Source organism: Lachnospira rogosae (ex Hitch et al. 2025), from assembly GCF_040096455.1.
Classification (GTDB): Bacteria; Bacillota; Clostridia; order Lachnospirales; family Lachnospiraceae; genus Lachnospira; species Lachnospira rogosae.
In genome coordinates this window covers 1-115,343 of sequence record NZ_JBBMER010000001.1, presented here as the reverse complement: position 1 = coordinate 115,343, position 115,343 = coordinate 1, and the positions used below count along the sequence as shown (strand labels likewise).

94 protein-coding genes, 1 tRNA gene and 1 CRISPR repeat array (1 of these 96 running past the window's edge) are annotated in these 115,343 nt (G+C 36.5%); of the genes, 4 read left to right on the top strand and 91 right to left on the bottom strand.

The window, feature by feature from the left end; genetic code table 11:
• The 56 genes from WMO14_RS00475 to nifJ form a co-directional block, all read right to left on the bottom strand.
• A protein-coding gene (locus WMO14_RS00475; RefSeq protein WP_055174398.1) for a TIGR02530 family flagellar biosynthesis protein crosses the window boundary here: on the bottom strand, window positions 1–119 show its 5' portion. 310 nt of this gene lie to the left of the window's left edge; only the first 119 of its 429 coding nucleotides appear in the window; it begins with the start codon at window positions 117–119; its stop codon lies beyond the left edge, outside the window.
• Between the two features lie 69 nt (window positions 120–188).
• On the bottom strand, window positions 189–746 hold the full coding sequence (locus WMO14_RS00470; protein ID WP_055174395.1) for a flagellar hook assembly protein FlgD: 558 nt from the start codon (window positions 744–746) through the stop codon (window positions 189–191).
• Between the two features lie 55 nt (window positions 747–801).
• Window positions 802–2,160 carry a flagellar hook-length control protein FliK gene (locus tag WMO14_RS00465; RefSeq protein ID WP_055174392.1) on the bottom strand — a complete coding sequence of 453 codons (1,359 nt, stop codon included), beginning with the start codon at window positions 2,158–2,160 and terminating at the stop codon, window positions 802–804.
• A gap of 63 nt (window positions 2,161–2,223) precedes the next feature.
• Window positions 2,224–2,997, bottom strand: coding sequence for a MotE family protein (locus WMO14_RS00460; protein ID WP_055174390.1), 774 nt, complete (start codon window positions 2,995–2,997; stop codon window positions 2,224–2,226).
• Between the two features lie 17 nt (window positions 2,998–3,014).
• Complete coding sequence (gene fliJ, locus WMO14_RS00455; protein WP_022502709.1) at window positions 3,015–3,467, bottom strand: flagellar export protein FliJ; 453 nt, start codon at window positions 3,465–3,467, stop codon at window positions 3,015–3,017.
• An 89-nt stretch (window positions 3,468–3,556) separates the two neighbouring features.
• A complete protein-coding gene (fliI, locus tag WMO14_RS00450) occupies window positions 3,557–4,942 on the bottom strand; it encodes a flagellar protein export ATPase FliI (RefSeq protein WP_022502710.1) in 1,386 nt (461 codons plus the stop codon).
• Window positions 4,943–5,021: 79 nt separating this feature from the next.
• Window positions 5,022–5,855 carry a FliH/SctL family protein gene (locus tag WMO14_RS00445; RefSeq protein WP_055307031.1) on the bottom strand — a complete coding sequence of 278 codons (834 nt, stop codon included), beginning with the start codon at window positions 5,853–5,855 and terminating at the stop codon, window positions 5,022–5,024.
• Window positions 5,848–6,873, bottom strand: coding sequence for a flagellar motor switch protein FliG (gene fliG, locus WMO14_RS00440; protein WP_055174387.1), 1,026 nt, complete (start codon window positions 6,871–6,873; stop codon window positions 5,848–5,850). Before fliG ends, WMO14_RS00445 begins: the two co-directional genes overlap by 8 nt.
• Window positions 6,874–6,898: 25 nt before the next feature.
• A complete protein-coding gene (gene fliF / locus WMO14_RS00435) occupies window positions 6,899–8,506 on the bottom strand; it encodes a flagellar basal-body MS-ring/collar protein FliF (RefSeq protein ID WP_022502713.1) in 1,608 nt (535 codons plus the stop codon).
• Window positions 8,507–8,523: 17 nt separating this feature from the next.
• On the bottom strand, window positions 8,524–8,856 hold the full coding sequence (gene fliE, locus WMO14_RS00430; RefSeq protein WP_022502714.1) for a flagellar hook-basal body complex protein FliE: 333 nt from the start codon (window positions 8,854–8,856) through the stop codon (window positions 8,524–8,526).
• Window positions 8,857–8,923: 67 nt separating this feature from the next.
• A complete protein-coding gene (gene flgC, locus WMO14_RS00425; RefSeq protein ID WP_022502715.1) occupies window positions 8,924–9,409 on the bottom strand; it encodes a flagellar basal body rod protein FlgC in 486 nt (161 codons plus the stop codon).
• A 64-nt stretch (window positions 9,410–9,473) separates the two neighbouring features.
• Window positions 9,474–9,866: a flagellar basal body rod protein FlgB gene (flgB, locus tag WMO14_RS00420; RefSeq protein WP_022502716.1), complete on the bottom strand. Its 393-nt coding sequence runs from the start codon at window positions 9,864–9,866 to the stop codon at window positions 9,474–9,476.
• A 252-nt stretch (window positions 9,867–10,118) separates the two neighbouring features.
• Window positions 10,119–10,889, bottom strand: coding sequence for a GTP-sensing pleiotropic transcriptional regulator CodY (gene codY, locus WMO14_RS00415; protein ID WP_022502717.1), 771 nt, complete (start codon window positions 10,887–10,889; stop codon window positions 10,119–10,121).
• A 167-nt stretch (window positions 10,890–11,056) separates the two neighbouring features.
• Window positions 11,057–13,132 (bottom strand): type I DNA topoisomerase, encoded by a 2,076-nt coding sequence (gene topA / locus WMO14_RS00410; RefSeq protein WP_349153089.1) that lies wholly within the window; start codon window positions 13,130–13,132, stop codon window positions 11,057–11,059.
• A gap of 88 nt (window positions 13,133–13,220) precedes the next feature.
• Window positions 13,221–14,348 carry a DNA-processing protein DprA gene (gene dprA, locus WMO14_RS00405; protein WP_022502719.1) on the bottom strand — a complete coding sequence of 376 codons (1,128 nt, stop codon included), beginning with the start codon at window positions 14,346–14,348 and terminating at the stop codon, window positions 13,221–13,223.
• A complete protein-coding gene (locus WMO14_RS00400; protein ID WP_349153088.1) occupies window positions 14,345–15,988 on the bottom strand; it encodes a YifB family Mg chelatase-like AAA ATPase in 1,644 nt (547 codons plus the stop codon). Before WMO14_RS00400 ends, dprA begins: the two co-directional genes overlap by 4 nt.
• A 399-nt stretch (window positions 15,989–16,387) precedes the next feature.
• A complete protein-coding gene (locus tag WMO14_RS00395; RefSeq protein WP_022502721.1) occupies window positions 16,388–17,365 on the bottom strand; it encodes a DHH family phosphoesterase in 978 nt (325 codons plus the stop codon).
• Between the two features lie 16 nt (window positions 17,366–17,381).
• Complete coding sequence (locus tag WMO14_RS00390) at window positions 17,382–18,245, bottom strand: type IV pilus twitching motility protein PilT (RefSeq protein WP_349153087.1); 864 nt, start codon at window positions 18,243–18,245, stop codon at window positions 17,382–17,384.
• 147 nt (window positions 18,246–18,392) lie between these two features.
• On the bottom strand, window positions 18,393–19,541 hold the full coding sequence (locus WMO14_RS00385) for a hypothetical protein (protein WP_349153086.1): 1,149 nt from the start codon (window positions 19,539–19,541) through the stop codon (window positions 18,393–18,395).
• Between the two features lie 15 nt (window positions 19,542–19,556).
• A complete protein-coding gene (locus tag WMO14_RS00380) occupies window positions 19,557–21,419 on the bottom strand; it encodes an aminopeptidase P family protein (protein ID WP_349153085.1) in 1,863 nt (620 codons plus the stop codon).
• A 150-nt stretch (window positions 21,420–21,569) separates the two neighbouring features.
• Window positions 21,570–22,208 (bottom strand): RNA polymerase sporulation sigma factor SigK, encoded by a 639-nt coding sequence (sigK, locus tag WMO14_RS00375; RefSeq protein ID WP_349153084.1) that lies wholly within the window; start codon window positions 22,206–22,208, stop codon window positions 21,570–21,572.
• A gap of 198 nt (window positions 22,209–22,406) precedes the next feature.
• Window positions 22,407–23,654, bottom strand: a complete 1,248-nt coding sequence (locus tag WMO14_RS00370) for a peptidase U32 family protein (protein ID WP_022502726.1) — start codon at window positions 23,652–23,654, stop codon at window positions 22,407–22,409.
• Window positions 23,655–23,669: 15 nt separating this feature from the next.
• Entirely contained in the window at window positions 23,670–24,311 is a 642-nt protein-coding gene (locus tag WMO14_RS00365) for an O-methyltransferase (protein WP_055174380.1), read from the bottom strand.
• A 23-nt stretch (window positions 24,312–24,334) separates the two neighbouring features.
• Window positions 24,335–24,724: an endolytic transglycosylase MltG gene (locus tag WMO14_RS00360; RefSeq protein WP_022502728.1), complete on the bottom strand. Its 390-nt coding sequence runs from the start codon at window positions 24,722–24,724 to the stop codon at window positions 24,335–24,337.
• Between the two features lie 43 nt (window positions 24,725–24,767).
• Complete coding sequence (locus WMO14_RS00355) at window positions 24,768–25,112, bottom strand: YlbF/YmcA family competence regulator (RefSeq protein WP_022502729.1); 345 nt, start codon at window positions 25,110–25,112, stop codon at window positions 24,768–24,770.
• Window positions 25,113–25,134: 22 nt separating this feature from the next.
• Entirely contained in the window at window positions 25,135–26,805 is a 1,671-nt protein-coding gene (locus WMO14_RS00350) for a ribonuclease J (RefSeq protein ID WP_055174379.1), read from the bottom strand.
• A gap of 23 nt (window positions 26,806–26,828) precedes the next feature.
• On the bottom strand, window positions 26,829–27,095 hold the full coding sequence (locus WMO14_RS00345; RefSeq protein WP_055307037.1) for a DUF1292 domain-containing protein: 267 nt from the start codon (window positions 27,093–27,095) through the stop codon (window positions 26,829–26,831).
• 29 nt (window positions 27,096–27,124) lie between these two features.
• Window positions 27,125–27,556 carry a Holliday junction resolvase RuvX gene (gene ruvX, locus WMO14_RS00340; RefSeq protein ID WP_022502732.1) on the bottom strand — a complete coding sequence of 144 codons (432 nt, stop codon included), beginning with the start codon at window positions 27,554–27,556 and terminating at the stop codon, window positions 27,125–27,127.
• A gap of 7 nt (window positions 27,557–27,563) precedes the next feature.
• The gene (locus WMO14_RS00335) at window positions 27,564–27,821 is read right to left on the bottom strand and encodes an IreB family regulatory phosphoprotein (RefSeq protein ID WP_055175014.1); all 258 of its coding nucleotides are present in this window, start codon (window positions 27,819–27,821) and stop codon (window positions 27,564–27,566) included.
• Window positions 27,822–27,985: 164 nt separating this feature from the next.
• The gene (locus tag WMO14_RS00330) at window positions 27,986–28,678 is read right to left on the bottom strand and encodes a DUF4956 domain-containing protein (protein ID WP_055307038.1); all 693 of its coding nucleotides are present in this window, start codon (window positions 28,676–28,678) and stop codon (window positions 27,986–27,988) included.
• A gap of 32 nt (window positions 28,679–28,710) precedes the next feature.
• Window positions 28,711–29,544 carry a polyphosphate polymerase domain-containing protein gene (locus WMO14_RS00325; protein WP_022502735.1) on the bottom strand — a complete coding sequence of 278 codons (834 nt, stop codon included), beginning with the start codon at window positions 29,542–29,544 and terminating at the stop codon, window positions 28,711–28,713.
• A gap of 361 nt (window positions 29,545–29,905) precedes the next feature.
• Window positions 29,906–30,382: an HD domain-containing protein gene (locus tag WMO14_RS00320; protein ID WP_055174376.1), complete on the bottom strand. Its 477-nt coding sequence runs from the start codon at window positions 30,380–30,382 to the stop codon at window positions 29,906–29,908.
• 177 nt (window positions 30,383–30,559) lie between these two features.
• Window positions 30,560–31,369: a mechanosensitive ion channel family protein gene (locus WMO14_RS00315; RefSeq protein ID WP_055174375.1), complete on the bottom strand. Its 810-nt coding sequence runs from the start codon at window positions 31,367–31,369 to the stop codon at window positions 30,560–30,562.
• 151 nt (window positions 31,370–31,520) lie between these two features.
• Complete coding sequence (locus WMO14_RS00310; RefSeq protein WP_318295519.1) at window positions 31,521–33,983, bottom strand: GlgB N-terminal domain-containing protein; 2,463 nt, start codon at window positions 33,981–33,983, stop codon at window positions 31,521–31,523.
• A gap of 27 nt (window positions 33,984–34,010) precedes the next feature.
• The gene (locus WMO14_RS00305) at window positions 34,011–34,859 is read right to left on the bottom strand and encodes an alpha/beta hydrolase (RefSeq protein WP_055307040.1); all 849 of its coding nucleotides are present in this window, start codon (window positions 34,857–34,859) and stop codon (window positions 34,011–34,013) included.
• Between the two features lie 52 nt (window positions 34,860–34,911).
• Window positions 34,912–36,150, bottom strand: coding sequence for a DUF1015 domain-containing protein (locus WMO14_RS00300; protein WP_055307041.1), 1,239 nt, complete (start codon window positions 36,148–36,150; stop codon window positions 34,912–34,914).
• 130 nt (window positions 36,151–36,280) lie between these two features.
• Complete coding sequence (locus tag WMO14_RS00295) at window positions 36,281–37,969, bottom strand: NADH-dependent [FeFe] hydrogenase, group A6 (protein WP_055307042.1); 1,689 nt, start codon at window positions 37,967–37,969, stop codon at window positions 36,281–36,283.
• Entirely contained in the window at window positions 37,963–39,813 is a 1,851-nt protein-coding gene (locus WMO14_RS00290) for an NAD(P)-binding protein (protein ID WP_022502742.1), read from the bottom strand. The genes WMO14_RS00295 and WMO14_RS00290 overlap by 7 nt, the downstream gene beginning before the upstream one ends.
• Window positions 39,814–40,334: 521 nt before the next feature.
• The gene (locus tag WMO14_RS00285) at window positions 40,335–41,498 is read right to left on the bottom strand and encodes a phosphoglycerate dehydrogenase (protein WP_349153083.1); all 1,164 of its coding nucleotides are present in this window, start codon (window positions 41,496–41,498) and stop codon (window positions 40,335–40,337) included.
• The gene (gene serC, locus WMO14_RS00280; RefSeq protein WP_318255772.1) at window positions 41,498–42,580 is read right to left on the bottom strand and encodes a 3-phosphoserine/phosphohydroxythreonine transaminase; all 1,083 of its coding nucleotides are present in this window, start codon (window positions 42,578–42,580) and stop codon (window positions 41,498–41,500) included. Before serC ends, WMO14_RS00285 begins: the two co-directional genes overlap by 1 nt.
• Window positions 42,581–42,771: 191 nt before the next feature.
• Window positions 42,772–44,463, bottom strand: a complete 1,692-nt coding sequence (ilvB, locus tag WMO14_RS00275; protein ID WP_055174368.1) for a biosynthetic-type acetolactate synthase large subunit — start codon at window positions 44,461–44,463, stop codon at window positions 42,772–42,774.
• A gap of 54 nt (window positions 44,464–44,517) precedes the next feature.
• Window positions 44,518–46,188: a dihydroxy-acid dehydratase gene (gene ilvD, locus WMO14_RS00270; RefSeq protein ID WP_349153082.1), complete on the bottom strand. Its 1,671-nt coding sequence runs from the start codon at window positions 46,186–46,188 to the stop codon at window positions 44,518–44,520.
• Window positions 46,189–46,372: 184 nt separating this feature from the next.
• Complete coding sequence (gene leuB / locus WMO14_RS00265; RefSeq protein WP_349153081.1) at window positions 46,373–47,455, bottom strand: 3-isopropylmalate dehydrogenase; 1,083 nt, start codon at window positions 47,453–47,455, stop codon at window positions 46,373–46,375.
• 350 nt (window positions 47,456–47,805) lie between these two features.
• Window positions 47,806–48,090, bottom strand: a complete 285-nt coding sequence (gene yajC, locus WMO14_RS00260; protein WP_022502748.1) for a preprotein translocase subunit YajC — start codon at window positions 48,088–48,090, stop codon at window positions 47,806–47,808.
• Between the two features lie 135 nt (window positions 48,091–48,225).
• Window positions 48,226–49,362 (bottom strand): tRNA guanosine(34) transglycosylase Tgt, encoded by a 1,137-nt coding sequence (tgt, locus tag WMO14_RS00255; protein WP_349153080.1) that lies wholly within the window; start codon window positions 49,360–49,362, stop codon window positions 48,226–48,228.
• Between the two features lie 164 nt (window positions 49,363–49,526).
• Window positions 49,527–50,594, bottom strand: a complete 1,068-nt coding sequence (gene aroC, locus WMO14_RS00250) for a chorismate synthase (protein ID WP_349153203.1) — start codon at window positions 50,592–50,594, stop codon at window positions 49,527–49,529.
• A 125-nt stretch (window positions 50,595–50,719) separates the two neighbouring features.
• Window positions 50,720–52,468 carry a molecular chaperone DnaK gene (gene dnaK / locus WMO14_RS00245; RefSeq protein ID WP_022502751.1) on the bottom strand — a complete coding sequence of 583 codons (1,749 nt, stop codon included), beginning with the start codon at window positions 52,466–52,468 and terminating at the stop codon, window positions 50,720–50,722.
• A 164-nt stretch (window positions 52,469–52,632) separates the two neighbouring features.
• A complete protein-coding gene (locus WMO14_RS00240) occupies window positions 52,633–52,815 on the bottom strand; it encodes a hypothetical protein (RefSeq protein ID WP_022502752.1) in 183 nt (60 codons plus the stop codon).
• Between the two features lie 30 nt (window positions 52,816–52,845).
• A CRISPR array of direct repeats spans window positions 52,846–53,672; the repeat unit is 36 nt; unit sequence GTTTTGTTACCATTCAAAATAACATACTCCTAAAAC.
• Between the two features lie 57 nt (window positions 53,673–53,729).
• Window positions 53,730–54,428, bottom strand: coding sequence for a type II-A CRISPR-associated protein Csn2 (gene csn2 / locus WMO14_RS00235; protein ID WP_349153079.1), 699 nt, complete (start codon window positions 54,426–54,428; stop codon window positions 53,730–53,732).
• Complete coding sequence (cas2, locus tag WMO14_RS00230; protein ID WP_349153202.1) at window positions 54,425–54,721, bottom strand: CRISPR-associated endonuclease Cas2; 297 nt, start codon at window positions 54,719–54,721, stop codon at window positions 54,425–54,427. Before cas2 ends, csn2 begins: the two co-directional genes overlap by 4 nt.
• A gap of 64 nt (window positions 54,722–54,785) precedes the next feature.
• Window positions 54,786–55,397 carry a type II CRISPR-associated endonuclease Cas1 gene (cas1, locus tag WMO14_RS00225; protein ID WP_349153078.1) on the bottom strand — a complete coding sequence of 204 codons (612 nt, stop codon included), beginning with the start codon at window positions 55,395–55,397 and terminating at the stop codon, window positions 54,786–54,788.
• Window positions 55,360–59,634: a type II CRISPR RNA-guided endonuclease Cas9 gene (gene cas9, locus WMO14_RS00220; RefSeq protein WP_349153077.1), complete on the bottom strand. Its 4,275-nt coding sequence runs from the start codon at window positions 59,632–59,634 to the stop codon at window positions 55,360–55,362. The genes cas1 and cas9 overlap by 38 nt, the downstream gene beginning before the upstream one ends.
• A 643-nt stretch (window positions 59,635–60,277) precedes the next feature.
• Entirely contained in the window at window positions 60,278–61,687 is a 1,410-nt protein-coding gene (locus WMO14_RS00215; RefSeq protein WP_022501375.1) for a spore germination protein, read from the bottom strand.
• A gap of 120 nt (window positions 61,688–61,807) precedes the next feature.
• Entirely contained in the window at window positions 61,808–63,142 is a 1,335-nt protein-coding gene (locus tag WMO14_RS00210) for an MATE family efflux transporter (protein ID WP_022501376.1), read from the bottom strand.
• Window positions 63,143–63,175: 33 nt separating this feature from the next.
• On the bottom strand, window positions 63,176–63,880 hold the full coding sequence (locus WMO14_RS00205; protein ID WP_022501377.1) for a hypothetical protein: 705 nt from the start codon (window positions 63,878–63,880) through the stop codon (window positions 63,176–63,178).
• A 125-nt stretch (window positions 63,881–64,005) separates the two neighbouring features.
• Window positions 64,006–67,566 carry a pyruvate:ferredoxin (flavodoxin) oxidoreductase gene (nifJ, locus tag WMO14_RS00200; RefSeq protein WP_022501378.1) on the bottom strand — a complete coding sequence of 1,187 codons (3,561 nt, stop codon included), beginning with the start codon at window positions 67,564–67,566 and terminating at the stop codon, window positions 64,006–64,008.
• Window positions 67,567–67,846: 280 nt separating this feature from the next.
• Here nifJ and WMO14_RS00195 point away from each other — a divergent pair, with 280 nt between their 5' ends.
• Window positions 67,847–69,292: an immunoglobulin-like domain-containing protein gene (locus tag WMO14_RS00195; protein WP_349153076.1), complete on the top strand. Its 1,446-nt coding sequence runs from the start codon at window positions 67,847–67,849 to the stop codon at window positions 69,290–69,292.
• Between the two features lie 191 nt (window positions 69,293–69,483).
• On the opposite strand, the gene WMO14_RS00190 is transcribed toward WMO14_RS00195, so the two are convergent.
• Entirely contained in the window at window positions 69,484–70,377 is an 894-nt protein-coding gene (locus tag WMO14_RS00190; RefSeq protein WP_349153075.1) for an NAD(P)/FAD-dependent oxidoreductase, read from the bottom strand.
• A gap of 247 nt (window positions 70,378–70,624) precedes the next feature.
• Window positions 70,625–72,382, bottom strand: coding sequence for an ammonium transporter (locus WMO14_RS00185; protein ID WP_022501381.1), 1,758 nt, complete (start codon window positions 72,380–72,382; stop codon window positions 70,625–70,627).
• Window positions 72,383–72,815: 433 nt separating this feature from the next.
• Here WMO14_RS00185 and WMO14_RS00180 point away from each other — a divergent pair, with 433 nt between their 5' ends.
• Complete coding sequence (locus tag WMO14_RS00180; protein WP_349153074.1) at window positions 72,816–73,643, top strand: helix-turn-helix domain-containing protein; 828 nt, start codon at window positions 72,816–72,818, stop codon at window positions 73,641–73,643.
• 112 nt (window positions 73,644–73,755) lie between these two features.
• Here WMO14_RS00180 and hemW read toward each other — a convergent pair whose 3' ends face one another.
• The 14 genes from hemW to mraZ all read right to left on the bottom strand — a co-directional run bounded on the left by hemW (window position 73,756) and on the right by mraZ (window position 90,245).
• Window positions 73,756–74,991, bottom strand: coding sequence for a radical SAM family heme chaperone HemW (gene hemW / locus WMO14_RS00175; protein ID WP_349153073.1), 1,236 nt, complete (start codon window positions 74,989–74,991; stop codon window positions 73,756–73,758).
• Complete coding sequence (gene lepA, locus WMO14_RS00170) at window positions 74,981–76,795, bottom strand: translation elongation factor 4 (protein ID WP_022501384.1); 1,815 nt, start codon at window positions 76,793–76,795, stop codon at window positions 74,981–74,983. Before lepA ends, hemW begins: the two co-directional genes overlap by 11 nt.
• The gene (locus WMO14_RS00165; protein ID WP_022501385.1) at window positions 76,782–77,588 is read right to left on the bottom strand and encodes an N-acetylmuramoyl-L-alanine amidase family protein; all 807 of its coding nucleotides are present in this window, start codon (window positions 77,586–77,588) and stop codon (window positions 76,782–76,784) included. The genes lepA and WMO14_RS00165 overlap by 14 nt, the downstream gene beginning before the upstream one ends.
• Window positions 77,589–77,654: 66 nt before the next feature.
• A complete protein-coding gene (sigE, locus tag WMO14_RS00160) occupies window positions 77,655–78,395 on the bottom strand; it encodes an RNA polymerase sporulation sigma factor SigE (protein WP_055175005.1) in 741 nt (246 codons plus the stop codon).
• Between the two features lie 135 nt (window positions 78,396–78,530).
• A complete protein-coding gene (locus tag WMO14_RS00155) occupies window positions 78,531–79,388 on the bottom strand; it encodes a sigma-E processing peptidase SpoIIGA (protein WP_278320117.1) in 858 nt (285 codons plus the stop codon).
• Between the two features lie 414 nt (window positions 79,389–79,802).
• Window positions 79,803–81,005 (bottom strand): cell division protein FtsZ, encoded by a 1,203-nt coding sequence (ftsZ, locus tag WMO14_RS00150; RefSeq protein ID WP_022501388.1) that lies wholly within the window; start codon window positions 81,003–81,005, stop codon window positions 79,803–79,805.
• Between the two features lie 152 nt (window positions 81,006–81,157).
• Window positions 81,158–81,880, bottom strand: coding sequence for a cell division protein FtsQ/DivIB (locus tag WMO14_RS00145; RefSeq protein ID WP_055174357.1), 723 nt, complete (start codon window positions 81,878–81,880; stop codon window positions 81,158–81,160).
• A gap of 2 nt (window positions 81,881–81,882) precedes the next feature.
• Window positions 81,883–83,040, bottom strand: coding sequence for an FtsW/RodA/SpoVE family cell cycle protein (locus WMO14_RS00140; protein WP_055174356.1), 1,158 nt, complete (start codon window positions 83,038–83,040; stop codon window positions 81,883–81,885).
• A 2-nt stretch (window positions 83,041–83,042) separates the two neighbouring features.
• Window positions 83,043–84,395 (bottom strand): UDP-N-acetylmuramoyl-L-alanine--D-glutamate ligase, encoded by a 1,353-nt coding sequence (gene murD / locus WMO14_RS00135; protein WP_022501391.1) that lies wholly within the window; start codon window positions 84,393–84,395, stop codon window positions 83,043–83,045.
• A gap of 120 nt (window positions 84,396–84,515) precedes the next feature.
• Window positions 84,516–86,273, bottom strand: coding sequence for a peptidoglycan D,D-transpeptidase FtsI family protein (locus tag WMO14_RS00130; RefSeq protein WP_349153072.1), 1,758 nt, complete (start codon window positions 86,271–86,273; stop codon window positions 84,516–84,518).
• 83 nt (window positions 86,274–86,356) lie between these two features.
• A complete protein-coding gene (locus WMO14_RS00125) occupies window positions 86,357–88,267 on the bottom strand; it encodes a peptidoglycan D,D-transpeptidase FtsI family protein (protein ID WP_055174354.1) in 1,911 nt (636 codons plus the stop codon).
• Window positions 88,268–88,300: 33 nt separating this feature from the next.
• Window positions 88,301–88,819, bottom strand: coding sequence for a septum formation initiator family protein (locus WMO14_RS00120; RefSeq protein WP_022501394.1), 519 nt, complete (start codon window positions 88,817–88,819; stop codon window positions 88,301–88,303).
• A gap of 16 nt (window positions 88,820–88,835) precedes the next feature.
• The gene (rsmH, locus tag WMO14_RS00115; protein ID WP_349153071.1) at window positions 88,836–89,771 is read right to left on the bottom strand and encodes a 16S rRNA (cytosine(1402)-N(4))-methyltransferase RsmH; all 936 of its coding nucleotides are present in this window, start codon (window positions 89,769–89,771) and stop codon (window positions 88,836–88,838) included.
• Between the two features lie 36 nt (window positions 89,772–89,807).
• Complete coding sequence (mraZ, locus tag WMO14_RS00110) at window positions 89,808–90,245, bottom strand: division/cell wall cluster transcriptional repressor MraZ (RefSeq protein WP_022501396.1); 438 nt, start codon at window positions 90,243–90,245, stop codon at window positions 89,808–89,810.
• 334 nt (window positions 90,246–90,579) lie between these two features.
• On the opposite strand from mraZ, the gene ychF reads away from it, so the two are divergent.
• Window positions 90,580–91,677 carry a redox-regulated ATPase YchF gene (gene ychF, locus WMO14_RS00105; RefSeq protein ID WP_022501397.1) on the top strand — a complete coding sequence of 366 codons (1,098 nt, stop codon included), beginning with the start codon at window positions 90,580–90,582 and terminating at the stop codon, window positions 91,675–91,677.
• Between the two features lie 161 nt (window positions 91,678–91,838).
• On the opposite strand, the gene rpe is transcribed toward ychF, so the two are convergent.
• From rpe to arcC, 15 genes are all read right to left on the bottom strand, one after another.
• Window positions 91,839–92,501 carry a ribulose-phosphate 3-epimerase gene (gene rpe, locus WMO14_RS00100; RefSeq protein ID WP_090139901.1) on the bottom strand — a complete coding sequence of 221 codons (663 nt, stop codon included), beginning with the start codon at window positions 92,499–92,501 and terminating at the stop codon, window positions 91,839–91,841.
• 84 nt (window positions 92,502–92,585) lie between these two features.
• Entirely contained in the window at window positions 92,586–93,461 is an 876-nt protein-coding gene (rsgA, locus tag WMO14_RS00095) for a ribosome small subunit-dependent GTPase A (RefSeq protein WP_022501399.1), read from the bottom strand.
• A gap of 15 nt (window positions 93,462–93,476) precedes the next feature.
• Complete coding sequence (gene pknB, locus WMO14_RS00090) at window positions 93,477–95,471, bottom strand: Stk1 family PASTA domain-containing Ser/Thr kinase (RefSeq protein WP_349153070.1); 1,995 nt, start codon at window positions 95,469–95,471, stop codon at window positions 93,477–93,479.
• Between the two features lie 16 nt (window positions 95,472–95,487).
• Window positions 95,488–96,207, bottom strand: coding sequence for a Stp1/IreP family PP2C-type Ser/Thr phosphatase (locus WMO14_RS00085; protein WP_055307057.1), 720 nt, complete (start codon window positions 96,205–96,207; stop codon window positions 95,488–95,490).
• 126 nt (window positions 96,208–96,333) lie between these two features.
• Entirely contained in the window at window positions 96,334–97,389 is a 1,056-nt protein-coding gene (gene rlmN, locus WMO14_RS00080; protein WP_439655285.1) for a dual-specificity RNA methyltransferase RlmN, read from the bottom strand.
• A gap of 50 nt (window positions 97,390–97,439) precedes the next feature.
• Window positions 97,440–98,750 carry a 16S rRNA (cytosine(967)-C(5))-methyltransferase RsmB gene (gene rsmB, locus WMO14_RS00075; protein ID WP_318295534.1) on the bottom strand — a complete coding sequence of 437 codons (1,311 nt, stop codon included), beginning with the start codon at window positions 98,748–98,750 and terminating at the stop codon, window positions 97,440–97,442.
• Window positions 98,751–98,780: 30 nt separating this feature from the next.
• Window positions 98,781–99,740, bottom strand: coding sequence for a methionyl-tRNA formyltransferase (gene fmt / locus WMO14_RS00070; RefSeq protein WP_055174350.1), 960 nt, complete (start codon window positions 99,738–99,740; stop codon window positions 98,781–98,783).
• 2 nt (window positions 99,741–99,742) lie between these two features.
• A complete protein-coding gene (gene def / locus WMO14_RS00065) occupies window positions 99,743–100,213 on the bottom strand; it encodes a peptide deformylase (RefSeq protein WP_022501405.1) in 471 nt (156 codons plus the stop codon).
• A 35-nt stretch (window positions 100,214–100,248) separates the two neighbouring features.
• The gene (gene priA, locus WMO14_RS00060; RefSeq protein WP_022501406.1) at window positions 100,249–102,477 is read right to left on the bottom strand and encodes a replication restart helicase PriA; all 2,229 of its coding nucleotides are present in this window, start codon (window positions 102,475–102,477) and stop codon (window positions 100,249–100,251) included.
• Entirely contained in the window at window positions 102,467–103,972 is a 1,506-nt protein-coding gene (locus tag WMO14_RS00055; protein ID WP_022501407.1) for a UDP-N-acetylmuramoyl-L-alanyl-D-glutamate--2,6-diaminopimelate ligase, read from the bottom strand. The genes priA and WMO14_RS00055 overlap by 11 nt, the downstream gene beginning before the upstream one ends.
• Window positions 103,973–103,997: 25 nt before the next feature.
• The gene (locus WMO14_RS00050) at window positions 103,998–105,668 is read right to left on the bottom strand and encodes a formate--tetrahydrofolate ligase (RefSeq protein ID WP_090139902.1); all 1,671 of its coding nucleotides are present in this window, start codon (window positions 105,666–105,668) and stop codon (window positions 103,998–104,000) included.
• A gap of 114 nt (window positions 105,669–105,782) precedes the next feature.
• Window positions 105,783–108,647, bottom strand: a complete 2,865-nt coding sequence (locus tag WMO14_RS00045; RefSeq protein WP_349153068.1) for a DNA translocase FtsK 4TM domain-containing protein — start codon at window positions 108,645–108,647, stop codon at window positions 105,783–105,785.
• 151 nt (window positions 108,648–108,798) lie between these two features.
• The gene (locus WMO14_RS00040; protein WP_055174348.1) at window positions 108,799–110,436 is read right to left on the bottom strand and encodes an ABC-F family ATP-binding cassette domain-containing protein; all 1,638 of its coding nucleotides are present in this window, start codon (window positions 110,434–110,436) and stop codon (window positions 108,799–108,801) included.
• A 52-nt stretch (window positions 110,437–110,488) separates the two neighbouring features.
• Window positions 110,489–110,944, bottom strand: a complete 456-nt coding sequence (locus tag WMO14_RS00035; protein WP_156333733.1) for a hypothetical protein — start codon at window positions 110,942–110,944, stop codon at window positions 110,489–110,491.
• A 138-nt stretch (window positions 110,945–111,082) separates the two neighbouring features.
• The gene (gene arcC, locus WMO14_RS00030; protein ID WP_022501412.1) at window positions 111,083–112,021 is read right to left on the bottom strand and encodes a carbamate kinase; all 939 of its coding nucleotides are present in this window, start codon (window positions 112,019–112,021) and stop codon (window positions 111,083–111,085) included.
• Window positions 112,022–112,259: 238 nt separating this feature from the next.
• Between arcC and WMO14_RS00025 the strand changes: the two genes are divergently transcribed.
• Window positions 112,260–113,063, top strand: coding sequence for a S8 family peptidase (locus WMO14_RS00025; RefSeq protein WP_055174346.1), 804 nt, complete (start codon window positions 112,260–112,262; stop codon window positions 113,061–113,063).
• Here WMO14_RS00025 and WMO14_RS00020 read toward each other — a convergent pair.
• The 4 genes from WMO14_RS00020 to WMO14_RS00005 form a co-directional block, all read right to left on the bottom strand.
• Entirely contained in the window at window positions 113,050–113,751 is a 702-nt protein-coding gene (locus WMO14_RS00020; RefSeq protein WP_055307062.1) for an SdpI family protein, read from the bottom strand. The two genes, WMO14_RS00025 and WMO14_RS00020, sit on opposite strands and share 14 nt — an antisense overlap.
• Window positions 113,752–113,765: 14 nt before the next feature.
• Window positions 113,766–114,035: an autorepressor SdpR family transcription factor gene (locus tag WMO14_RS00015; RefSeq protein ID WP_022501415.1), complete on the bottom strand. Its 270-nt coding sequence runs from the start codon at window positions 114,033–114,035 to the stop codon at window positions 113,766–113,768.
• A 616-nt stretch (window positions 114,036–114,651) separates the two neighbouring features.
• The gene (locus tag WMO14_RS00010; protein WP_022501416.1) at window positions 114,652–114,903 is read right to left on the bottom strand and encodes a hypothetical protein; all 252 of its coding nucleotides are present in this window, start codon (window positions 114,901–114,903) and stop codon (window positions 114,652–114,654) included.
• A gap of 270 nt (window positions 114,904–115,173) precedes the next feature.
• Window positions 115,174–115,244 (bottom strand) — tRNA-Trp (locus WMO14_RS00005).
• Window positions 115,245–115,343: the final 99 nt, after the last annotated feature.

The window sequence follows — 115,343 nt, the reverse complement described above, 5'->3', positions numbered from 1 at the left end:
AATATTTCAGTAAATGAAGGGCCATCATATGTGGCATTAACATCCTGTTTCTTTCTCTTACTGATAACCTCTGCCATTCTTTCAATTGAAGTAACGCTGCCATTGAGTATATTATTCATAGACATCTCCCATCTTACATCAATTAAATTAAAGCATTATGTACATTCAATCCCTTTCCTGTACGAATTCTATTCTTCTGACCCAGCTGCTTCTGACTTATCAGTAGAATCTGTGCTGTCCTTTTTATCATCTGTTGAATCAGTACTGCCTGTTGTGCTGTCTGTACTTCCAGATGAACTATTAGAACCATTAGATGCATTCCATTTTTCATAGTAATCTTTGTCAATCACCTGATCAACATCATTAATATCATAAAGACCGCCGTTAATACCAAGATATATTATACCATCAATCTCCTGCCAGCCATTAACCACACCACCAGCATAGCCAGATGTATTCATATCTGTCTTTACAATAACAGCTTTACCAATAAGATTAGATGCTGTCTGGCTAAGCACTTTTTCATTCATCTCTGTTGTAGCTTCTACCTGTGAGAATGTTGCCATCTGAGCCATATAATCTGAATTACTTGTTGGTTCAAGCGGATCCTGATTCTGCATTTCTGCTACTAAAAGGCTCAAGAAGTTCTCCATATTAAGTGTGTTAGACTTCTTAGTATTCGTTGTCTTAGATGTAGAACTGATAATCTGGCTTTGCGATACTGCATTAGATGAATCTACTGCCATATGTGTTCTCCTTTCTTTATTCAATTAAAATAGTAATTTAATACATGTCTTTGTTCTATGCAAGATATTCAACACTGCTTCCCTCTGCCTTAGGTGCTGGAGCTGTACTCTCTAAATCTTCTTCTAATTCATCATCAAATGAAGAAAGATCAAGCTTTCTATGCACCTTGCTTTCGCCCTGCTTTCTTTCAGATTCACTCTGTCCGAAATTCTGGCCTGCTTCAAAGCTATGTGCCATAACTGTAATCTCCACAGCATCAACTTTAAGTCCCTGACTTTCAAACTGCTCCCTTAATGTAACCATCTGGTTCTCAAGTGCTGTCTTTACCTGCTCATTCTGAGCTGCAATCTGTGCAGAGACAATTCCGTTGCGGGCTGTAACTGTAATGTGCACGCTTCCAAGATGTTCTGGATTAAGCATAACTTCCATACTTGTAAGTTCTCTTGATGCCATAAGCTTTACACTGTCTATAACCTGATTGACGATGTCGGCTTCTTTAACCGTTGAAATATCTTCTGTTATAATGTCAGCAAATGTATCTGTAATATTAGATATCATATTATCCGCAACATCAGCATATGTAACTTTGTTGTTGGCTTCGTTAGACTCCGACATATTATTCTTTGCCTTGCCATCGCTTTCTGTTGTAATCTTCTTAGCAAGAACTTCACTTAAGCTTTCCTGATTATCTACTGTCTGGTTAATATTATCATCTGCATTCTTAGCATCTGATTCTTTAACATTATCCTGCTTAGCTGTATCTTCTGAATTAACTACAGGTGCTATATCGTTCTGTCCAAGAACAATTCCAACTTCTTCTGTCTTAACTCCAAGCATACCTGCTATATCAGCATTAGCTTCATCCACAACATTGATAATGTTATTAAAGCTCTGCATCATATCCTCATTAGTTATTAGTGTAAGTGCATCTGTTCCTGTAAGCTGTTCAATAAGCTCTGCTACTTTGGCAGTTGAAAGAAGATCCAGTGCTGTAAGCCCAAGTAACTCCATAGCCACTTTGATGTCTTCATCTGATACATCGAATTCTTCTTTAATAGCATCTTTAATATCTTCGCACACTTCTTTTACTGTATCTGTGACATCTTTATTATCTGCCTTGGAATTAACATCTGATATACTAGATGTATCAGCATTCTTAGCCGAACCTGTAACACTGCTCTTATCTTCTGATGTATTATTCTTTGCAGATATCTTATTAGTGTTAGTATTCTGAACATTAATAAGGTTATCTTTGATATTAGTCTTGCCAATATTACCATTAGTTGCCCCATTTGCAAGAGAATCTGCCATCACTGACTTGAAATCGCCCGATTTCTTAGCTGATGCCTTAGTCTGTGCAGTTCCAGACACCTTATTGGTGCTGCCTGTTCCAACTACTGCTGGACTAACCATATGTATTCCTCCTTTCTTGTAATGATTATATGTAATAAGACATTATGTCTGATTACCAAAATATTATGGATGAGTAATCTTTGTAATCTTAGCTGCATATACCGGATCCATCTCTGCAAGTACAGCTGCTCTCTGCTTAGATGTCATACACTGTAATATCTGTGATACAAGGTTCGTATCACCTGTCATCTCTTCAAGAATTGCAGCGGCACTGGCTGCATCCATCTTAGCATATGCCTCTGCCCAGTCCTTAATCTTCTGAGAATACTCAAGATCTTTTATAACCTGCTTATATAATTCTGCCGCATTATCTGCATCTATAGACTCATACCACGATTTGTAATTGGATATATCTGGTGCATTATCTGTATAGACAACTTCCCTGTCGAACTTATCCTTTAAATCCTGATAATACTGTGCGTTATCTTCAAATACTTTTAATCTGGCAATCTCTGCCTGTAAATCAGCAATTGTTGATGAATCAGCTGTTCCTGCATCCTTATACTGTGCAAGTTCTGCTTCGAGTTCATTAATTCTGTCTATTGCCTCAGCAAGATTCTTATACTTGCTTCCTGTCTCTTCAGCTATCTCTTCATCTGTTGCCTCTGGAAGAATTCTGTTGATAACTGGAACATTCTTAAGGAATGGTCTTAGCATACTTCCTATTCCACCGACATTCATCTTTATCAACAAGCCAAATATGACAAGCCATATAGCAATTACAACCACTACAATAAATGCGTTAAGAAGCTTATTGCCGCCTGAACTTTCTTCTTCATCATTCAGATCTAAGCTGTCATCAATATCTAATTCTTCCTTGGATTTCTTCTTTGCCATAGTAATCTGCTCTCCGTTTATTCGTCTTCTTCTCTATCATTATAATTAAAGCTTACAACTTCATCAATCTCTTTCATCTCCTGTGCATTAAGCTCCTGTAGGAACTGCTCAAAAGCCTTTTCTTTCAGCTTTTCCTGAACTTTTCTTTCCTTAACTGCATCTGCAAGACGCTTCATTGAAGCCTCAACATTTCTTTCCGCCAGCTTAACCATTACAGCCTGGTTCTTTGCCATATCTTCTGTAATCTTAATAGCTTCATTACATCTTCTGATCTTAGCTATATCAAGCTTTCCTATAGATAGCTGCGAAGCCTGTACCTTATACGAATTAAGTGTTGACATAATATTGTGCATCTTCACTTCCTCATCATGAAGTGCTCCAAGCATCTGGGCATATTCTGTCTTAGCCTGCGTCTCCATTCTTTCTTTTATGTTAAGTACATTCTGCATACTATATATGAATTTTGCCATATTATATCAGCCCTCATACCTGTTATATTTTATCACAACTTATCGATAATTGGTATATATTTACATTAGATATATTAAGATTTCAACATTTATCGTCTTGCCTGTGCTCTCTGTGGTGCTTTTGGCTGTTCGCCAAGCTTCAGGCTTCCATTCTCAAAATCCTCATAATCACTGAACAAATCATATAAAGCATTCAATTCTTCATCCAGTGAGAACTTCTCATCTGTCTGCTGCATAAGAAATCTGTTAACAGCATCTATCTTGGATATCGCATAATCAATATTCCTGTTCGAGCCGCTCTTATAAGCCCCAATATTAATAAGGTCTTCCGCTTCATTATATGTAGCAAGCACTGTCTTTAACCTGCCTGCTGCTTTCTTATGTTCCTTGGATACTATCTGGCTCATACATCTTGATATACTTTGAAGCACATCAATAGCAGGATAATGATTCTTATGTCCTAACTTTCTTGAAAGCATTATATGACCATCAAGGATACTTCTTGCCGTATCTGTAATAGGTTCATTAAAATCATCACCATCAACAAGAACTGTATACAGACCTGTAATTGAGCCTTTATCTGACATACCTGCTCTCTCAAGCAGCTTAGGCATCTCACTATATACACTCGGTGGATAACCTCTTGTAACAGGTGGTTCACCAGATGCAAGTCCAATCTCTCTTTGTGCCATAGAGAAACGTGTCAATGAATCCATCATAAGAAGAACATCTTTTCCCTGATCCCTGAAATATTCTGCAATAGCTGTCGCTGTCTTAGCAGCCTTATTTCTTATAAGTGCCGGCTTATCTGATGTAGCAACTACAAGAACACTTCGTTTCATACCTTCAGGACCTAAATCCCTCTCAACAAATTCTCTTACTTCCCTGCCTCGCTCGCCTATAAGTGCAATAACATTAATATCTGCCTTTGTATTTCTTGCAAACATACCTAGCAATGTACTCTTACCTACACCACTACCTGCAAATATGCCAATTCTCTGTCCTTTACCTACTGTAAGCAGGCCATCAACTGCCTTAACTCCAAGTGGAAGAATTTCACTGATAATCTCTCTTTCCATAGGATCTGGTGGTGCAGCTTCTACCGAATAAGCACTCTCAAGGTTAAGCTCTGCACCGTCTGTAGGATTGCCAAGTCCATCTAAAGTATGTCCTAAAATATCATCTCCAACCTTAACCTCTAATGGTTTTTCAGTATTCTCAACAATACTTCCAGGTCCAATTCCATCAACAACATCAAATGGCATAAGAAGAACTCTAGAATCCTTAAATCCTACCACCTCTGCAAATAACACCTGACTTCTGTCAGCTGAGTAAATTTTACATAAATCATTAAGCTTGGCATCCGGTCCTATTGACTCTATTGTAAGACCTACAATCTTAGTAACCTTTCCAAGCTTCTTATAGAAAGATTTCTCTGTCAAAGAATAATATTTATCTATATTTAGTAGTGACAAATCTTCTTCCTCCCTGTATCTGTATAACAATATGCCAGAGTACCTGCCATATAATTATCATTTTATATAGCTTTATAACTTACATACAGCTTAACAACTTAATATCCTTAATAAGATTGTTAAGTTCTATATCAAGGCTACAGTCAAATACACCTGCATCTGTCTCTATTATACATTCATTCTTCTTCATTGTTGTATCTGCAACAATATCAAGATTAATCTCTTTAGATACCGCACAATATATCTTGCCCTGATTATTTGTTAAGAACTTATAATCTTCTGGTGAAACCTTAATAACAAAATCATTGCTTGTCTCTGCATTCTTAAGGACATTACCGATAAGGCCAAGTATTATATCCTGATTATCATCAGATACAACTCTTGTAACTTTTCTGAATACATCAGTTATTGTATTAACAAGCTCTGGCTCAATAGCTGCTTTAAGCTGTTCATATTCATTTGTTAACTGTTCAGCCTTTGCTTCATAATCTCTTGCAAGCTGAGCCGCCTTATCTTCGTATTCCTGTCTTGCACCTTCTGCACCTTGTTGGTATCCTTGCTTCTTAGCTTCTTGTAAAAGCCTGTCCGCCTCCATATGTGCCTGTGCAAGAATTTCATTAGCCTCATCCTTGATACTCTGTGCTTCGTTGCTGGCATTCTCTATTATTGAAGCAGCTTGTGCTTCATAACTGGCATCAGTTGCCGCTTCTTCATTCATATCGTCTTCTGAACCTGTGAGCAGCTGTTCTACAACATCTGCCTTAAGTCCATTAACAAAACCGTCTGCATCAACATTATCTTTGTTATTCTGAATTTCTATAATATGCTTTAACTTACTTTTAACAAGGTCGTTATAATCTATAACTCTCTCATCACTACTTACTGTAGTGCCTCTTTTTAACAGATTAGACAATTATCTCGTCACCTCCGCCTCTTGCAATAACAATCTCTGCTGAATCTTCAAGCTTTCTTATAATATTAACAATCTTCTGCTGTGCCTCTTCAACATCCTTCATACGAACAGGTCCCATATATTCCATATCTTCCTTTATCATAACAGCAAGACGCTTTGAAAGATTATTAAGAATAACATTCTGAACTTCTTCTGCAGCTCCCTTAAGGGCAAGAGCAAGATCTCCATTATCAACATCTCTAAGAACTCTCTGGATTGCTCTGTCATCAAGCGAAAGAATATCTTCAAATACGAACATTTTCTTACGGATTTCATCAGCAAGCTCTGGCTCTTCGACTTCGAGAGTTTCCATAATATGTCTTTCTGTTCCTCTGTCAACAGAATTGAGGATTTCAACAATGGCATCCACACCACCAACAATTGTGTAATCCTGATTTACTAAAGAAGCAAGCTTCTTCTCAAGTACCTTTTCAACCTGCTTGATAACATCTGGTGATGTTCTATCCATCTGGGCTATTCTCCTTGCAACATCTGCCTGCTTTTCAGGTGGCAAAGATGATATAACTGCCGATGCCTGTGAAGGAGGAAGGTATGATAATATAAGAGCAATAGTCTGTGGATGCTCATCCTGTATAAAGTTGAGCAGCTGTGAAGAATCTGTTCTTCTGATAAATTCGAATGGACGTACCTGAAGGCTTGCTGTAAGTTTTCCTATAACAGCCTTTGCCTTTTCTTCTCCTAAAGACTTCTCAAGAAGCTCTTTAGCGTATCCGATACCACCTTCTGCAATATACTGCTGTGCAAGACACACTTCATAGAAATCATTGAGCACCTGCTCTTTTGTCTGTGGAGATACACTGCTAGTATTAGCAATTTCAAGTGTAAGCTGTTCTATTTCGTCTTCTTTAAGATGCTTGAAAATCTGTGCTGATTTCTCAGGTCCAAGTGCTATAAGAAGTATCGCAGCCTTTTCAACTCCATCCATATTTTTTTCGCCGTTAGCGTTCTGTCGTGCCATTTATCCTCACTCCCAAATCAAATCATTAATTCCAATCTTCATTAAGCCAGTTACGCAATAGCAATGCAACAGCTTCTGGATTCTCGTCCACGAACTTCTCGATTGCCTTTCTCGTCTCTGACTTCTCCTGTAAGTCAATATCGTCAACTGATGGCTGGTTCTCTCTCGTAGAAGCAAGCATTTCCTCAACAGAAAGCTCTGGTTCTTTTTCTTCCACTGTAAGAGGTCTTGCACTTCTAATAATCACAAGCACAAGGATTCCAAGTATTGCAGCTGCAAGTACAATCTGTACCCAGAACGATGCCTTGCTTAATATATTGCTTGAAGCCTTATCCTGGAATGAATTCTTCTGGTAAGCCACTACTGATATATTAGCCGGGTCAATACCTGTACCCTTTGATATAATATCCACCCACGAATTATCAACATTAAGTGTTACTGGTTCAGAATTCTCACTCTTAAATGTATCCCAGTCTTTTCCATCAAGATAACCAAGCTTCTTAGCCTGTGTCTCTTCATATGTAACATTCTTAATAAGTGTTACAGCTATAGATGAACCATTTTTCACTATAGCACCTGGGTCTGTATTAGTTGTTGTTACAAGCTCGTTAGGAAGATAATCATATTCCTTAACAGTATATGTAGATGTTGATGTTGTACCATCTGTAATATCATATGTTGTTCCACTGTTACTTGTTGTACCAGGTGTACCACTTGCACCATTAGTACCTACAGACTCCTGTTCATAAGAATGACTGTATAACCCTTCTTCTCTTCCTTCCTGTGCTGTATATTCTTTTGCAATTGTATTAACTGTATTCCAGTCAAGTTCATAATTAAGTGTTATAACAGCATCATCATATAATCCTGTTGAAACAATATTTCTAAGAAGCGAACTGCTTGTTGTAGCTTCAATCTGTGATTTGTACTTTAACTTGCTGTTCATTCCCACACCTGATGTTGAATTATTACCAGCAGCTCCATTAAATAATGTATTACCTTTGTTATCTATAATAGTAATGCTCTTAGTTGAATCATTGCCAACCGCCATAGCAAGAAGCGAAGCCATACTCTCAGCTGCATCTTCATTAATATCCTTTGTTGTAACGAGTTTAACTGCTACTGTAGCATCTGATGCTGCCTGATAAAATGAATTAGTCTTCTCAGGCATATTAATTGTAACGGAAGCATCCTTAACTCCGTCCATATCCTTAAGATCGCCCTCTAGCTTAGTCTCAAGATAATGGGCATACTGCTTGGTACTGTCCGAATCTGTTGTTGTAAAGCTTCTCTTCATAGCATCTTCAAATGTATAGCCATCTGACTGTATATTCTGGCTTGCAAGAAGCATTTTACAGGCTGTAAGCTCTTTGGAATTAACACTTACTACCATATTATTAATTTTATATTTGTGATTATTGTCCGTAAGCAGTGTAGTTACCGAATTCATCTCTGTATAATCTTCACACGTTACAAGTACCTCATACTTAGGTCTTGTAAGCACAATTGCCACTATGCTCACAACCGCTATAAAAGCAACGATTGAACCTATTATTAATACTCTTTGTTTTACTGACCAACTCTTCCAGATGTCTAATAACTTCTGAGGGATCTGTTTCAATTTATCTGCCATTATTAACTCCTAAGTAATTATATCTGCATATTCATTATTTCTTTATATGCCTCAAGTGCTTTATCTCTTATTGCAACTGTATATTGCAGGGCAATATTAGCTTTCTGCTGATACACTCCTAACTCGTGTGTATTAGTCATATTACCAAGTGCATAATCAACTTCCGCCTGCTGTGCCTGCTGAATATATGAATTGGTACTATCCAATAGTCCCGAAACAGCATTAAATACTGAATCAAATGATGAGTCATCTGTTGTGCCTGAAGCTGTATTAGTCTTATTAGTTAAAAGGTCAGACACCTTATTAACATAATCACTCCCAAGCGAATTAACTGCTGTTGTTAAATCCATATCACAATTCCTCCATCCAATCTATATTAATTAATCTTTTATCTGATGATATAATTCAATCCCTGAATTATGACTGTCCGATAGTAAGTCCCTTTGATGCCATATCTTTACTTGAGTTAAATGCTGAAATATTAGCTTCATATGACCTTGATGCATCTATAAGGTCTGTCATCTCCTGAACAACATTAACATTAGGATATGTAACATATCCATTCTCATCTGCATCCGGATGAGATGGGTCATATACCATATTCATATCTGTAGAAGTATCATCATATATAGATGTAACTTTAACACCGCTGCCCACTACTCCACCATTAGCTGCTCTTAACGCATCTGCAAATGTTGTTCCTGATGATGAATAAACTGACCTTCCAGCCATACCTGATGTAACAGTCTTTTCTGTAAATACAACCGACTTCTTAACATATGCTGTTCCGTCACTTGTTCTTGTAGTATTAGCATTAGCTATATTCTGTGAAATAACATCTGTTCTTAACTGCTGTGCTGTCATTCCTGATGCACTTATATTAAATGCCGCAAACATTGACATATCAATAATCCTCCAATCCCGCTTTAAATAAATATTAACTTCTTTAGTAAACTAACCAGTCTTATTACTTAAGTACCGCTTTAAAACGTGTAAATTCATTATTCATACTGTCAATCAAGCCATTATAATTAAGCTGTTCTGATGCAAGTTCAACATTCTCTGTTGATAAATCCACATTATTACCATCTAATCTGTATGATAAAGTAGAATTATCAGTATAAGTTCTCATAGTAACATCATTATAATTAATATTGTTAACTCTGTTAGTAAGAGATGTTGAATCTCCTCCTGAACGGCTCAATGCAGACTTTAAATAAGTAGTAAATTCCACATCCTGTCTTTTGTAATTAGGTGTATCAACATTAGCTATATTATTAGTCAATACTTCCTCTCTCGCCCAGCTTGCATCAGCTGCGGTCTTTAATACATCTACATAACCAAACATTCCCGAGCTCATATATACCCCTTTCCAATTATGGACATTAAACATAATTACACTAACTACCATTATAATAATTTACGACAAAAAAACAAGTTTTTTTTTATCTTTTTGAATATTTTGCTGTATTTTTACAAAAACACTTAATATTTTATTACTAAAATAAAAAAGAAAGAGCTGACAACAGCTCTCTCCCTCTATAACCATACAAACAATCCATTAATAATTGCTTTATATATGCAATTACCCATCCGCATATATCATAAATAATTAATCATCAAGTTTAGAAAGCTCTTCAAACACATATTCATTAACGACTTTTATATATGTTCCTTTCATTCCTGATGACTTGCAGTCAATAACACCCGCACTCTCAAATTTTCTTAAAGCATTGACAATTACTGATCTTGTTATGCCGACATTATCAGCAATCTTACTTGCGACAAGCGTTCCTTCATTGCCATCAAGTTCTTTAAATATACTCTTAATAGCATCAAGTTCAGATGTTGACAGTGTATCAATAGCTGATCTTACTATCTTCTTCTTTCTGCTTTCTTCTGCAGTCTCTTCATTAACTGAACGCATCATCTCAAGTCCAACTACTGTCGTGCCATACTCGCTTAAAATAATATCGTCTATTTCATATGAGCTGTCACTCTTATACATAAATAATGTTCCAAGCCTCTCTCCAGCTATCTCCACAGGAGCAATTAACGCCTGAAACTTCTTTACATTCTCAATTGTAAATCCTAATGTTGAAAGATTAACATTCTCCTTGGTTGACAATACACTTAACAATCTTTCGTTAAGCATCTCATCAACAAAGCCGCCTACCTTATCATATACAAGCTCACTGATTACTTCAACACCCTCATAGTATCCAGTGCCAAGGACTTTACCTTTTCTGCTTATAACAAGAATATTAGACTCAAGTATACCGCTTAACACTGCACACATATCATTGAATTCAACTCTTGCAGAATGATTGTTATGCAGAAGCTTGTTAATTTTTCTTGTCTTATCCAAAAGTTGTACACTCATCTTTTATTCCTCCATATATTAAATTACACCGATAAACATCTGTATAATCAAATACTATCACACAACTTTTGAATTTTCAACTAATTTACCACATTTTATCTGACAATTCTCTGTAAAACATACCCAAATTGTTCATTATCACTTTTTAATTTGATATATGTTACATATCAATTATCATTTTTAGCAGTATCTAATATATAACCGCACTCTTCATTGGCACATACAAGCTTGTTGCCTTTTATTAGCATTATGCCACCGCACTTAGGACACTTCTTATCCGATGGTCTCTGCCAGCTCATAAAATCACATTCCGGATATCCCTCACAACCATAGAACATCCTTCCTTTCTTAGTCTTCTTAAGAATTATATCCTTACCACACTTTGGGCAGGCAACACCAATCTTTTCAAGATATGGCTTGGTATTGTGGCACTCTGGAAATCCAGGACACCCTAAGAACTTGCCATGTGGACCATATTTTATAACCATATTACGTCCACATTGGTCACATATTACATCTGTAACTTCATCTTCTATCTTTACATTTTCAAGATCCTTTTCTGCCTTATCAACAGACTCCTTTAAATCTGGATAGAAATTCTTTATAAGCTCTTTCCACTTAACATCTCCGTCAGCAACTCCATCAAGAAGCGACTCCATATTAGCTGTAAAGTTGACATCAACTATCTGCGGAAATGCTTTCATCATTGAGTCATTAACAGCCTTTCCAAGCTCTGTTACATAAAGATTTTTCTGTTCCTTAGCGATGTAATGTCTTGCAATTATAGTTGATATTGTAGGAGCATAAGTACTTGGTCTTCCTATTCCAAGCTCCTCAAGAGCCTTTACTAATGAAGCTTCCGTAAAATGTGCTGGTGGCTGTGTAAAATGCTGTACTTCCTTAAGTTCTTCCAAAGAAAGCTTTGAATTCTCATCAATACCTTTTACTAAAGCATTAGCCTCTTCCTTGTCATCATCACTCTTGTATACAGACATAAAACCATCAAATGAGAGCTTTGAAGCTGATATATTAAAGCGGTAATCACCAGCAGCTATCTTAACAGAAGTTGTCTCATATACAGCCTGTGCCATCTGGCTTGCAACAAATCTTTTCCATATAAGCTGATATAATCTGAACTGATCCCTTGACAACGACTCTTTAATAACAACTGGAGTAAGTGTAATATCAGTTGGTCTTATCGCTTCATGGGCATCCTGTATCTTTTTATCTTCTTTTTTCTTAAGGTCATCTTTCATAAGATACTCTGCACCATAATTAGCTTCAATATATTCCTTTGAAGCTGCCTGTGCTTCCTCTGCAACTCTTGTAGAATCAGTTCTTAAATATGTTATGACACCAATAGTCCCCTTGCCGGCAATATCAACGCCTTCATATAACTGCTGTGCAATACGCATAGTCTTGGCTGTAGCAAAGTTAAGTGTCTTTGAAGCCTCCTGCTGTAATGTACTTGTTGTAAATGGAAGTGGGGACTTCTTAATCTTCTCCCCTCTCTTTATGCTGTCAACGCTATACTCACAGCCTTCAAGCTTTTTCTTGATATCTTCCATCTGTTCTTTATTCTTGATATCAATCTTTCCATTGACATCACCATAGAACTTGGCAGTTACTGGCTTTTTCTCTCCCTCTACGTCTAAGACTGCATCCATTGTCCAGTATTCTTCTGGAATAAAAGCATCTATTTCATTCTCCCTGTCACATATTATTCTCAATGCCACAGACTGTACTCGTCCTGCACTAAGACCTCTCTTTATCTTAGCCCAGAGTACAGGGCTTATACTGTAGCCAACAACTCTGTCAAGAGCCCTTCTTGCCTGCTGTGCATCAACAAGATTCATATCTATCTTTCTTGCATCTTTTATAGCTGCTTTAACTGCTGTCTTAGTAATTTCGTTAAATGTTATTCTGTATATATCCTTATCTTCCAACTTTAACGCCTTAGACAAATGCCACGATATAGCTTCTCCCTCTCTATCGGGATCGGTTGCAAGGTATACTTTATCAGCCTTCTTGGCTTCCTTACGAAGTGCGGCAAGTATCTCGCCTTTACCACGGATTGTAATATATTTAGGCTCAAAATCATTATCCACATCTATTCCCATCTGGCTTTTCGGAAGATCTCTTACATGCCCTTGAGATGCCATAACTTCATAATTAGAACCCAAAAACTTTTTAATTGTCTTCACCTTTGCTGGTGATTCCACTATTACAAGATACTTTGCCATTAATATTAACTCCTTTAATATATGCTACCACAATGCCTAATCTCTAACAAAACAATATATTCTACTGTCTTTTAGTATTAACCAAAAGCTACACTCTTGCATAACAATTATGTGCAGTCTCTTTGATTTTACCCTCTAATTCCAATTCAACTAAGGCACCGCTTACTGTCTGTAATGATAATCCTGTCTTATTAATTAGTTCATTAATACCCACTGGATACAAATCCACACAACTATACACCATATTTTTAGGTGTTGCAAGTTCAAATTGTGATACAGATTCCAACTTTTGCAGATATTCCGGTATACCGTTAATGCCTGACAGCTTATTTTTTATCCTGTCACACTCTAAAATATCCTCAGCTTTAGTCATTATATAAGCTCCTGATTTTATAAGTTCATTACAGCCCTCACTTAATGAATCTCCAACTCTCCCCGGTATAACATATACATCCTTATTCTGCTCTAACGCCTGGTCTACAGTTATTAACGAACCACTCTTTGCCCTTGCCTCAACAACTACAACTGCATCAGACAGACCGCTTATTAATCTGTTTCTTTCCGGAAACTGTCCACAGACCGGTTTTACTCCTGCCGGATATTCTGACATTACACCACCAGTCTTTTTTATATCAGTAAACAGCCCTATATTACAAGCTGGATAACAAATGTCAACTCCACTTCCTAATACTGCACAAGTATATCCTGAATTATCAAGTGTTCCTTTATGTGCGGCAGTATCTATCCCAACAGCCATGCCACTTATAATCTGTATTCCATATGAAGACATCTCATATGCCAGCCTGGCCGCTACCATCATTCCATATTGACTTGCCTGCCTCGAACCTACAATTGCCACTGAAGGCTTATCACTGTCAGGAAGCTTTCCATTATAATATAGTCCATATGGATAATCATATATTTCCATAAGCTGTGCAGGATAGTCCGCTTTCCCCGGATGTGTGAATTTAATACTGCTTTTCACTAAGGCATTATAATCCCTATATATCTGTTCATCTTTAACTGAGCTGATTATATTTTCTGCATCTTTGCAAGACAATCCGCAGCATTTTAAATATTCTGAGCCAGCGTTATATATTTCCTTAGGGGAATCGAATCTTTTCAACAGCTTACTAATCTTTCTTCTTCCTATGTTTCTAATATTATTAAGCCAATACCAGTAATATTCTTCAAGAAATTCATCATATTTTATCAACTTTTCACCTCGCAGTTCTTATAGAATAACGCTTCCGTAAGGTGCTCTTTTTCTATATTAACACTTCCCTTCAGATCAGCGATTGTCCTTGCTGTCTTTAGAACTTTATTATATGCCCTGGCACTCATATGGTGCTGCTTATACATTCTCTCCATAAGCTCATTGCACTCCACATTCAATGTACAGTATTTATGTATTTCCCTCACTCCCATCTGCGAATTATAATTAATATCAAGCTTTTTGAATCTGTCCTTTTGCATTTGTCTTGCGGCTTCAACTTTATTTTTCATATCGGTAGAATTATATATAGTATCCACATTTCCCTTATTCCTCATAACTTCATAGGATACCTCATCAACCTTAACACACATATCAAATCTGTCCCACATAGGATTGCTTATTCTTCCTATATATCTTCTTATGTCATATTCCGAACAATGGCACCTGTTCCTGTCAGGATAATAGCCGCATTTACACGGATTGATAGCTGCTGCAAGCATAAAATGTGCTGGATATGTATACGCTGCATTAACCCTTACAAGCGTTATAACCTTATCCTCCAAAGGCTGTCTTAACGCTTCCATAATAACCTGATTAAATTCCGTCATCTCATCCAAAAATAACACACCACCCTCCGATAACGTTATTTCTCCCGGTCTTGGCACAGCTCCTCCTCCAAGCAACGCCGCCTGTGTTATTGTATGGTGTGGATTTCTAAATGGTCTTTTTACCATAATTCCACCCTCACTATCCAGCAGTCCTGCGACACTATATATCTTCGTAAGCCTTAACTGCTCCTCATAATCCATATCCGGCATTATTGTCGGTATTCTCTGGGCAAGCATTGTCTTGCCGCTCCCTGGTGGACCTATATACATTATATTATGCATACCTGATACAGCTATCATCGTTGCACGCTTTGCAGCTTCCTGCCCTGATATATCACTATAATCAATATTATAACTGCACGAGTGATTATTATTTTTCACTTCTGAACCATATGTAAACTTAACCCGCGAGCGTTCCAATACATTATAAGTATCATTATTAATGTTGCCATCTGACTTATTACATTCACCAGATTTCACATCAGCCTGCTTTATATTCTTTCTACTTCCATCTATTACGGCTATATTCTTTAATATCTCTATAGTCTGGCTTAGCGTTTCAACTCCATATATATTAATATTATTCATAATTCTGCCCTCTGCTATATTAGCCTTCGGAATTATGCAGTTGTCAATTCCTGCCTCTTTAGCCGCACATACCATAGGAAGCACTCCTTTAACCGGATTAATGCTTCCGTCAAGACTTACCTCGCCTATAATCAATACATTTTCCAATATCTTTAAATCAAAACAGCCATTTGCCGCCAGTATCCCTATTGCAATTGGAAGGTCGTATATTGTGCCCTCCTTTCTTATATTGGCTGGCGATATATTAATAACTATCTTCTGCGGTGTAAGTTCAATACCCGAATTCTTAATTGCCACCCTGACCCTGTCTTTCGCCTCTCTTACCTTAGACCCAAGTGCTCCACTCATATCAAATGTCGGAAGTCCAAAACCAACGTCTGTTTCTACATTAACAATATATGCATCAATTCCGTATACAGCCGCACTTATCACTCTGCTAAACACATCTCACCCTTTTCCTTTCTCAAACTTATCACTACAACTATAACTAAAGCTATAGCCATAACTAAAACGATTATAATAACTACAATAATCATAAGTCCCTGCAATACTATTTAGTTGTAACATTTTAAATAATTGGGAATGTAATATTATAGAGCATAATATTACCAAAGAATACTCATTAATAACTGCTCAGCAATTATTAACAACAACTCACTAATCATCAATATCAGCCTGTTAATTGTTAATATTAACTAATTATTCATTAACGATAACTCACTAATCTTAAGACATACTGCCTAAGATTACTAATATTGAAATATTATTATTATCAACTGGCATAATATGTATTTCAATATATTATATATATCATATGTATACATATTATGCAAGTCTTTTTTATTATTTATTTACTTTATTAACTTCTGACATAAATCTGTTTTTTATGATTTCTCTTATGCCTGCGGCATCTTTTCTTTCTAACTTATCATAGCTTATAAAACCACCAGCCATATGCTCGTGTCCGCCACCATTACCTATATCACATAATGCTTTATTAGATATTCTTCCCGAATCGTAGCTTCCATTACTTCTTATTGACAGCTTTATACCCTCTTCTTTAGCCGAATATACTATTGCAAGATTAACACCATCCAAAGACATTATAAAATCGCATATAGAGGCAATCAATGACTCCTTGCAGTTGTCCCCTGCACTTGCAAAACAGATGTCATTCTGTATATCAACATTGGCAATTGCATAGGCATAAGCTTTTAAATCGTCATACTGTCTTACGCTTGTGTCAAGATTATTAAGAACTTTATGGTCTGCACGGTTGTAAAGATAATAGAACATATCAAGATCCAGCTTTGTAACACCACGCTTCATATCTGCTGTATCAACCTTTATTCCATAGAGCAGTGCCGTTGCCATATGAATATCAATAACAACATCATTTTCTATATAATACGAAGCTATGATTGAAGCACATGCCCCGACATCTGGTCTTATGTCCTTAAATACATATTTGCTGTCATTATATACTGGGTGATGGTCTATACAGATTGTCTTGTCTGAGTGCATATCTATTATGTTGGCATTGCCATTCTGTGCATCAACAATAATAACTTCTCTGTTACAATCCAGTTCCCAGGCACTTTTTACTTCAAGAATATCAATATTAAGAAGCTTTACCATCTTTGCGGTAACTGTATTTTCAATACTGCCCTTATATACAATCTGTGCATCTATCCCTTCTGCTCTTAAAAGATACTTCATACCATATGCACTTGCTATAGCATCAGGATCTGGAAAATTGTGCATCTGTACATACACACTGTTTCCTTTAATACAAGATATTATTTCTTCAAGCTTTGTCATCTTAACCCTCATTTTCTTAATTAATCTTTAATATCTCAAAAGAAGCCTTTGTGCCATCTTTATCCTGTTGTATTAACTTCTGTGACACAACCATTTTTAAGACTTCCTTAAGCTGTGTATTTATCTTCTCTTTCTCTGAAGGAGGAAATTCATCAATAATGCTCTGAATTATATCTTTAGTACCAGCGACATCAACAGCAGCAATAACAAAACTTCCGGCTTTAGCCGCTTTTATTACTGCTTTAACCGTATCTGGCTCACTCATTCTTCCAACCTGAATCACATCTACATCTTCTCTTATTGCAAGCTTAAGCCCCTCATCATAAGAAGCCACATCTATGCCTACCTCACGCTGGTTCACAATAGCATTTTTATGGGTGTGTACATACTCAATAGGGTCTTCCAATGTCAGTATATGAACACATTTATTCTCATTAATATAATCAATAATCGAGGCAATTGTCGTAGATTTACCGCTTCCTGCCACTCCGCCAAGAATAACAAGTCCGCTTTCGCTATCACATATGTCAATCAACTCTTTAGGAACACCTATATCCCCTGGTGCTGATACACTGTCTGTTACAAGTCGTATTGCACAGGCAGGAAGCCCTTTTTGCATAAATGCACTGACTCTGTATCTTCCTGCCTTAGGCACTGACAATGCAAATTCAATCTGCTTATTATCCCTGAACAGTTCCATCTGCCTGTCATCCATTATACTGTATATTATCTTACTACAATCTGTCTCTGACAAGCTTGGATAATCAAGATTAGCAATTCGTCCGTTCACTCTCATTCTTGGAGGCACACCAACTGTAATATGCACATCTGACGCGCCTTCTTCCCTCGCTGTCATCAAAAGTTGTTCTACTGTTATCAATTCAACTTCCTCCCACTGTATCCATAATTACTATCTGTTCTTAGATTACTTTTATTAATTCTTCTGCACACTATAACAGCAAATATTAATTATTATCTATTCTTCGACTGCTTCTATTAATTTCTCTGTATGCTGTAACGCCAGCTATTAATTATTATCTATTCTGTCTATGCTGTAATTATCTGAAAGGGCACCTATATACTCCTCATACAGTACCCCTCTGTCTGTTCCGCATATAAAACGCTTATTCTGGTTATCGTGTCCTACATTAAAATCACCATCAACTGTGATATACGCATTAGCATATCTGAATACATAGCTGACAGGCTCACTGCTCTCATTATCACTTACAACAGCCGATGCCTGAACGATAATATAATTATCCGCTTCCTGTCCTGCTGCCAAAGCCTTAAGGAAATACGCCGCATCAATATTGACATCAGATACATTTTCTTCATTAAGATGATACAGGTAATCTGTGTTGCCTGTTGCCACATACAACATTCTGTAGGTTGCATCTTCTGTTTCTTTAGTGATAGTTTCCTTAATCTCTTTATATATGTCAGCCATAACATCTTTATTAACTTTAGTATAATCATCGCAGTAAGCAGCAAGTTTATCTGCTGTATAAATCATCTCACAGGCTTTGGCAAGTATGCCGTGCCTTGCCATATCTTCATAAGATACATCACAGCTTACCTTAATACTGTCATTAAGTTTAATTGAAGATGCCTTGTCCGCAGTAAATGTAAGTGTCTTAAGATAATCATCATCCCAGTCATTGTCTATTATAATTCTGGCATCAGGGCTTATTCCTGAAAATGTTACATCAACCCCGCTGTATATGTCTATCTTTGCACCTGCATTAATGCCTTTAGCCTTATAAGTATACTGCTTCTTATTAATATCAACACCTGCATTATCTGCATAGGTATCATTAAATTCTATCTCGCAGTGGACTTTATCACCATTTTTAATATCGGTATCTGTTGTGTATACATTTATTGATTCAATGAACTTTCTAACATAATATTTCTTATCGTCATCAGCTTTCTTTCCTAAAAGCTTATTAGACAGTGCATCTTCATCTACAACAAATGTCACCGAAGCATATCCGTCAGCACCTGTATACACAGGCTTTATATAATCTCTTATGTCAAATTCATTAACCTTTATAAATACTGCAACTATCAATATCACTGCAAGGACTATTCCACCAACAGCAAAATATACTTTATTGCTCAAAGACTTATCCTTCACATCTACTTCTTTTTCTTTAAACTCTTTAATCTGCATACACCGAAAGCCTCCTTACAATTCTCTTGTGCTATATACAAGCTGTTCTAATTCCTCACCTTTCATATATGGGCTTAACACATTATACACCTGTTTATGATAATTATTAAGCTGTTCTATATCTTTATAGTTAAGATATTGTACATCAACAAGGTCTAAATCCACAGGAACCATAGTAAGCATTTCAAACTTAAGCCACCTGCCATATTCATTTTCCTTATCCTCTGTAACTATTATTTCATTCTCAATTCTTATTCCAAATCTGCCATCAGCATACACTCCTGGTTCATCTGATGTTACCATACCCGGTGTTAATACAGCAAGGTCATTTACCCCCTGTATATGCTTCCACCTAAATCCATTAGGTGCTTCGTGGACATTTAAAAGATAACCAACTCCGTGACCAGTTCCACATCTGTAATCAATATTCTCATTCCACAACGGAGCTCTTGCCATTATATCAAGATTATATCCGGTACAGCCGTGAAGAAACCTTGTATTGGCAAGATTCAACATTCCCTTAAGTGTCAGCGTATAGCACTTCTTCATCTCATCTGTAACTTCACCTAACGCAATAGTTCTTGTAATATCTGTTGTTCCACGCATATATTGTCCACCCGAATCAACTAAAAGCATCCCCTCCTGCTTTAGCGTACTGCAGTTATCCTTTGAAGCCTGATAGTGCATCATTGCCGCATTATCAGCGTATGCACTTATTGTATCAAAGCTTAATTCAATGTAATCCTTTATACCGCTTCTAAGATTATCAAGATATTCTGCCGCTGATGCTTCTGTTATTGTCTGTCCTGATTTAACTGCCTTCTTAAGCCAGAATATAAATCTTGTCACGGCAAGACCATCATCAATATGTACATTCTTAAGGTTGGTTATTTCTATGTCATTCTTCACTGCCTTAAGGAGAACCTCTGGATTTTCCTTTTCGACAAGTTCTATCTTATCATTGTCCTTAGCATAAAGATATAATCTTGTATTAACCCTCTTTTTATCAATAAGCACTTTATGTCCTGCTATGCTTCTTATATCCTCATATATATCATTATAAGGCTTAACCTCAACGCCAGCCTCTATAAGTTTATCTATACAGTCATCAAGCCTGTCTATATCTGTATACAGAACAGTCTTGTCCATATATACTGCCGCATATGCCATAATAACAGGATTACAATGTACATCCCTGCCTCTTATATTAAAAAGCCAGCATATATCATCAAGCGAGGCAATAATATGTACATCTGACATATTGTCTTTCATTGCACAACGCACATCAATAAGCTTATCTTTAATAGTCTTTCCTGAATACATAGTATCAAGATAAAATGCCTTGCTGTGTGGGAATTCTGCCCTGTCATTGTATATTTGTTCTATCGCATCAAATGAATAGTTACAATGTGCCTTGTTAAATTCAGCCATTTTCTTAAATTCTATTCCCTGTCCTGCCTGTACACATCTTCCGTCAAATCCTATTGTCATTCCCTCTTTTAAAAGTTCCCTGCAATATTCATTGAGTGCAGGTACCCCTGCACTTCCCATTCTCATAAGCTTATACTCTGTACCGCTAAGCTGTTTCTCAGCCTGCACAAAATATCTGCCATCTGTGAAAAGCACTGCAGTGTCACTTGTTATAACTGCTGTTCCTGCTGAGCCTGAAAAGCCAGAAATGAATTCTCTTTCCTTAAAGTAATCACCTGCATATTCAGAAATGTGGTAATCGCCCGTTACTACAACATAGATATCCACGCCTTTTTCTTTCATTATGCCACGTACTGCCTCAAGACGTCTGCTTATAACTGTATTATTATTACTGCCATTATTCGTAGCATTATCGTTAATTATTTTATCATCAGAGATATTATCCATTTTAAATACTCCTTTTATCTATTACGGCAGTATTATCCGACTGCGGCGGACATCTTAGCGATATATTTCTCCGCCACAGCACGACTTACTGCTTAAGCATAAGTATACCATACCCTGCTGTCGATTTTGTAGTTTTTATGTTAAGTTTTGCTATCCTATTAACTTTTTATTCTCCAAAAGGGCATATAACTTGTTAAGAGCGTGCCTTTCTATACGGCTTACATAACTGCGACTTATGTTTAACTTTGCCGCAAGTTCATTCTGGGTCATTTCCTTACTTCCAAACAGCCCAAATCTTCCTATTATTATCGTCTTTTCCCGCTCTGTCAATATATTATCCATATTGTCATATATGCACTTTAACTGCTCTGCTGTAAGCATCTCGCCTACATCATCTCTTGTTTCATCACCGACAACATCTATAAATGTTATATCATTGCCCTCTTTATCAGTGCCAATCGGCTCATATAAGGACAGCTCCCGCATTTTCTTCTTATCATTTCTTAACATCATCAATATTTCGTTATCTATACATTTTGCCGCATATGTCGCAAGACGGATTTTCTTATCAGGGTTAAAGGTATTAACTGCCTTTATCAGTCCTATTGTTCCTACTGATATTAAATCCTGTGTATCTTTCTCAGCACAAGCATATTTCTTAATCATATGTGCTACAAGGCGCATATTCTTCTCTACAAGTATATTCCTAGCCTCTATATCCCCATTACGGCTTTTTATTAACATCTCTTTTTCTTCCTGCTCTGATAATGGTTTCTCAAACACCTTCAAGAAAAAGCACCCCTACACATATTTCTATATTTTATGCGTAGGACACACCTTTATTGCATATCCATATAATTTATTGCATATTGCTCAAGTGTGCATCATCGGCACATAGTGCCTTTTATGCAACTGGGAATTCCTATTACATAAAAATACGCCAGTATGGACTATTCATTCATACTGACGCACATAAATCTTAATATATTATTCTTCTTTTCTTCTTAAAATGTCATATCTTTCAAGTTCTACACCAAGGTCAATATAAAGCTGCTGTTTAGGATGTGGACAGCTTTCCATATCAACGCCCTTTTCGTCAGTTATCCGCTTAACTGTAACTAAAAGATTAGTTCCGTCCGGCTTCATAACTTCAATCTCCTCACCAACCGAGAACTTATTACGCTGTTCTATATTGTAAAGACCTTCTTCGTTCTTATCTCCTACAATTCCAAGATAAGTGTATTCCTTAATGTATGTGTTGCTTTCATATATCTGTGTATTTTCATCTGGCTTTCCAAAGAAGAAACCTGTTGTATACTGTCTGTAAGTACATTTGCTTATCTCTGACTTGTAAAATGGAATTCTTGACTTATAAAGTTCTGGGTCTTTTAAGAAATCATCAATTGCAAGTCTGTATGTTCTTGCAACTGTAGCTACATAAAGGGCTGTCTTCATTCTTCCCTCTATCTTAAAGCTGTCAATTCCTGCCTCTATAAGCTCTGGAATATGCTCAATCATACATAAATCTTTAGAGTTAAAGATATAAGTTCCTCTTTCATTCTCATATACAGGCATATATTCGCCTGGTCTGTTCTCCTCAACAACAGCGTACTTCCATCTGCAAGGATGTGTGCAGGCACCTCTGTTAGCGTCCCTTCCTGCCATAAAACTGCTAAGAAGACATCTTCCTGAGTATGATATACACATAGCACCGTGTATGAATGTTTCTATCTCCATCTCATCAGGAATATTCTTTCTTATATTCCTAATCTCATTCAATGAAAGCTCTCTTGCTGTTACAACTCTCTTAGCACCCTGTTTCCACCAGAACTGATATGTCATATAGTTAGTATTATTAGCCTGTGTGCTTATATGAATATCTATATCGTGAAGTTCTTCCTTGGCAATTGTGAACATTCCCGGATCAGATATAATAACTGCATCTGGCTTTATAACATCAAGCTCCTTAAAATATTCCCTTGCTCCGTCAAGGTCATAGTTATGTGCAAGTATATTAGCTGTAACATACACCTTAACATCTCTTTCGTGGGCAAATTTAATTCCTTCTACCATATCCTCTTTTGAGAAATTCTTAGCCTTAGCTCTTAAGCCAAAAGCCTCTCCACCTATATATACTGCATCAGCACCAAATATAACTGCAATCTTTAATACTTCAAGACTGCTTGCTGGTATTAAAAGTTCAAGTTCCCTGCCATTATAATAATGTCCTGCCATATTATTTTCCTCCATTTATTTTTTAACGCTCAATGTAATTCCGTCTCCAATTGGTACAATTGAAGTTATAAGATTATCATTATGTGTAAGCTCATATACATACTCTCTAATTCTTGTATGTATTGTCCTGTCCCTTCTTGTGACAACATATCTGGACTCTACAAGCTCACCCTCCTGAAGTATATTATCTGTTATAAGAAGTCCGCCCTTAGGCATAAGCCTTAATATTTCAGGCAGATAATTAATATACTGTCCCTTGGCGGCATCCATAAATATAAAATCATATGGACCTTCCAGCTCTTTTAAGACTTCCATAGCATCGCCCTCTATAAGCCTTATACAATCCTCTTTTCCTGCCCTCTTGAAATTATTGCGGGCTATAGGTATTCTTTTATCATAATTCTCTATTGTATCAATTATACAACCCTCAGGCATATTCTCACTCATAAGAATAGATGAGTAACCTACTGCCGTTCCTACTTCAAGAATCGACTGTGGCTGCTTTAATTCAAGCAGCACCTTTAGCAGATTGCCCATCTCTTTTCTAATAATCGGGACATCGTCCTCAATTGCTTCCTTTTCGATTGTATTACAGATTGGTGAATTACCTCTATCAAGAGAATTAATATAAGCTACTATTCTTTCGTTGACAATCACCTTAGTAAACCTCTCATTAATATTTATTCACTATCACCAGTATCAGTTGTGCTGATGCCAGCTAATATCTTCATCATATCTGTTGGCTTCATACCTGTATTAAGACTGTATGTTCCCGCCTTAAACTTATCTTTATAATCAGATAACTTTACCTGAAAATAAAATATTTTCTCATCACTAATAAGACCTTTTTCATATAACTGGCTGGCTAACCTCTTAGCTGTTACACCATCAGCTATTGTCACTTCAACCACTTTGGCATTATCAACTGTGTCCACCGACTTCTCATTAAATATATTGTTACCAAATGTATAGGCTTTTGTTCCAAACATAACAACCACTACTACAGCAATTGCAATAAACAATGCATTAAGTGACAATGAAACAACCATTCTTATAGATTTATTATTCATAATCAAATATCCATTCCCGTCCGACTAAATATAGTTATGATGATTAATTATTCAAGAAATCAACATCGAATTCAATTGTCTCAACTACAGTTCTGCATATATCCTGAACCATACGGCACAGACAGACCTCAGACAGCAGATATCTGTTGACCATATCCTGTCTTCTCATATCTGCATATCTATTATTAAGATCCTCCTGTGCGGCAAATATATCATCAACCTTACCACTATTCTGTATATCAAAATTCTGTCTTCTGAACTCATCAATACTTCTCTTTAAATTAGGGTCTTTATCTATAATAGCCTCTAGTCTTTTATATTCAATATATTCAGGGCTTTCTTTTATAGCTTTGCTTAGTTCAAGCTTTAACTGCTCAATTCTCTGCATTAATATCTCCCATTATAACTGATTACATCTGAGCTTCCATAATAATTGGAAGAATAACTGGATTTCTCTTCATCTTCTTCCACAAATATTCGCTGAGATCATCTTTGATAATGTTCTTAATCTTGCTCCAGTCAGTGATATTCTTATCAAGACATCTAAGAACAGAATCTGTAACTATAGCTCTTGCCTCATCAAGCAGTTCTTCTGCCTCTCTTACATATACAAAGCCTCGAGTTACAATATCCGGTCCTGCAACAAGCTGTCCTGTATACTTCTCAAGTGTGAGAACAACAATTATAATACCATTCTCTGCAAGATTCTGTCTGTCTCTTAATACAATATTACCTACATCACCAACACCAAGTCCATCGACAAGAATAGCTCCTGTGTGAACCTTTCCAACGATTGCAGCCTTCTCATCACTAAGTTCAATAACATCACCTGATTTGGCTATAATAACATCTTCCTTATCATATCCAAGTGACATTGCAACTTCCTTCTGTGCTATAAGGTGTCTGTATTCACCGTGTACTGGTATAGCATACTTTGGCTTAAGAAGTGAATATACAAGCTTTATCTCTTCCTGACAGGCATGTCCAGATACATGTGTATCCTGGAATATAACCTTAGCGCCCTTCATTCCAAGTTCATTGATAACTCTTGCTACAGACTTCTCATTACCAGGAATAGGTGTTGATGAAAATACAACACAGTCGCCCGGCTGGATAGATACCTTTCTATGAAGGTTAGCTGCCATTCTTGAAAGGGCTGCCATTGACTCTCCCTGACTACCTGTTGTAATAAGCACAATCTGCTCAGGTGTGTAATTCTTCATAGCCTCTGTCTCTATAAGAGTACCATCTGGAATATGAAGATATCCAAGATCTTCAGCAACATCTATAATATTGACCATACTACGGCCTTCTACGCATACTTTTCTTCCATATGCAACTGCCGCATTAATAATCTGCTGTACTCTGTCTACATTAGAAGCAAATGTTGCAATTATAATTCTGCTGTTCTTATTATCATTAAATATCTTGTCAAATGTACTTCCTACAGTTCTCTCTGACATTGTAAAGCCCGGTCTTAAAGCATTAGTACTATCGCACATAAGTGCAAGCACGCCCTTCTTTCCAAGCTCTGCAAATCTCTGTAAATCTATTGGTTCACCATTAACTGGTGTATAATCAACCTTAAAGTCACCTGTATGGACAAGAATACCTGCTGGAGAGAATATTGCAAGTGCAGCTGCATCTGCAATACTGTGGTTAGTTCTTATAAATTCCACCCTGAAATCACCAAGAGTAACTGACTGTCCATATCGTACAACTTTTCTTTTAACTTCACGAAGCATATTATGTTCTTTTAGCTTAGACTCTATAAGTCCCATTGTAAGACGTGTAGCATATATAGGAACATTAACTTCCTTTAATACATAAGGAATTGCTCCGATGTGATCCTCGTGGCCATGTGTAATAACAAACGCTTTAACCTTATCAATATTCTCCTTAAGATAAGTAACATCTGGAATAATAAGGTCAATACCAAGCATTTCTTCTTCTGGAAAGCTTAAACCGCAATCCACAACAACAATACTGTCATCGTATTCGATGGCAGTTATGTTCATTCCAATCTGTTCAAGGCCTCCAAGTGGAATCACCTTAACAGAACCGACATTTTCTTTTTTCATTAAGCACCTCATTCTTTATTCAATTATATAAGTTCAATATCATCATCCATAAGTTCCGCAAATATTCTGCTGATTGCATCAAATTCTGTATCATCCTCAACAAATTCATATACTGCATCTGCATCTGCTTCACTTGATGTGTCTTTTAAAATGTAACATTCCGCATCTGTATCTTCCTCATCAGAAGAATCTGTTACTAATAAATAATTAACTCCATTCGCTCTTGTCTCTTCAATAATATATAATTCAACATTCTCGTTATCATCTGTAACAAATGTGAGCTTTTCCATATTAATTTAAACCACCTTTATTAATTCATTTACCTGCCTGCATTAGCCTGACAGTCAAGATAACCTTGTAATATAAACACAGCAGCAATCTGGTCAATAACTGCCTTTCTGTTCTCTCTTCTTACGCCGCTTTCCATAAGTGCCTTCTCTGCTGAAACTGTTGTAAGTCTTTCGTCCCACATAATGACTTCAAGCCCTGTTCTTCTCTCAAGATTCTTAGCAAACTCTTCACAGGCTATAGCTCTCTCACCTACAGTATTATTCATATTCTTAGGGAGTCCGACAACTATCTTCTCAACGTCATTCTCCTCAATAATAGCTTCTATTCTGGCGTATGTCTTTCTAAGCTTATTCTCTTCTTTTCTTGTGATTGTCTCAACAGGCTGTGCTGTAATGCCAAGTGCATCGCTTAACGCCACGCCCACTGTCTTTGTTCCATAATCCAATCCAATTATTCTCATAACTTAATTATAAACCCTTACCCTCTATGAAGTACTTGATAACCTCTTCTACAAGTTCATCTCTTTCTACCTTCATAATAAGGCTTCTTGCATTGTTATGACTTGTAATATATGTTGGATCTCCTGACATAATGTAACCTACTATCTGGTTAACAGGGTTATATCCTTTTTCTTTTAATGCAAGATATACTTGTTCAAGTATTCCTTCTACTGATATTGTCTTTTCTGGCTGTGTTCTAAAAAATTGTGTATTATTATCTATCATATCTACCACGTCCCTTTCGTATACCTTATTATAATATAACATATCATCAAATAAAACAAGAGAAAAATCAAAAACCACCATCTGATGAATAACATAATACTATCATTCATCAAATGGTGTTTAATTTGCTATACTATATAATCTTCCACTTAATATGTCAACATTTAATTCAATGCCGATACGCTGTTTTCTGGCATAATTCCTACTGATATATTAAGATTTCCATTTCTTACCCTTAATTCGTCAATGAAATCTTTTTCTGCATCATCATTTTTTAATCTGATTTCATATGTAAGCTCATACATTGTGCCCATATTAGTTGTCTTAACTTTATTTAATCTGTTCTCAGACGTGTATTTATCAAACAGATCATCAAATACCGAATTATAGTTAAGGCTTTCTGGAATAACAATTTTAAGCTGCTTACGTCCTTCATTCCTATCTACAAAACCTAATGCTGATATAAGTATTAAAAGCAAAAGCATAACTGCTGTAAATGCTGCTGCAAATGTTACATATCCAAGACCACAAGCAAGACCTGCTGCCATTGTAAAGAACACAATTGAAATATCCTTAGCACTTCCCGGTGCACTTCTGAATCTTACAAGTGCAAATGCTCCTGCCATCGAAAATGCTCTTGCAACATTGCTTCCCACAAGAAGAATAACGACTGATACAACCGCTGGAAGCATTAAAAGACCAATTATAAAATTCTTCTGGTAACCTTCTTTTTTGCTGATGTACATATATACAATTGCAATAATAACTCCGATTACGATTGATGCACCTAAAGATATTGCCGCCTGGCTGATATTTATTGAATTATCCGCTGTTGATGTAAATATTGATTCAAACATAATATTGCTCCTTTTAATTTATACTTTTATTATTAGATACATATTGCACTTTTTCCATACTGTCCATACTGACAGCCATATACATTACCGTATTCCTTTGCATATTCATTAGGTGCTATCTGGTTACTCAATTCCTCTGTATCTTTATCATAACCTTCAAGCACATATCTTTTATATTCTGTTCCATATTTAGAGAATGAAACAGGATATATATGCAGATCCGAAAGACATCTTGTAAACCACATCGGTACTGCACCGCTTATTTTAATCTCCATAAGATACAATCTGTCAGGAATAAGCTTATTGCCATAGCTTCCGCTCTCAAGCCTTACATCGCCTCTCCTTGTTGTTATATTAGTATCAAATGTGACTCTGAAATCACCATCATTTTTTTCAAAATAAGCATACCTGTCATATGAAAGATATACCTTTGGCTTTAATGTATACATTTTCTTAAAATAATCAATCTCTTTAAGCACCTGTGTGTTAATACATTGTGTGTCACTCTCAGGATACACATCACTTTCCATATACTTATATGCGTCTTTTAGTACAATTGATGTTCTGCGTTTATTAACAATGCCATTATATTTCTTCTTAATCTCAAGAAATACCCTGTCTTCTCCACAAGGAGTACCATAGCTTCTCATTCTGAGTTTCTCCTTGTATACAGGCTTCTCAATTGAACTTCTTATAAGCCTGTTGTCATCAGTATCATAATAAATGTTACATATACTATAAAATTGTCCATTAAGATTATATTTATCCGGCTCCATATAATCATTTATTCGTTCAAGCAGCCTTCTGAAAGTGTGTTCATCAAGTATATATTTTTTCTCATATCTGTTAAATACTTCAATTGCCATACACTGGTCTCCAATCTTTCCTGCACATCTTAATATCCTCTGCAAGTTACTTCACAACGCGTTTTCCTGTGAACAATTGTATATTACTTGGAAATTGTGACCAAATGATGTAAAAAATAAGTAAAAAATGTGATATTGCTGTGTATTCTGGCATTCGCAATCTTAATATCCCAACGACTTAATTCTTTATGACTATATGAAATCACTCTGTCTTCTAAATATATCCATACAACTATATAAAGGAACAAAAAAATCCGGCAGTACACTGCTTAAACGCAACATACTGCCGGAGTATTTATAAGTATTAATCTTAATTCAACTGCTCACTAACTGGTCTATTCTGCCAATTAATATATACATTCTAGTAACCTACCGCTGGTGCGAAGGTTTCCTTAACTGCACAATACTTGTCAGCAAGGCATACAAGCCAGGCTTCCCTGCACATAGGTGGAACTATCGTAAGAGGAAACATATGTCTTGAGATTATATTTCTTTCTATATCGCCAAGATTATATTCCTTCTCTGCATTCCTTAGTGCTGTTGCAGGATGTGTAAAGCCGTGGAAATGATGTCCCTTTCTCTTTATGTGCCAGTCATATAAGAAATAATCGTGTAGAAGTGCTCCTCTTATAAGTGCTTTCTCATTCACCTTTAAATGAAAGAATTCTGCAAGCTTAAGACTTGCTCCTGCCACACCTACACTATGCTCATATACTGTTGTTAAACCGTGCTGTATAGCATTCTTCTCGTGTGCAAGATTGCCTTCCTGCTCTAATTCAGAAAGCACAAAATTAAAAAGCTGCTGTCTTTCTTCTGATAACTTCAATTCATTCTCCATTCTGATACTCAGCCATTAAGCTTCATATCATATTAATATCCCACATACAATAAGTTACTTTATATGAACAGGAAATTCAAGTTAGTCTATATGAACCTTTCATCCCATCCGGCAACATTATAGCACACATATATTCATATAACAATATATTATCACACAATATTTATACAACAATATTTATACAATATGTACGTCCATCTGGTTAAATGGAATTTCTATGCCGTTCTTATCAAATTCCGACTTGTATTCTTCAAGAAGTGCAAATCTTGTATCCCAGTAATCTTCTGTCTTTACCCACGCTCTTGTCTCAAGTGTCACACAGCTTTCATCAAGGCTCTTTACTATAACCTTCACTTCCTTATCCTTAAGGATTGAATTATCAGCCGCAAGAATATCACTTAATATATTCTTGGCAAGCTTTAAATCAGATGAGTAACCTATAGACATCTCGATATCAAGACGTCTGTTATCTTCAGCCCCCACATTTACAATATTAGAATTAGATAATGCACCATTAGGAAGCATTACCACCTTGTTATCAACTGTTGTGAGCTTAGTGTAAAGAAGCTCTATAGTTCTAACAGTTCCCTCAAGATTACCAACTACTATATAGTCACCAACCTTAAATGGCTTAAATATAAGTATAAGCACTCCGCCTGCAAAGTTAGAAAGCGAACCCTGTAATGACATACCTATTGCAAGAGCCGCTGAACCAAATACAGTTACAAGTGAAGTTGTCTGTATTCCAAGTTCATCAATAACCATAAGTATAAGCACTGAATAAAGTGCAAATCTTATTATTGACATTGTAAAATTAACAACACCTGGGTCTAAGCTTCCTTTATCAAATACTTTCTTTAAGAATTTCATACAAAGTGCTATTACTTTCTTACCAACAAACCATATGATAATAGCGAATAAAATCTTCCATATTCCAGTAAGTCCCCAGTGTGTAATCTGTTCAACTATACTTGTTATCTGCTCCATAACACATATGCGTATATCGTAAACACCTTATCTTTCATATTTACTAATATACTTTCTCCTTCCTTTATAATATTGCTGGTTCTCATACTATCCAGTTTTTTAATTTCCAATGTCAGGATTATATGTCTGTCCTGTCCCCATATGTTCCAGTTTATTTTTTAAGCTGACTTAACCTAAGCTTCATTTCCTCGTCTATTCTTTCGCTTTCCTTAACTGCTTCTAAAGCTTTCTTCTCAGCTTCCTTTCTTGCATTCTGTGCAAGCCTTAAGCTTTCCTTGGCTTCCTTCTCAGCATTTGCCGCCCTCACAGCCTCTTCTTCCGCCTTATCAGCAAGTTCTCTTGCTAAATCAACTCTTTTTTCTGCTTCAACCTTAGCCGCCTTAGCTTCATTTTTAATCTGGATTTCTTTAATCTCAATATCAGTATATGATTCATACTTATATACAACCATTGCTGATGCTGGTATATCAACAAACATCTTATACCTATCATTGCTGTCAGCTTCAACCGCTGACTTCACAACAACAGCTTCCACCTTGCCATCACCGCCATATTCCTCATTGTCACTGTTAAATACAAGCTTGTACTTTCCAGCCTTAGGTACATTTAACTCATAAGCCTTTCTTTCAACCGGAGTGAAATTAACTGCCACTATGTCCATATCATTATCTGACGAATATCTTGCATATGAATAAACTGTTAATTCTGCATTATAATTATCAACCCACTCAAAACCATCTGATGAGCTGTCTGCCTCATACATTGAATTATCTGTTGTATACAATGTGTTGAGTGCCTTTATATATGCTTTCATCTGCTTATACGCCGGTTCTTCAAGTCTGCTTAAAATCTGCATTTTATCATCATCTACAGACACTAATGCACCTGTATCATTGCCATAAGACACACATACTGGTCCTGGGTAAGTATATATATATCCTAATACTGCCCTTATATCAGAAAGTCTCTGCTTATCGTCATTGCCAGATACCATTGCATATAAAGTATCATCTTTTAATGCCTCGTAAGTAAGGTTGGTAATAAAATGTTCCTTATAATGATATAACATTTCATAAGTAACCCTGTTATACATTCCCTTTCTAAACAATGGATCCTGCTTTACAAACTCAAAGAATTCCTCATTAAAGCCATCATTTAACTTATAATCAAAACCAAGACTGTCCTCATTATCATTATTTCGTGTAACGTCTGACCACAAGCTCTTTTCATCTGCTATAGTTATCACGCCGTCATTTCTCTTATGGACATATTCATTCATCTGCTTTATGAATTCTATGGCATCAAGATTTTCATTGCCGCCATACATATTAGGCGTCCATTCGCCAGGATTCTTGCCATAATCAAGATATAACATCGTTGCTGTGTCTGTAATCTTAATTCCGTCTATATTATATTCATCAAGCCACATAGCTATAGCTGATATAAGGAAGCTTCTTACCTCGCCCTTCTCATAGGCAAATGTTGTTATATTCATCTGAGGCTTTTCAATTATCCTTGGCTTAAGATAACCATAACAGTCACCACCATCATAATTAACTATACTTCTTATATCAATGCCAAAATAAGCTACATTAAAATCAATAATTACACCTATTCCGTTATTATGAAGTTCCTTAATCATATGCTTGAAATCTGTAGCTGTTCCATACTGTGATGATGGTGCATAATAACCTGATGCACCATAACAATAACCTGTCTTTTCAAAAATACTGTCACTGCCCTTTATAAGAACATAAGTATATCCTGTATCTTTAACATACTCTGTAATATATCTGGCTATATCCATATAATTAACCTTAGCCTTATTCACAGGAATATTATCATATGCAATCTCAAGTATAGACAAAGGCTTATTAACACCCTTTATCTGTTTTCTTTGCTTTACCCATTTAACATTATCTTGTACAGCCTGTGGCTCACCTGTTACAGAGTGTGCATCTGCGTACTGTGTAATCTGTCTGGCATACGGATCAAGCTTTAATACAGTATTAGCACCTTTGAACTTTATCTCATACATATATTCCTGTCCAGCTTCAAGTTGTGGAATGAATATTTCATATATACCATTGTCGGTAATACGCTCCATCTGGTATATCCTTCCATCCCAGCTATTAAATTCGCCTACAACACTTACTCGTAACGCATTAGGTGCCCATGTTCTAAAAAGCACACCTGAAATGCCGTCTTTTTCGCACACCTTATTACCAAGAAGGTTATATGCATTGTATTCAGTTCCTGCTGCGAACTTGTTAAATATAACTTCTGACTTATCAAATCTGCCAAATGAATATGGGTCACGTAATCTTGTAATATGCCCATTCTTATCTTCAATATTAAGAACATATTTAACATTTTTCTTAATCGGTATTAATGCCGCAAAAAATCCAGCATCATCAACTTTTTCAAGTTGTATGGCTCTTTTTCTTTCACTTACTGATACACTTACAGATACAGCATCCGGTCTGAACACCTGTATAAGATACCCCTCTTTTACAAGGTGGCCGCCTAATATACTGCAAGGCTGACTGCTTTCCGAATACACAATTTCTTCAATCGCAGGCCAATCCATAAGCTTATATAACTTATTATCCATACCCTTCTCCATTTCTATGGCTGTTTCTTATGCCATACGGTTCATCCACTGTTCAAACAACTTAGTCCATTCATATACTTCCGGCTGATAATGTTTGCCACCCTTTGTAGCAGTTTCTTTAGTTCCAAGTCCCAATCCATGACAGCCATCTGGAAATACGTGATATTCAAACTTAACATTATTCTTTCTTAATGCTTCTACAAACAAAAGTGAATTCTCTAATGGAACAGAATTATCATCAAATGTATGCCATACAAAGCTTTCCGGTGTATCTTTAGACACCTTATTCTCTAATGATATATCATCTATATATTTATCATAGTTTTCACCAAGCAGCTTTACAAACGAACCCCTATGTGAATTTTCCCCAGCTGTTATTACAGGATAACCTAAAAGAAGTCCATCCGGTCTTACATATTCCTTATCACATCCCAGGTATTTTTTTGCAAATGATGCAACCATATCACCACTCCACATAGTACCAAGACATGCCGCAAGATGTCCTCCAGCTGAGAAGCCTGCAAGTATAATTCTGTCAGGATTAACATCCCATTCCTTAGCGTGATCCCTTACCCACTTAACTGTATAAGCCGCTTCATATACCTGTGTCGGATATACATATGGTGCAAGGCTGTATCTTAATACTACCGCATTATACCCAAGATCCAGCATTTTAATAGCCATAGACTCGCCTTCTCTTGGTGAATGATGGTCATATCCACCACCTGGACATATTATAACAAGTGGTCTGTTAAATGGGTCCTGATAATCCGGGTACATTTCTTTAATATATGTTGTTATTGTTGCTTTTTTATCCGGTGTCTTTAACCCAAGTTCCTCATATGGAAGTTCAATATCGTATACTTTATGTAACATAATAATCCTCTTTTCCATTCTATATTCTTTACATCTATTTTGAACCATATACTTATTCTTCAATCTTATGTATAAACAATCCACTTCTTAACTTAGGCTCAAACCATGTAGACTTTGGTGGCATAAGCCTGCCCGCATCGGCTACTGCAAAAAGCTCTGCTATGGAAGTTGGATACATTGAAAATGCCAGCACGCAATCAGTATGACATCTTTTCTCAAGCTCCAAAAGTCCTCTTATTCCGCCAACAAAATCAATTCTCTTGTCCGTCTTAGGGTCATGTATACCAAGTACAGGCTCTAACAGGTTATTCTGAAGTATTGCAACATCAAGCCCATCTACAGGATCATCTGATAATATATCCTTCTTAGCCTTAAGCTTATACCACTTCTCATCAAGATACATTCCAAATTCCGCCTTATAAGCCGGTTCTACTGCTGCAGCACTTTCTTCTATTTCAAACTTTTCTTCTATCTTCTTAATAAATTCTTCTTTACTGTAACCATTAAGGTCTTTTACAACTCTGTTATAAGGCATTATCATAAGTTCTTCATCTGGGAAAAGAACTGAAAGGAAATAATTAAATTCCTCCTCACCTGTATAATCAGGGTGTTCTTCCCTTCTCTTTAAACCAACCTTAACTGCTGATGCCGCCCTATGATGTCCATCTGCTATGTAAATATCATCTATTCCTGCAAATGCTTTCTCAATATTTTCTACTGACTGTGCATTTGAAATCTTATACACCTGATGTCTTATGCCGTCTGGTGAGGTAAAACTGTAGAGCGGCTTTGTTTCCTTGGCTTTGGCTACTTCGTTTCTTATAACCTCATCAGCCCTGTAAGCAAGGAATATAGGTCCTGTCTGTGCAGAACATCTGTCAACGTGGTTAATTCTGTCCTGTTCCTTATCAGCCCTTGTATTCTCGTGCTTTTTAATAATATTGTTATTATAATCATCTATGGAAGCACAGGCAGCTATTCCTGTCTGTGTTCTGCCATTCATTGTAAGCTCATACACATAATACGCCTTATCTGTATCAGTAATAAATGTACCATCTGCAATTCTGCTATCCAAAAGCTCCCTTGCCTTGTCATACACACAGTCTGCATATGTATCTACACTGCTGTCAAACTGTGTCTCAGCCCTGTCTATCGCAAGAAATGACAATGGCTCACGTTCTACTTCCTTTAACGCTTCCTCTCTGTTGTATACATCATAAGGAAGTGCCGCCACTCTGTCTGCAACCTTTTCATCAGGTCTTATACACTCAAATGCTTTAATAACTGCCATACTGCCTCCAATCTGCCCTGCATAACAGGGCTTTATCTTATTTTATACTTAATTATCTTATTCATACTAGCATTGTATATCAATAATTCGTATAACATATTATACAAATACACAGGTAGTGTCACTTTACCTAATGGCTGATATGTAATAATTCGTGTGCCTTGTGTGATAATGGCTCACCAAAATAATCTTTGTAGCACTGCATTACTGATGGATTTTCGTGTGAAAATCTGAGATTATTCACTTTATCAAGTCCATAAAGCACCTTGCTTCTATTGGCTACTTTGTTATCATCATCTTTAATAGGCTGTCCACCACCATTAATACATCCACCAGGACAAGCCATAACTTCAACAAAGTCATAATGTGCCTTGCCTGTTGCAATAGCTTCCATAAGCTTTCTTGCATTAGAAAGACTGCTTGCAACCGCAACCTTAAGTATATTGCCATTAATTGTAAACTTAGCTTCCTTCCAGCCGTCAAGACCTCTTACACACTGGAAAGCATCAGGTTCTGGATTAGTCTTATTAACAAGGTAATAAGCACTTCTAAGTGCGGCTTCCATAACTCCGCCTGTAGCACCAAATATAACACCTGCTCCGCTTCCTACACCTAATGGGTCGTCAAATTCTTCTTCCTCAAGTTCCTGAACTTTTATAAAGAAAGACTTTAACATACGTTCCACTTCTCTTGTAGTAAGAACCGCATCAACATCTTTACCATTATCCCATGTACATTCATCTTTCTTGGCAAGACAAGGCATAAGTGATACACAGAATATTCTTTCAGGCTCTACGCCCAGCTTTTCTGCATAATATGACTTAGTCACCGCTCCAAACATCTGCTGTGGTGACTTTGCTGTTGAAAGCCTGTCCACATACTGAGGATATTCCTTCTTTATAAAGTTGACCCAGCCCGGACAGCACGATGTAAACATTGGAAGTCCTGACTCCTTAATCTCTGGAAGTCTTTCAAGAAGTTCGCTTCCCTCCTCCATAATAGTAAGATCTGCTGAAAATGTTGTATCAAATATGTAATCAAAGCCAATCCTTCTAAGTCCTGCAACAAGTCTTTTGGCTGTTGCGAAATCTTTAGAAAGTCCAAAGCCTTCACCCCACGCTGTTCTTACAGCTGGTGCTATCTGAACGACTGTTATAATATTCTCATCTTCAACTGCATCAAGAACACGGCCTACATCATCTCTTTCCCTTAATGCACCTACCGGACAGTTCACAACGCACTGTCCACAAAGAGTACAGTTAGTCTCCTGAATAAGCCTGTTCTTAGCCACATTTACAGTTGTTCTTGAACCTGTATTAACCACATCCCATATGTGCATACCCTGCACATTATCACATATCTGTACACAACGCATACATTTGATACATTTGTTATTCTCTCTTATAAGTGGAAATGTCTTATCCCATTTATTCTTTTCAAGAATAGAGTCATAAGGCATCTCAGATATATTAAGTTCATTGGCAAGTGACTGTAATGTACAGTTACCGCTTCTTACACAGGAAGCACATTCATAATCGTGCTGTGAAAGTATAAACTTAACATTAGTCTTTCTTGTTGTACGTACCTTTCTTGTGTTAGTACGGATAACCATACCTTCCTGAACAACATTATTGCACGCCGTAACACATCTGTCCTGTCCCTCAACCTCAACAACGCACACACGGCACGCACCTATTTCATTAACTTCCTTAAGATAGCAGAGTGTAGGTATCTCAACGCCTACTTTTCTTGCAGCTTCAAGGATAGTTGTACCATCTTCTACTGATATAGCTATACCATTAATTGTTGCATTTACCATTGTTCTTCTCTGCCTCCTCTGAATGCTCCAAATCCAAAATGGTCACATCTTAGACAGCGTCCAGCCTCCTGACACGCTTCCTCACAAGAAAATCCATATTCGATTGGCTCAAAATCATTCTTTCTTTCTGCCGCATCTCTTAACGCAACCTCAACTCTTCCACAGGCAACCTTATCTTCATTGCTTGCATACGGAATTTCAACATCACATGTAATCTCGTGGTTAAATCCTAAATATTCATCTATATTAGCCGCCGCAACTTTACCTGCCGCAATAGCCTTAATAACTGTCGCTGGTCCAGTTACACAGTCACCACCTGCAAAGACACCCTCAGACATTTCTCCGTCCTGTGGTGTAATATTACCTGTATTAAGTGCTGATATAACACCTCTCTGAACCTTAATACCGTGTTCCTCGAAGCTCTTAGTCTCTATACCTTGTCCGATAGCAACAACTATAAGGTCACTTTCTAATAAAACCTCATCTTTAGCCGCTGCCTTAGGAGCTGGTCGTCCGTGTGAAACCCTTGATATCATCTGTGGCTTTACAATAAGTCCTATAGCATTACCTTCTTCGTCCTGCTTAATACGCACTGGTGACATAAGTTCAAGAACATCACAGCCTTCCGCCTCTGCACCCTCAACTTCTTCTTCAAGGGCAGTCATATCTGCTTTACGTCTTCTGTATACAATGCTTACCTTGCTCGCACCAAGTCTTATTGAAGAACGGGCAACGTCCATTGCCACGTTACCACCACCGATAACGATAACCTTCTTGCCTGTATAATCTGGCATATCTCCATCACCGATAGCACGAAGCATCTCTACAGCAGATGTAATGCCGCTCTTGGCATCCTCGCCTTCTATACCAATCTTTTTATCAGCGTGTGCTCCAATTGATATGTATGTAGCATCGTATTCTTTGGTTATATCATCAAATGATATATCCTTTCCTACGCTTATATTCTTCTTAACTTCTATTCCTGTTGAAAGTATTGAGTCAATTTCCTCGTCAAGCTTCTTTCTTGGAAATCTATAATTAGGAATACCATATCTTAACATTCCGCCAAGCTGCTTTCTCTGCTCAAATATAGTAACCTTATGTCCCATAAGTGCAAGATAATAAGCCGCACTAAGACCACCCGGTCCGCCACCGATAATAGCAACCTTCTTGCCTGTCGGTGCTTCACATTCTGGAACCGGAACAATACCTGAATTATCAACAGCCATTTTCTTAAGTCCACGGATATTAACAGGTGCATCTATAATTGTTCTTTTACATCTGTTCTCACAAGGGTGCTCACATATATAAGCACAGGTTGTTGGCATTGGGTTATCCCTTCTTATAAGTCTTACCGCATCAGCATATCTTCCCTGCTGTACAAGTGCTATGTAACCTGGAATATCAACACCTGCAGGACATGACTTAACACAAGCAACCGGCTGGTTACTGTTGCATGAACAGAAACCATTATGTATATGTGATTCAAAATCATCTATACAGCCATCAACTGACTTTAATGCAAGCTTTGCAGCTTCATATCCAATTGCACAGTCTGCTGAATAATATATACCTTCTGCTGTAAGCTTAATATTCTCTACTGTCTCCTCATTTGCCTCACCATCAAGAACATTATCAAAAAGTCTTGCAAGCTGTCTTAAGCCTACACGGCAGGGAACACATTTACCACACGACTGTGCAAGACACATTTTTATAAATGACCTTGTAAGGTCAACTGGACAAAGCCCAGGAGGACTGGCTACAATTCGTCTTTCAAGATCCTGATACAAAGACTCCATTGTAACCTGAGCCTTATCTTTAGTTAATATCGTTAATCTACTCACTAATAAATAGACCTCGCTTTCTATAATAATATTACTGCTTTCAATCTGCAATCCGACATCAATATACCTCTTAATATCAACATATAATTAGACACCAATGTATCATTTAATATCAATATATAATCTGATATCATCATTGCAGCTTTCTTCTATATCCAATCTATTATAGTGTAACATTACCATTAATAATTGACAACAAAGGTTATTTCTTTAACAAACCAACACAAATACCATATTTTACATACAATTCTTAATACAATGTGCTGTCCTGCAAACTTTTACAACTAAACACCTTATTATCCATATAATACACGATATCACTATAAATACACCATACAATTAACTTAATCTAATATTATACCGCCACGCACTATTATGCAAGCAGAAACGATTTCGGCATTTCACACTACTATGCAGGAAAAAAGCAGGTGCAAAACGAATTTCACACCTGCCAAAATAAATTATATAACATTTATTATTCTTAATTATCCAGAATAAATTGTTGCTGCTAAGTTTTGTAATTACTTAACAACTCTTACCTTAATAACACCATCTATAGCTGAAAGCTTAGCTGTTACATCTTCTGTGATAGCTGAACCTGTATCAAGAACAGAGTAAGCATAATCTCCTCTTGACTTGTTATCCATAGATTCGATATTAATACCTGCATCACCCATAACGCTTGTAAGCTTGCTTATGATTGCTGGAACATTCTTATGGCATACTGTAACTCTTCCTGCTGATGTACATACGCCACAATCACAGTTAGGATAATTAACAGAATTAACAATATTACCGTTCTCTATGTAGTTTCTTAATTCCTTAACTGCCATAACAGCACAGTTATCCTCTGCTTCTTCAGTTGAAGCACCAAGATGAGGAAGTACAATAACACCTTCCTGACCTGCTGTTGTTGTATTAGGAAAATCTGTAACATACTTAGCAACCTTGCCAGACTTAATAGCATCAAGAATAGCTGGCTCATCAACAAGTACATCTCTTGCACAATTAACAACGACTGTACCCTTCTTCATCATATCAAATGCTGCCTTATTAATCATGCCCTTAGTACTATCAAGTGCTGGCACATGGATTGTGATATAATCACATTCCTTGTATATATCCTCAACATTAACAATATGCTTAACTTCGCTTGAAAGATTCCAGGCTGCATTAACTGAAAGATATGGGTCATATCCATATACTTCCATTCCAAGGCTTATAGCTGCATTAGCAACTAGCTGTCCGATAGCACCAAGTCCGATAACACCAAGCTTCTTGCCTTTGATTTCCTTACCAGCAAATGCTTTCTTAACCTTTTCTGCTGACTTTGCAATATCTGCATCATCTTTATTATCTTCTACCCACTTGATACCGCCAAGTAAATCTCTTGAAGCTAAAAGTAAAGCTGCAAGAACGTGTTCCTTAACCGCATTAGCATTAGCACCTGGTGTATTAAATACAACGATACCCTTATCTGCACATTTATCAAGTGGAATATTATTAACACCAGCTCCAGCTCTTGCTATAGCAAGAAGATTATCTGGTAATTCCATATCGTGCATCTTAGCACTTCTTACAAGTACTGCATCCGCTTCTTCAAATGCTGCATTAGCATTATAATCGCTTGAGAAAAGGTCAAGACCTACAGAAGCTATATTATTAAGACAATTTACGTTAATCATTAGGCATTCTCCTTTTCGAACTTCTTCATAAATTCAACTAACTTCTCAACGCCTTCGATTGGCATTGCATTATAGATAGAAGCTCTCATACCGCCAACTGTTCTGTGACCCTTAAGATTTACAAATCCAGCCGCTTCTGCTTCTTTAACAAATTTAGCATCAAGTTCTTTATCACCTGTTACGAAAGGAACATTCATAAGTGAACGGTCTTCCTTAACAACTGTTCCCTTAAACATCTTAGACTCATCAAGGAAATCATAAAGAATTTTAGCCTTCTTTTCATTGTGTTCTTTCATAGCTGAAAGTCCACCCATCTTCTTAATCCACTTAAATACCTTGCCGCAGATATAGATATTGTAGCAAGGAGGTGTATTATAAAGAGAATCTGCATCTGCCTGTGTCTTCCACTTTAACATAGTTGGTGTTCCAGGAAGTACATCATCTGTTATAAGGTCTTCTCTGATAATTGCAATAACAACACCAGCAGGTCCGATATTCTTCTGAACTCCGCCGTATACTACACCATATTTTGTTACATCAATTGGTTCTGATAAGAAACAAGATGAAACATCTGATACAAGTATATGTCCCTTAGTATTAGGGAGTGTCTTATACTTTGTTCCATATATTGTGTTGTTCTCACAGATGTATACATAATCTGCATCCTCTGGAATATCAAGATCTGAACAATCTGGTATGTATGAATATGTCTTATCCTCTGAGGAAGCTACAGCAACAGCCTCACCATAGATTTTAGCTTCATTAAATGCTTTCTTAGCCCACTGGCCAGTGATAATATAAGCTGCTTTTTTGTTCTTCATAAGGTTCATTGGAACTTCTGCGAAGAACTGCGATGCACCACCCTGAAGGAATAATACCTTATAATTGTCAGGTATATTCATAAGCTCTCTTAAGTCTTTTTCAGCTTCTTTGATGATGTTATCGTAAACCTTGGAACGATGGCTCATCTCCATAACCGACTGACCAGAACCCTGGTAATCTAACATCTCATCTGCTGCTTCCCTTAATACTTCTTCGGGTAATACTGCTGGACCTGCACTAAAGTTATAAACTCTTGCCACTTTCTCTTCCTCCTGATTCATTTCAATAATTAATCATAAACATTTAATCATAAGTAAATATATTCAAAATAACTTAATATATTAAAAATTTATTAACATTTATTCTATTCCTGCTAAATCGCTCTGTCAAGTTAATATTTTATCATAATAAAGTATTTGCTGTACTTTTTTTAATACCAAAAGGCTGATGCTTAATTAGCACTCTCCTTTTTATTAAGATCATCTCTGTCAAATGCTTCTGATATAGGTGCTCCAGGTGCAACCATAGGGAATACCTTATCATCTTTGCATATATCACATTCAATGACGCAAGGTATATTAAGCTCGATAGCTTCTTTAAGAGCCTTCTCAAAGCTTTCTATATCTGCTACACGGTATGCCTTAGCTCCCATACCTTCTGATACCTTAACAAAATCAACCTGATCGTTAAGTACTGTTGCAGAATAACGCTGTCCATAGAAAAGATCCTGCCACTGGCGTACCATACCAAGAACGTGATTATTAAATATAACCTCGATTATTGGAATATTGTAACGTGTAGCTGTTGCAATCTCATTCATATTCATACGGAAACAGCCATCTCCTGCTATATTAATAACAACCTTATCACGACAGCCAACCTTAGCACCTATGCTTGCACCAAGTCCATATCCCATTGTGCCAAGTCCACCTGATGTAAGAAGTGTTCTTGGACTTTTGAACTTATAATGCTGTGCAGCCCACATCTGGTGCTGTCCTACATCTGTAGATATAATTGCATCTCCGTTAGTAATCTCATATATCTTTTCCATAATATATGGTCCATTAAGAACATCTTTTCTATACTTCATAGGGAACTTTTCTTCATAATTTTTGATATGTTCCATCCATTCTGTATGCTCTGACTGCTCAAGCTTGGCATTAACTCTCTTTAGTATCTCAGCCGCATCACCTATTACAGAAGCATCTGTATGTATATTCTTATTAACCTCAGCCGCATCTACATCAAACTGAAGAATTTTCGCATTCTTTGCAAATTTCTTTGTATTTCCTGTAACCCTGTCAGAAAATCTTGCACCGATTGTAATAAGAAGGTCACATTCTGACACACCAAAGTTAGATGTCTTAGTTCCGTGCATACCAAGCATACCTGTATAATGAGGATCTGAACCATCAAATGCACCTTTACCCATAAGTGTATCGCATACAGGTGCATCTATCTTTTTAACGAATTTTCTTAATTCATCCGAAGCTTCTGATGCAATAACTCCGCCGCCAACAAATACATATGGCTTCTTAGCAGCTTTAATCATAGCAACTGCATTTTCTACATCTTCTTCTGTGATTGTATCTGTAACTCTCTCAATTGGCTTAGGAGTTTCTTTAATGTAATCACACTCATTAGCTGTTGCATCTTTAGTTATATCAACAAGAACAGGACCCGGACGTCCTTCCTTAGCTATCTTAAAGGCTCTTCTTAATGTAGCAGCAAGATCCTTTACATCTTTTACAATAAAGCTGTGCTTAGTAATCGGCATAACTATTCCAGCTATATCTACTTCCTGAAAACTATCTCTACCAAGGAGTGGAAGTGTAACATTACATGTAATGGCAACGATTGGAATTGAATCCATCATAGCTGTTGCAATACCTGTTACAAGATTAGTGGCACCAGGTCCTGATGTCGCAAAGCATACACCAACCTTTCCTGTTGCTCTCGCATATCCGTCTGCGGCGTGAGATGCACCCTGTTCGTGAGATGTAAGGATATGTGTTATCTCATCTGAGTGCTTATATAACGCATCATAGACGTTAAGAATGGCTCCACCTGGGTATCCAAATACAGTATCTACACCCTGTTCTTTTAAGCATTCAACTATAATCTCTGAACCATTTAATATCATTAGTCTGTCTTCCTTTCATTATATTTATCATTCTATTTTATCTAAATATACTTATTATGCCTCTGGTGTCTTTAAAACAGCACCTCTGTTACCTGATGTAACCATTGAAGCATATCTCTTAAGATATCCTGTTGTTACCTTAGGTTCTCTTGGCTGCCATTTTGCTTTTCTTGCAGCAAGTTCTTCATCAGAAACTTTAAGTTCAAGCTTTAAGCCTGGAATATCAATGCTTATGATATCGCCTTCCTCTACTAAAGCAATAGGACCGCCTACTGCTGCTTCTGGTGAAACGTGTCCGATAGAAGCACCACGGCTTGCACCTGAGAAACGTCCATCTGTAATAAGTGCAACTGATGAACCAAGTCCCATACCAGCAATAGCTGATGTTGGGTTAAGCATTTCTCTCATACCAGGACCACCCTTAGGACCTTCATATCTGATAACAACAACATCACCAGGTACAATCTTTCCACCCTTGATAGCTGCAATAGCATCTTCTTCACAGTCAAATACTCTTGCTGGACCTTCGTGTACAAGCATTTCATCAACAACTGCTGAACGCTTAACAACTGAACCATCTGGTGCAAGGTTACCAGAAAGAACTGCAAGACCTCCTGTCTTACTATATGGCTTATCAACTGGTCTTATGACTTCTTCATCTTTATTATAAGCCGTAGCAATGCACTCACCGATTGTCTTTCCTGATACTGTCATACAATCTGTATTAAGAAGTCCAATATCAGCAAGCTCATTCATAACTGCATATACACCACCGGCTTCATTAAGATCTTCCATATATGTAGGACCTGCTGGTGCAAGGTGGCAGAGGTTAGGTGTCTTTTCGCTTATTGGATTAGCGAACTTAATATCAAAATCAAAACCAATCTCGTGTGCAATAGCTGGAAGATGTAACATACTATTTGTTGAACAGCCAAGTGCCATATCAACAGTAAGTGCATTCATAATAGAATCCTTTGTGATAATATCTCTTGCTGTAATACCCTTATTAACCATATCCATAACAGCCATACCAGCGTGCTTAGCAAGCTTAATTCTCTCTGAATATACGGCTGGGATTGTTCCATTCCCACGAAGTCCCATACCAAGAGCTTCTGTAAGACAGTTCATAGAGTTAGCTGTATACATACCTGAGCAAGAACCACAAGTAGGACATACCTTTTCCTCAAATTCAAGAACATCTTCTTCTGTCATTGTTCCAGCGGCATATGAACCAACTGCCTCAAACATAGATGAAAGACTTCTCTTCTTACCCTTTACGTGACCTGCAAGCATAGGACCACCTGATACAAATACTGTAGGAAGGTTAAGTCTTGCTGCTGCCATAAGAAGTCCCGGAACGTTCTTATCACAGTTAGGTACCATAACAAGTCCGTCAAACTGATGTGCAATAGCCATACATTCTGTTGAGTCAGCTATTAAATCTCTTGTTACTAAAGAGTACTTCATACCAACGTGTCCCATAGCAATACCATCACACACTGCGATAGCTGGGAATACTACTGGAACACCACCAGCTTCTGCTACTCCTAACTTAACTGCATTAACAATCTTATCAATATTCATATGACCTGGTACTATTTCATTATATGAACTTACAATACCAATCATAGGTTTCTTCATCTCTTCTGCTGTGAAGCCAAGTGCATTAAAAAGGCTTCGTGCAGGCGCCTGCTGCATACCGCTTCTTGCGTTATCACTTACCATAACTATTCTCCTTGTAAATCTAATTCTTTAAGTTAAAATGTTCTCTTAGCTCGCATATTTACATAAAATACATAACTTATTCCAATATTCGTTAAGCCTTCATACATTATACTGCTTCACTAATTATCCAGCTTTTATACATTATGCTGCCAGGAAACATTTATCATTACTGTCTATACTTTATTTATACTCTCTCTGCTATAAGGTCACCCATCTTGTCTGTTCCGACCTTTGTGCAGCCTTCTGAATAAATATCTGTTGTTCTGTAGCCTTCCTTAAGGACTGCTGCAACTGCTGCCTCAATGGCATCTGCTTCCTTATCAAGGTCAAGTGAATATCTTAACATCATAGCTGCTGAAAGGATAGTTGCTATAGGGTTAGCTATATTCTTTCCTGCTATATCTGGTGCTGAACCATGGCTTGGCTCATATAAGCCTAACTTAGTCTTACCAAGGCTTGCTGATGATAACATACCGATAGAACCTGTTATCATACTTGCTTCATCTGAAAGAATGTCACCGAACATATTCTCTGTAAGAATTACATCAAACTGTCCCGGATTCATAACAAGCTGCATAGCACAGTTATCTACAAGCATATCCTCTAATTCAACTTCTGGATAATCTTTAGCAACTTCGTGTACAATCTTTCTCCAAAGTCTTGAAGAATCAAGTACATTTGCCTTATCTACACTTGTTACTTTCTTTCTTCTCTTCATAGCAATTTCAAAGCCCTTGATTGCTATCCTTCTAATCTCTTCTTCATTATATGTAAGAGTATCTATGGCAGTCATAAGTCCGTCAACTTCTTCTGTGTGTCTTTTACCAAAGTAAAGACCACCAGTAAGCTCTCTCATAATAACCATATCGAAGCCATCTCCGATTATCTCTTCCTTAAGAGGGCAGGCTGCCTTTAACTCATTGTATAAATATGCAGGACGAATATTAGCAAATAACTCCAAATCCTTACGAATCTTTAATAATCCAGCCTCTGGTCTTAGGTCAGGTGCAACATCATACCATCTTGAGTTACCCACGTTTCCACCAACAGCACCAAGAAGCACTGCATCTGAAGCCTTAGCAATTGCTACTGCCTCATCTGTAAGAGGTACTCCACACTCATCAATAGAGCAGCCTCCCATTAAAATCTTCGTATAATCGAACTTATGTCCATATTTGTCAGCCACTGCATTTAACACTTTAACTGCTTCTGCGACTATCTCTGGTCCGATTCCATCACCGGGAATTAAAGTTATTTTACAATCCATAACGTATCCTGCCTTTCCTTCTTGTACTAACGCCCTACTTAAGTTTATTAACCCACTTTCAGGCTATTGGTTAATATATTACTCCATAATAGTGCATTTTTCAAGTATTTGTACAATATCGACAGTACCAAAACACCCATTTTTATCAAAATAGAAAAAGCTCATTCTCGCACCGTATTCGGTCGTTTGCATCAACCCACATCTTCGTGCGGACGCATATTATCGTCATATGATATTTTTTGTATAACAGAGAATCCTATCAGAATTTCCCATTACACAAAAAAGCTTCCAGCACCATTTACCGGCACTGGAAGCTAAATCTTTTAATTCTGATTTATTATTCTCTCTGATTATTCTTCTGATGAAGCTGGCTTTTCTACCTGAGCAATTGCTTTCTTCTGCATTGTTATACGGCAGTTCTTATTGTTACCAAATTCAACGATAACATCATCTTCTGTTATATCAAGAATAACACCATAGAAACCACTTGTTGTAAGAACATAATCACCTATCTCCATAGAGTCCATAAGCTGCTGCTGTTCTTTCTGCTGTTTCTTCTGTGGCTTAATTGCGAAAAAGTACATTAATGCACCAAGTGCAACTACATATACTACAATAATACCAAGCTGTCCCATATATATTCCTCCTAATTACTTGCCTTCATACAGGCTCAATATTGTTATAATACCTTAATTGTGGTCATATGTCCATTGTTTAATGATAAATTTATAGCATTTTTATGATTTTAAATATTTATGCACTGCCATTAATTACTTCTTATCATAAGTCTTAAGCAGATATAATCTTTCATCCTTAAAGCTCTTATAATTTCCTGCATCAATAGCCCCCCTTATGTCTTCCATAAGGTGATTATAAAAGTAAAGGTTATGAAGCACACAAAGTCTCATTCCAAGCATTTCCTTAGCCTTAAGCAGATGTCTTATATATGCTCTTGAATAATTCCTACAGGCTGGACACTGACAGCCCTCCTCGATAGGTGATGTATCCTTTTCATACTTTGCATTGAAAAGATTAATCTTTCCAAACTTTGTATACACGTGTCCGTGACGTCCATTTCTTGATGGATATACACAGTCAAAGAAATCAATACCCCTGTCAACCGACTCTAAGATATTAGCTGGTGTACCAACTCCCATAAGATAAGTTGGCTTGTTCTGTGGAAGGTATGGAACAACCTCGTCCAGAACGTGATACATTTCTTCGTGTGTCTCACCAACCGCAAGACCGCCAACTGCGTATCCGTCAAGATCAAGCTCTGATATGCGCTTTGCGTGGTCAATTCTTATATCATCATAAATTGCCCCCTGATTAATACCGAATAACATCTGACTCTTATTTATAGTATCTTCAAGTGAATTAAGACGATTCATCTCCTTCTTACAACGCTCAAGCCATCTTGTAGTTCTCTCAACTGAATTAATAATATACTTTCTATCAGCCTTAGCAGGCGCACACTCGTCAAATGCCATTGCTATAGTCGAACCCAGATTAGACTGAATCTGCATACTTTCCTCTGGCCCCATAAATATCTTATGTCCATCTATATGTGACTGGAAAGTTACTCCTTCTTCCTTAATCTTACGAAGTCCCGCAAGTGAGAACACCTGAAATCCGCCCGAATCTGTAAGAATAGGCTTATTCCAGTTCATAAACTTGTGAAGACCTCCAAGCTCTTTTATAAGCTTATCACCCGGTCTTACATGGAGGTGGTAAGTATTGGATAACTCTATCTGTGTTCCTATTTCCTGTAAATCTGTTGTAGCAACTGCACCCTTAATAGCAGCCACTGTACCAACATTCATAAATACAGGTGTCTGCACAGTTCCATGAACTGTTGTAAATTCAGCTCTTTTTGCTCTTCCATCTGTCTTTAATATCTTGTACATATTCTCTCTTTCCTTATATATAATCTTAAATTAATTGCCCTTAAATATACAACCTATATTTCTCAACAAATATATATAATCTGCATCTCTTAATAAAATGCAATCTATATATCTAACAAATATATAACTCTTAATCACTCTGTTCTATAATAAATAATTCCTGATTAATCTCTCTTATAAAACTCTGTTATCCTGTCAATTCTTGATGTCATATTGGCAAATATCATATCCACAAGAGTAACTGCTGTCATCGCCTCAACAACAACTACAGCTCTTGGAACTATCATTGGGTCGTGTCTTCCCTTTATAGATATCTCTATATCTTCACCTGATTTATTAACAGTTTCTTGAGTTCTTGCTATTGAAGGTGTAGGCTTGACTGCCGCTCTTATGATTATATCAGAGCCATCGCTCATACCACCAAGCACACCACCACTGTGATTGGTCTTTTTGACAATCCTTCCATCTTTAATAGTAAAGCTGTCATTATTCGTACTTCCTGTACTGTCTGCTGCTGCAAATCCATCACCAATTTCAAAGCCTTTTACAGCACCAATGGACATTATAGCCTTTGCAAGATTAGCATCCAGCTTCTCAAATACAGGGTCTCCAACACCAGCCATCATACCAGTTACAACACACTCAATTATTCCACCCATTGAATCCTGCTCTTTCAGCTTCTCATCTGCGTACTTCTCAACCTGCATAGCAGCATTACTGTCTGGCATATTAAATGCGTTATTATCGCGTTCTTTCAAATCAAAATTATTATAATCTATATTAATTCCACCAATTCTAGATGAATATGCACATACCTTTATTCCAAGTTCCTCTAATATCTTAACAGCTATTGCTCCTGCCGCAACCCTGCCTATAGTTTCCCTTCCAGAGCTTCGTCCACCACCTCTGTAATCCCTGAAACCATATTTCTCGTCAAATGTATAATCTGCATGTCCAGGTCTGTAATAGCCTGCTATCTCAGAATAATCTGCTGAACGCTGTGTTTTATTATATACTACCATAGAAATCGGCGTTCCTGTCGTCTTTCCTTCAAATACACCTGACAAAATACTTACTTTATCATCTTCTTTCCTAGGTGTAGTATACTTTGACTGTCCTGGTTTTCTTCTGTTAAGAAACTTCTGTATATCTTCTTCACAAAGAGAAATTCCCGCAGGACAGCCATCAACAACAACTCCGAGTCCCTCTCCGTGAGATTCACCCCAAGTCATAAATTTAAAAATATTACCATATGTTGAACCTGCTGCCACTTATCTGCCTCCTATTCTGTATACATCTATATAAAAAACTGATATTATCTATAAAATAACACTCTATAGATAATATCAGATTTCTGTTAATTATTCAAAACATTTTCAAGATTAATTCTAAGCTCATCTAACTGATGTGCTAAATCTGCATTCATCTTCTCTGGCTTACACTTGACAACAATTCTTTTCAACTGGTTCATAGCTTCCTTTACAGCCTTCTTCTTAGCTTTATCCCATACCTTTTTATTCTGGCTGTATTCGCCCTCAGCTCTCTTTAAAGTATTCTCAGCTTCAATATGCGAATTCCAGTATTCCTCATTCTTCTTATCCTGCTCGCCATACACTTCCGCTTCCCACTTAGCTCTCTCAATCTCTTCCTCTGACATATTAGAGCTTGAAGTTATCGTAATAGACTGCTCTCTTCCAGTTCCAAGGTCTTTAGCTGATACATTGACAATTCCATTGGCATCAATATCAAATGTTACCTCTATCTGTGGAACACCTGCCATAGCCCTCTTGATACCATTAAGCTTGAAATTACCCAAAAGCTTATTATCCCTTGTAAATCTTCTCTCACCCTGAAATACCTTAATATCTACTGATGTCTGGAAATTACCAGCCGTAGTAAATATCTGGCTGTGTCTTGTAGGTATTGTAGTATTACGCTCTATAAGTCTGCTTGCAATTCCTCCAACAGTCTCTATTGACAAAGACAAAGGTGTTACGTCCATAAGTATAATCTCTGATGCCGCTGAGCCTGGCATAAGCTGGTTGCCAAGCTTACCACCCTGAACCGCCGCACCAAGTGCCACGCACTCATCAGGATTAAGATTTCTTGATGGTTCTTTTCCCATAATCTGCCTTACCTTATCCTGAACCGCCGGAATCCTTGTTGAACCTCCAACAAGAAGCACCATTCCTATATCATTCTTATTAAGTCCTGCATCATGGAGAGCATTTTCAACAGGAATAACTGTCTTATCAACCAGATCAGCCGTCAGCTCATTAAACTGCTGTCTTGAAATATTCATATCCATATGATGTGGTCCATCTTTAGCCATCGCAATAAATGGGAGATTAATATTGGCATTAAATGCAGACGACAATTCTTTCTTGGCTTTCTCAGCCTCTTCTCTTAATCTCTGCATAGCTGAAGCATCTTTAGACAGATTAATTCCATCAGTCTCTTTAAAGCGTTCAACAAGATAATTAACAAGCCTTGCATCAAAATCATCTCCACCAAGATGATTATCACCTGACGTTGCAAGCACTTCAATAACATTATCCCCTATATCAATAACCGAAACGTCAAAAGTTCCTCCGCCAAGATCATAAACAAGTATCTTCTGAGGATTGCCATTATCAAGCCCATAAGCAAGTGCCGCACTTGTTGGTTCATTAATGATTCTAAGGACATTAAGTCCTGCTATCTTGCCCGCATCCTTAGTAGCCTGTCTCTGTGCATCATTAAAGTAAGCAGGTACAGTAATTACAGCATCTGTCACTTCCTCGCCAAGGAATCCCTCTGCATCTTTCTTTAACTTCATCAGAATATATGCTGAAATCTCCTGCGGTGTATATGACTTTCCATCAATCTTCTTCTTATAATCTGTACCCATATATCTTTTGATAGAGAAAATGGTTCTATCTGAATTAACTGATGCTTGTCTTCTAGCTGTATCTCCAACAAGACGTTCTTTGTTCTTGGTAAATGCAACAACTGATGGTGTCGTTCTATAGCCCTCACTATTAGTTATAACTGTCGGTGTATCACCTTCTATCACCGCCACGCAGCTATTAGTTGTTCCCAAATCAATTCCGATTACCTTGCTCATAATTCCTCCAACACTCTCAGATTGTCTATAAATCACAATACAATTCCATTAATGATATTAGTTTATCACATTTATCGGGAATTACCATTAATAAAAGCGGAATTAATTAGAAAAATTATATAAACTTATTTACTTATATTCCATACTCTTATCTGTAACTATGATTAATAAATCTCACAGTTATAAATATATCCGCAGTCGCAGCTTACAACAAACCTCTCACCTCTAAGTGTATTTGTAATTCTAGGCATTGTTCCACATTTGGGACATCTAACTTTAATTTCCCTGTTTTGCATCATTTCTCTTTCTGCTTGTCTTGCTAATATAATCGCCTCTTCCTGTATCATACAACCACTCCCCTACATTTATAAAACAATTGCTTTTTACCATTCAAAATAACATACTCCTAAAACTTACTGCTGTATTTCCAAGCAGGTTATAATGTTTTGTTACCATTCAAAATAACACACTCCTAAAACTTCATCTCGTTATGTATGACAGACTGCATAGTTTTGTTACCATTCAAAATAACACACTCCTAAAACCTTTCTCTTAGGTGTGAATTATGACAAGGGTTTTGTTACCATTCAAAATAACATACTTCTAAAACTATCCTCTGTTATACATTGGCAAGATACGCGTTTTGTTACCATTCAAAATAACATACTTCTAAAACCAATATTCACAAGCCATTTTCATACCTCACGTTTTGTTACCATTCAAAATAACATACTTCTAAAACTAGCTGCTATATTATCATAGTCATCTATTAGTTTTGTTACCATTCAAAATAACATACTTCTAAAACTAAGCAATGTGCGACTGCCAGTTTCTCATTGTTTTGTTACCATTCAAAATAACATACTCCTAAAACATATGTAAGCCATACAAAGACTTGCTTATGGTTTTGTTACCATTCAAAATAACATACTCCTAAAACGGCATACGCGCACTAAACGACGCAAGGAAGGTTTTGTTACCATTCAAAATAACATACTCCTAAAACCGATCGGCGGCGTGGCAGCGGCATCAGTAAGTTTTGTTACCATTCAAAATAACATACTCCTAAAACTTCTTCTGAATTGATGAGTTGATGTCTAACGTTTTGTTACCATTCAAAATAACATACTCCTAAAACTATTGTTATTACAAGGTTTTCCGTCTCCCTGTTTTGTTACCATTCAAAATAACATACTCCTAAAACATCAAATAGAGTTTTTCAGGTGCTAGCGACACACCCGTATTTTGAATAGTAACATTTTTATTTATTATACAACACAATTTCATCATAATCACTATCAATATACAATATTTTTTCATTTTCAAGCGGTTCTTTTTCTTCGCCTGTTTCTATAAGCAGTTTATTAACCTTTTTGTACATAGCATATTTGTATATCTCATTTAATTCATCATCACTCGGATATAATTTTAGATTAACAAATACTAATAATTTAGCGACAGAAAGATATTCAACAACATCTATCAATGAAAATACCGTATCTATTATTTTCCCTTTATTATTTGATATCTTAAGCCCTAATAATTTCAAATACTCTTGTATCCCGATACTTTCCTTATAATTGAATTCAAACGGAAATTCATTGAATACATCTAATACATTTAGCTGTAATTTTTGAAAAATGGTCTGGAACTCTGACATCCTTTCAAATTCCTGCTTGTATATTTTTTCTATTTTATTATACAAAGCACTCTGTATTTTCTTTTGATTAAAATCAATATTAAATACATCAATAATCATCAGCACTTCTTTTTCAATCTTAATCTCTATGTCATTATCTAATATAATTATTCGTTCTTTAGTATCCTCAATATTGTTGATATTATCATTAAGACTGTTTATGACATTAGTAAATAATTTTTTATCCTGAATTTGAAGTACATTAATATATTCTTCTTTAAATATTATATCATTTTCCAGCGAAAATATCTTCATTATCATATAATAATCAGCCTTTCCTCTCCATCAACAATATTTTCCTGTTCACCACCTGACACATATTCAATTCCACTAAACTGCTTTTCAGTTATAACAAGCATTTCTACCAAACCTTCCTGTGGTTTATTCTTTCTTATCTTATTCTTCATAAGATTAACCATAGTTCCGTTTAGAACAAGCTTTGTATACACAGATTCCTGCATCATAATAAATCCTTCCTGAACAAGAAACTGCCGGAATTTTCTATAGTCGTGTCTGTTTTTATCTATTATTGTGGGCAAATCAAAAAACACCATTACTCTCATAAATCTACTAATCATTCAAATTGATATATCATTGATGCAATAAAACTTTTCTGTTCTATCGCATTAAACATTTTGTCAAGATATATCTGAATAGCATTTGTAACTCTTTATTAAAATTTGATAATAGAATTCCATAACCATAATTTAGTGCCGCATTAATTGAATTGACATCATCTCTTGAAAATTCTTTGCCAAACAGACTATTAAAATACACTTTAGCTGCGTGTGCTTCCCTGTTTGTCATATCAAATGGCTCTATTTCTTCTGCATACTTCATTAATTTAATATTAGCTTCAAATCCATATTTAGAAAGCATTTCTGCCTGATTTAATATTTTCTGTTTCACAATATATGTCCATATTTCCTTGGCATACTCCATATCCCATTGAATCTGCTTACGTATTTTTTTACTAGAGTTATAAGCTCCATAATATGACATTAATTCACTGCATGGATTTCTTTTTTCATCACAGAATATAACTTTTATTTTTCTTTTAACCAGCTCACATAGAAGATATGATGTCAATGATACCTGAGTAGAATCAATTATAACAGTATTAATTTCACTCAGGTGTACCATCCTGACATCTTCACCTCTTGATATCATATAACCATTCTTATAACTTAATTTAACATGACTTTGTACTACTATCGTCCTCCAGCTCAAATGTTGTTCTCCTCTCGTATAAACCCGTAACTGACTTATCTACAAGCGTAATCTTTTTACCAACTTTTTCTCCAGTCTTTCGGCCCATTCTATTGGACAATCCTGTTGCATACTTTCCTAAATATGGATAGTCGGAGTCTGGCTGAACAAGCTTAATCATCTCTGCTATAAATTCTTTCTTATCCTTTACATCAAGTTTATCGAATGAATTATTTTCCTGTATCCTAACCGCTTCTTTAGAAAAGCCTTTGTATTCATCTTTAATTTTAGCTATAAGCAAATTATATAGTCCTATCAACTGCTCATCTAATAACTCTGTCTGAATATACTGCCATTTATCATTTTTACCATATTTAATATAATTCAACAGTCTGTTATATTGCTGATTAGCTCCGCCAAGCACAAATTGTTTTGAATTAATCACCTCTGTTGCACTAACAAGATAATATTCCTCTCCATTTTCTCCTATTATCATCTGATATTTAGGAACTTTATTTCGTAATATTTCAACATCTGCAACACTATTTTTATTAGCTTCATTTAAAATGTCACACACATAATCATAAAGATTAATATCATTGTTTTTAATACCTCTTGCAATATATACAGGTATTTCAACGAATTCCATATGATACTCTTTTTTAACACTCTTCTTCAGTGCCTTTTCGATACAATATTTTACAAGTACAAAATAAGCTTTTTCACCACCTTTATATCCTCCATACTTTCTTGTATCAAGTTCTTTAAGATTATTGGCACCACGCATATTATTGCCCTGTTTTAAAGGTACAAGCTTGCTGCCTGCTTTATCCTCTCTTGGATATTTAGTTTCACTATAAAATGCTCCCGTATTTTCTTCTACCTTTTTAGATATAAGAACATCTCTATAACAGAATATTTTTCTCATATAGGCTATAATATCTTGACCATACCAGTCTGCTTCCTCATTATTACTGCTGAATTTACCAAGCGTTGCAAACCAGTTTACTCCATTATTGTTCTTTGTATTTTCATAATATTTACGCCATATTCTTCTATACTGGGAATAATTAAGCTCTTTCTGCAAACGTGGATAATTCTTCTGTATATACAATCCTATGATATTAGCAAGATATGCATCGTGTGCGTGATGATAATCATTCATATCCCTGTTTTTATAAAACATACAATTATCTTTATTTTCTATCCAGAATCCATTATTATCTTTTTTCTCATATGTAAGCATTTTCCTGACACTTGTGCTTAGACTAGCCTTTACTTCTATTACGTCAATCTGTTCATTATAATAATCGAGTATAAGATTGGCTACTGACTTTACGATCTGCCTTGTTTCGACAAGCTGTCGGTTAATAAATCCTTTCGTAAGTATGTCATCAACATTATTTTTCTGAAGATTATTATATTTCTTTTCTGATATTAATCCAGCTTTTTTCAGGTTCTTCCAGTAATCCATCATCTCACTATCAGAAAATGATTGTGTAAATGCTTCTTTTACTATCTTATTGCCTTTATTCTGATTTTCTTTCTTTAATACCAATGCCTTATTATCCAGACTATCATCATCAGATAATGAATATGGAATTATATGGTCTATCTCAAGATTTTCTGGCTCATTAAGATTTAACTCTTTACCTGTATACAAAGATTTCCCATTCTGCATAAAGTAAAGATACACCTTTTCTTCATCTAAACGTTTCTCATATTGTTTTAATTCCTTATATACTTTTTCATTATACTCATCAACCACATCCTCTTTTAATTTCTTAAGTGCCTTATCAATAGCTCTTTTTCTTGAGTCAGCTCTTTTATTCTTAGCCTTAGGGTCATCTTCCCTTGCAAATTCAATATATATCTGCTGTGGTTTTTCACCCATATATTCAATTATCTCTTCGATTGCCTTCATTGTCTGCCATATACCACGCCTGTTAGCTGGTGATGTATGCATATCCTGTATAACATCTAACAAATCTTCTGTTCCATCATATCTTGGTCGGTTATCATCTATTATCTGCTTTATCTTCTCATCTTTATTAATAATCTGCATCAAATTAGGACAATAATTACAATATAAAAATCTATCATCTGCATCTTCTAGCATATCTATGATAGTTGTTCCCATATCACCTTTTATACCTGCAAGAAATTTTCTCGAAAATCTGCCCCAGCCTTTGAACTTGAGTTTTAATATTTTCTTCAATTGTTCATCTGTCAATCTATCCGGATATTGTTTATTTATCTTTCTTTTAACTATATCTTTATCCTCAAATACGGTAAGCCAGTATATTATATCTTCTATCATCTTTTCATTTCGTTCATCTACATATCCTAATACACGTCTGAACTTATTATAACTGCTTAATGCACAAGCGAATCCATCATCACTCTGATATCCTGTAACATCATATCCTTTGTCATTAATCTTGACATAATTAATTTTATTAAGATACTCTTTAAAATTTTTATCGCTTACTTTAGCCCTTCTTTCACCAATAAATAAATCATTTATTATAGCTTTTCTGTCTTCTTTACTAAGCTTATTGTCATCTATTTTTATCTGCGATAATTCCTCTAATAACATATATTTCTGATATAACAACGACTCTTTTGGAAGCACTTTCTCATTAGGAAGATATGTACAATAATTAGTCATTCTCGTAATAAAATCTTCTGCTGTAACATCTATATCAACAACTCCCTTGACATTCCAGGGATACAGCTTTTCACTTTCTTTTCCAGTTTTTCTAGTCATCCACGCAAAATTACGGTTGCCTTTATTATGATTATTAAGTGGCCCTACATAATAAGGAATTTTGGATGTGAGCATTTTAAGTAACTGTTCTTTATTATCCTTTAATTCTTTATAATATACTCCCTGTTGTGTTAATATCTTATCCATTTCCATTAAATTTAACTGATATGGTATTGCTGAGTTATCAACATTATTTATTTTTTCAAGAAATGTCTCTTCTTCCATCTCTTTTAATATTTTCTGATAAGTTTCATCTTTTAAAGCCCTATCATCTAATATTTTCCTTATGCTTATATATAGCTGTTGCTTTGCACTATAATTCTTATTATCTTTATTAGTTAGTCTCTTTATTCCTTTAATATAATTAGCATAATTCACAATATAATTGCCGCTTTTATCCTTTTCTTTATGAAAGAAATCACTATATTCGTCCTGACTTGCATATTTATGAAATAATTGCTTTAATTCTGACAACTGCTGTTTATGTATATTATATTTAGCAACCATTGCTGATGAGATATATGTATTGTCACCTAATATGCCATGAAGCACCTTCCATGAATATATCTTTTTAAGAGCTTCAATTATAGAATACTTTTCACCAAGTACAGAGCTTATATTTTCTTCCTGCTCTTCATAATTGGCATCTGAAAACTTAGTTTTAAGTGGTTTATTATCTTCACCTGTTAATTCATTTTCACCTACTATAATTCCAACATTAAACTCATAGCCCAGAATTGCCACTGCAACTTCTTTAGAATACTTTTTACTGTAGTCTGCCCTCATAAACATAGCTGCTATAAGTTCTTTTTTATCTTTATTTTTTATCTCATTATCAGCCAGACACTTTTTTATTTCTCTATATACATCATTATATTCATTGCCGTCTTTATCTTCACATTCTTTTATATATGCATTAACCAGATTATTCAACTCAACAAATACATCTTCTACATTATCTATTGATTCGAATGTCTGTCCTTCATACAGAAAATGTCCTCTATATTTCATCATATGATGCAATGCAAGATATATTAGCCTTGCATCAACCTTATTAGTGGTGTTTATCAAATATTTTCTTAAATGATATATAGTTTTGAAATCTTCATAATATTTTTTATCGTTATATTCCTTATCATTAAATAATAAAAATGGTGCTTTAGCTTTATCACTTTTATCTTCATTCCACAAAAATGCCTCATCTAACCTTGCATAGAAATTCGGATCAATCGGCATTATCATATCTGACATTATCTTTCTTAATTCTATAATTCTCGTCCGTCTTCTATTATAACGTCTTCTTGTACTTCTTTTAATCCTGCAATCAGCCGCTGTATCTGCCGACTCAAACAATCTTACTCCCCAAGCACTATTTCTATATGTGTTGCCATTATTACCTTTCCTATTTACTTTTAGCAAATACCCATTCTCATCTGTTAAACACCAGCCGACAGAACCAGTTCCTATATCTAACCCTATGTTATACATAATTTCTTTCCTCCTGTATTATTATATTACTTTTTATTTTCCTCATTTTCTGTATTTACTCATTTAGAGTTTACATATTAGTTTTGCTAAATATTTTGTATGTAACATCATAATTACAATATTTATCCTTAACCATTATCTGTTTATCAATTGTAATGATACTCCTTTTATATCATATATTCAATATTTCAATCCATATACAACAACATTATTTTTATTTTTATTTGCAGATAAAAAAAAAGTCCAAAAATGTTACTTTTCAGACTTCTTAGTTTAGTTGCCATACGCAACTGTAATCATTTAGTTTAAAAATTTATTTTAACCTGCTATGTTATTTTGAATGGTAATAACATTATTATAGTATAACAACTACAAATAAATGTCAACACTCATATTTCATAAGCCTAAAACTATACAACAACAAATGTTTTATAACATATTATAATATAACCATATCTTAATCACCACAAAACCTTATTAAATCAGATATCTCACATTCTACATTTCATTTAATTCAAACAATATAATATCCTAATATAAAATACAATTAAACGGCAATTCTTTCAAATAAATCATACATAGCTTTTGTCAATATCTATTATATAAATTTTTAGCAAAATTGCAAGAACAATATATCTTTTCTCTACTTATAACTATGCGGCAGTCTGACCCTGAGTACCTTCCTCTTAAGCATTTTCCCATCCCAGGGAATAAGCGGATATATATAACTCTTCCCCGTTATAGTCCTGTTAAACGCTATCATAAGCACAGATATTACAACTCCTGCAATAAATCCACCAAGATTAAATATCTGTGTGAGTATAAGAGTAAGCACCCTTAAGAACTTAAATGCATAACCCATTTCAAAGTTTGTCTGTCCATAAGTTCCTACTGTTACAACCGCCATATAAAGAAGTGCCTCAGGATTAAACCAGCCTGAACTAACTGCATATTCACCAACAACAATACCTGCTACAATGCTTAAAGGTGTCGATAACATAGTAGGTGTATTGACTGCCGCAAGCTTAAGACCGTCAACTGCAAGCTCAAGTATAAGGAGCTGTAAAAGCACAGGCACGGTTATATCATCTGTTATAAGCACGAATTTCATAAATTCAGGAACCCAGTCAGGATTGTTTACAAAAAGCAGCCATAACGGAGTTAATATCCACGTTACAATAGAGAAGAAAAATCTTGTAATTCTAAGATATGAGCCAATCATTGGTGAAAAGTTAAAATCATCTGCTTCCTCTATAATATCAAAGATAGATGCAGGAATTATCATAACTGCGGGAGAATTGTCTACCATAATTACAATATTCCCGTCAAGTATTGCCGCTGTTGCAGTATCTGGGCGTTCTGAGTATTTAAACTTCGGAAATGGGTTAATCCATTTATGTGTGAACATACATTCTGCAAGGCTTTCTATATTCATAGTGAGTGCATCAACATCTATTGATTGTATAAGCTTTCTCATTCTATTAAGAACACTCTGGTCAACAGAGTCAGATATATAACATATCGCAACATCTGAACGTGAACGTCTGCCAACTCCATATAATTCCATAGAGAATCTTGGGTCACGTATCCTTCTTCTTAAAAGTGCCGCATTAGATACAAGTGTTTCCACAAAACCATCCCTTGAACCTCTTAACACCCTGTCTTTCCACGGCTCTGATACTGAACGCATAGGATACGTTCTGCAATCTATTAACAGACATTCATCAAAACCGTCTATCGTCATAATAGATACACCTGACAGAAACTGTGTTATAACATAATCAACATTTCCACTCCTTGTAACCTCTGTATAAGGCATACCTTTCTCCAGAAATATATCAAGACTTGTTATGTCCGATTCTTTCAACGAATAAAAGAACTGCATAAGCTTCTCAGCCATATCTTCCCGAACAAATCCATCTATAAAAAAGAAGCCAGCCTTACGCCCCGCAATTATTACTTCTCTCTGAAGTATATCAAAATTACGTTCTACGTTAAGACTGGTTTCCAACCTTTTAATATTCTCTTTAACATTACAGCTAAAATCACTCATTATAGGCATCCTTTCAAACAATCTCAACCAGCTAACATTACCTCACAGTGCTGTGATGTAACATCACCACCAGCCCTGAACAGATAACTATAACATTAAGATTGCCCTGTTACCGTGATTTTATTCATATCTCTTAAGCTTATTACAACAGTGTATAAATGCCGGAATCAAGAATAAATCAGCTGCTATCCACGCCGCAGGATTGGCAAGACACGCACCATTAAAACCAATATGTGGAATTAAAAGTATTGCAACAAGTGTTCTTGCAAGCATTTCAAATACACCTGCTAATATAGCAAATACCGAAAAGCCCATTCCCTGTATACAGAATCTGTATACATTAACACCTGTAAGCGGGATATAGAACAATGCTGATGCCATTATAAATCTTCTTGTCAATTCTATAATTGCAGTTTCTCCTGCATCAACGAACAGGAGTGCAATATAATCAGCCGAGAAATATAACACCACAAGTGCAACAACACTGTATACTGCACCAATTAACATTGCAGCTTTTATGCCCTTTCCGAGTCTGTCTATCTTTCCAGCACCAACATTCTGTCCTCCATATGTTGCCATTGTAGAACCAAGTGCATCAAATGGACAGCAGGTAAAGTTAAACATCTTAGAACCAGCTGTCATAGCCGCTACATATGATGAACCAAGTCCATTTACTGCCGCCTGAAGTATTGTACTTCCTATTGCTGTTATCGAATACTGAAGCCCCATAGGAACCCCTATGAAGCACAGGTTGCTTATATGTTTTTTACTTATCACTTTTTCCTGCTTAGTGCCCTTAAGTATGTCAAACTTCTTGTACATATATATTGTACAGCCAACTCCTGCTATAAGCTGTGATACAACAGTTGCAACGCCTGCTCCTGCAACACCCATCTTTACATATAATATAAGTATGAAATCCAAAGCTATATTTATGACTGATGACAACACAAGAAAATATACAGGCGTCTTGCTGTCACCAAGCGAACGAATTATACCTGACACAATATTATATAAAAATACTGTTGGAATACCTGCAAATATAATCACAATATAATTATAAGCATGCATAAATATATCATCCGGCGTGTTGAGCAGTCTTAATATCGGAGCACAGAATACAACTGACAATATCGTCATAACAACAGCAAATACTGCACTGCATACATACCCATTAAATACATATTTTCTAAGTTCACTGTATTTCCCTGCACCAAACTGCTGTGCAACCGGAATAGCAAAACCACTGCATATACCCATACAAAAACCAATAATCATAAAATTGATAGAGCTTGTTGCGCCAACACCAGCCAGTGCTGACACACCAAGCGTTTTACCAACTATCATTGTGTCAACAAGATTATAAAATTGCTGAAAAAGCATTCCAAGAAGCATTGGAAATGCAAATCCAAGAATTAATCTAAGGGGTGAACCCTTTGTCATATCCTTTGTCATTGTCTTTCTCCTTGTCCGCTAAAGTGTTCCGTTCTAATTAACCGTCACTCTGCCCATTGTTATTTTATCCAGCAGCTTGTGATTCTCAGTAACATCATATTTAATCTTAATCTTTTCTTTGTAGAAATCGCCATCATAATTAAACAACGAACTGTCGCCCTCAAAGCCTTCTTCCTGTACCTTCTGTGCAGCTCTTGTTACATATTTCTCAACAAGCTTCTTTCGACACAAGATGTTATATATATCGTCTTCTGTCAGCTTAGTATTATTATGAGCTTTTTCAGACATATCTTCATAGGTATCGTGTGCATTTGATTTGCACGATTGCTTATCACTATCTGTCAGATATAGATTATATACTGTTGACTCATATTCCATTATATAATCATACTCACATAAATCTATCGCCAGTTGTTTAGCATAATCCCTTGTAAACACACTGTCAAGTGAATTCTTAAAATGTGTATTCCAAAATTCATTAGCATCATCAGGATTATACTGTAACGCCATCTCATTTATCTTCTTTTCCACAACATACACATAATAAGAGAAATCTTTCAAAGTTATGTTCTCACTATTAATTGTTATAACATTTTCCTGTAAATGTTTCTCGTATATGAAATCTTTATTCTTATTATACCTGTATACAAGGAATCCAAGTGCAACTATAAAAGCCGCAAGGATTACCAATGCTATTACTTCTATTTTTTTGTTTTTTAATGCACCTTTTTCACTCATACAAGCCTCCAATCTTTTGTTTAAAAAAGAACCCCTTAACAATTAAATTATATGTTAAGGGGTTCATAACCATAATATCCGGATAATTATCTGTAAAGATAATTACTCAGGTATTTAATTTACAATTACTTGTATAAATCAACAAGCTTGAGTAAATGCTGATATCTCTCATTAGCAACTTCCTCAGACTTAGCAAAGAGTCTTTCTGCTCTTTCTGGGAATGGCTTAACAAGACGTGTATAACGTGCCTCATTGTTAAGGAAATCCTGATATGAGCCATCGCCTTCCTTAGATGTTAATGTGAATGGATTCTTTCCTTCAGCCTTTAATGCAGGGTTGAATGAGAAGAGATTCCAATATCCAGCCTTAACAGCCTTCTTCATTTCATCCTGGCAGTGGTTCATACCACCCTTAGCGATACCGTGAAGTTCGCAAGGAGCATAACCAATGATTAATGATGGTCCGTTGTAGCTTTCAGCTTCTTCGATAGCCTTTAATGCCTGTGCTGGGTTAGCACCAAGAGCAATCTGTGCTACATATACATAGCCATAGCTCATAGCGATTTCAGCAAGTGACTTCTTGCCGATTTCCTTACCAGCTGCAGCGAACTGGCAAACTTCACCGATGTTAGAAGCCTTAGAAGCCTGTCCACCTGTATTAGAATACATTTCTGTATCGAATACCATAACATTTACATTCTCACCTGAAGCAAGTACATGGTCAAGACCACCGAAACCGATATCGTAAGCCCAACCATCACCACCGAAGATCCATACAGATTTCTTAGCAAGGTAATCCTTCTTAGCAAGTACTTCTGGAGCTGTTGGGCATCCATCTGCTGCTGCCTTTTCAAGTTCTGCAATAAGAGCTTCTGTAGCTGGTGTGTTTGCCTTAGTATCATTCTTTGTCTCAAGGTACTTAGCTGCTGCTGCCTTAAAGCTGTCTGTTGCCTTATCAGATGCAGCCATTTCTTCGATCTTGGCAATAGCCTGGTCACGAAGAACCTTCTGTCCAAGATACATACCAAAACCATGTTCTGCGTTATCCTCGAATAATGAGTTAGCCCATGCTGGTCCCTTTAATGTATCCTTGTTTACTGTATATGGTGATGTTGCAGCTGGACCACCCCAGATTGAAGAACAACCTGTAGCGTTAGAAATATACATCTGCTCACCAAATAACTGTGTAATTAATCTAGCATAAGATGTTTCTGCACAACCTGCACAGCTTCCTGAGAACTCAAGGAGTGGCTGGTTATACTGAGAACCGATTGGTGTATTTACTAATGCTGGCTTAATATCCTTCTTACCTACGTTAGCTACAAGATAATCGAATACTGGCTGCTCTTCTGCCTGTGATTCCTGTGGAACCATCTTAAGAGCTTCTCCAGCCTTAGGACATACAGTAACACATTCGCCACATCCCATACAATCTAATGGAGATACTGACATTGTGTACTTCATTGTTGTGTCTGTTGCATGCTTAGAATCAGCAAGCTTAATCTGTGAAGGAGCTTCTGCCTGTTCCTTAGCATCAAGAATGAATGGTCTGATAGTAGCATGTGAACATACGAATGCACAGCTGTTACACTGAACACAGCTTGCTGGATCCCACTCAGGAACCATAACGGCTGTTCCTCTCTTCTCGTATGCTGAAGCACCTGTCTCAAACTGACCATCTGCAATATCCTTAAATGCAGATACTGGAAGGCTGTCACCATCCATCTTTCCGATAGGATCAAGAAGTTCGTTAACCATCTTAACTGTAGCAGGACGTCCTGTTCTTTCAACTGGCTTCTTATCATCAACTGCTGTTGCCCAGTCTGCTGGTACTTCTACCTTATGTACTGCATCAACACCTGCATCGATAGCCTTATAGTTCATCTCAACTACTGCATCACCCTTCTTGCTGTATGACTTCTTAGCAGCTGCCTTCATATATTCAACAGCTTCATCAATAGGCATTACGTTAGCAAGCTTGAAGAATGCTGACTGTAAGATTGTGTTAGTTCTCTTACCCATACCGATTTCAATAGCTTTATCAATAGCGTTGATTGTGTAAAGCTGGATATTATTCTTAGCAATATACTGCTTAGCTTCTGCTGGCATATGCTGATTAAGTTCTTCATCTGACCACTGGCAGTTAATCATAAAGATTCCGCCTGGCTTAACATCCTGAACCATCTTATAACCCTTAACAACATATGAAGGATTATGACATGCTACGAAGTCAGCCTGATTGATATAGTATGGACTTCTGATTGGGTTATCACCAAATCTTAAGTGGCTGATTGTAATACCACCTGTCTTCTTAGAGTCATACTGGAAGTATGCCTGAATATACTTATCTGTATGGTCACCGATGATCTTAGTAGAGTTCTTGTTAGCACCTACTGTACCATCACCACCAAGACCCCAGAACTTACATTCTACTGTACCAGGAGCTGAAGTAATAGGAGCTGGCTTAACCTCTGGAAGTGAAAGGTTAGTAACATCATCAACAATACCGATTGTGAATCTGTTCTTTGGCTCATCCTTCTCTAATTCCTTATATACAGCGAATACTGATGAAGGAGGAGTATCCTTTGAACCTAAACCATAACGTCCACCAACTAATGTGATATCGTTAAGACCTGCTTCACGAAGTGTTGTAGCAACATCAAGGTAAAGTGGCTCACCAAGTGATCCTGGTTCCTTAGTTCTGTCAAGAACAGCAACCTTCTTAGCTGTCTTAGGAAGAACCTTTAAGAGTGCCTTAGATGACCATGGACGGTAAAGTCTTACTTTAACAAGACCAACCTTCTCACCCTTAGCTGTTAAGTAATCAATAACTTCTTCTGCAACGTCGTTGATAGAACCCATAGCTACGATAACTCTGTCTGCATCAGGTGCACCATAGTAGTTAAATAAGTCGTAGTTAGTACCAAGCTTCTCGTTAACCTTCTTCATGTACTTTTCTACTACTTCTGGAAGTTCATCATATACTGTGTTACATGCTTCACGATGCTGGAAGAATACATCTCCGTTTTCATGTGAACCACGCATAGCTGGCTTGTTAGGGTTAAGTGCATGAGCACGGAACTCTTCAACCTTGTCCATTGGGCACATTTCCTTAAGATCTTCGTAATCCCACTTTTCAATCTTCTGAATCTCGTGTGATGTACGGAAACCATCAAAGAAGTTGATGAATGGAACCTTGCCATCAATAGCTGCAAGATGTGCAACTGGGCTTAAGTCCATAACTTCCTGTGGGTTTGTCTCAGCAAGCATAGCAAAACCTGTCTGACGACATGCATAAACATCACTATGATCACCGAAAATGTTAAGTGACTGTGTAGCAACTGTACGAGCTGATACATCAAATACACAAGGAAGCTGTTCAGCAGCAATCTTATACATATTAGGAATCATAAGTAAAAGACCCTGTGAAGCTGTGAATGTTGTTGTAAGAGCACCTGCTGCAAGTGAACCATGTACTGTACCAGCAGCACCTGCTTCAGACTGCATCTCTGTTACCTTTACTGTGTTACCAAAAATATTCTTTCTTCCTGCTGCTGACCACTGGTCAACAACATCCGCCATTGGGCTGGAAGGAGTGATAGGATAGATACCAGCTACTTCTGTAAATGCATACGCAACATGAGCAGCGGCTGTATTACCATCCATTGACTGTTTTTCTCTAGCCATTGTTATATAACCTCCTAAATCGAAATATGAGATAATAATCTCTCTATATATGTATATTAGTATTATTCGACAAAAAAGTAAAGCCATTATCTAAAATCTATTGTACCTATTTTTGTAATATTTGATTATTCAGAATGCAAAAGTATTTTTACTATATTATTAAAATATATCCCAAAAAAATCTTTTTAAAAATTTAATATTTTTTCAAAAAAGTGTTAATTTTTTCTATAAAAAGGAATATAATGCTCTAGTTAGAATAATAAGTCAGGAGATAACACCTATGATTACAAAAGAACTTAAGAACAAAAAGCTTATAATAGTAATTACTTCTGTTGTAGTTGTACTATTGCTTCTTGTAATTTTATTTTTTTCCTTATTTAACATCAATATCATTGTAAATGGAAAAGAGAACGAAACAATAGAATATGGTGATACATATACAGAGGAAGGAGCTTCAGCTTCGTATAATACACTTTCTTTTAAGAATAAATCTGTTGATGTATCAATAAGCGGCGAAGTAGACTGCTCTAAACTCGGAACATACCATATACATTACAAAGCTAAGAAAGGCTTTCTTTCATCGACTAAGACAAGAGAAGTTAAAGTCGTTGATACAGCTGCTCCCGTGATAGAACTTAACACAGTTGAGGGATATTACCCTAAGACAGGTGAAGCTTATAAGGAAGAAGGTTTTACAGCCACTGACAATTATGATGGTGATATTACCGATAAGGTTACACGCCACGAAAAGGACAATGTCGTTACTTACACTGTCAGCGACTCCTCTGGCAATAAGACAACTGTTACAAGAACTGTTGAATATAATGACGGAATTGCTCCTTCACTCACACTCAATGGTGACAGCCATGTAACAATTAAAGCCGGAACTAAATACAAAGATACCGGTGCTGCTGCCACAGATTCCCACGGCAATGACATTTCTGACAGCATAACAGTATCTGGTGAAGTCAAGAATTACCGTTCTGGTGACTATACTTTAACATATACAGCTACTGACAAATTTGGCAACACCAACTCAATTGGCAGAACTGTAACTGTTGAAGCCGTAAAGCAGGCTGACTCTGCCGCTGTCAATCCCGGTTCAAAGGTTGTATACCTTACATTCGACGATGGTCCTGGTGCTTACACACAGCAGCTTCTTGACGTGCTTGCCAAATATAACATAAAAGTTACATTTTTTGTAACCAATGTAAACAGCGGATATCAGAATATGATTGCGAAGGAAGCCGCTGCAGGACATACAGTTGCAATACACAGTGCTTCCCATAATTACCAGCAGATCTATTCAAGTGTTGGTGCTTATTTTGATGATTTGAACGAAATGTCGGATATTATATATTCGCAGACTGGAAGCCGTCCAACATTAGTACGTTTCCCAGGTGGAAGTTCTAATTCTGTCAGCAAGAAATACTGCAAAGGAATTATGACAGAACTTGCAAAAGATGTTACTGACCAAGGCTATAAATACTATGACTGGAACGTATCAAGCGGCGATGCCGGTGGAACAACAAGCACAAGTGAGGTATACCAGAATGTAATCAATGGTATCCAGAGCCATAATGTATCCGTTGTATTACAGCACGATATTAAGAGCTTCAGCGTTGATGCAGTTGAGAGCATAATCCAGTGGGGACTTGCTAACGGATACACATTCCTTCCTTTGACAACATCAAGCCCTGATGTACACCACGGAATTAATAATTAATGAGCAGCAATCAATAATATGAACCCAAAATAATATCAATCAGTATTTAATATTAGAACAAAAAACTATGTATTACATCATCTATTCCAGTTAGTTAAAATCTCTTACTTTAACTAACTGGCAGGACTTAGGTCAGTCTTATCCAATCCTGATGTAATACATAGTTTTTTTATTTTATATCTTTCCTTATTTCACTGCCTGTTAAGAGCTGCAAGATAGCCAACAGCTGAGAGTGCCGCCACATTTCCTTCTCCTGCCGCTTTAACATACTGGTAAGGTACTCCTGTTATATCACCAGCCGCATATAAACCTTTTATATTAGACGCCATACTTTTATCTGTAATTACTTTGTTATCTTCTATCTTAATTCCTGGAACTAACTGGGCTGGCTTCATCGACTCCCTTAATACAAATATTCCGTCTGCCGCAAGTTCTCTGTCCTCCATAATAAGAACCATTTTATCCTCCCTACGCTCAATTGACAGCGGTTTTCCTTTAATAATATCAATATTATCTTTTAATGAATCTTTGCCTGCCTGTAATGTATTTATATCTTTATCCTTATTATAAAGAGGCATATAATACACCTTCTTAGCCGTCTGTGCAAGAAACTCTGCTTCGCTTAAAGCCTCCTCATTAAATCCTATAACTATCGCTTCTCTTTCTTTATATAAAGCGGCATCACAGGTAGCACAATAGCTTACACCACGTCCAAGATTTTCATATTCACCTGCATATGGCTTTGTAACATCTACACCTGTTGCAAGTATAACTGTAAGTGCCTCATAATTATTCTTTTTGCCCTGTATATGAAAATATTTTCCCATTGCATACACTGCATTCACCATATCTTCTGTTATATCTATTGAAAGACTTTTAAGGTGATTGTTAAATGCCTGTGACAGTTCCTTACCTGTAACATCAATAAAACCAGGATAATTCTTTATTGTATGTGCCTTTGACACTTTATCACTAATCTTGTTATTACCTATAAGGAGTATTTTCCTGCCTCTTATCTTAGCAGTTATTGCCGCTGACACACCCGCTGGACCTGTTCCTATTATAGCTATATCATATCTTTCCATATCTTAATTCCTTTCCTGCCTTTTATGTTTAATTACATTATTATTAACAAAATGCTTAATATACCAAACATTACTTAATCGTTTTGTCTTTTAATATATTATAGACATACTAACGCATATTATAATAATTGTAAAATCAAAAAAGATGCAGACACATTTTATTGATATCGCACTGCCACTTAACAGCAGTCATATCCAAAATGTGTCTACATCTTTATGGGTAATATTAAATCAAATTTATTGGGAATTAGTCATCTTCGCCCTGAAGTGCATCGTATCCTGTTTCACCTGTACGAACCTTTACTACATTTTCCACATCATATACGAATATCTTACCATCACCGATATGACCTGTGTAAAGCACCTTTCTTGCGGCATTGATAACATCCATTACAGGAACTTTGGAAATAACCATTTCAACCTGTACCTTAGGAAGAAGCTGCATTTCCATCTGAACTCCACGGTAATACTCTGGAGCACCCTTCTGAGCGCCACAGCCAAGTACCTGCGTAACTGTCATACCAGTTACTCCGATGTCGTTCATAGCCTTCTTTAACTTTTCGAAACGCTCCTGCTTCATAAGGATTTCTACCTTAGTAATCTTATTCTCATCTGGAATATCAGATGTCTTAATCATAGCTGGAACTGAATTTTCCATACTTTCTGAACCAACTGATACAACATCTTCATATGTTATATCTGGCATACCTGCTGTACCAAGTTCAAATCCTGCATATGCACTTGTAAGTCCGTGCTCACATATATCAAGACCCTTTATTTCCTCTTCCTCTGTAGCTCTAAGTCCAATTGTTGCCTTGATTACAAAGAATACGATTGTCATACATACAGCAGCCCATGCTGCTACTGATACAAAACCTAATAACTGAAGTCCAAGCTGTGTAAATCCGCCACCGTAGAATAAACCTTCTGCCTTAATCGCACCACTCTCAATAGCAATTGCATAACCAGGGGCTTTGCTTGTAGCAAATAAACCAACTGCGATTGTGCCCCATATACCATTCATCATATGAACAGCTACTGCACCAACCGGATCATCAATGTGAAGCTTATAATCAAGAAGCCATACACCAAATACCACCAAAAGACCTGCTACAATACCTATTACTATTGCACCTGCTGCATCTGTTACATCACAAGAAGCTGTAATAGCTACAAGTCCTGCAAGTGAAGCATTAAGACACATTGAAACATCCGGCTTACCATACTTAATCCATGTAAATACCATACAAGTTACCGTTGCAATTGCTGGTGAAACTGTTGTTGTAAGGAATACCGAACCTAAATCCTCAATTGTTGTACAAGCTGCACCATTAAATCCATACCAGCCAAACCATAATATAAATACACCAAGTGCACCAAGTGGAATACTATGTCCTGGGAAAGCATTAACCTTAACTACCTTACCATTTTCATCTTTAACAAATTTACCAATACGAGGTCCTAATATCTTAGCACCTATAATAGCTGATATACCACCAACCATATGTATACAGCAGGAACCTGCGAAATCATGGAAGCCTAACTGTGCTAACCAGCCGCCGCCCCATATCCAGTGTGCTTCAATAGGATATACAAGTGCTGATATAACACCTGAATATACACAATATGAAAGGAACTTTGTTCTCTCTGCCATAGCTCCTGATACAATAGTAGCTGTTGTTGCACAGAATACTAAATTAAATACGAAACTTGAAAAATTGAAATTATCATATGCTGTAAAAATATCAAATCCAGGTTTTCCAATAAAACCTAATAAATCTTCACCTAATAATAAACTGAAACCTATTACTATGAATACTACTGTTCCTATACAGAAGTCCATAAGGTTCTTCATAATAATGTTACCTGCGTTCTTAGCTCTGGTAAAACCAGTCTCAACCATTGCAAATCCTGCCTGCATCCAGAATACTAATGCAGCACCTATAAGAAACCATATACCAAATGTCTGGTCGCTTATCAAGCTTGTTAATTCTTCTATTGCCATATTCGTTTCCTCCCTGTTCGCGCCGGCACATAATATTTATTTATGTACCCTTGACAAATACTTTTTATTGTGGTTGATGAAGTTGATCAGGTTTCATCTGGTATCATAACAGTTGTTACTAAACGGCTGCTTTATTCCTATAGTTAAATAAAACAAAAAAAGACGTGTAACCATATATAATGGATACACGCCTTTGTGCAATCAACTGTTTGATTTATGTGTTTAATTATACATATCTTTCCAAATAAGTATTGAAAAAATCGGACATATTATTGACTTTTTTAATATTTGTTTTATTATTATTTTATAAATGTAATCAACTATACTACTTATCAACATTATTTTAATGTATATAATATCAGAAGTGAAATGACTTTGACACTGATATTATAATAATACCAATTAATGCAATTATAAAATCAGGAGGGTACTTATGAAAGACCATTTACACCAGCCATTATTATTTAATCCAGCAATATATAACAGCTCAGATGGTAAACAGCACATCAATTACAAATATATAACCATGCCACAGACTATGCTTGTATACGCCATAGACAACACCACCGGCTCTGCAAGTAGGAAAGTATCCACTCTTATTCCATGCTCTAGTGCAGAATGGATAATAGGATATAATAAGAATAACAGCCGTTCTTCCTTCTACTGTATTGGACCAGTAAGCAGACGTTTTGACTATACTTTTGGAGATTTTGATTATTATTTTGGAATTCGTTTTGCGGATAAGGGCTGTTATTTTGCACCATCCGTTGATGACAGCGTGCTTCCAGCTTCAATTGCCAATCAGGTATTTGAATACGAACCTGCCACAGAGTCTTTTGAATACAGACTTATATCTGAATTAATCCAAGCCAAAGATTTTGACGGACAACTTGAAGCTTTAATATGTTTCCTTAATGTCAGCAAGAAATATATAGCTGTCCCTGACAATATCATACATATGGCTAATGAGATAAAGAAAGCTTCCGGCAATATTCATATATCTGATTTATCCGAAATGTCAGGGTACTCTGAACGGCACATTAACAGATTATTCAAATCGGCATATGGTGCAGGTCCTAAAGATTACTGCAAGAATATCAGATTTCAGAAAATCATATCTGATATTATAAATGACCCATACAAAGAAAACAGCGATTATATTGCCAATGCCGGATATTCTGACCAGGCACATTTCCAGAGGGAATTCAAGGCTTACACAGGCATTACACCTAGAACTTTTATTAAGGAATTAACCGCATAATATATTATATAACTATACTGTCAATTAAATTACCTGACTGAATTTTTCAGAGTTATAAAATATGCGTGGTGTTTACCGCCATCCAGACGATAAGCACCACGCATATTTATTTCTACACAAAATCAGACATAACAGTATTGCTTATATCTATGCCTCTGTCTGTAAGTGCTATTCTTGTACCATTCTGCCACAAAAGACCTTTTGCTATATTATCTTTTATCTGCTCTTTATATACACTGTATATATCTTTTCCAAATATATCTTTAAAATCGCATATATCAATCCCAGCAGACTTTCTTAAACCAAGAAACATATATTCAGCCATCTCATCTTCCAGCGTGAGAACCTCTATATTTTCTTTAAGGTCCTGACAGTTATTATTTATTTCTAAAGAATTCTTAAGAGTCTCTTGGATATTCTTAATATTTTCCACAATACACTCTTTATTGCTTTCTTTATTATCAGCATATTCCACACATAATGCCTTAATATAATTATTAATATCTCTGATGTTAGTATACCTTTTATGATTACATAATGAAGCTGCACCAATTCCAAAACCGATATAATCAGTTCTATCCCAATATTTAAGATTATGCTTACATTCATAACCTGCCTTGGCATAATTGGATATTTCGTATCTTTCATAACCTGCCTGACCTAATATCTCTTTAGTAAGTGCATACATTTTCCTGTCGTCATCATCATCAGGCATATCCGGATAATTGTCTATGTTATCATACAGCCTTGTGCCTTCTTCTATTATAAGACTGTATACAGATATATGCTCTGTATTAAGTGATACAGCCTCCTTTAGCACTCTGGTAAAGCTTTCTATGGTCTGACCCGGAAGTGCTGACATAAGGTCTATATTGATATTAGTAAAGCCTGCATTCCTTGCTATGGCAAGGCTGTTCTTAAACTGTTCAAATGTATGAATTCTTCCAAGCATACGAAGCTCTTTATCATCAGTGCTCTGCAATCCAAAGCTTATTCTGTTAATCCCAGCTTCCCTGTAAATGTATGCTTTTTCACTATTTATTGTACCTGGATTACATTCTATTGTTATCTCTGCATTGCCATCAACACGATATCTTTGCTTTACAGCCTCTAATATATCTTTAATATATTCAGCATTTATTGCTGACGGAGTTCCACCACCGATAAATATTGAAGTTACATTTTTATCAAGACCAGCCTCACTTAATGCTATCTCATTAATTAAAGCTTTAACATAACTGCTTTTCGTCTTATCATCTGCTGGTGCAGATAAGAAATCACAATATATACATTTTTGCATACAAAAGGGGATATGTATATATATCCCCAGTTCGTTATTATTCTTCATCTAACTTTAATACACTCATAAATGCTTTCTGTGGTATCTCTACGTTACCAATCTGACGCATTCTCTTCTTTCCTTCCTTCTGCTTTTCAAGAAGCTTCTTCTTACGGGAAATATCACCACCGTAACACTTGGCAAGTACATCCTTACGAAGTGCCTTAACAGTTTCCCTTGCTATAACCCTGCTTCCGATGGCCGCCTGAATAGGAATCTCAAACTGCTGTCTAGGAATTTCCTGCTTAAGCTTCTCGCACATCTTTCTTCCACGTTCCTCCGCACTTCCTGCAAATACAATAAATGAAAGTGCATCCACTTCTTCCTTGTTGATAAGAATATCAAGCTTAACAAGGTTAGACCTCTCATATCCCTTCATTTCATAGTCAAATGAAGCGTAACCTCTTGAGCGTGACTTTAACGCATCAAAGAAGTCATATATTATCTCATTAAGCGGAAGGTCATACTTAAGCAGTGCTCTTGTCTGTTCTATATATTCCATACCGTTGTATACACCACGGCGTTCCTGGCAAAGTTTCATAATAGGTCCAACAAATTCGGTTGTAACCATAATCTCAGCACTTACCATAGGTTCTTCCATATAGTCTATCTCTGATGGATCAGGCATATTAGACGGATTAGTAAGGTCTATAACTTCACCATTAGTCTTATGGACTTTATATATAACACCCGGTGCTGTTGTTACAAGGTCAAGGTTATATTCTCTTTCAAGTCTTTCCTGTATAATCTCAAGATGTAAAAGTCCTAAGAAACCACATCTGAAACCAAAGCCAAGTGCTATAGATGTCTCTGGCTCAAACTGGAGTGAAGCATCATTAAGCTGAAGCTTCTCCAATGCTTCTCTTAGATCCTGATATTTTGCACCGTCTGCTGGATACAGACCACAGTACACCATAGGGTTGACCTTCTTATAACCTGGAAGCGGCTCTGATACAGGTCTGTCATTATCTGTAACAGTATCACCAACTCTCGTATCCTGAACATTTTTAATACTTGCTGTAATATATCCAACCATACCTGCACTTAATTCATCGCAAGGTATGAACTGACCAGCTCCGAAGTAACCTACCTCAACTACTTCTTCTACTGCTCCGGTTGCCATCATTCTTATCTTAGTACCCTTCTTTACAGTACCCTCTACTATTCTTACAAATATAATAACACCCTTATATGCATCGTATAATGAGTCAAATATAAGTGCAGATAAAGGATTAGCTGCATCACCTGTAGGTGCTGGTATTTTCTTTACTATCTGTTCAAGAACTTCCTCGATATTAATGCCATTTTTCGCTGAAATTAACGGAGCGTCCTGAGCCTCTATTCCAATAATATCCTCAATCTCATCTTTGACTCTGTCTGGTTCTGCACTTGGAAGATCAATCTTATTAATAACAGGAAATACCTCTAAGTCGTGGTCAAGTGCAAGATATACATTGGCAAGTGTCTGTGCCTCTATGCCCTGTGCCGCATCTACTACAAGTACAGCACCATCACAAGCCGCAAGTGCCCTTGATACCTCATAGTTAAAGTCAACGTGACCTGGAGTATCAATAAGATTAAATATATATTCTTCGCCGTCCTGGGCCCTGTATACAGTTCTTACTGTCTGTGACTTTATTGTAATTCCTCTCTCCCTCTCGATATCCATATTATCAAGAACCTGCTCCTGCATTTCCCTGCTTGTAAGGAGTCCTGTCTTTTCTATAATTCTGTCGGCAAGAGTTGACTTGCCGTGGTCAATATGTGCTATAATACAAAAATTTCTTATGTTCTTCTGATTAATTACTGCCATTCGTATAACCTGCCTGTTCTAAGTATTTCATAATTCCATCAGCTATAAGCTTAGCTGTATTGTCTATATCTGTTGTTACAAGTTTATTATCCTTACTGCTGTACATATTGCCTAACTCTATTATACAGCTCGCTACTTTGCTGTGCTGGTTCAGGTAATAATCTTTGCTCTTATTATCAGGAGTACCCGTATTCACTCCCGATAAGCTTACATCTACTCCATTTAACTCTTCCATAATATCACTCGCAAGGCTTTTAGAGTTAGATGGGGAAGAGGTATGAATCCACGCACTTATTCCCTTACTGCTTCCTGACTTATCAGTAATATCCCTATGAAATGACACAAGTGCCGCTGCTTTGGCGTTATTGCATATCTCTATACGCTTGGTATAATCCACCGATGTATCAGTTGTTCTTGTCATAACAACTGTAACGCCAGCACTTTCAAGCTCATTCTTAACGCTGTCAGCTAAAGATAACATCTGTGTCTTTTCATAGTTAGTTCCGTCGTACTGTCCTGTATCACTTCCACCGTGAGGAGCATCTATACACACTATTGCCTTAGACGACCAGTTAATTGTCTTATTATTACTTTCTTTGTTATTATCCTCATTGTTCTGCAAAAGCCCATCATCAGTTACCTCATCTGATGTTGTCTTTCCTATATTCATAATTGACCTTATAGAAGCTCCACAGTCAATATATAACATTACGGCAAATATTAATATAGCTGCTAATGAAGCCACTCCGAATATTCTGTCCCACTTAAATGATGTATTATTCTTATTATTCATTTTTATCTCTCCAATCCATACCCTTTCTATTTTCTTAGAATACAAGCGGATTGTCAAGTAAAATGTTTAACAGCTTCTCACCATTTCTCTTTTTAATCTCTTTATAATCTTCTTTTCAAGTCTTGATATATATGACTGCGATATTCCAAGCATATCAGCGACCTCTTTTTGTGTCTTTTCCTCTCCATCTTTATCACTAAGACCATATCTTAAATCGACTATAATTCTCTCCCTCTCAGACAAATTGCCAATCGCCCTCTTTAATGCTTTCATCTCAACCTCATTTTCAAGGTCTTTATAACACACATCATCTTCAGTTCCAAGAATATCAGATAACAAAAGTTCATTGCCATCCCAGTCAACATTGAGTGGTTCATCAATTGACACCTCTGCTTTTACCTTGCTATTTCTTCTAAGATACATAAGAATTTCATTCTCTATACATCTTGAAGCATAAGTTGCAAGCTTTATATTCTTATCCCTGTCATATGAATTAATTGCCTTTATAAGACCTATTGTGCCAATTGATATAAGGTCCTCTACTCCAACACCTGTATTATCAAATTTCTTGGCTATGTATACAACAAGTCTTAAGTTATGTTCTATAAGCATTTTCTTAGCATAATCGTCATTATCAGTCTTTAACATTGCCAGCACATTTTTCTCCTCCTCAATATCAAGCGGTGCTGGCAGCACCTCTGTACCTCCTATATAATGAACTTCTCTTGTCCCCATCATATAAAAATTCTTAATAGAAGGTACCACCTTAAGCTGAAAACGATCTGCAACTGCCACTTTAATCACTATCTTACTCCTCTTTTCTACGGTGCTTTCTTTTGTCTTTACAGGAATACGAAAGCACCGCCGACATACCCTGTTTATTATTGCATCATATGTCCCGTGACGCTTTTGGGGTGCATATGATGAGCATCTTTGTGCTCATTATTGCATCATATGTCCATTAATAAGTGCCTGATATTCCCCTGCCTGTGATACGCATACCTCTGACAATCCTATAAGCACATTTTTATAAGCTTTCGTCTTAACATCATTGGATATGTATATGTAATCCGCTGTAATTACCTCTATCATTCCTGTGTCCATACCTACACTCCTGTATGGAATAAGATGATATCTTATTCTGCTGTAATCATTTATCTTAGAAAGAACCTTGTCAAAACATTTCTTATCCATAACATTTACTGGTTTATTACAATAATAATCACTAAGCTGGTTTCCAGTGTCTATCATTCCCTTTAATGTAATACGTTCGTCCCCAATAACCACTGTTACTACATATATCTGCATTTTTCTATTGAGCTTCTCTTTGCTTCGTACCAGTATGATGAGCATAAGATACGCCACGACTGCATATATAACCAACTGCCTGTTGTTTATCATTATATTCTTTATTACAAAGCCAACATATGTATAGTACACGAGTAAATGTATCGCACCGCCAAGAAATACTGCTATGCCAATCATTACCGCTACGCCTTTTAACAAGTCCTTTATATAACTCCTTATAGCAAACCAATTAATCTTTCCTGAACTTCCCTTGATAATATTTAATGGACTATTAATTATCATAAGCATTAATCCAGTGATGATTAAATATGTGCACCAATTAACGAAAAGCCTATATTCATCCGGAATACATATTGCAATGACTGACCATATTGCCCCCAAAGTGGAAGAAAGCAGCAGACGGGGCAGCGATGTATGATAATGCATTATTTTGTTTACCATAACCATAACAATCAAATCCATACAATAATTAATTCCAAATAATACATCAATGTATATTACAATTCACTCTCACCTCCATTGCACAATCAGGTATACCCTGCATAATAGTTTACAGAAAATGCTTTCCTGCAACGAAAATAAGTATACATAACTTAATATGCAAAATTTGTCAAAAGCACAGAGTCACATTAATTTTCTAATATAATTCGCTATGAAATAAAAAAGAATGTGTGAAACACATTCTCGCACCGAGCACGGTCGCTTGCGACAAAATACATCTTCGTGCGAGTGTGCATCATCGGCATATAGTGCCTTTTATGTAATAGGGGATTCTATTGGAATTTCCTATTACATAAAAAAGGAACGCCGAAGCGTTCCTTAATATCAATATTTCATTAACAATAATATAAGACCAATAAATATATGAACCGACAACCTATCTGTCAGATTAAATGATTATATTAATTACTTTCTGTTCTTCTGAAGGAAAGTAGGTATTGTAATACCATTAGACTTCACATTGCTTGTAACAGGGGCTGGCTGCTTAAGTCCTGGAAGTGGTGTCTGAGACTGTGCACCTGTCATACCGCCTGCTGGCTGAACTGGTGTCTGTGGAGCCTGATATGTATATGCTGGCTTTACTGCTGGTTTAACAGTCTGTCCAACTCCCTGTGTTGCCTGTGCCTTAGGTGAGAACTTCGCCATTGCAGTATTGACATTCACATCTTCAATACCTGTAGCAATTACAGTTATTGTTACGCTGTCTGTAGCTGTCTCATCATATATAGCACCAAAGATGATATTGGCATTATCACCTGCAAGTTCCTGAACATAGCTTGCAGCCTCATCTGCTTCAACAAGGCTCATATCACCAGATACGTTGATAATAACGTGTGTAGCACCCTCGATTGTTGTCTCAAGAAGTGGGCTTGTAACAGCCTGCTTAACAGCTTCAATAGCCTTATCATCACCTGTAGCATTACCGATACCGATATGTGCGATACCCTTGTCTGACATAACTGTCTTAACATCTGCAAAGTCAAGGTTGATAAGACCTGGTACATTAATAAGGTCTGTAATACCCTGTACTGCCTGCTGTAATACCTCATCAGCCTTCTTTAAGGCATCTGGCATAGTTGTTCTTCTGTCTACTATCTGAAGAAGCTTGTCATTAGGAATTACAATAAGTGTATCCACGTTCTCCTTAAGCTTCTCAATACCCGATTCTGCATTAGTCATTCTTGTTCTTGCCTCAAATCTGAAAGGCTTAGTAACAACACCAACTGTAAGGATACCCATCTGTTTAGAAATCTTAGCAACAACCGGAGCTGCACCTGTACCAGTTCCGCCGCCCATTCCGCAAGTAACGAATACCATATCCGCACCTTTGATAGCTTCTGTTAATTCTTCAACATTCTCTTCTGCCGCCTTCTCACCAATCTCAGGCTGGGCTCCTGCACCAAGTCCCTTAGTAAGCTTCTCACCTATCTGAATAGCTGTTGGAGCTTTACAGAACTGTAATGCCTGGCTATCTGTATTAATACCAATAAATTCTACCCCGCTTATATTCTCATCTATCATTCTATTAACAGCATTATTACCTGCTCCACCTACGCCGATGACTATAATTCTTGCTGATGAATCTGATTCGTTAATTATTTCTACCAAGGTTGTTGCCTCCTTTAATCAATCCTTATACATTTATCTATAATGATATAATTTTTCGCAATAAATATCAACTGATTTTTTCATTTTATTTCACTAAAAATTGAACTTTAAAGCGTACAATTCTGAATATTTACACATCATTTTAGTGTGTTTTAATTATATTCATCTTTTTTGAATATTATAGATGAACTGTCTTTTGTATAATCCTGCATATACAAAGAACCTTTAAGCCCTGCAAATTTGGTTTTCATCTGTTTTAACTCAAAAAGCTTGTCCGTATAATCATCACTCTTTCCAAGGTATACCTTAACCTCGTCTATATACAATATTACATTGTCCGATGAGTCAAAATATACTTTTGAAACATCAAGATTATACTTATCAAAGCTCTGTGTCAGATCAAGTATGTGCCTGAACACTTCATCATCTCCGACTTCAAGCTTGGAATCAAGCACTATTGAATTAAACTTAAGACCTATTATCTCAGGAACTTTTTCAAAAGTTTCTGTTGAACTTTCAACAACAATACCATCTTTGTCAAAATACATATTACAGCCCATATAACGTATATAACCAATAACTGCCTTTTCATAGACTGTTATGTACATACCTCTTGGCCACTGTATTTCAACATCATATTTCTGAATGAAAGGTATTGTCTTTTTCTTATTGCCAAACAGTGTATACAATACAGTGTTTGGTGTGTCATTTCCAAATATTCTGCTTGTCATTTCTTCATTAGAATAATGGGAATTACCCACATATGTTATCTTATCAGTTCTAAATCCAAAATAGACAGCCGCACACGCAGCTATCAGGGCTGCCACAATAATAGATATTATGAACAGCCTTTTTTTCTTTCTAGCCTTTGCCATAACTATCTCTCTAACCTAATCTGACTACTTATATTAAACACAATTCCTAACTCTGCCAGCAGGAACAGACTCGCCGTGCCTCCATAGCTTATAAATGGAAGTGTTACGCCTGTATTAGGAAATACATTGGTTACAACGGCAATATTAACTATTACCTGAATTGCTATATGGGCGAATATTCCAACTGCAAGAAGTGAACCGAACAAATCTGGTGAGTTCTGTGATATATATATAATTCTCCAGAGCATTATTATAAAAAGCATAATAACGCACGCAGCACCAAACAGTCCTAACTCCTCACATATTATTGAAAATATCATATCATTCTGCGACTCTGGTATGAAGCCTAACTTCTGCATACTCTTTCCAAGTCCCTTACCAAAAAGTCCGCCAGAACCTATGGCATAAAGCCCCTGCATAGTCTGATAGCCTTTTCCGTCTATGTACTTTTCAGGGTCTACCCATACTAAAAGTCTTGTAAAACGGAACTTCTTAAACTGGACTCCATTTTCAACAGCCTGCTTAAGCCACTGCCTGCCTGCTATATAGCCTGCCATTATAATTCCGATAATTCCGCCGTGAACCCAGTAATTAGGATATACAACAAATGTCATAACAAACACAATTCCACATACTATGATTGCACTACTTAAGTTAGATGTAATTCCAAAAAGCATAGCCGCCGGAATTACTGCACAGCCCAAAAATATTTTCGCTATCTGTGACAGTTTTTTAATCTTTGTTCCTGACGCACACATCTTAGCCGCCGCCATAATAATAACACTTATCTTAACAAGCTCTGCTGGCTGAAAGCTTATCGGACCAATATATATCCATCTTTTAGCACCGTGGCTTTCACGTCCAAATGGAATAACTGCTAACACCATTAAAAGTGATATAACAAATATCCACGGAGCGGCCTTTTTTAAAATATGGTAATCTACAAATCTTGCTATAAAAAACATACACGCAAAACCTAACAGGTCAAATATAAGCTGTCTTTTAAAATAGTATTCCGGATTGCCATAATTAATCTGCGCTGTGTAAGAACTTGTACTGTATATCATTGTAAGTCCGAAACCTACAATGAATATAAGCACAAACAAAAGACTGTAATCAAAATAGAATCCATTCTTTCTTTTTCTTCTTTTCTTTGCCATAATTAAAGCTCATTGACATATTGCTTGAACATGTCACCTCTCTGTTCATAATTATCAAACATTCCCCAGCTTGCACACGCTGGTGATAATAATACTGCATCACCTTTGTCTGCGCTGGCTGCACATATATCTACTACCTCTTTTAAATCATTAGCAAATACATAGTCCTTAAATCCGTATTTATCACAGGTCTGGGCTATTTTATTAGCAGTCTGGCCTATAAGAACAAGCTTCTTTACCTTGCCCTTGAAGGCTTTTACATACATATCAAATTCAGAGCCTTTATCATAACCACCACCTATTAATATAGTTGGTCTTACCATAGCCTCAATTGCTTTTACAGAAGCTTCCGGATTAGTTCCCTTGGAATCGTTGTAATACCATACATCATTCTTGGTAGCTACATATTCTATTCTGTGTTCTACAGCCTTGAACTTCTTTACCTGCTGTACAATTATGTCATCAGGTATGCCTGCTGCCTTAGTCATTGCTATAGCAGCACATACATTTTCATAGTTATGTGTTCCAAGAAGGTTCATATCGTGTACATTAAGCATAAGCTCATCTGTGGTGCCATCTGTATATCTTATATCATCTCCCTGAACATATGCACCAATCTCAGGCTTTCTCTTGCTTGAGAACCATACAACCTTAGCTGGACACTCACTTCCAAATCTGTATAATTCTTCGTCCTCCATATTAAGGACACACACATCATCCTTTGTCTGGTTCATAGAAATGTTTTCTTTAGTCTTGGAATAACATTCCATTGTATGATGTCTGTTAAGGTGGTCTGGTGTAATGTTAAGTATCGCACTTACAACCGGATGGAACTTGTGTATTGTTTCTAACTGGAAGCTGCTTATCTCTGCTACTGTATAAGAGTCATTACTTGTATTAAGCACTTCTCCCGTATATGAATTACCTATATTTCCAACAACAAATGTCTTCTCATTATAGGCTTTCACTATCTGTCCTACCAAAGCTGTAGTTGTTGTCTTGCCATTAGTACCTGTTATGGCAATTATTCTGCCTTTATCATAATTATATGCAAGTTCTATCTCGCCCCATACTGGAACTTCTGCTTTCTTAAACTGTTCAACAATAGGACTGTCAACCGGAACGCCCGGACTTATTACAAGAAGGTCGACCTGATTAGTTATATCCTCTGGCAGCTTTCCAATAATAATCTCTGCTTTATTGCCTTTAAGTTTCTTTGATATATCTTCCCTTGAAAGCTTTTCGTTACCGTCATATATAATACAGTCTGCACCAGCTTTGTTAAGAAGGTCTATAGCACCGATTCCACTTATTCCAGTACCAACTACCATTACCTTTTTATTATTTAATTCCATAATGTTCCTCCATTACCACGCATATAATACGTTTTTTAAACAACTGTCTTTATTTTACTCTACACCTATCCATCTGTAAAGCGGATAAACACTGTTTTAACGCTTTATTAACGCATTTTCTTACTTGTTATTAAGGTACGGAAGTATATTTTCATATAACTCTCTTATGACCGGTGCTGCAATTGTACCGCCATAATATACCCCTTCTGGCTCATCAATAAGACACATAGCAATAACCTGTGGATTTTCCACACTTGAAAATCCTATAAATGAAGCGATATACTTTCCAGAGCCTCTCGGAAGCTTCTGTGATGTTGCTGTCTTTCCACCTATTGAAAAGCCCTCTATATATGCATTCTTTCCACCGCCTTCCTCAACTACCTGCCTTAATATGTCCCTCATAGTATCACTTGTTGATTTGTCAATTGTGCTCTCAGTTGTAGAATAATAGAACTCATTATAAGTCTGCCCCGAACCATCACTTGTCTTAACTGCAAAATGAGGTGTAACAAGGTTACCACCATTGACAATTGCTGCCGCCGCACGAAGCATCTGGATAGGTGTTATCTGAAATGACTGTCCGAATGACATTGTTGCAAGCTCTACTTCACCAACGTTTTCTTTATTGTGGATAATCGTTGAAGCCTCACCAGCAATATCTATTCCAGTCTTAGACAAAAGTCCAAGCTTGCCGCAGTAATTATAGAAATTATCAACACCTACCCTTCTTCCCCATTCAATAAATGCAGGGTTGCAGGAATTCATAACTGTATGTGTAAAATCCTGTGTTCCATGGCCCGTTGTCTTATGACACCTTATGCGCCTGTCACCAACAAGCGTTGAACCTGAACAGGTATAGGAGTCACTTAAACTTACAACTTTGGTTTCAAGTGCTGCTGTTGCAGTTACCATTTTAAACACTGAACCTGGCTCATAAGTATCATTAATGCAGAAATTTCTCCACATATTATTAAGAAGATCCATTTTATTGCCTGAGCTGCCGTCATCTTCCACCTCGTAATTAAGTACATACGGCTCATTAAGATTATATTCAGGCACGTTGACCATTGCATACAACTCTCCATTATTAGGATTCATAACTATTATTGACACCCGCTTAGCATTTTTCTTTGCAAGCGTTGTATATGCTAACTGCTGGGCATATGACTGTATATTCATATCTATGCTTATATATAAATCCTGACCTCTCTGCGGCTCTAACCTTCCCTCTTTTGCATTTTTTATCTCTGTACCCCATGCATCGGTAAGTGTAAGTATCCTGCCATTATTGCCAGCAAGATATACATCATACTTAGCCTCAAGTCCGACTATTCCCTGATTATCACTTCCTGTAAAGCCAAGCACCTTGGAAGCAAGCGTATCATAAGGATAATATCTTTTATAATCCTCATCTACCTTAACTCCGTTTAAGCCGGCTTTCCTTATTACATCACCTGTATCCTTATCAACATTGGTCTTTATAGTTTCAATTGATGATACCTTTTCAACCTTTTTTCTTACAACTGCTTCATCCATGTCAAGATTGTCACAAAGCATTTTAATAACTTCTTCCGGCTTATCTATCTGGCTGTGAATAACGGATATTGTACACACAGTCGTATTGTCAGCAAGGACAACTCCATTAGTATCAAGAATTCTTCCGCGCATAGCCTTTATGGCTCTCTCCCTCTCGTGAAGCTCTGTTGCACGCACGCTGTAATATTCAGCCCTGACAGTCATTATATATCCAGCTCTTACTGTGAGCAGTGACATTATAAGCACAAGGCTTACTATAACCACAAGAAGCTTCTTTCTATGTCTTGTTCTTACAAAATAACCATATCTCTCATCTTCATTAAGCTTAATTCTTTCTGTCACTAATACAATAACCCCGAATAAACTTACTTATTATTATGAAAGTTTATTCAGGGTTATTCTTATACTTATTATTACTTAACAGCTTAATTAGATGAAGCTGTGCCTGCTGGTATCCCATCAACTGTTAATTCATCAGGACTTGAACTTGTATCCTCATATTCGTCTGAGGCATCCTTGTATACATTCATATATGGAAGAAGCTTTTCAAGTATATTGTGTGTAAGTGTAAGCACATCTGCTGAACTTCCTGATGTTCCTGTAGTTCCATATGGCTCATCAATAACTACATATATTGCAAACTTAGGATTTTCTGCTGGTGCGTGTCCTATAAATGATATAATCCACTTGTTATCCTTTCTATCACCCTTCTGGGCTGTTCCTGTCTTACCAGCAACTGAATATCCTGTAACGCCTGCTTTCTTGGCTGTTCCTTCTTCTACTGTATTCTTAAGATATCTTCTTAAAAGCTTTGATGTTGAAGCTGTAATTGTCTGTCTTACAAGATTAGCCTTATATTCCTTTACAACTTCACCATTGGCTGATTCAATTCTCTTTACAATATGTGGCTGGTAAAGCATACCACCATTAATAATCGAACAATATGCCGCCATCATCTGCATCATATTAACATTAATAGTCTGTCCAAATGAATTACAAGCCGCATCAATAGTTGTCATACGGTCACCATATACGATACCTGTTGTCTCACCTGGAAGATCTATTCCGGTTATCTTTCCAAATCCAAACAATGACTGGTAATATGCAAATCTGCTGTTACCCATCTCAAGTGCAAGATGAATCATATACGGGTTGCAGGAATTCATAAGTGCCTGCTCAACTGTAAGTGAACCATGTGAACCTATTGTACTGAACACATGACACTTTAATTTATAATCAGCTACAGTTTCAAATCCCTTGCATACATATGTATCACCATCCTTTACAACACCTTCCTCCAAAGCTGAGGCTACCGTTACTGGTTTAAATGTTGAACCTGGCTCATAACTTTCTGACACACAATAATTAGTCCATAAAGAATACAGGTTATTTCTGTATTCTTCATCAGACATATCTTTAATCTCCTCATCTGTATACATACCAGTTAATTTTCTTGGATCATTAAGATTAAAGGTTGGATAACTAGCCATTCCAAGTATCTCACCATTAGATGGGTCTGCCACTACTACTGCTGTATTCTTTGAAGGCTTTTCTTCATTATATTCTAATATGCATTTCTCAATAATCGACTGTACATTATAATCAAGTGTTGTAACTATATTATTGCCATCAACAGCATTTTTCTGAGTCTCTGTAACCTCAAGTCCCTCATCTACATAGCTATATGTTGTTCCATTGGTACCAGTTAATTCCTCATCATACTGGCTTTCAATTCCAAGTTCACCACCATTAGTGGCACTCGCAAATCCAACAACATCACTTGCAAATGTTCCAAGAGGATATTTTCTTATATAGCTGTCCTCAAACCATACACCTTTAATATTCTTTCCCTCAGTTGAATCTGCCATAAGATTTTTAAAATCTGCTATCTGATCTGTAGTAAGGTTTGATAAAAGCTTCTGATACCTGCTCTGTGAATTCTCACTCACCTTTTGCTCAAGCTCACTTCTGTTTAAATTAAAATATTTACAAAGAGCTGATAATGTAGGTTCTTTATATTCTCCGTCTGAAAGCATAAGCTTGACATCTAATATAAGATTATATACTCTCTCACTGTATGCAAGCACAGTTCCATCACCAGTTAATATCTGACCTCTCTTATAAGGTAGTTCTGTTGATGTATATGTCTGGTGATCTAACACTGCCTTCGCATATGTCTCTCCGTGTGTATAATTAATTCTGAATACCTGTCCACCTAATGCCATAAGAATTACTACTACCATTACAAGTGCAACCATTCCTTTGGTGTGAACACGTTTAAGCATAACTTTTTTTCTTCTGTACTTATTCTTTTTTAACTGTTCATCGCTTACCATAAGTACCTCTTATTATATTATTTTACCTGAATATTAATTGCTTTCAGGAACATCTTTATACTGCTTTACATATTCGCTCTCTTTAGAATCGTATGTAATAACCTGCTTCTTTTCTGGATACACCATTCCTAATTCATTAACTGCTGTATCATATATAGCATCATAATCTATGCTTGCATTAATATCTGACTCTAATACGTCATTATTCTCCTTTAATGTGCTAAGCTCGCTCTTTAACTCAGCTATCATATCTGAATTAGTCTTAGCTGCTGCCTGAACATTAAGGTACTGATAACATATAAAGAAGACAACTGCAGCAACACTCGCAACTGCAACTGTATACATAAGATTAATCTTATTATTGCGTCTTATCTGCTTCTGTCTCTGCCTTCTTATTTCTCTGTTGATTTCCTTCTGTGTCTGCTGGGATTCATCTGGGGTTTTAAGTGGTTCAGCGATATTTAATTGTCTTACCGCACTACCATATTCATACGGCACTTTGCTTACATTTCTTGAATTTCTTCTGTACTCTGCTCTACTTCTCTTTTCCACTTTACACTACCTCCCATTATACCCTTTCAAATACTCTTAACTTAGAACTCTTTGATCTGCTATTTTCATTAATCTCTTCATCTGTTGGAACTACAGGCTTTCTTGTAATCACCCTGCCCTTCGGTACTTTACCGCACACACACGCAGGAAAGCTTGGTGGACAGGTACAAGGATTCTCGTTATTCCTAAACCTTGTCTTTACTATTCTGTCTTCTAAAGAATGAAATGTTATTATACAAAGTCTTCCTTCTGGCTTAAGCCTGTCAATCATCATATCTATGGAATTCTCTAGCACTTCCAATTCTTTATTAAGTTCAATTCTTATAGCCTGATAAGTTCTCTTAGATGGATGTCCACCTGTCGCCCTTACCTTCATAGGTATAGCTGCCTTTATAATATCGTTAAGCTCAAATGTTGTCTCAATTGGCTTTTCCTGTCTTGCAGCCACTATATGCTTAGCTATATTCTTAGCAAACCTGTCCTCACCATAATCTCTTATTATTCTGTAAAGATCAAATTCGCTGTATTCATTAACAATATCTTTAGCTGTAATCTCCTGTCTTTGATCCATTCTCATATCAAGTGCTGTGTCCACATTATATGTAAACCCTCTGTCAGCCGCATCTAACTGATATGATGAAACACCCAGATCCAGCATAATTCCATCAACTTTATCTATTCCTAACTCATCAAGGACTTTGTCCATATTACAGTAATTATTTCTTACGATTGTAACCCTGTCCATATATGGTTCTAATCTCTTACTTGCTGCCTTTATGGCATCTTCGTCCTGATCTATTCCTATCAATCTTCCACCCTCGGAAAGTCTTTTAGCGATTTCGTATGAATGTCCGCCGCCGCCAAGAGTTCCGTCAACATATATGCCATCGGGTTTAATATTCAATTCATCTACCGTCTCATATAAAAGAACTGACTTATGCTTAAACTCCATACTAATCTCCTTTCCGCCTGCTATATCAGCAATTAATTATATGGTGAATCCCAGACTGTCCATATTCTCTGCGACCTCGTCCATATTGTCATCATAATTGCTTATACTGTCATTCCAGCTTTCTTTACTCCATATCTCTATCCTGCTTCCAACACCTACAAATACTACATCCTTCTGTAACGAAGCAAACTCTCTTAATACAGATGGTATAAGAATTCTTCCCTGCTTGTCTAATTCGACATCTGCTGCTCCTGCAAGAAAGAATCTTGTAAATGTTCTGGCATTCTTATTAGTAAGAGGCAGTGTCTTAAGCTTCTCCTCGAATCTCTGCCACTCTTCATTAGTGTATACAAATAAACAGTTATCAAGTCCCTTAGTGATAATAAAATTATCCCCAAGGCTTTCGCGGAACTTCGCAGGAACGATTATTCTGCCTTTGGCATCTATTGTATGTCCATATTCGCCCATAAACATAGCAATCGTTCCTCCTTTCCCCCACTTGTAACCACTTGCTACCACTTTTCTCCACTTTGAGAACAATTCTATACTGATTTTGTGCAAAATACAAGTGTTTTCCACTAATTTATAAAATTTTTTTAAACTTTTGCACTATATTATGCCCGTAAAATATACAATCATATGTATATACACATAAAAATAGTAATTTTAACACTCACACCATCTGATTGTATGTAATTAGTTGAGCTTTAGGAAAAGATATGTTAAAATACAGGTTGCGTTACTGCGTATATTTACTAAACATAAATCTGCATATGATACACATTTATGTTGGAAATGAGGAGAATATATGAAACTTGGAATAGTTGGTCTTCCTAATGTTGGAAAGAGTACACTTTTTAATTCTTTAACTAAGGCTGGAGCAGAATCAGCCAATTATCCATTCTGTACAATAGATCCTAATGTAGGAATTGTTGCCGTACCAGATGAAAGACTTGATAAGCTTGCAGCACTTTATAATTCAGCAAAGATTACACCTGCCGTTATCGAATTCGTTGATATAGCTGGTCTTGTTAAGGGTGCTTCTAAAGGTGAAGGTCTTGGTAACCAGTTCCTTGCTAATATAAGAGAAGTTGATGCAATCGTTCACGTTGTCAGATGTTTTGAGGACTCTAATATTGTTCACGTTGATGGTTCTGTCAACCCTGTAAGAGATATTGAGACAATCAACCTTGAATTAATCTTTTCTGATATGGAAGTTCTTGAAAGACGTCTTGCTAAGCAGAAGCGTGCTTCCTACAATAATAAGGACATTGCTAAAGAATGTGACCTTATCGAAAGACTTCTTAAGTTCCTTGAGGCTGGTAATCTTGCCAAGAACTTTGAATGTGAAGATGAAGACGAAGAATCATTTATGAGAGAATACAATCTTCTTACAAGCAAACCTGTTATATTCGCTGCTAATGTATCAGAAGATGACCTTGCCGATGATGGTGCTAACAATGAATATGTACAGAGTGTACGTGAATATTCTAAAAAGGATAACTGCGAAGTATTCGTTATATGTGCACAGATTGAACAGGAAATCTCAGAACTTGATGATGATGAAAAGAAAATGTTCTTAGAGGACCTTGGAATTAGTTCTTCTGGTCTTGATAAGCTTATCGCTGCAAGCTACAGAATATTAGGTCTTATAAGTTACTTAACTGCTGGTGAGACAGAGACAAGAGCCTGGACAATAACTAACGGAACTAAAGCTCCTGGTGCTGCAGGTAAAATCCACAGCGATTTCGAGAGAGGCTTTATCAAAGCAGAAGTTGTCAACTATAAGGATTTACTTGACTGTGGCTCTTATACTAAAGCCAAGGAAAAAGGTCTTGTACGTATGGAAGGTAAAGACTATGTTGTTAAAGACGGCGATGTAATATTATTCCGTTTCAACGTATAATAATATTAGTACATTAATAATTATATATTTATAATAATATAAGTTCTACAAGTCAGATAATATAGGATTTGTTCCAACTTCTGAACTTCTGACAAAGAATTATATAAAAGATGGTGGCACGAATTAACGTGTCACCATCTTTTTATCTACAGGACATAATTTTAATATGTGCTCATTATCTCCTTAAATCTCTTAACATTAGCTCCTGCATCATTCTTAAACACAGCCGAACCTGCAACTATTACATTAGCTCCAGCTTCAAGCACTGATACGAGATTTTCTATATTAATTCCACCATCTATCTCAATATCTACGTTATCAAGACCTTTTTCTATAAGCTTTGCTTTAATCTGCTTAACCTTTTCTAATGACTCCGGTATGAACTTCTGTCCGCCAAAGCCAGGATGAACGCTCATAACAAGCACCATATCCACCAATGAAAGATAAGGCTCAATAGCCTTTACTGGTGTCTCTGGATTAAGTGTAATAGCTGCTTTGACACCACATTCCCGTATCTTTTCAATTGTGGCAACAACATCTTCGCACGCCTCAACGTGGACAGTTATTATATCCGCACCACATTTTACAAATTCTTCTATATAACGGATTGGTTCTTCGATCATAAGATGAACATCAAATACTCTGCTTGTACAGCTTCTTATTGATTTGATAACAGGCATACCATAGGAAATGCTTGGAACAAACCTGCCGTCCATGACATCAATATGTATATACTCTGCTCCTGCTTCATCAATTGCTTTAATATCTTTCTCAAGATTTTTAAAATCTGCTGATAATATTGAAGGTGATAATATAGTCATTATATTCCTCATTTCTGTGTAATTAATATTATTTAACCTATACAGCCAGCCCTGGCATATAGATAATCAATTATCGCTAATCTATAATTAATATTTCTTCTTGTTCTTTACCTCGTCATATATCTCTACATAACTTGTATAACGTCTTCTGCTTATTAATCCTGCCTCAACCGCTTCCTTAACCCTGCAGTCAGGCTCATTAATATGAACACAGCCATTAAATCTGCACTGCCCTTCATATTCACTGAATTCCTCAAAATAAAATCTTATCTGTTCCTTTTCAAGTTCTGGAATATTAAGAGATGTAAAGCCCGGCGTGTCGCATATATATGTAGCATCGCTCACATTAAATATCTCCGAATGTCTTGTTGTATGCCTTCCTCTTCCAATCCTGCTCACATCACCAGTTGCACTCACTTCCTGCGGAAGTATAAGATTGGTAAGTGACGACTTGCCAACACCTGATGGTCCAGCTAATATTGTCGTCTTTTTCTCAAGTGTCTTAAGAACTATGTCTATTCCTTTATTATCATAAGTACTTATAAATATGACTTTACAGCCACATTTTTCATATATGTCAGAAAGCTCTTCTAATGTGTCATCTTCTGCCAGATCTATTTTGTTAAACACTACAACTGTAGGCACATTCTGATAATCCATCATCATTATAAATCTGTCCAAAAGATTATAATTAGGTTCTGGTGATTTTACAGCAAATATTACCATAGCCTGATCTATATTCGCAGAAGCTGGTCTTATAAGCTCATTCTTTCTTGGAAGTATCTGTATGATATTACCTGTCATCTTATCGTTATCTATTATATCTATAATAACATTATCCCCGACAAGCGGCTTTATCTTTTTATTCCTGAATATTCCTTTTGCCTTACATTCATATATACCACAGGATTCTATATGGACATAATAAAATCCTGCAATTCCCTTTATTATCTTTCCCTGCATAAGACTTCCTATACTCTAATTGCTTGTATTGCCCGTTCCTGTATTAGAACTGCCATTGCCACTTGATGTATTGCTTCCACTGCTATTGCCCGATGTGTTAGAACCACTATTATTGCCGTTACTATTGCTATTGCCGTTACTGTTGTTATTGCTGTTACTATTACTGCTGCCTGAACCTGATGCTGTAGTAGAAGTTGTTGAGCTTGTATAGTGGCTTACATATATAGTTATAGTTGTTCCAGACTCTACAGTGTCACCACCAGAGTAAGGTGTCTGTGAAGTAACAGTACCATATGATGCCTTAGATGAAGTCTCATATTTTACTGATACCTTAAGCCCGGCTGCCTCGATAGACTGATTGGCAAGGCTTTCTGTCATTCCTATTACATTAGGAACTGTGGCTTTAGTTACCTGCTTTCCACGGCTTACTTCTATTGTAACTGTTGTACCTTCTGTTACTGTTCCAGATGGGCTGTATTTAACAACCTTTCCGGCTTCTACTGTACTGCTGTATACATAATCAACAGAAACGACAAGATTATCATTTTCAATAAGCTCTTTTGCTTCTTCTTCTGTCTTACCCTTTACATTAGGAACTGTGACATTCTTAGTTTCCCTGCCACTGCTTATTGTAAGAACAATCTGTGAGTTCTTCTCAACCTTAGAACCACCTACATTGCCCTGGTTTATTACACTGTTCTCTGCAACTGTATCTGAACTCTGTGTCACGGCTTTATAGCCAAGACCAACTTTATTAAGTGCACTTATTGCATCGTCCTTAGTCATTCCAACTACATCTGGTACTGTAACCATATCTGATGCCTTTGAATTGCCAGACACAGCAGTTGTAACCTGATTAGAAGCCTGACTGTTATTGTTAGATGAACTCTTGCCGCTTCCTATAAGCTTTACAACAACAAATATTGTGATAATAAGAATTATAACTGCAATTCCTATACCGATACATTTCATAATAAGCTCTAACTTATCATTACTCTCATCATCAATATCGTTATCATCTTCTTCCTCATCTATATTATCATCAATATCTGCAAATGTATCCTCACCTAATAAGCCGTCATCTTCTTCCTGCTCATCTATATCCTCATCATCTGAATCAGTCTGTGCATAGTTATCATTAACTGATGTGTCATACATAGGAGCAAGCTTTACAAAATCGTCCTCCGGCATAACAAGTGACTTCTTTAAATCTACTATAAGGTCATAGGCAGACTGATAACGCCTGTCTGTCTTCTTCTGTGTACATTTAAGAACTATCTTATCAACACTTACTGGTATTCCCTCAACAAGCTGAGATGGTGCTGGTATTGTATCCTGAATATGCTGTACAGCTACTGATACTGCTGTATCTCCGTCAAATGGAACTGTTCCAGTGAGCATTTCAAATAATGTAATACCAAGTGAATATATATCACTTCTCTCATCCGAATAGCCGCCTCTTGCCTGTTCTGGTGATATATAATGTACAGACCCCATAGAAGCTGATGTATTAATTGTTGCTGTTGAAGCTACCTTGGCAATACCGAAATCAGTAACCTTAACCTTGCCCTCTTTAGATATAATTATATTCTGTGGCTTAATATCCCTATGGACAATATTATGTTTATGAGCTGCATCCATACCATTAGCTACCTGTATAGCAATGCTTACAGCCTCTTTATATGGAAGTTTGCCTCTCTTTTCAATATACTTCTTAAGGGTAACTCCCTCAACAAGTTCCATAACTATGTAATATATGCCATTCTCAACACCGACATCATACACATTTACAACATTAGGATTAGTAAGTCCGGCAGCTGACTGGGCCTCAGCCCAGAATTTGCTTACAAATGTCTTATCCTGGCTAAATTCTGACTTCATAACTTTAATTGCAACATATCTGTTAAGCTTGTGGCATTTGGCTTTGTATACATCTGCCATTCCGCCTGTACCAATCTGTTCAATTATCTCATATCTGTCAGCTAAAAACATTCCTTCTCTTAACATCATTAAATTACCTCTCTGCCTATGGTTCAATTAAAATCACTGATATGTTATCTCTGCCACCATTATCATTGGCCCTGCTTACAAGCCTTTCTGCGGCTTCCCTGATATCGTGGCTGCTCTTTATTATATGAAATATCTCCTGGTCTTCTAACATATTAGTCAATCCATCAGAACACATAAGTATCATATCTTCCTTTTTAAGATCAACTGAAAACATCTCGGCTTCGACGGTGTCATAGCCACCTATTGCCCTTGTGATAACATTCTTTTTCTCATGGGTTCTTGCAGCTTTTCTGTCAATTTCGCCCCGCTGTACCATTTCTTCCACCCACGAATGGTCTCTTGTAATCTGGATTATATCTTCTCCGATTACATACAATCTGCTGTCACCCACATTGGCTACTCTTAAAGTATTGTCAAATATGCTGGCTACCACTAATGTAGTTCCCATTCCATTATATTCTTCCGACTCGCCTGCCTTTCTAAGAAGCAGTGTGTTGACAAGCTTAATGTTATTATCTATTGTTGCTAAAGGATCTTTGCCTTCTGACTCTTTTAATAATTCAACAAGCGTTTCAACTGTATATCTTGACGCTGTGTCACCAGCTTTATGTCCTCCCATACCGTCTGCCACAATAAACAGATTAGGCAGACACCCTATATCATCAAGCTTTGCATAGACATAGTCCTGATTGACATTTCTTTCAATTCCTACATCTGTTGTTGCAAATGCGTTCATTTCATTCTCCATCCATTCTTTAATGTATCAGTTTTACTATTAATGAATAGTATCCCATATCAATATATATTATCATACCAGCTATAAAAATGCGACATATTTCAGCCACTTTTTATGCAGCTGGCTCTATATGGCAGAATTCTCATCTATATGATTCTGCCTCAACTGTCCACAGGCACCGTCTATATCGCGCCCCATCTCACGTCTGACAGTCGCATTAATTCCTTTTCTTTCAAGCATATCCCTAAAATTCTTTATAGAATTCTTCTCTGACTGCTCATAATCTCTTTCCTTAATCGGATTAACCGGTATCAGATTAATATGACAGTTAAGCCCTTTTACAAGCTCTATAAGCTCATTGGCACATTCTTTAGTATCATTAACGCCCTTAACCAGACTATATTCAAATGATATTCTTCGTCCTGTCTTATCAAGATAATACCTGCACGCATCCATAATCTCTGCTATGCTGTATTTATTAGCAATAGGCATCATAGTCTTTCTTAACTCATCATTAGGTGCGTGAAGCGATATTGCAAGTGTTATCTGTAACTTAAGATCTGCCAGTTCTTTTATCTTAGGCACAATTCCACAGGTTGATACTGTTATATTTCTCTGGCTTATATTAAGTCCTCTTTCACTGTTAAGCAGTTCTATGAATTTAATAACATTATCGTAATTATCCATAGGCTCACCAGAACCCATTATAACAACATTGCTTACTCTCTCATTAGTATCCCTGCTTATTCTGTATATCTGGTCAAGCATTTCTGATGGTAAAAGATTTCTTACACATCCATTAAGAGTTGATGCACAGAAACGACAGCCCATTTTACAGCCCACCTGTGATGAAATACATACCGAATTGCCGTGATGATACTTCATAAATACACTTTCTATAAGATTGCCGTCATAAAGCTCAAAAAGGTACTTTCTAGTGCCGTCTATCCTTGACTCCTGCATTTTTACAATCTTAAGACTTGTATACAAGGTATCTTCCTTTAAAGTATTCTTAAGCTTATCGGAAATATTGGTCATCTCATCATAACTTTCTGCCAGTTTCTCGTGCATCCACGAATATAACTGGGCAGCTCTGAATTTCTTTTCATTAATACTCTCAACATATTGTACAAGTTCATTGTAATTCAATGATTTTATATCAGTCTTATGCGGCATAACCATACTCCATTCCATTTATCTGTTATTTCTTAAATATATTTACATTCCCCTGTTTAACTCTTAATAAGACGAGCGACAAAGAATCCGTCCATTCCTGAATTATTGGCAGGAAGCAGCTGATGATACTCTCCGTCTTTCGTAAAGCCTGATTCTTTACATATCCAGTCGGCATTATCCTCATTTTCTGCCCTGTTAATTGTACAAGTACTATACATTAACACTCCACCACTCTTAACATAGCGTGATACGACCTTTAAAATATCTCTTTGAAGATCTACAAGTGACTGCAATTTTTCAGGCGAAGCATTATATTTTATATCCGGCTTTCTTCCTATTATCCCAAGACCTGAACAAGGAAGGTCAGCTATAACAATATCAGCTTTATTAATCAGACTTTCATCACAATCAAGTGCATCATATACCTGTGTCTGTATATTAGTGATATTAAGCCTCTTAATATTCTCATCAATAAGTGCAACCTTGTAATCTGACAAATCTCTGGCGATTACCCTGCCGCAATCCCCCTGTTCTGACATCTTAAGTGCGGCATTAATTGACTTTCCGCCCGGTGCACCGCATACGTCAACTATTGTATCTCCCGCTTTTGGTGCTGTGTATTCACCTGCAAGCATTGAGCTGATATCCTGAATCTGATACATACCATCCTGAAAGCTTTTAAGCCCTGCGATATAATCATAATCGGATATCTCATACGCATATGGTATATTCTCTACTTCTTTTACTGTCACATTCTCACGCTGAAGAAGTTCTTTAATCTGTTCCCTGGAAGCCTTTGATGTATTACATCTTATATATGTCTTCTTCTCACACTTCATACCCTCAAGCACGGATTTAACAGTATCTATTGACATCTGCCCTGACCACAGCTCAATTATCCACATTGGCATAGAATACTTAACAGACAGATATTCATATGGACTTTTATTATAATCTGGATATTCAATATTGTCTTTATTGCGTGATATATTTCTTAACACACCATTAACAAAACCCTTAAGCCCCGCAAATCCCCTCTTTACAGCAAGCTTGACAGCCTCATTACAAGCTGCACTGTCAGGCACATTATCCATATATATTATCTGATATACACCCATTCTTACAATTCTTCTTATAACAGGCTTCATCTTCTTAACTGGTGTCTTTGAATACTTGTTAATAATATAATCTAATTCTATCTGGCTCTCTATAATGCCTAAAGACAGCTTATTGATAAATGATCTTTTACTCTTATCAAGATACTGGTACTTTAAAAGTGCATTGTTGATTATTATATGTGAAAATTCATTGTTACTCTCTATTTCTTCCAAAATGTCGAGTACAACCGCTCTTAAATTAACTTCCATACAGATTATTCTCCATTATAATATAACTAATTACCCTAATGCAGTCCCTTCTTCAACGTGGCTTCCAAGAAGAAAGGCATCTGTTGACATTCTCTTCTTACCCTCAAGCTGAAGTTCATTAACCTTAAGATAATCTTTTCCGCATTTTATAATAAATGTCTTCTTATCTACATAACATACTGTTCCAGCTTCACATTCCTTTGAAACATTATTGTTATTTATAATATCATCACTGTCATTCACAACATCTGCATCCCATATTTTTAACATTTTGCCATTAAGATGTGTAAATGCACTTGGCCAAGGATTAAGTCCTCTTATAAGGCACTCAATCTGTCTGGCACTCTTAGTAAAATCAAGCTCTCCCATTGACTTTTTAAGCATTTTGACATATGAGCTTTCAGCTTCGTTCTGCTTTTCTGGTATAATGCTTCCAGTCTCAAGTCCTTCAAGTGTCTTAATAAGAAGCTTAGCACCAACTATGCTTAATCTGTCAAAAAGGCTTCCGCCTGTCTCTTTCTTATCAAGTTTAACCTTATCTACCAAAAGAATATCTCCTGTATCAAGCCCCTCATCCATCTTCATAGTCGTAACACCGGAATACTCACATCCGTCTATTACTGCCCACTGGATTGGAGAGGCACCCCTGTACTTAGGAAGCAGTGAAGCGTGTACATTAATACATCCAAGACGTGGCATATCAATAATACTCTTAGGCAATAGCTGTCCAAATGCAACAACAACAAACACATCAGCATTATATTTTCTTAATTCTTCAACAAATGCTTCATCTCTTGCTCTTTCTGGCTGAAGAACCTGTATATTATTCTTAACAGCTTCTTCCTTAACAGGTGAAAATACAAGCTCCTTGCTTCTTCCCTTTGGCTTGTCCGGCTGTGTCACAACAGCCACTACATCATACTGGTTATCAATAAGTTCCTTTAACGTCCCAACTGCAAAGTCAGGAGTTCCCATAAATACAACCTTCAATATTAATCTTCCTCCGTTTCAGTTTCCATAAGTGGACCTTCTGCCTTATCAACATACATTACTCCGTCAAGATGATCAATCTCGTGTAAAAGACATCTTGCAAGAAGTTCTTCACCCTCAACGATAATCTCTTCCATATCTTCATTAAGTGCCTTAACCTTGGCATAAGATGGTCTTGTCACGATACCAACCTTACCCGGAACACTAAGACAGCCCTCCTGTCCTGTCTGTGAACCACTTGTCTCAAGAACTACAGGGTTAATAAGCACTATTGGATCATCACCACAGTCAATTACTACTAATCTCTTTCTTATTCCTACCTGTGGAGCTGCAAGTCCAACTCCATTAGCCTCATACATTGTTTCAAACATATCATCAATAAGTTCCTGTATTCTAGGTGTCATCTCAGTTATTTCTTTTGCTTCTTTTCTTAATATCTCATCACCTAATGTTCTTATATTTCTGATTGCCATAACTTCCTCCATAATCAAATAACATATGCGTATGTTTAATTAACATCATATGCAATGTTAATATTCTTGTAATCTGAACTGCCATTAATATTATTATCCAGCATATCCATAATTAGTTCAAGTGCTTTAAAGCTTGAACTTCTTAAATATATCTGCTTCGTGTATATATCTTTAATCTTGTATATAGAAGCATTTGATGGACCAAGTACTATAATCTTGTCATCTTTAACAGTATTGTTATCCTGAATATACTGCTGTATCAAAGCTTTAATATTTCCTGCCCGCTCTGATAACAGCTTCTCATTAATACTGCTTATGTTAATCTTTACCATATTATTAACAGGTGGATATGAAAGCAGCTTCCTGTAAGACATTTCCTGCTCATAAAAACTCTTATAATTCTGCTCCGCCGCACATAACAAGCCATAATTATCAGGTGAATATGTCTGTATTACAACTTCACCCTTTCTTTCTCCTCGTCCAGCTCTTCCTGCCGCCTGTGTTATAAGCTGGAATGTACGCTCAACAGCCTTATAATCACTTGCATACAAGGATATATCTGCCGCTACGACTCCGACAAGAGTAACCTTTGGAAAATCGTGTCCCTTTACTATCATCTGCGTGCCTATAAGTATATCTGCCTGTTCTGTCGCAAATGCACTTAATATATTCTCGTGTCCGCCTTTGCCTTTGGTTGTATCCATATCCATTCTTAATACCCTTGCCGCAGGAAACATCTTATTAACTGCATCCTCTACAGCCTCTGTTCCTGCCTTAAAGCCAAGAATATACTTAGAACCACATTCAGGGCATAACGATACATTAGGAGTCTCGTATCCACAATAATGACATACAAGCTTTCCATTCCTGTGAAGTGTCATAGATACATCACAATGCGGACATTTCATAACATAGCCGCACGACCTGCACGAAACAAATCCGGCAGTTCCCCTTTTATTAAGAAACAGCATTATCTGTTCGTGTTTATTAAGCCTGTCACTTATAAGCTCATACAGCTTTCTTGAAAATATTGTCCTGTTACCTGTCTTTAACTCCTGTCTCATATCAGCTATATATACCTGTGGCAGGCTTGCCTCTCCTGCCCTGTTATTAAGCTCTATAAGCTTATACTCGCCTGCTTCTGCCCTGTAATAGCTGTCAATTGACGGTGTTGCAGAGCCTAGTATAACAGAAGCTCCCGCCTCCTTTGCAATATGTATTGCAAGGTCTTTGGCGTGATATCTTGGGACTTGCTCTGATATATACGCACCCTCGTGTTCCTCATCTATAACAATAAGTCCAAGATTAGGAAACTGTGTAAACAATGCCGATCTTGGACCTATCATAATACTTATTTCACCTTTAAGTGCTCTTACGAACTGGTCATATCTCTCACCTTTTGACATTCTTGAATTAATAATAGACACTTTATCCCCAAATCTGTGATAAAATCTCTGAACAGTCTGAAATGTAAGTGCTATCTCAGGTATAAGCATTATAACCTGCCGTCCGGAATTAATAGTATGTTCAATAACATCAAGATACACTTCTGTCTTTCCGCTTCCGGTTACTCCTCGTATAAGATATGTATTGAACGCTCTATTATCATAATCCTCCACTATTGTATCAACGGCTCTTTGCTGTTCCTCGTTAAGCACAACCTTTTTATTAAAAATGTGCTTATCAGACACAGGATTTCTATAGTAACTTTCAACCTTGACATTTATAATTCCGTCTGCTTCAAGTGCCTTTACTGTTGCTGGCGAAATATTAAGCTTGTCTTTTACTATCTCCATATCAATAACAGGTTCATCAATAAGTGCACACATAAGCCTGTACTTAGCTTTCGCTTTTTTCTCATATATGCTTATAAGTTCTTGTGCCTTTTTAGTATCAACCAAAAGGCAGACAGACTTTTTCTGCTTATGTCCGACCTCGTCCTTAACAGGAATAACCGTCTTTAATGCCTGATTCATAGTACAGCCATAATGCCGTTTCAGCCACGCTGCAAGCTTTATCATACTTTTAGCGACATTTACTTTTCCTGTAACAACACTGTCAATGCTCTTTATCTTATCAACAGGATATGATGGCTTATCAGTTAAACCAATTACATATCCTGTTATAATTCTATTACCTTTTCCAAAAGGCACTCTTACAGATGTTCCGATATCAACACTACCATCCATATCATCAGGCACAGCATATTGGAATGTCTTATCAAGCTGTTCGTGTGAAATATCTATTATTATATCAGCGTACATTTTTCTCCTTTAATTCTTCAAGAACTTCTGATATAAGAACACGTTCGTCCATAGGATATTTAACGCCTTTTATCTCCTGATAATCTTCGTGTCCCTTACCTGCAAGCACGATAATATCTCCAGGTTCACCATTCTCAATAGCATATTTAATAGCTTCTTTTCTGTCTGCAATATCAATATGCTTACCTGTAGTCCTGTTAATTCCAGTCTTAATATCTTCCATAATAGCAAGAGGCTCTTCAAATCTTGGATTATCAGATGTTATAATCGTAAGGTCTGCTAATCTTCCAGACACTTCACCCATCTCAAATCTTCTCTCTTTAGAGCGGTTGCCACCACAGCCAAACAGGCATACAAGTCTATGTGGATTGTACTCTTTAAGTGTCTTTAAAATACTCTCTAAGGACATCGCATTATGAGCATAATCAATCATAAGAGTAAACTTATCAGATACTGGAACAAGCTCTATTCTTCCTTTAACCTTTACATCTTTCAATACATTTTCAACAATAGCATTATCCACATTAAAATGTCTTGTAACAGCTATTGCACACAATGAATTATATACTGAGAACATTCCCGGAAGTGAAAGTTCCACATCCATATTGACAAGACCACTACACTTATAAGTAAGACCTATCTTTCCTCTCTCATGGAACAACTTGATATCACTTGCCTTTATGTCTGCATCTTCTGATATGCCATACTTCTCAACACTGCATACAGAGTCTCTTAATATATCAGCTGTATGCTTATCATCTGCATTGACTATTCCTGTCTTGCACTGCTTAAAAAGCTTAGCCTTACATTCAAGGTACTCCTCAAATGAAGCGTGCTCATTAGGACCGATATGATCAGGCTCAAGATTAGTAAATACTCCGATGTCAAATACAATACCTGCAGTTCTGTCAAGCTTTAAGCCCTGTGAGGATACCTCCATAACTACTGCCTTACATCCCTCATCAACCATTTTCCTGAAGGTTTTATGAATCTGTATTGACTCAGGTGTTGTATTACAGGACGGAACAGCCTCATCTCCTATAACTGTCTCGATAGTTCCGATAAGACCTGTCTTTATTCCACACGCACAAAGAACATTCTTTATCATATAAGTTGTAGTTGTCTTACCCTTAGTTCCTGTAATTCCAATTGTAAACAACTTCTTATCAGGATTGCCGTAAAATGCTGCTGACATAAGTGCAAGGGCAAGTCTTGTATTATCACATTCTATAACTGCTGCCGGTATCTTCTCTGTATTATACTGTGATCCCTTCTGTACAACTATTACAGCCGCCTTATCCTTAACCTGCTCTATATATTTATGTCCATCGCTTACCGAACCAACTATGCAGACAAAGATACCTCCGTCTGTTACTTTTCTTGAGTCAGAAGCAATACCTGTAACAGTTGTATTAATATCACCATTAACAACTGTATATTCAAAATGTTCTACTTCATTAGCTCTGCATATATCCAAAATATCTTTTAACTGCATAACTGCTCCTTTCTTTTCAAGACACCTAGAATAATCCTGTTATCTTCTCATTCTCTTCATCATAATCAATGCCTTCTGCCGCTGGCACTTTAGGAAGTCCTGGCATAGTAAGAACTTTTCCTGTAAGTGCTACAACAAAGCCTGCACCAGCATCAACATACACTTCTCTAATATTAATTGTAAAACCTTCTGGTCTTCCTAACTTAGATGCATCATCAGACAAAGAATACTGTGTCTTAGCCATACATACAGGAAGATTTCCAAAGCCCATCTGTGTAATATGGTCAAGTTCCTTCTTAGCCTTAGAATCATATGTAACACCATCTGCTCCATATATTTCTTTAGCTATTGTCATAATCTTATCCTCTAATGGAAGTTCATCTTCATATAAAGGCTTAAAATCGCTCTTCTTATCAAATGAAGCAAGCACCTTATCTGCAAGTTCTATTCCGCCTGCTCCGCCGTCTGCCCATACATTAGATAATGCAAATTCACAGCCTAATTCTTCACAGTGCTTCTTTATGAATTCATATTCTTCCTCTGTATCTGTCACAAATGAGTTGAGTGTAACAACTACAGGTACACCATACTTGTGAATATTCTCAATATGTTTATCAAGGTTTACTATACCATTCTTTAAAGCTTCCATATCTGGCTTTGATAATTCCTGCTTAGGAACTCCACCATTATATTTTAATGCCTTAACAGTAGCTACAATAACAACTGCATCAGGCTTAAGTCCAGCCTTTCTGCACTTAATATCAAAGAACTTCTCAGCTCCAAGATCTGCACCGAAACCAGCCTCAGTAACAGCAATATCTGCCAGCTTTAAAGCAAGCTTTGTTGCTCTTACAGAATTACATCCGTGTGCAATATTGGCAAATGGTCCACCGTGTACAAGCACAGGTGTATTCTCTAGTGTCTGAATCATATTAGGCTTTATTGCATCTTTTAATAAAGCTGCCATAGCTCCTGTTGCCTTTAAATCCTTGGCTGTAACAGGATCTCCTGCATAATTATATGCAACAATTATCTTGTCAATTCTTTCCTTTAAATCTTTCATATCCTCAGCAAGACAGAGTATAGCCATAATCTCTGAGGCTACTGTAATTATAAAATGATCTTCTCTTGTAACACCATTAGGCTTGTCACCAAGTCCGATTACGATATTCCTAAGAGTTCTATCATTCATATCCATACATCTCTTCCATACAATTCTCTTAGTATCTATTCCAAGAGCATTACCCTGATGTATATGATTATCAAGCATTGCTGCAAGAAGGTTGTTAGCTGATGTTATCGCGTGGAAATCACCAGTAAAATGTAAATTAAGATCTTCCATAGGAACAGCCTGTGCGTATCCGCCGCCGGCAGCTCCTCCCTTTATACCAAAGCAAGGTCCTAATGATGGTTCTCTTAATGCAGCAATTGCACTTATTCCTTTCTGGTTAAGTGCTTCTGTAAGTCCAAGACTTATTGTAGTCTTTCCCTCACCTGCCGGAGTTGGATTGATAGCTGTAATAAGAACAAGCTTTCCATCTTCGTTATTCTCTACTCTGTGGATAAGCTCATCTGATAACTTAGCCTTATACTTTCCATACATTTCAAGTTCGTCTTCTGTTACTCCAACCTTTGCCGCAACATCTTTAATATTCTCTAAATGTGCTTCCTGTGCTATCTGAATATCGCTCTTAATTTCCATAATTTCATCCTTTCCCGCAGCGTAATTATAATGACAGGACTAATGCCCTGACTATGATACTTATGCTACTACATATATCATATACAATCTATTTTGTACATATATTCATTATATATTTTTAATAAATTCTTCAAATTCCTCTGCTGTCATAAGTACCTTCCTTGGCTTAGTGCCAATCTCTGGTCCTACAACACCGGCATCTGCTAACTGGTCCATTATTCGTCCTGCCCTGTTGAAGCCAATCTTAAACTGTCTTTGTAACATTCCAATTGAACCTCTCTCTTTCTCAATAACAAAACGTCCTGCATCTGCAAATAATGAATCTCTGTCATCCTGCTGTTCTGCTGCCTGTCCACCGGCTTTTGAAGCTATGGCAGTCTCAGTTATGCTCTCATCGTAATTAACCTCGCCTGACATATTATCTTTAAGGAACTGCACAACCTTTGACACTTCTTCATCTGACACAAATGCTCCCTGAACCCTGATTGGCTTAGGTATATTAGATGGGAAGTATAACATATCGCCTTTACCTAACAGCTTTTCTGCACCATTCATATCAAGTATAGTTCTTGAGTCAACACCCGATGACACGGAAAATGCTATTCTTGACGGTACATTTGCCTTAATAAGTCCAGTTATTACATTAACCGATGGACGCTGTGTTGCTATAACCATATGGATACCTGCCGCTCTTGCAAGCTGTGCAAGCCTGCATATTGCATCTTCGACCTCTCCTGGTGCTACCATCATAAGATCTGCAAGCTCATCAATAATTATAACTATCTCTGGCAGCTTTTCAACAGGAATTTCTCCTTCTTTGAATTCCATCTTTGCAGCTATGTCATTATAGCCCTTAAGATTACGTGCACCAACACCTGCAAACTTCTTATATCTTGTATTCATCTCATTGACTGCCCAGTTAAGAGCACCTGCCGCCTTCTTAGGCTCTGTCACAACCGGAAGCAGCAAATGTGGTATTCCATTATATATGCTTAACTCAACAACCTTAGGGTCAACCATAATAAGCTTTACTTCATCAGGGCGTGCCTTATATAAAATACTCATTATAATTGTGTTAATACATACTGATTTACCTGAACCAGTAGCTCCTGCAATAAGAAGGTGAGGCATTCTTGCTATATCTGCAACAATGGTCTTTCCTGCTATATCCTTACCTGCTGCAAATGCAATCTTTGACGAAGTATTCTTAAATGTATCAGTTTCTATTAGCTCTCTTAAGAATACACTGCCTGCCTCTTTATTAGGAACTTCTATTCCTATGGCTGATTTGCCTGGAATAGGTGCTTCTATTCTTATATCTGCTGCCGCAAGGCTTAACTTAATATCATCTGCTAAAGATACTATCCTGCTTACCTTAACACCAAGCTCAGGCTTTAATTCGTATCTTGTTACTGATGGTCCGCAGCTTATATCTGTAATATCGACCTTAACACCAAAGTTCTGCAATGTCTGCTTTAATGTGATTGCTGTATCCCTGTTCTCACGCTCAAGATTAGAAGCTTTCGAATTAGTATTGCGGTTAAGCAGGCTGACTGGCGGAAACTTATACTGCTTAGAACTTTCAGCCGATGAATCAGCTGTATTTTCTTTAACCTGCATATCCTCTGTCTCAGATGGATTAGACACATCTGACGTATTATCCGTATCTGATGTATTAGTCATATCTGATACATTAGCCATACCTGATATATTAGCCACACCTGATATATCAGTCATATCTGTTACATTAGCCATACCTGATATATTAGCCACACCTGATATATCAGTCATATCTGTTACATTAGCCATACCTGATACATTAGCCATACCTGATATATCAGTCATATCTGATACATCTTCTGACATATTATCATCTTTATCAGGTATGTCATATGACTCGTCCAAATCAACCATCTCGTCCCGATGTTCGCTTTCATTTTCTTCTGATGCACTATCTGTATGCAGCTCCCATACTGGCTCTCTGCTTATACGAGGCATAGGTGTAATCAACGGATCATATATATCATCACTATACATATCATCTTCATTATCCACGGCCTCTATCTCTGTTATATCTATATCTGAACCTTCATTCCTGTTATCATCATATATTGTAAGGTCATTAGTAACACCCCTAACAACATTATTCATACGTGCATTAGCAGAGGCTTCTTCTCTTGCTTCTTTCTGTGCCATTCTTACACGATTGGAATGTTCCTTATATTCTGAATAATCTTTTCTTGCCTCACTTACTATCCTCTCTCCGCTATTACGGATACCTTTGATAAATGATTTCTCTGTAATAACAATTATACAGATAATAGCAAGAATTATAAGTATAACTAAAGAACCTGCCATACCCAGTGGATTTAACATCTTACATAATATCCCTCCAAACAGGCCGCCTCCAGTCTTATACTCTGAACAATATGTAAAATATGTACCAACCGGCTCTTTTATATCCGGCACATTAGTAACTCTCTGCCACAAAGCTGCCGCAATAACCGACAATACATATGCCATAGCTGCTTTAATCTTCATAACTCCGATAATATCTTTATTGGCAAGCATAAACATAATACTTACAGCTATAATTACCGGAACTATATAAGCAGCAATTCCAAATAGTCCAAACATAAACCATTTAATTGAACGCCCAACAATTCCTGCCATATTAAAATTACTGAGCAGGAGGATAATTGTACACGCTAAAGCTATTAAAAGAACTATCTCATCCCTTAGCTGGTTATTCATCTGCGATGAATTGCTTCCTGTATTTCTTGAAGATGAACTTCTCGAACCAGAACCTCTTGTATTAGAGCTTTTCGTGCCATTTCCTTTGGAATTAGAGCTTTTCTTAGTTGTATTGCTATTTCCTGAATATGAAGTTTTACCTGATTTGCTGTTAGACGTCGTCTTTCTTTTGGTACTGCTGGTCTTCTTGCCTGTACTTTTACTTCTGCCTGAAGCCATATATCTAACTCCTCCATATACTACTATTAAAATTAGGTAATAACAGCTTGTGTATACACACTTATATTGCATACATAAGCTATCAACACCTGACTAATACTAATATATGGGGATGCCACATTCGTGACAACCCCATCCTAAGCATTAATAATTAATCTTCATCATCACTTGCAGCTTCTGCAAATCCCTGACGTTTTCTTGCCATCTCATCGCTCTCAAGATACTCATCGTAAGTTGTAATCTTATCAATAAGCTGCCCTGATGGAACGATTTCCATAATTCTGTTAGCTGTAGTCTGAATGAACTGATGATCGTGTGATGTGAAAAGTGCCACACCTGGGAACTTAATCAGTCCATTATTAAGTGCTGTAATAGACTCCATATCAAGGTGGTTAGTAGGGTCATCAAATATAAGTACATTAGAACCCATAATCATCATCTTGGATATAAGACATCTAACCTTCTCTCCACCGGAAAGTACCTTAACCTTCTTAACACCATCATCCCCAGCAAATAACATACGTCCAAGGAAACCTCTTACATATGTAGGATCTGGATCTGGTGAATACTGTGTAAGCCATTCAACAATTGTATCCTCTCTGTTGAACTCTGCCGCACTATCCTTAGGGAAATATGCCTGTGAAGTTGTTACACCCCATTTGTATGAACCCTCATCTGGCTCCATATTACCTGTAAGAATATTAAATAAAGTTGTAGTTGCTAATTCATTAGAACCAACAAATGCAATCTTGTCATCTTTATTAACAATAAATGATATATTATCAAGCACCTTAACACCATCAATTGTCTTAGAAATACCTTCAACCTGAAGTACTTCATTACCAATCTCTCTTGCTGGTCTGAAATCTATATAAGGATACTTTCTGCTTGATGGTCTGATTTCATCAAGTTCAATCTTCTCTAATGCTCTCTTTCTTGAAGTAGCCTGCTTAGACTTAGACGCATTAGCTGAGAATCTCTGAATAAAATCCTGAAGTTCCTTAATCTTTTCTTCCTTCTTCTTATTAGCTTCCTTCATCTGCTTAATAATAAGCTGGCTTGATTCATACCAGAAATCATAGTTACCAGCATAAAGCTGAATTTTGGCATAATCAATATCTGCAATCTGTGTACATACCTTATTAAGGAAATATCTGTCGTGTGATACAACGATAACAGTATTATCAAAATTAATAAGGAATTCTTCAAGCCACGCAATAGCATCAAGATCAAGGTGGTTAGTAGGCTCATCTAATAAAAGAATATCAGGATTACCAAATAAAGCCTTAGCAAGAAGAACCTTAACCTTCTCACTACCATTAAGTTCTGACATAAGCTTATAATGAAGATCTGTAGTAATTCCAAGCCCGTTAAGAAGCTGTGCAGCATCTGATTCTGCTTCCCAGCCATTCATATCAGCGAACTCTGCTTCAAGCTCACTTGCCTTATTACCATCTTCCTCTGTGAAATCTTCTTTAGCATATATTGCTTCTTTTTCTTTCATTATTTCATAAAGGCGTGTGTTACCCATAATAACAGTATCTAATACAGTGTACTCATCATACTTGAAGTGGTCCTGTTCAAGGAATGATAATCTCTGACCTGGTGTAATAGATACATCTCCCTTACTTGGTTCAATCTGACCAGTAAGTATTTTTAAAAATGTTGACTTACCTGCACCATTAGCACCGATAAGACCATAGCAGTTACCTTCTGTAAACTTAATATTTACATCTTCAAAAAGGGCCTTTTTACCTATACGAAGTGTTACATTGTTTGCACTAATCATTAATCATAACCTCCAGTAATGTTAAACATTACAATTATAGATGGAATTGGGATTAATTGCAAGTATTCTGATTGAATATATCATTGACAACATTACACACAATATCATCAGCAAGCTGATACATCTTACAATTCATCTCATAATTGTCCTCGCACTCCTCACAATCACATATAATACTTTCAAGCCAGCCACCTCTTTTGGGCAAATTCTTAATCTTAATATGGTTGTTGACTACATATAATTTAATCTTCCCCTGTTCTGATAATTTCTTAACAAGCTCCAGATAATATACTCCTTTAATGTCATTAAGCATTTCATATGATATAAATAACACAACATACCTGTGCTTAATAAACAGTTCATTATTCTTTCTTGTATTCATCTGCCACAGCAGATTATTAACCCTCCCTTCCTCAAATACATTCAATACATTAATACCCTTAAATTCTAAATGTTCCATCAGACTATCCATATCTGAATTCTTCTTTTGCATCCCCATTAAAAGCAAAACAACACCTCCTGATAATTATTATAACCATATTCTACCACATAATTATATATATTATCGAGAGATGTTGTAATTCATCAAATATATGTTGTAATTGAACCACTTATTGTTGTGCAGGTTCCATTATATGTCACCCAGTTAAGCTGTTATTGTAGTTCCTGCCTTTCCGTCTAAGCCTTCTTTAGCCTGCTCAAGATTAGCAATAACTGCCTTTCTGTCTGAATCAGCTGCAACAAATCTAATTGATGCATCTACCTTAGGGAATGTTGTCTTAGCTGGGAAATGTCCAGCTTTAATATACTGGTGAAGATCTGCTGCTGATACATTGTCAAATACCTTCTCGTCAGCTGTTCCCTTGCCAATTGTTAGCTTATCATAAGCTGTAAGGAATAATAATGTATCTGCTCCGACAAGTTCTGCAAGCTTAGCTGCTGTGTAATCCTTCTCTATAATAGCTGATGCACCCTTAAGGTGTGAACCTTGCTGTAATACTGGAATTCCACCACCACCGGCAGCAATAACAATCTGATCTGCCGAAAGAAGTGCCTTAACAGCATCAATCTCATATATATCAATAGGCATTGGAGCTGCAATTATTCTTCTGAACCTGCCTGGTTCTTCTTCAACTACATAGTTACCCTTTTCTTCCTCTGCTTCAGCTTCTTCCTTAGTCATATATCTTCCGATTATCTTAGAAGGCTCAGAAAATGCTATATCAAAAGGATCAACTCTTACCTGAGTTATAATTGTTGAAACTGTCTTATAGATACCTCTGTTAAGAAGCTCCTCCCTGATTGCATTCTGTAAATCATAACCTATATAGCCTTCACTCATAGCACCACATACTGACATAGGAGCAACAGTCCTGTCTTCTGGCTCAAGTCTTGCAAATTCTGTCATAGCTGTCTGAATCATACCAACCTGAGGACCATTGCTGTGTGTAATTACTATCTGATACTTAGCTTCTACTAAATCTGCAATAGCCTTAGCTGCTTTCTTAACATTTGCCTGCTGTTCTGGGAATGTTTCTCCGAAAGCATTTCTTCCTAATGCAACAACAATTCTTTTCTTGTCCATAACGCAACCTCTCACTTTTCACGAATATTATACATATTATCAATGCCTTTAATCTTACATAAAAACTTTCTACTCGAAAATCTCAGATAAAAGCAATTCCAATTACTTAAATGTATTATGTATTTGAATATTATATAAGATTTTAATACAAAAAGCAAATATAAGACATCAATAATCAACGCACCAATCACAATTATTATGAATAAAATATTTATATAGAGCATAACTGAGGATAGATATGAATAATAATATAGGTGTTGCTGTACTTGATACAGGCATATATAAGCATATAGATTTTGGAAACCGGATAATCGCATTTAAAGATTTTATTAATAATAGAGTATTTCCATATGATGACAGCGGTCACGGCACGCACGTTTCAGGCATAATCGCAGGCGATGGCTATGCAAGTCACGGCCGATTCAAAGGAATAGCCCCTATGAGCCAGATTATATCTGTTAAGGTGCTTGACTCCAACGGCAATGGCAATATAGAAAATGTTATTAAAGGCACTAAATGGATAATCAATAATAAAGATATTTACAATATAAAAATAGTAAATATTTCCTTTGGCACTACCCACAACCCCTCCAATACTTCTGAACTAATAAAAAATGTGGAAAATATGTGGAATGAAGGCATTATTGTTGTTGCCGCTGCCGGTAATAGCGGTCCAAAGTCCCACAGCATAACCGCACCCGGCACAAGCCGCCTTGTCATTACCGTTGGCTCTATTGATGATAAGACATTTAATTCCGGCCGCGGTCCTACTCTTGATGGCATTCTTAAGCCCGAACTTGTTGTCACTGGCTCTAATATCACAGCGTGCAGTAATAAAAAAAATGGATATTCCACCAAAAGCGGAACATCCATGTCTGCACCAATTGTAAGCGGTGCAATCGCCCGTGTTCTTAATAATCACGATTATACTCCTGACGAAATCCGCCAACGGCTTAAAAAATGCTGTCACAAAGTCAATCTTGCCACCAATCAGCAGGGCTGGGGACATCTTGATATAATACAATTTATTAAAGGCCCTTGACCTTATAAAGCCAGAATGAATAAGCAACACTTCCTATGCCTGTCACAAGAAATACAACCATAAATATAATAATTGTCACTTCATCACTTAATACATTATTAAGCAATGCAATTATTATTGAAATAACACCTGCTACAACATATAGCTTACCTGCCATTCTATGTGTCATATTCCAATTCTCTTCGCTATTTAATGTCCACGGAACTTTAATTCCTATTGTATAATTCTGTTTCAACTTTGGCATATAATTACCAAGCCCTATAAACATAACACCAATGATAAAAAATACTGCCATTGTCATACTTACTTTACCACCAAGTGCTATTATATATATAAGTACATTAATTAAAATGGTAATCAATGGAACAATCCATATTGATACAAGTACAGGTTTATGATGAATCTGCTCTTTTCTTGGGTCAATATATAATTTAATAAGTACACCAATCTGGATAATTGCACACAGACAAGGCATTATAAATATTCCCTCAGCCTTAGTCGCCAATCTGTCTACATTGCCTTTAATTCCCCAATGAACAGGCAATTCATCGGGAAGCTTATTCCATAACGCCAATCCTATAATAATTGGTAGCAATGTAGCGATAACCGATATTACTGCCATTGAAAGGCTTATATTAGAATTATTACAGCTATTATCATTTTGATAATCAGTATTATTATCTTTCATAGATACTTTTCCTCCTAATTTTCTTTATTCTTTAAATCAGATAACCACATCATCAGTTCCTCTAGTACTGTGAGATTTAATTCATAGTAAATAAAATTCTTTTTTCTATTTTCTCTTATTAAATCTGCCTTTTTTAATACTTTCAAATGATATGATACTGTGGCTTGTGTCATATCGAACTGTTTAGCAATCTCTCCCGCCGAAAGAGGCTTATTCTTTAACATCTCTAAAATATCCCTCCTTGCCGGGTCAGATAATGCCTTAAAAGTATCTGCAAATGCCAAACATATCACTTCCTAACTTTGCCTAATTATTGTTCCATTCAGCGCTGTATTATAATTTCATTCTATTTAGAAAATTATCTAATTAGAAATCTATCTAAATAGTAAAGCATATTATTTATAAAGTCAATATGTATTATCTATTTTCTTACATTTGTTAATTATCTCTTTTATTTGAAATTGAATATAAGTTTTTTATCAATATATTTTAACCACCATCAAAGTTATTTCAAAAAAGATTAAACCGCCCTCAGCCATTGAAATTAAAGGTCTGAGGACGGTTTCTATCAACACATTTTGTCCTATAAGTCACATTTTCCTATAAGTCTATTTTGTCCTATAAATCTATCTTATCTTATAAATCTATCTTGTCTTATAAGTCTTAATTTCTATTTCTAATAACACGTAAACTTAAACACATACAATTTAATATTGGGGAACAATTAAAATCAAATAAATAAGGTCTTAAAAATCAAAAACTGCATAATTCTCCTCCATCTCTAGGTGGGAATTTGCGTATTTTGACTTTTAAGACCTTATTTATTATAACCTTCTAAGCTTTGAATATTTTAAAATTTTAGCATTTTAAATTTTTCTATTTTAAAATGCTAAATGTTCTTTAAAGCAAATTATTGATTATAGGATATATATTAATAAATCCCTCTTTCTGCTGTTCTGCCATCTGTCTTGTATATTGAAGTACATCTAACATAAAATACTGAATTGCAATCATTGCAAGTGCTAATACTATAATTACAACAAGTGGTATCCACTTATGCTGCTTTAACCTGTCCATTAATTTGCCGTTATTCTTACCGCCCGCTCTATTACCATTGTTCTTATTATTCTTAAAATAGCTGCTGTCTACCATATACGCTCCTGAATATATTATTAATTATGCTATAATAATTGATTATATACATATCTTCTTAATGATAACATTATATTATTTCTGACGCAATATTTATAATTATGATTTACATAAGTTTAATAAATAGCTTTATCTTTTAGTCATATCGCATAAGTTGCTTTGACAATAAGCTGATAAACTTTATTTCATAAGATACTAAATTAAAATAAAAAAAGCTTTTACATTATCTCCTAATGCAAAAACTATCTTCTAACTTATATAAAACTATAACAGGGGTGGAGAGAATCGAACTCCCACCAAAGGTTTTGGAGACCCCTATGATACCACTTCACCACACCCCTATCTAAAGGAATAGATTGCTCCTTCAAAACTGCACATTAAATATATCTTATACATCCGTATCCTGTCAAGTACTTTCGTACTTTCCTTAAGAATAACTC

Coding starts and splice junctions, on each gene's coding strand:
- WMO14_RS00470 (WP_055174395.1), bottom strand. CDS start 746: ATGGCAGTAGATTCATCTAATGCAGTATCGCAAAGCCAGATTATCAGT.
- WMO14_RS00465 (WP_055174392.1), bottom strand. CDS start 2,160: ATGGTTAGTCCAGCAGTAGTTGGAACAGGCAGCACCAATAAGGTGTCT.
- WMO14_RS00460 (WP_055174390.1), bottom strand. CDS start 2,997: ATGGCAAAGAAGAAATCCAAGGAAGAATTAGATATTGATGACAGCTTA.
- fliJ (WP_022502709.1), bottom strand. CDS start 3,467: ATGGCAAAATTCATATATAGTATGCAGAATGTACTTAACATAAAAGAA.
- fliG (WP_055174387.1), bottom strand. CDS start 6,873: ATGGCACGACAGAACGCTAACGGCGAAAAAAATATGGATGGAGTTGAA.
- fliF (WP_022502713.1), bottom strand. CDS start 8,506: ATGGCAGATAAATTGAAACAGATCCCTCAGAAGTTATTAGACATCTGG.
- fliE (WP_022502714.1), bottom strand. CDS start 8,856: ATGGATTTAACAACAGCAGTTAATTCGCTTGGGAGTGATTATGTTAAT.
- flgC (WP_022502715.1), bottom strand. CDS start 9,409: ATGTCAATGTTTGCGGCATTTAATATAAGTGCATCAGGAATGACAGCA.
- flgB (WP_022502716.1), bottom strand. CDS start 9,866: ATGAGCTCGGGAATGTTTGGTTATGTAGATGTATTAAAGACCGCAGCT.
- codY (WP_022502717.1), bottom strand. CDS start 10,889: ATGAGTGTACAACTTTTGGATAAGACAAGAAAAATTAACAAGCTTCTG.
- topA (WP_349153089.1), bottom strand. CDS start 13,132: ATGGCAAAGTATCTTGTAATAGTGGAATCACCAGCAAAGGTGAAGACA.
- WMO14_RS00395 (WP_022502721.1), bottom strand. CDS start 17,365: ATGACAAAGCTTGAAGAAATAATATCTTGTATTAAAGGAAACAGTGTG.
- WMO14_RS00385 (WP_349153086.1), bottom strand. CDS start 19,541: ATGCAGATTAAAGAGTTTAAAGAAAAAGAAGTAGATGTGAAGGATAAG.
- WMO14_RS00380 (WP_349153085.1), bottom strand. CDS start 21,419: ATGGATAATATCTCTGATGATAAAATAATTAACGATAATGCTACGAAT.
- WMO14_RS00370 (WP_022502726.1), bottom strand. CDS start 23,654: ATGGCAGGACATTATTATAATGGCAGGGAACTTGAACTTTTAATACCA.
- WMO14_RS00360 (WP_022502728.1), bottom strand. CDS start 24,724: ATGAATAATAAATCTATAAGAATGGTTGTTTCATTGTCACTTAATGCA.
- WMO14_RS00355 (WP_022502729.1), bottom strand. CDS start 25,112: ATGCAGAGAATTGAGCAGTTAAAGCTTGAACTAAGCAAAGCTATAAAA.
- WMO14_RS00350 (WP_055174379.1), bottom strand. CDS start 26,805: ATGAAAAAAGAAAATGTCGGTTCTGTTAAGGTGATTCCACTTGGAGGC.
- WMO14_RS00345 (WP_055307037.1), bottom strand. CDS start 27,095: ATGGAAAAGCTCACATTTGTTACAGATGATAACGAGAATGTTGAATTA.
- ruvX (WP_022502732.1), bottom strand. CDS start 27,556: ATGAGAATAATTGGATTGGATTATGGAACAAAGACAGTGGGCGTGGCG.
- WMO14_RS00335 (WP_055175014.1), bottom strand. CDS start 27,821: ATGATAGATAATAATACACAATTTTTTAGAACACAGCCAGAAAAGACA.
- WMO14_RS00330 (WP_055307038.1), bottom strand. CDS start 28,678: ATGTTTGAATCAATATTTACATCAACAGCGGATAATTCAATAAATATC.
- WMO14_RS00325 (WP_022502735.1), bottom strand. CDS start 29,544: ATGGCAATTGAAGTATTTAACAGATATGAGAAAAAATATATACTTGAT.
- WMO14_RS00320 (WP_055174376.1), bottom strand. CDS start 30,382: ATGGAGAATGAATTGAAGTTATCAGAAGAAAGACAGCAGCTTTTTAAT.
- WMO14_RS00315 (WP_055174375.1), bottom strand. CDS start 31,369: ATGGAGCAGATAACAAGTATAGTTGAACAGATTACACACTGGGGACTT.
- WMO14_RS00310 (WP_318295519.1), bottom strand. CDS start 33,983: ATGGATAATAAGTTATATAAGCTTATGGATTGGCCTGCGATTGAAGAA.
- WMO14_RS00305 (WP_055307040.1), bottom strand. CDS start 34,859: ATGTTACATAAAGTATACGATATTGAACTTCCATATGAGGAACTTGGG.
- WMO14_RS00300 (WP_055307041.1), bottom strand. CDS start 36,150: ATGGCAGTTATTAAAGCATTTGAGTGTATAAGACCTGATGAAAAGGTT.
- WMO14_RS00295 (WP_055307042.1), bottom strand. CDS start 37,969: ATGGTAAATGCAACAATTAATGGTATAGCTATATCAGTAGAAGATGGT.
- WMO14_RS00285 (WP_349153083.1), bottom strand. CDS start 41,498: ATGATTAACGTAAATTGTCTTAATAATATAGCTTCTGTAGGTCTTGAC.
- ilvB (WP_055174368.1), bottom strand. CDS start 44,463: ATGATATTAAATGGTTCAGAGATTATAGTTGAATGCTTAAAAGAACAG.
- ilvD (WP_349153082.1), bottom strand. CDS start 46,188: ATGGTAAGTGATAACGCAAGAAGCGGTATGCAGCAGGCGCCTGCACGA.
- leuB (WP_349153081.1), bottom strand. CDS start 47,455: ATGGATTGTAAAATAACTTTAATTCCCGGTGATGGAATCGGACCAGAG.
- yajC (WP_022502748.1), bottom strand. CDS start 48,090: ATGGGACAGCTTGGTATTATTGTAGTATATGTAGTTGCACTTGGTGCA.
- tgt (WP_349153080.1), bottom strand. CDS start 49,362: ATGTACAAGATATTAAAGACAGATGGAAGAGCAAAAAGAGCTGAATTT.
- aroC (WP_349153203.1), bottom strand. CDS start 50,594: ATGACTTGGGGTGAATCTCACGGAGAGGGACTCGGAGTTGTTGTTGAT.
- dnaK (WP_022502751.1), bottom strand. CDS start 52,468: ATGAGCAAGGTAATCGGAATTGATTTGGGAACAACTAATAGCTGCGTG.
- WMO14_RS00240 (WP_022502752.1), bottom strand. CDS start 52,815: ATGATACAGGAAGAGGCGATTATATTAGCAAGACAAGCAGAAAGAGAA.
- csn2 (WP_349153079.1), bottom strand. CDS start 54,428: ATGATAATGAAGATATTTTCGCTGGAAAATGATATAATATTTAAAGAA.
- cas2 (WP_349153202.1), bottom strand. CDS start 54,721: ATGGTGTTTTTTGATTTGCCCACAATAATAGATAAAAACAGACACGAC.
- cas9 (WP_349153077.1), bottom strand. CDS start 59,634: ATGTATAACATAGGGTTAGATATAGGAACTGGTTCTGTCGGCTGGTGT.
- WMO14_RS00215 (WP_022501375.1), bottom strand. CDS start 61,687: ATGAGTGATTTTAGCTGTAATGTTAAAGAGAATATTAAAAGGTTGGAA.
- WMO14_RS00210 (WP_022501376.1), bottom strand. CDS start 63,142: ATGACAAAGGATATGACAAAGGGTTCACCCCTTAGATTAATTCTTGGA.
- WMO14_RS00205 (WP_022501377.1), bottom strand. CDS start 63,880: ATGAGTGAAAAAGGTGCATTAAAAAACAAAAAAATAGAAGTAATAGCA.
- nifJ (WP_022501378.1), bottom strand. CDS start 67,566: ATGGCTAGAGAAAAACAGTCAATGGATGGTAATACAGCCGCTGCTCAT.
- WMO14_RS00195 (WP_349153076.1), top strand. CDS start 67,847: ATGATTACAAAAGAACTTAAGAACAAAAAGCTTATAATAGTAATTACT.
- WMO14_RS00190 (WP_349153075.1), bottom strand. CDS start 70,377: ATGGAAAGATATGATATAGCTATAATAGGAACAGGTCCAGCGGGTGTG.
- WMO14_RS00185 (WP_022501381.1), bottom strand. CDS start 72,382: ATGGCAATAGAAGAATTAACAAGCTTGATAAGCGACCAGACATTTGGT.
- WMO14_RS00180 (WP_349153074.1), top strand. CDS start 72,816: ATGAAAGACCATTTACACCAGCCATTATTATTTAATCCAGCAATATAT.
- hemW (WP_349153073.1), bottom strand. CDS start 74,991: ATGAAGAATAATAACGAACTGGGGATATATATACATATCCCCTTTTGT.
- lepA (WP_022501384.1), bottom strand. CDS start 76,795: ATGGCAGTAATTAATCAGAAGAACATAAGAAATTTTTGTATTATAGCA.
- WMO14_RS00165 (WP_022501385.1), bottom strand. CDS start 77,588: ATGAATAATAAGAATAATACATCATTTAAGTGGGACAGAATATTCGGA.
- WMO14_RS00145 (WP_055174357.1), bottom strand. CDS start 81,880: ATGGCAAAGGCTAGAAAGAAAAAAAGGCTGTTCATAATATCTATTATT.
- WMO14_RS00140 (WP_055174356.1), bottom strand. CDS start 83,040: ATGGCAAAGAAAAGAAGAAAAAGAAAGAATGGATTCTATTTTGATTAC.
- murD (WP_022501391.1), bottom strand. CDS start 84,395: ATGGAATTAAATAATAAAAAGGTAATGGTAGTTGGTACTGGAATAAGT.
- WMO14_RS00125 (WP_055174354.1), bottom strand. CDS start 88,267: ATGGTAAGCGATGAACAGTTAAAAAAGAATAAGTACAGAAGAAAAAAA.
- rsmH (WP_349153071.1), bottom strand. CDS start 89,771: ATGGAGTTTAAGCATAAGTCAGTTCTTTTATATGAGACGGTAGATGAA.
- mraZ (WP_022501396.1), bottom strand. CDS start 90,245: ATGTTTATGGGCGAATATGGACATACAATAGATGCCAAAGGCAGAATA.
- ychF (WP_022501397.1), top strand. CDS start 90,580: ATGAAACTTGGAATAGTTGGTCTTCCTAATGTTGGAAAGAGTACACTT.
- rsgA (WP_022501399.1), bottom strand. CDS start 93,461: ATGCAGGGAAAGATAATAAAGGGAATTGCAGGATTTTATTATGTCCAT.
- pknB (WP_349153070.1), bottom strand. CDS start 95,471: ATGATGTTAAGAGAAGGAATGTTTTTAGCTGACAGATATGAGATAATT.
- WMO14_RS00085 (WP_055307057.1), bottom strand. CDS start 96,207: ATGAACGCATTTGCAACAACAGATGTAGGAATTGAAAGAAATGTCAAT.
- rlmN (WP_439655285.1), bottom strand. CDS start 97,389: ATGGTTATGCCGCATAAGACTGATATAAAATCATTGAATTACAATGAA.
- rsmB (WP_318295534.1), bottom strand. CDS start 98,750: ATGGAAGTTAATTTAAGAGCGGTTGTACTCGACATTTTGGAAGAAATA.
- def (WP_022501405.1), bottom strand. CDS start 100,213: ATGGCAATCAGAAATATAAGAACATTAGGTGATGAGATATTAAGAAAA.
- priA (WP_022501406.1), bottom strand. CDS start 102,477: ATGTACGCTGATATAATAATAGATATTTCACACGAACAGCTTGATAAG.
- WMO14_RS00055 (WP_022501407.1), bottom strand. CDS start 103,972: ATGCAGTTAAAAGATATTTTGGATATATGCAGAGCTAATGAAGTAGAA.
- WMO14_RS00045 (WP_349153068.1), bottom strand. CDS start 108,647: ATGGCTTCAGGCAGAAGTAAAAGTACAGGCAAGAAGACCAGCAGTACC.
- WMO14_RS00040 (WP_055174348.1), bottom strand. CDS start 110,436: ATGATTAGTGCAAACAATGTAACACTTCGTATAGGTAAAAAGGCCCTT.
- arcC (WP_022501412.1), bottom strand. CDS start 112,021: ATGGACAAGAAAAGAATTGTTGTTGCATTAGGAAGAAATGCTTTCGGA.
- WMO14_RS00025 (WP_055174346.1), top strand. CDS start 112,260: ATGAATAATAATATAGGTGTTGCTGTACTTGATACAGGCATATATAAG.
- WMO14_RS00020 (WP_055307062.1), bottom strand. CDS start 113,751: ATGAAAGATAATAATACTGATTATCAAAATGATAATAGCTGTAATAAT.
- WMO14_RS00010 (WP_022501416.1), bottom strand. CDS start 114,903: ATGGTAGACAGCAGCTATTTTAAGAATAATAAGAACAATGGTAATAGA.